Source organism: Anaerofustis butyriciformans (assembly GCF_036289385.1).
GTDB classification, from domain to species: Bacteria; Bacillota; Clostridia; order Eubacteriales; family Anaerofustaceae; genus Anaerofustis; species Anaerofustis butyriciformans.
Window position 1 is genome coordinate 575,871 of the sequence record NZ_JAYFFH010000001.1, and the last position, 115,343, is coordinate 691,213.

Here is a 115,343-nt window from a genome sequence, read left to right on the forward strand (position 1 = left end):
CCAAGAACAACAAGGAAAATTAAAATACCTACATTGTAACTGTCTGAAAGAACAGCAATAATACCATCATTTAATACATGAGTTACAGTTCCTTCAAAACTACCTGCAGCATAAAAAATACCGCCAAAAACAATACCTATAAATAATGAACTGTAAACTTCTTTTGTAATAAGTGCAAGAACAATAGCAATAATTGGAGGAACTAAAGACCAGAAAGTTGCATACATAGCTGGTTTAGCTGCTTCAGTTGTTTCTGCACCTAAGATTGGGAATACTAACATTAAAATAAGCATAAAGCTAGCAATACCCGTCATTAATTTCTTCTTTGAAATTTTCATAGTACACCCCTTCAATTTTATTTAAATTATGTAAATAAATACAAATAAAAAAGCCTTAAATGACATCACTTTAGGACGCATTCATGGCAAAATAAATTTACTATAGATAGCGCTCCACAATCGTGACAGTATATTACATATTATATAATATACCAGAATATAAATTATTTGGGTAATTTATACTCTTCGGCAGTATCCCCTTTCCTTTATATAAATCCCAAAATACAATATAAAGTACTGATGAACACCGCACCTCTATCATTTTTATATATTTACCTTTCTTTTTTAACATTTTTACATAATATTGTCAAGTTATATTTTATATATAATAAATTTATCAAAAAATTTTCTTTTTCCCACTTAACATTATATAGTCATCTTTGTTTTCCTTATAAATTTCAAACCCATATTTTAAATATAAATCCTTTGCATAATTATCTTTACTTACAGATAAAGATACATTATTATACATTGGTCTTAAATTTAGTAAAAATATTTTTAATAAATTTTCTCCAATACCTTTATTTCTGTAACTTTTTTCTACAGACATACATAATTCAGGAATCTCTTTCGAAACATATCCATATCCATGTATATTATCATCAAACAATATGCTCCAAATCATAGCAATAATTTTTCCTTTATGTTCACATACATAACAAATATCTTTATTTAATTTGAAATTCTCATAATATATTTTAATATTTGGATCTTTTAAAATATCTTTTGAAATTGTAATATTATTTCCAACATAAATTGCATAATAAGTAAAATCTTTCAAAAAAGATACTTCATTACTTTTTATTTTTCTTATCTTATAGTCTTTATTCATATATTTAACCTTCAAAAAAAGGCACTTTTATAAGTGCCTTTTTTTAATATTTATTTTTTAGAATTTTTTATTCTTGCTTGAGCAGCCGCTAGTCTTGCAATAGGAACTCTAAATGGAGAACATGATACATAGTCAAGTCCTACACTATCAAAGAATTCTATACTTGCAGGATCCCCACCTTGTTCACCACAAACACCGCAGTGAAGCTCAGGATTAACTGATCTACCTTTTTTAACTGCCATATCAACAAGTTGACCAACACCTTCAGTATCAATTGTTGCAAATGGATCTTTAGGGAAAATACCTTTTTCAATATATTCTTTAATATAAACTCCGGCATCATCTCTACTAAATCCATATGTCATTTGTGTTAAGTCATTTGTACCAAATGAATAGAATTCAGCAACTTTTGCAAGTTGATCAGAAGTTAAAGCAGCTCTTGGTATTTCAATCATAGTACCAACTTTGTAATCAATTTTAATTCCTGTTTCTTTAAATATATCATTTACAGTTTCTCTTATTCTGTCAATTACATATTTAAGTTCTAAATAACTACCTGCTAAAGGCACCATTATTTCAGGAGTAATATCTAAATTATCTTCTTGTTTTGCTTCAATTGCAGCCATTATAATAGCTCTTGTTTGCATATTTGCAATTTCAGGATAAGTAACAGCAAGTCTACAACCTCTATGACCAAGCATTGGGTTTAGTTCATGAAGTTCATTTACTCTTGCTTTCAATTCTTCAAATGTTAATCCCATATCTTTTGCAAGTTGCTTGATATCTTCATCTTCTTTAGGAAGGAATTCATGTAGTGGTGGGTCAAGAAGTCTGATAACAACTGGTTTTCCGCCCATTGCTTTGAATAATCCTTTGAAATCATTCTTTTGCATTGGTAAAATTTCAGCTAAAGCTTCTTCTCTTTGAATTAATGTTTTAGCACAGATCATTTTTCTAAAAGCAAAAATTCTATCAGCTTCAAAGAACATATGCTCTGTTCTACATAATCCGATACCTTCTGCACCATAATTAGCAGCAACAGTTGCATCTTTTACTGTATCTGCATTTGTTCTTATCTTAAGTCTTCTTATTTCATCAGCCCATTCCATTACTTTATTAAAGTCATCTGATAAAACAGCATCTACAGTCTTAATTTTTCCTTCGTATACATTACCTGTTGAACCGTTTATTGATAAGTAATATCCTTCATAGAATATCTTACCGCCTATTTCAACATATTTTTCTTCTTCGTTAACATGGGCAGCTTCACAACCGGCTACACAACATTTACCCATACCTCTGGCAACAACTGCAGCATGAGATGTCATACCTCCTGTAGCAGTTAAAATACCATTTGCAGAGTTCATTCCTTCAATGTCTTCAGGAGAAGTTTCTTTTCTAACAAGTAGTACCTCTTCGCCTCTTTCTTTTGCTTCAACAGCGTCTTCTGCTGAGAAGTAAATTTTACCGCATCCAGCACCAGGAGAAGCAGGAAGACCTTTTGTCAAAGGAATTGCTTTTGCTAACTCATCAGCATCAAATCCTTTATGTAATAATTGATTTAATGTAGAAGGCTCAAGTCTTAAGATAGCTTCTTCTTTTGTAATCAAACCTTCTTCAACCATATCTACTGCAACTTTTAATGAAGCTTGAGCAGTTCTCTTTCCTGAACGTGTTTGAAGTAAGTATAATTTACCTTCTTCAATTGTAAATTCAATATCTTGCATATCTTTGTAATGATTTTCCAAAAGTTTACATGCATTTATAAATTCTTCGTAAACTGAAGGCATTACATCTTTTAAAGTATCAATATGTTGAGGTGTTCTAATACCAGCAACAACGTCTTCACCTTGAGCGTTCATCAAAAATTCACCGAAAATTTTATTTTCACCTGTTGCAGGGTTTCTCGTAAATGCAACACCTGTTCCTGATGTTTGACCCATATTACCGTAAACCATTGATTGAACGTTTACAGCAGTACCAATACGATTTGGTATATCATTTAATTTTCTATAAGCAATAGCTCTTGGATTATTCCATGATTTAAAAATAGCTTCAACAGCAGCCATTAATTGTTCTTTTGGATCATCTGGGAATTCATATCCTTTTTGATCTAAGAATAATTCTTTGTATTGTTTTACAACTTGTTTTAAATCAAAAGTTGTAAGTTCGGTATCATATTTATAACCTTGTTGTTTTTTCCTTGTTGTAAGAATATCTTCGAATAAATTTCTATTCATTCCAAGTGCAACATCACAAAACATTTGTATAAAACGTCTATAACTATCATATGCAAATCTTTCGTTTCCTGTTTTCCTTGCTAAAGCTTCAACTGTTCTGTCGTTTAAACCTAAGTTTAATATTGTATCAAGCATTCCAGGCATTGATATCTTTGCTCCAGAACGAACTGAAACCAACAATGGATTTTCAACCCCGCCAAACTGTTTTCCTGTTATTTGTTCAAGTTCAGCTAATTTTTCATAAATCTGATTGACAATTTCTTTGTCAATTTCACAACCTGTTTTGTAATAATCTATACAAGCCTCTGTTGTAATTGTAATACCTTGTGGTACTGGTAAACCTATACTTGTCATTTCTGCCAAGTTTGCTCCTTTACCACCAAGTAAATCTCTTTGGCTTGCATTTCCTTCTTTAAAGGCATAAACAAATTTTTTAGCACACATTTTTAACCATCCTCCTCAATAAATGTTTATGACATTACACAGTAAAAAACTGTAATATTTATAATAAGCTGTAAAACAGCATATTAACTAATTTTTATATTGAACTTCAAATCCCTCATAGGCCGGAAGTCTTTTTTCATGAAATCTTTTTAAGATTTCTCTTGCTTCATATGCAATAACACCATTTTGTTTTTTATGTCTTGCAAAATATCTTAAATTTTCCAAAGCTTCGTTTGTGTTAAAACCTGTTCTAAGACAAATAACACTTGCTGAATATTTAAGTTCATAACTTCCGTTTTTACATTGTTCAAGTAAAAACTCTTTATACTTATCAAAATCTTCCAACATAATATCGATAATAGTCATAATATCTTTATTGGTAATGTTTGCATCAACGATACGTTTTTGCTCCAAACATCTTGCTCTGTAATCTATTTTTTCTTTAAAAAGTTCAAGTATATCCCCTTTTTCCTCTATTTGTTCTCTAGTCATAGGCTCAATAGTTTTTTTCTTTTCTATTTTCTTTCTAAGCCTTAACTGTTTTTTTTCTTCTTTTTCTCTGTTATGCATGTTGATAATATCTTTTAATGACATACTTTTCTCCTCTAAATATATAATTTAAACTTTTACATTAATTATTAATATTATTTTACTATATTTTTTAAACAATTACAATAAAAATACCCTATAAAAAAAATTACACTTGCCATATTTTTCAACTAATATGACAAGTGTAACTATTGTTGTTTTATGTTATATTAAAACATAACTTTTTCACTAATATATTTAACTAAATCTTCAATTTTTATTCTTTCTTGTTCCATTGAATCTCTGTCTCTAACAGTAACAGCACCATCTTCCAATGTATCAAAGTCTATTGTAACACAGTAAGGAGTACCAATTTCATCTTGTCTACGATATCTCTTACCAATATTACCTGCTTCATCATAATCAACCATAAAATGTTTAGAAAGTTCAGCATATACTTCAGTTGCTTTTTCAGATAATTTCTTTGTTAAAGGAAGAACTGCCACTTTATAAGGAGCTAAATAAGGATGTAACTTAAATACATTTCTTGTTGTGTTATCTTCAAGAGTTTCTTCTACATAACAATCACAAAGAAGTGTAAAGAATAATCTACCTGCTCCAACACTTGGTTCTATACAATAAGGATGGAATTTTTCATTTGTTATAGGATCAACATATTTCATATCTTTTCCAGAAAATTCTTCATGTGATTTTAAATCGAAATCAGTTCTGTCTGCTATTCCCCAAAGTTCTCCCCATCCGAATGGGTATTCATATTCAATATCTGTTGTAGCATTTGAATAATGAGATAATTGTTCTTTTGCATGATCTCTAAATCTAATGTTTTCTTTATTAATTCCAAGAGAAACTAAGAAATCAAAACAATATTGTCTCCAATATTCGAACCATTTCATTTCATCTTTTGGTTCACAGAAAAATTCAAGTTCCATTTGTTCAAATTCTCTTGTTCTAAAAATGAAGTTACCAGGTGTAATTTCATTTCTGAAAGATTTACCAATTTGTCCTATACCAAAAGGTAATTTTTTTCTTGTTGATCTTTGAACATTTTTAAAGTTTATAAAAATCCCCTGACAAGTTTCCGGTCTTAGATAAATTGTATTTACACTATCTTCTGTCACACCTTGGAAAGTTTTAAACATTAAGTTGAATTGTCTTATTTTTGTAAAATCATGTTTACCGCAATTTGGACAAACTATATTGTTTTCTTCAATATAATTTTCCATTTTTTCATTACTCCATCCGTCAGCATTTGCATCAAGACCTTTCTTTTCCAAATCATCTTCAATTAATTTATCAGCTCTAAAACGTGATTTACAGTTTTTACAATCCATTAAAGGATCATTAAAGTTTTTAAGATGACCACTTGCTTCCCAAACTTTTGGATTAACCAAAATAGCACTATCAAGCGCAACATTGTAAGGTGATTCTTGAATAAATTTTTTAAACCATGCATTTTTAACATTATTTAAAATAAGTGTTCCAACAGGACCATAATCAAAACTATTTGCAAGTCCTTCATAAATTTCAGAACCTGGGAATATTATTCCTCTCATTTTTGTAATACTTATTATTTCATTTAAACTAAGCCTTCTTGTCATTTTTTCCTCCATTTTTTATTTATTGCATATATTAACTTAATTTTATCATATCTGATAAAAATTTAAAACTATTTGTTTTCTTTTGAAGATTATAAGTTATATAATTATTCAAAATTACAATTATATTGTTACATTCTTTTAAAGATACCTTAGTAAAATCAATATTTTTAATATCCTTTAAGTTTATATAAGTTAGTTCATTAATTAAATTTATTTGCTTTAAAGTTAATTTGTTTGATGAAAAATACTTTGTTGTACATTTTTTGCAAGATAGAATACTGCTTTCAAAATCAAGGTAGTACTCACTGCATTTTGCATCACCGCATAAATTACAATATTTAAAATCAGGAATAATCCCTGAAATACCAAGCAGCTTTAACATAAACATAAGTGCTACAAAAGATATATTTTCTATTTTACATTTTTGAATTAAACCTAAAGTATAAAATAAAAGATTAAAAGTTATTTCTTCTTCCATTTTATCTTCATAAAATATATCAATAAGCTCACAAATATAACTTGCAAAAGAAAGTCTCTCAAGGTCGGTTTGTATTCCCGGAAAACTTTTAATATAATCCGCACTTTTTAAAGTATAAAAATTTTTCCCCGGATATAATACAAAATAACTATAAGAAAATGTGCTTGTTTGGGCTATTACTTTACTTCTTTTTGAAGCAGCGTTTTTTGCCATAACACTTATTTTTCCTCTTTCTTTTGTAAATACAGTAAGTATCCTGTCATTATCCGAATATTTAATATTTTTTATAACTATACCATGATATTCTCTTAACATAAACCCCTCTAAAATATCATTTATCAAATATCTAATGCAATTTTATTACATAAATATATTATATTTTCAATAAGTATTAAATTAATTTAACATGTTTAAAATTTCTAGTTAAATTATTTAAAATATAAGAAAAAAATTTTAATAAAAAGTAATATATATTATTTTAATGTTACAACAGTAGCACCATCTCCACCTTCACCTATATCACCAAGTCTGTATTTTTTTACATATGGATGATTTTTTAGTAGTTCACTAACGGCTTTTTTTAGTACCCCGGTACCTTTCCCATGAATTATTGTAACAAGTTTTAAGTTTGCTAAATATGCATCATCTAAATATTTTTCGACTTTTAAAATAGCATCATCCGCATACATTCCTCTTAAATCCAAACTTGTTTTTATAGTTTTCGCTTTTGTATTTGAATATTTAATTACTGATTTTTGTAACTGTTCTTTTTCTCTTTTTGAAGGCTCTATTTTAGAAATTGGAATCTTTGTTTTTATTATACCTGCCTGAATAAATACATTATTTTTATTATCAAATCCAAGTATTGTCGCATATTGATCCAAACTCTTTATATATACTTCCTGCCCTACTTTGAAATCTTCTTTTTTACTTTGCTTATTCTCTTGTTTCTTTATTTCATGAGAAGGAATATAAGAATTTAAAAGTTCTTCTTTTTCTTTAATTTGGTTTTTAATTTTATCTATATCTTTTTTATATTTATCATTATTTGCATTAACATTTTTTGGAATGCTAATTTTATTTAATTTGTTTATAATTTCTTTAGATTCTCTTTTTGCATCAGCAATAATATCTTTAGCTTTTAAGGAAGCATCAAGCATAATTTTTGATTTGTTATTTTCTATATATTCTTTTTCCTTAGTTAGCTCGTCATTTAATTTTTCATTTTCAGCTAACAATTTTTCTACTTCATTTTTTTCTTTTTCAACTAAAGCTGTTTTATCATTAAGTTCCCTTATGAGCTCTTCGATATCTCTATTTTCTTTTTTAATATTTTTCTTTGCTTTTTCAATTATTTCACTGTCAAGTCCTAGTTTTTTAGAAATTTCAAATGCATTTGATTTACCTGGTATACCAAGTATTAATTTATATGTTGGTGATAATGTTTCAACATCAAATTCAACACTTGCATTCATTACATCCTTTTTAGTTATAGCATATTCCTTTATTTCACTATAATGAGTTGTCGCAAAAACCTTTGCTCCGATATTCTTAAGTCTGTCTATAATTGCAACCGCAAGAGCAGAACCTTCTACAGGGTCTGTACCGGCTCCTAATTCATCTATTAATACAAGTGTTTTATCATTTGAAGAATTAACTATATCTACTATATTTGTCATATGAGAAGAGAAAGTACTTAAACTTTGAGCAATACTTTGCTTATCTCCTATATCGGCAAAAATATTTTCGAACACAGGCAAACAGCTGTTTTCATTTGCAGGAATAAAAAGTCCGCACTGCATTAAAAGTGAACATAAACCAACCGTTTTTAAAGTAACAGTCTTACCCCCTGTATTTGGACCTGTAATTATCAAAGCTTTAAAGTCATTGTTTAAAACAATATTTGAAGGGACAACCTTATTAATATCTATAAGAGGATGTCTTGCTTTTTTTAAATCAATAGTGTTATCTTCACTTATAACAGGTTTACTATATTCATTTTTTATACAAAAATCTGCTTTTGCATTTAAAACATCTAAATATAAGAGAATGTTTTCGTTAAATTTCAAACTATTTGCATTCTCTTTTATCTTTAGTGATAAAATTTTTAAAATAGTTTCAATTTCTTTTTGTTCACTTATTTCAAGTTCTTTTAATTTATTGTTTAAATTTACTATTGCCTCAGGTTCAATAAATAATGTTGCACCACTTTGAGATGTATCATGAACAATACCTCTAACCTCACCTTTATATTCAGATTTTACTGGAACAACATATCTTGAATATCTTATAGTTACAATATTTTCACTTAAGTATTTTTGATACTTATTTGAATTTATAATACTGTTTAATTTTTCTCTTATTTTATTATTTGTATTTTTTATGTTTCTTCTTATATCATAAAGAGTACTGCTTGCTTTATCACTTATGGTTTCACTATCTATTATTACTCTGTCAATTTCCTTTTGAAGATAAGATAAATCTTCAATATTATTTGCGTAATCTTCTAATGTAGGGAAAACATCTTCTTGTGACAGATTAGATAAAATATGTTTTTTTACCAAAGAAGCACATTTTATACTTTTTGAAATATTTATAAAATCATCATTTATAAGTATTCCGTCTTTAGATGCTCTTGATATTATATCTTTATTTACTTTATAACCATAAATAGGAAGCGATGAAAAAGAAAGAGAAAATCTTATAAGTTCATCAAGTTCATTTAATTTATCAGAAATTAAATATATATTATCTGTAGGTAGCAAACTTAATACCTCTTCTTTTGCATTATCGCTATAAGCATGTTCACTTATTAATGAAATTATCTTATTAAATTCTAAAGCTTTAAAAGTTTTATCATTCATTTTTATCTTCTTCTTTTCCCTTTTTTATAAACTTTTTTTGTAATTGGGCGTCTTTTTTGAGGTTTATTTTTTTTAACGATTTTAATCTTTTTTCCCTCTGAATTATAAGCAGGCCTAGGTCTTACACTTTGTGAACCATATGCTTTTATTTCATTTTGAAGTCTTCTTCTTCTTGTTTTTTTTCTCTTTTCTATTCTTTTTTTTGTTCTGTGTTTTGAAGAAATAACAAGAGCCATAACAATAAGACAGGCTAGTGCTATAAATATAAGAGCATTGGTAATAAATATATCAAATGTCGACCTCATATTTACATCGCTTTTTGAAAATGCAGGAACACTTTTAAAAAGTTTATTATTGAAATAAACGTTTATATTACCTATATTGTCATCTTCATGTATTGAATTAACAAGCTCTAATTCTTCTCCTGCTGTTTTCTTTAAATAATCTTCATTTGGAGAAAACTCTATTCTAAAATTTTCCTCAGTTGAACTTTTATTAGTATAAACATAAATATCGTCGTTAACCTTAACTTTCAGCTCTCCTGTTTCTCCAAGAGCAAGATTTTGAACAGTATATTTATATAAAGTTTTATCTTTTTCTTCAATTAATAATTTTTTTGTTTCTGTATTACCATATTTTAAAAGATTTTTTGCATATGTAAATTGTTCTTTTGTTGAAGATGCATGAAGTACTGCTGCATAGTATTTAACACCTTGTGCATTTTCACTGGAAACAATTACGCATCTTCCAGCTTCCGATGTATATCCGGTTTTATCTCCTTTTGCAAGGTTATAAAAATAATCGCTAGACTTAACTATAATATAGTTATGACCTGACCATTTATGAGTTGTCTTATTAGTAGTTGTTTCATAATATGTAGAATTAACAACCCTATTATAAAAATCATAATTATCTGCATAGGCAGCAATTAATACCATATCATGAGGTGTAGAATAATGATTGCTATCATGAAATCCATGAGGATTTGCAAAATGAGTATCATTCATTCCAAGTTCTTTTGCTTTTTTATTCATTGCATCAACAAAAATATCATATGCTTTTTCCTTGGTAGTTTTTTCTCCATTTATAATATTTCCAACATTACATGCAAGAACAATGGCTGCATCATTACCGGAAGGAATCATTAAACCGTATAGCAAATCTTCATATGATAAGACTTCACCTTTTATTAAATCAGATACAGAACTACCGGCAGGAAGCCAATCAAGTTCGCTTCCTACGGTAACTTCTTCATCTAAATTTTTTACATAATCCAAAGTAACGGCCGCTGTCATAATTTTGGTAGTGCTGGCTGGGTACATTTTTTTATTCCCATTATAATTATAAAGCTCACTTTGGGTTGAATCTTCATATAAATACAGTCCCAAGCTTGAACCTTCTTTAACAGTAGGCGCTGCTGCATTTATACTTGAATTTATATTAAATATTAATATAAAAGTCATTAAAAAGCTTAAAAGAACTCTTTTTAATCTCTTTTTATTTTGCATATTGCATCCTTTCAATATTTTAGTCTAGAACAATGTTATTTCATTATCAAATAAATCTTTACACTCGTCTATTTTTGCTTTATTTCCGGCAACACATTTAACCGAATTTTTAATTACTTCATCAAACATTTTAGCATGTTTAATTAAATCTTCTTTTTTAGTTGTTAATACTTCTTTTCTTCTTCTCTTTATATCTTCATAAGTATCCAATGTATATACTCTTGAAACATATTCTCTTATTTTCCCATATACCGTTAAAGGAACATCCATGTCAGATATTGTTCCGATTATAAGTTTATTTACATCTTCATCAGTTAAATCTAGATTACTTATACACTCAAAAAGATTTTGATATACATCATAAGTTCTTTTTACATTTGGATCTCTATATGAAACTAAACCTAAATTTCCGTATTTATCAATTTGAATAAATGAACCATATGCACCGCCCATAACTCTTACATTGTTCCATAAATATTCAGTTGACAAATATTTTTTTAATACAAGCATTGAACCTTCATATTCATATCCTAAATTTTTGTATAGGTATCCTTGCCCTACATAGTTAACAAGTGAAGGCATTATAATAGAAGTATTTTCTTTGTTTTCTTCATAATCAAAGTTAATTGTTGTTTTAGATGTACTTTGATATTTATTTAAAAAGTCTATAGCTTTGTTTATACTTGTTTGTTTATTTTCTTTGCTTATAGTTATTATAACATCTTTTCTTGAAGATATAATTCTATCCACAAGTTCTTTAAACAATTTAATTATTGTTTCATATTTTTCATCAAAATTATCATTTAATTCTTTTAAGAAATTATAATAACTTATTCCACTTAAAAGAGTAATAAACTTAAACTTTCTACTAATTTTAGCAAACATTTCGTTTAAAACCATTTTATGTGTTGCTGACATTATCTTAGATTGTGTTTTTGATAGTTCTTCCTTAATAACATCTCTTAGTTTTTCTTTATTGTTAAAATCACTTCTTAATAAAAGTTCTTCCATTATTTCATACATTTTATCTTCTTTTTCACTAAATGCCTTTATGCAGCAAGTAAAGAATGACCTGAATTTCTCAGGATTTTTTACGTTTTGATATGGTGAAACAGTAAATAAAATGTCACCTAAATTTTCATTTATTTCGTTATTTAAATGAATCATATCAAAGTTTTTAGTATCGAAATTCTCAAAACATTTTGTAAGAAGAGACAAAGCGTGAATTTCTTCGTTTGAATTTAAAGAAACTTCATAATTAATATCTAAATAAGTTATATCTTTTGTATCATCTACTCTTACATAAATATCATTAATTCCTTCATGAATAATTTCAACATCATTTACAACAATAGGATTTTCATCTATGTCTTTTATATATATTCTTGGAACCAAAGCTTTCACTTCATCACTATCAGGCGTTTGTTGAGCTTTTAGTAAAGCATTTGTACTATCTACCAAGCTTTCCAACTCTTTATCATTTAAACTTTTTTTGAATTCACCAAGTTTTTCTTTTAAAATCTCATCATTTTTATCTGATAAATTTTCTTTTGGAGAAAGTATCACAAAGTTATATTTATCATTTTCTACAATAAATTCTTTTATAACATTTTCAAACAAACCATTTTCAGCTTCTTCTTTTATTTGTTCTAACGCATTTTCATATTCTAAAAGTAAAGTCGGATCTCCATCATATAACCAACTTTCCATTATTGTAATGCCATAAATTAATCCTTTTGGATATGTTCCTGTATCTGCTTCTTTTAATTCAAATTCAAAATTATTTATAGCAGATTTAATAATGTCTTTATCTATACCATCATTAATAATTTTTTTAAATGTAGATATAACAGTCTCTTTAAAAACTTCTATTTTATCTTTCTTTGCATTTTTAGCGACTACACTAAATACAGGTTGCAGTATTCCATTATTATAATCAAGAACAACTTCATCAGCGATTTTAGCATCAAGAAGAGCTTTCTTTAAATAAGAAGAATCTGAATCAAAAAGAATCTTACATAATATTCCAAAAGTAAGACCAAGCTTAACATCAAGAACATTACCTATACTGTAATTCAAAGCAAGTAAGTATTTACTGTCTATATTTTCATTTGAGTTTACAGAATAATATTTTTCCACCCTTTTTTCAATATTAGTAAAATCAACTTGTTCATTGATTTTTGAATCTATTTCTATTTTGTCATAATTACAAAGATAAGATTTATCTATATATTCAAGATGACGTAAAATATCAGTATCACCATATATATAAATGTAAGAATTAATTGGATGATAATATCTTTTGTGAAAATTCAAAAATTCATCATAAGTTAAATCAGGAATATATTTAGGATCCCCTCCTGATTCGTAGAAATAAGGAGTATCTTTATATAAATTGGACTCTATGCTTCTTGCAAGGATGTCTTCAGGATCAGAAAAAGCACCTTTCATTTCATTATAAACAACGCCATTGTATTTTATTTCATCATCTTTATTCTCTATATGATAGTGCCATCCCTCTTGTTTTAATATTTCTTCTTTATCATATATTAAAGGATTAAAAACAGCATCTAAATATACATCCATTAAATTTCTAAAATCAGCTTCATTTGTACTGGCAATTGGATACATTGTTTTATCTGAAAAAGTCATCGCATTTAAAAAAGTATTAAGAGATGATTTTATTAGCTCAACAAAAGGTTCTTTTAAAGGATATTTTTTTGAACCACAAAGAACACTATGCTCTAAAATATGAGCACTTCCCGTATTATCTACAGGAGGAGTTCTAAAAGTTATGCTAAACACTTTGTTGTTATCATCATTTTTAATATATAAAAGTTTTGCACCGGATTTTATATGTTCAAATTCATATGAAACAGAATTTATTTCATGAACAGTTTTTACATTTTTTAATATAAAGTTTGAATATACTTTATTTTGTTCTAATTTCATTTGTACCTCCAAATGTATTCTTTAATTTGCTTATCGTAAATATATATTATATATAATTTTGCTCTTTTTATAAATACTTTATTTATATAAATTTAAATATTTCACTTTTTTTTATAAATAAAATTAATTACAAAAAAGTGATAATAATGTTAAAATTTTATTAAATATTTCCAAAATGGAACATATAGCATTGATAAAAATTTTACTATGCTATATAATGTTAAAGAATATGCTATGTCATATAAATTGGAGGTAAAAAATGAGCACAAACGACAACATGACTCCTAATAATATGCAAAAAAAAGTAAAAGTGCGTAAGAAAAGAGTCAGAGTTAAAAAACCTAAAGACAACATGAAAAAAAGCAACATTACCAAGAAAAGTATGTTAGGTAAAAATAAAGCTGGCAAAGGAAAATTCAAAAAAGGACCAGGCAAAAAAATAACTTTCAAAAGAGTTCTTGCAGCTATTGTTACTTTAGGTATTGTATGTTTTATAGGTGGGTTCGCTCTAATGCTTGTATGGATGGCTCAAGCACCTGCACTTGATTTAGATAAATTTAATTATGCGAGTGCAACTCATTTATTAGATAAAGATGGAAAATACTATCAGGAACTTCAAGGTTCTGAAAATAGAGAACCTGTAAGTATAGAAGAAATACCGGAAATTGTTCAATTAGCTTTTGTATCAATAGAAGACAAACGTTTCTATGAACACGGAGGCGTTGACCTTATAGGTACTGGTAAAGCTATTCTTGGAGTTTTAACATCAGGAAGCACTGATGGTCCGGGTGGAAGTACAATAACACAACAGCTAATTAAATTAACACACTTAACAAGTGAAACATCAATAAAACGTAAAGTTCAAGAATGGAAATTAGCAATCGAAGTTGAAAAGAAATTATCAAAAGAAGAAATTCTTGAAGCATACTTAAATAAAGTAAATATGTCTCAAGCATGGGGTATTCAATCAGGAGCACAATATTTCTTCAAAAAAGATGTTGATGAGCTTTCAATTGCTCAAGCTGCTGTTTTGGCATCAATAATTAATGCTCCTACATATTATGATCCTCTTGTATATGAAGATGAAAATGGAGACGGTGAATATACGCTTGTAAAAGAAAAAAATTCCGAAGGAAAAACAGTTCTTGCTTACGATGAAAACAATCAGGAAAGAGCATTGGAAGTAGTCCAAAAAATGTATGATTTAAATCATATAAGCAAAGAAGAATATGATATAGCAGTGGACGAATTAAAAAATAATAAAATCGGATTAGTAGAAAATAAAAGTAATACTGTATATTCTTATTTTACTGACGCTGTATATGAACAAGTTGTAAATGACATAGCTGAAAAATACAACTATTCAAAAGAAGACGCATCAACATTTATTCTTAATAATGGATTAACAATAAAGACAACTGTAGACCCGGATATACAAAAAATACTTGAAGAAACGGCAAAAGATGATTCTATCTTCCCTTCTCAATCATATTCTGCACAACAAGCAAGTGAAGCTATGTCAAAACAAAAAGGTGAAGAAGTAGAATATAATCCTGAAGTCGGAATGACTATTATCGAAAACAAAACCGGAAAAGTAGTAGGTATAGTTGGAGGAAGAGAAAAATCGGCAAGTTTATCAATGAATAGAGCCACTCAAAAATTTCAACCAGGTTCTTCTACAAAACCACTTACAACATATGCTCCGGGAATTGATTCCGGCAAAATAACTGCTGGAACAACATTTAATGATACATCAATTTCTTACGGAGGATGGTCACCTAAAAACTCCGGCGGAGGAAATCAAGGACTAATGACAGTAAGAAATGGTCTTACAAACTCTGTTAATACGGTAGCTGTTCAGGCAATGTTACAAACAGGTACAGAAACAATTCTTCCTTATGCAGAAAAATTAGGACTTGATATTGTAAAAGATGAAAATGACGTAAATGACTTAAACCCTGCTGCATTAGCTCTTGGGGGTTATACACATGGACAATCTACATTGGCTATGGCAAGTGCTTATACAACATTTGCAAATGGAGGAGTTAGACAAACTCCTATAATGTATACTGAAATAACCGATAAAAACGGAGAAATTATTTTAAGTAACAAATCAGAAAAAGTAAAAGTATTTGAAGAAGGTACTGCATTTATTATTACAGACATTCTTAAAGATGTTGTAAAAGGTGGTACAACATATATCTCAATTGACGGTACAGAAGTAGCAGGTAAAACAGGTACAACTGATGAAAACAGACATGCATGGTTCTGTGGTTATACTCCTGAATATTCCGGAGCTGTTTGGTATGGATACGACCAGAACGTCGTCACGGTAGATGGGACAACCTATAACTTGAATATCGGTACTTATGGGGGTTCTACAAATGGTCCGGCTGCTTTCTGGAAAGAAGCATTCACAGACATATATAGTAAAAAAGATATAGAAAACAGTAAATTTGCATCACAACCTGATGATGTATATCAAGCAAAAGTAGACGGAGTATCGGGTAAAAACCCTACTTCCCTATCATATAAAGACCCAAGAGGTTCTAAAGTATATACAGAATATTTCTTAACAGGAAAAGGCCCAAGCGGAAGTGATGATATTCATGTTTCAGCAAAAATATGTGAAGCATCCAATAAAAAAGCAACAGAATATTGTCCTGCTGATCAAGTAAAAACATCTGTATTACTGGATTTAAGTAAAATAACTTATCCACCTGGAGTAAAAGGAAAAAATGAAATTGGTTCACAAGCAAAATATAGTGTAAAAGGTTCTTGTGATATACATGGAAAATCAACTGTTCATTCAATAAAATTAACTATAAGTCCAGGGTCTATTGAAGCCGGACAAACTGCTACAGCTACGGTTACGGGAACATTAGCAGATGGCTCAACTAAGAATATTAGCGCAAGTCTATCTTCAAGTAACAGTTCTGTTGCAAAAGTATCAGGAAGCACAATAACCGGTGTAAGCAGCGGAAGTGCAACAATCACTGCAAAATATACACAAGAAGGAACTACATTAACTGCAAGTGCTACAATTAGTGTTAGTGGCTCATCAAGCCCTACAGTAACCTCATTCTCTTTAAATCCTTCATCAATATGGATAAATAAAGGCGAAAATTATTATTCACCTTCAGCCATAGTAACTTTATCTGATGGGTCAACAGATTATGGTTCTGTAACAATAATTGATGATGATGACTTTGACAGCGAATCTCCGGGATCATATTCAATGACTTGTTCAGTAAGCTATAACGGAACTAAACTTGGAGAAAAAACATTTACTGTACATGTTCAAGATAATGAAGGAAGAATCAGAAATAATAAAGTAACACAAGCAAGTTTAAAAAATTATAATACGTTTAGTATAAAGAATATGTTTTATAGCTTATTTTAAAAAAAAGCACCTTTTATAAGGTGCTTTTTTATTTTATTAAAAAGTATACAAATTAATATTTTGGAAAAAATAATCTATATAAATAATTTTCCCAAAGGTATACAATGAATAAATTATATAAAAATTTAAAAATTAACAAGGCAATAATAAAAAATCAATTTAATAATGATGACACAATAAGATACAGAGAATTTAAAAACAAAGGAATAGATTATCTTCTTTTATTTATTGATGGAATGTCCAATAGCGAAAGAATCGATGAAGATATAATCAAACCAATTTTAGAAAATAAAAAAATTGTTTTTAAATTTAATATTTTAGATAAATTAAAAACAAAAATATTATTTTCAAATGATGTAAAAGAAAAAAATACATTTGAAGATATTTATTCCGATTTGCTTTATGGAAATACAATTTTACTAATAGAAGGGCAAAATAAAGCTTTAAGCATTGATACAAAAGGTTTTACTTTAAGAGCTATAATGGAGCCCCCTAGTGAAAAAATTGCAAAAGGACCAAGAGAAGGCTTTGGAGAAAATATCCTTACAAACTTATCATTGCTTAGAAGAAAAATACAAAGCCCAAATTTAAAATTTGAATTTTCAACTATCGGTAATGTTACAAAAACAAAAACCTGCCTTGCATACATCGACGGAATAGTTGATAAAAAGGTTTTAAAGGAATTAAAAAAAAGAATAAAAAAAATCAATATTGACTCAGTTCTTGATGTGAATTATATTTTGGAATCCGTAAAAGACAACAGATTCTCCCCTTTTAAAACAGCTGGAACATATGAAAAACCTGATGTAATAGCAAGTAAAATACTAGAGGGTAGAGTAGCTTTATTTGTTGACGGGACACCAATTGTTATGACAGTTCCCTATTTATTTATTGAAAATTTTATGTCAGGAGACGATTATTATCTAAATTATTATTTTGCTTCTTTTACAAGAATGATAAGAATAATAAGCTATTTTTTATCTATATGTATACCGGCATTATATATAGCAATAATAACATTTCATAAAGAAATTTTACCTAGTTCTCTTGCCATAAGTATAATTGGAGCAAGAGAAGGCATACCATGTTCAAGTTTTACGGAATGTATTCTTATGATAATTATCTTTGAAATTCTAGGAGAAGCGGGCAATAGAAGCGGCAGTGGAGCAACTACTGCTCTTGGTATTGTAGGTGGTATTGTTGTTGGACAGGCTGCAGTTGAAGCAAGACTTATAAGTGCACCTATGATAATAGTTGTAGCTCTATCTGCTATAAGTGAATTAATGATTCCAAGTGTAAAAGGTTCTACTATAATATTTAGATTTTTATTTATAATTCTTTCTTCAATACTTGGTTTATACGGGTTTACAATTGCATTTTTACTTTTAATTGTTCACTTATCATCAATAAAATCTTTTGGTATGTCTTATATGGCAAACGTTACTTTTCATTCAATACAACAATTTAAAGATTCGTTTTACAGGTCTCCATGGTACAAAATGATAACGAGACCTACCGATATGTCTGAAAAGAAAGATAGGATAAACTAATATGAAAAATAAAATAATTTCGGTTCTATTTTTAATAATAACACTTCCACTTCTTACATCCTGTTTTGACTATACGGAACTGGAAAGAGAAATACTGATTTTTACATTAGGAATAGATAAAACACAATCAGGATACGAAGTAAGCGCAGAAACATTGCAGTCTGAAGATTATGGAGGACAACTTTCCATCAAACCACAGGTAATAACATCAACAGGAGATTCAATATATGAAGCATTAAGTAAACTTGACGGTAAATTTAACAATAAAGTAAATTTAAGCCACTGTGGACTTATTATTGTAGGTGAAGAATACGCAAAAGAAGACGGAATAAATGATATCTTAAATTTAGTATTTGAAGAAAATAATCTAAGATTTAATACAACATTTACAACAACATATAATTCAGCAGCAAAAGAAATTTTAAATTCATCATCAGAAAACGGAACTTTTCACGGATTTGAAATATTAGAACAGTTAAGTAAAAATAAATTATTTAATGACAGTGCAAGAGCATACAAAGTAATAAACTCAATAGAAAATCAAGGTATTGAATTAACATTACCTGTAATAAAAAAAACAAATGAGAATGAAAAAAAGAATTTTTATGCAAACAAGATTGCTGTATTTAAAAATGATAAATTACTTGGATATATAGAAGACAAAGATGTAAACTACTATTCTTTTTTATTAAATAAAAAAGATTCAATACAATTAAAATTAAATATTGATGACAGCATAGTAAACACAAAAATATCTTTAAATAAAACAAAAAATAAAATCGAAAATAATAAACTAAATATAAAAATGGACATAAATGCATATATAGAAAGCAATGACAATAATATTTCACAAAAAGAAATAGAAAAAGAATTGGGAAAACAAATTACAAAAGAAATTTATTCTTTTATAAATATTACACAAAAAAAATTTAAAGTTGATATTTTTGGTTATGGATTTAATTTAAACAATAGAAAAATAAAAAACAATCATACTAACTGGAATGATTATTTTATGAATCTATCACCAAATGTAAAAATAAATGTTCAAATAAAAGAAATGACGGAGGATTAGATGGATAGACTCTCAACAAAAGAAATTATTTCAATGATGATATTATTTACCTTAGGAACATCTGTACTTACGGGATATTATTTTTATACAGCAAAAAATCCAATTTACATTTTAATATCCTTTATCTCATCTATTATTCCGATTATAATAAGCTTAGTTTTCCTACTTAAATATAAACAAAATTTATTTGATATAATTTTCTCAAGTTTTAATAAATTTTTTGCAATTTTTATTAGTCTTTGTTTTATTGTATATTCTTTAATACTTGAAGCAATACATCTAAAATACTTTGTATTATTTACTAAAGGTAATGTTCTTACAAAAACACCAATCATCGTAACTACAATAATATTTTTATTATTAATATTTCTTACTTTAAAAAAGGGAATATTGACACTTGGAAAAATATCAACATTTTTAATTCCAGTAAATCTTTTAATAGTATTTTTTTGTCTTTTGTTTCCTATTAAAATGTTTGATATAAACAATATAAATGAAATATTAAATTTCAGTTTTTATAATGACATGAACAAAGATATTTTTTTTAACTCCTTACTTCCTTACAGCGATATAATTTTATTTTCTTTTATAATAAATAAACTTAACAAATTTGAAAATACAAAAAAAACATATATTATAGGTATAACAATAAGTTATGTAATTATATTATTAACATATTTTACAAATGTACTATTACTGGGGTTTCCATTAATTTTAAAAGTTCCTTTCCCTAATTTCATTACCATGGGAGTTTCAAGCATTGGAACCTATATTACAAGAATGGAAATAGTAGTTGGATTTAATTTTTTTATAACAACTCTTATTAAAATCTCAATATATACATTTGTAGCTTTACTTGGAATAAAGAAAATATTTAATTTAAAAAGTATAAAAAATATAAGACTATTTTATTCTATGTTAGTATTTTTTATCATTACATTACTTCCTCAAACAACAAACAAAATTATTGTTATTTTTAGTAACTTTAAATACTTTTTCATCTTTATTTCATTTGTACTGCCTATACTAATTTTAATAAAACGAGCAACAAAAAAAGCCTTATAGAAAGGCTTTTACATATTATCCGTAAGTAACATAAGAGCTGAAAGAGCAGCAATAGGAGCTGTTTCACATCTTAAAATTCTTTTTCCAAGTCCCATTAAAATAATATCATTTTTAGATGCATAATCAGCTTCAGATGCATCAAAACCTCCTTCACTTCCCACAATAAAAGATATTGATTTTATATCTTTATAATCAAATTCCTTTAGATTCCTTCCTCCATTTTCATAAAACATTATTGCCATATCACTTTTTTTCATTTGCTCTATTGCTTCTTTAAAAGAAACCATTTCTTTAACTAATGGAACTATTCCCCTGCCGCTTTGTTTTGAAGCAGATAAAGAAATTTTGTTATATCTTTCAATTTTCTTTTTCATAGATTTTTTATCAGGTCTTGAAATACATCTATTTGTCATTACAGGAACTATTTCGCTAACTCCAAGTTCAACAGCTTTTTGAACAATCATTTCAAATTTATCTGATTTTGGCATTGCTTGATATAATGTTATTTTTACACTTGGTTCCGTATCATTTTCTTTTTTAGATATTATTTTTGCAACAACATTTTCTCCTTCATAATTTAATATACATTCATAATCATACCCATTCTTATCACAAATGGTTATACTATCCCCTTCTATCATTCTAAGGGATTTTTTTATATGTTTGCTATCTTCTTTATCTAAATAAAAAGTATCGTTTTCCTTATCAATACAAAAAAATCTTGGCATATTTTTCTCCTTTATGAAAATTATTAATATTATACTACAAACTTAAATCAATTAAAAGCTAAGAAAATTCCATTCCATTATCTTCCTTATAAATTTTTATTGTATTGGAATAACTTTCTTATCTAAGGTAAAAATTTTAATATACAAATTTTCATACAAAGGAGAAGCCAAGTGATAAGAAAAGTTGAAATATGCGGTATAAATACATCATCATTACCCAATTTATCAAATAAAGAAATTGAAGATATGTTACTTAGAATAAAGAATGGTGAAGAAGATTTAAAAAACGAATTTATAAGATGCAACTTAAGGCTTGTTTTAAGTGTTGTTCAGCGTTTTTCAAACCGTAATGAAAATATGGATGATTTATTTCAAGTAGGATGTATAGGTCTTATTAAAGCAATAGATAATTTTGATACAAAATTTGATGTAAAATTTAGTACCTATGCCGTTCCTATGATTATCGGGGAGATTAGAAGATACCTTAGAGATAACGGAAGTATCAGAGTAAGCCGTTCATTAAAGGACACTGCATATAAAGCTCTTAAATTTAAAGAGTTAAATAAAGATAAAAATATATCAAACAAAGAAATTGCAAAAAGTCTTGGAATAAAGGAAAAAGATCTAAACTTTGCTCTTGATTCGATAGTAGAACCATGCTCTTTATATGATAAAATGTATAACGATAATGGGGACAGTATATACCTTCTTGACCAAGTAGGAGACAAGAAAAATATAGAAGAAAATTGGACAGAAAATTTATCTTTAAAAGAAGCCGTTGACAAATTAAAAGGAAGAGAAAAAGAAATAATATTAAAAAGATACTATATGGGAAAAACTCAAATAGAAGTTGCCAATGAAATCGGAATAAGTCAAGCACAAGTTTCCAGACTTGAAAAAAATGGTCTTAATAAAATAAAAAATGAAATATCTTTTAATTAAAATAATTATAAAAATTTATTATATTTAAATATATTCATATAAGTTAATAAAAAGTTAATAAATAAATTCTAACAAGTTAGTTGAAGCTAACTTGTTTTTATGTTATTCTAAATAAAAAAGGAGTTTTGTTTTGAAAGATATTGAAGAATTATCAAAAACACATTTTAATAAACAAGCAAAAGATTATGATAAAAAAAACACAATATATTATTCAAAAGAAGGAAAAATAAGCTGTAATAGTGTATCGACATATTTAAATAATTTAAAATACGATAATATATTAGATGTAGGATGTGGAACAGGTTTTTTATTTGAAAATTTAAAAACAGGACAAAATTATTTTGGCATAGATATTTCTGAAAATATGATTAAAGTAGCAAAAAGTAAAAATATTCCAAATACATATTTTTCTGTTGGAACATCTAATAAACTAGATTTTAAAGATGAATTTTTCCATATAGTAACATGTATACAAAGTTTCCATCACTACCCATATCAAGAAGAAGCAATGAAAGAAGCTTACAGAGTTTTAAAAAAAGGAGGACTATATATTTTATCTGATACCGGAGTAGGAGGAATTCCTGCGTTTATTGATAATCACTTTATTTTTCCTTTCTTAAAAAGCGGAGATTATAAGACAACCAACAAAAAAGGAATTGAAAAAATGATGATAAAATGCGGATTTACAATTATAGAGAGTAAAAAAGAAAAAGGATTTATTTATACGGTTATTGCAAAAAAATAATATGATTAAAAAATCATATTATTTTTTATCGTCAATTTTTAAAATTTCATCCAAAGCTTTTATTGTTCCTATTTTTGAATGTTCATATGTAAGTCCGCCTTGCTGATAAACAATATAAGGCTCCTTCATTGGCGCATCAGCACTAAGCTCAATTGATGAACCTTCAATAAAGTTTCCTGCTGCCATAATAACCTGATCATCATATCCAGGCATATCCCAAGGCTCAGGAGTAACATAAGAATCTACAGGAGCAGCACTTTGTATACCTGCACAATATGCATAAACTTTTTCACTGCTTCCAAGAACAACAGCTTGTATTATATCGCTTCTTTCATCGTCTACTCCAGGGAATACTCTATACCCTATGCTTTCAAAAACTTTTGCAGCAAGTATTGCACCTTTTATTGCTCCGCTTGTAACTTTACTAGCAATAAAAAGTCCTTGTAAATATGAACGAATTACTCCAAGATTTGCACCTACTTCAAGAGCTATTCCCGGAGATGTAAGTCTGGCGGCAACTTTCTTTATATTTTTTTCACTTCCTACAATATATCCTCCGACAGATACAAGTCCACCACCAGGGTTTTTTATAAGTGAACCTGCAATCATATCTGCACCAACATTTAAAGGTTCTTGTTTTTCTAAAAATTCACCATAGCAGTTATCTACAAGAATAATAACATCTTTTTTTATTCCCTTAACAAATTCACAAGCTTCTTTAATTTTTCTAATTGAAAGAGCTTTTGTGTCTTTATATCCGCTAGAACGTTGTATAAATACTGCTTTTACCTTATCATTTAATTTTTCTTTTATTTTTTCATAATCAATTGAACCATCTTCTAAAAGCTCAACTTTATCATAATCAACGTTATAATCCTTTAAAGAGCCTAAATCTTCTCCATTGTCATTTATACCAATTGTAGACCTTATTGTATCATAAGGGTCTCCTGTAATGCTTAAAAGAGTATCTCCTGGTCTTAAAACACCATAAAGCATAAGACTTATTGCATGTGTCCCGCTTACTATTTGAGGTCTTACCAATGCAGCTTCCCCACCAAAAACTTCGGCATATATTTTTTCGGTTATTTCTCTTCCTTCATCATCATAGCCATATCCTGTACTTTCATTAAAGTGACGAAGAGCTAACCTATATTTTTGCATTGCTGATAAAACCTTAAATTGATTATATTCACATATTTCATCAATTTCTTTAAACTTATATTCAACCTGCTTTTCTGCGTCTTTAACTATTTTTATTGCTTTCTCACTTGCAAATTCACTCATTTATACAACCCCTCATAAATTCTATTATTTCTTTATTATTTTTATATTCTTGTTTATCTATCCATATTATATCTTCATTTCTTCTAAACCATGTAAGCTGTCTTTTTGCAAAATGTCTTGTATCTCTTTTTATAATATAAATAGCTTCCTCAAAAGATATTTCATTTTTTAAATAACTTACAATCTCTTTGTATCCTAAAGCTCTCATGGAAGTTAAATTTTCATCATATCCCATATCAAGTAAAGATTTAACTTCTTTAATGAGTCCCTCTTCAACCATTTTATCTACTCTAAGGTCAATCCCATCATACAATTTTTGTCTATCATCATTTAAACAAAAATAATATGTATTATCAAACCTGTATTTTTTCTTTTTTATATTTAATTCAGATTTTTTCTTACCTGTATTTTTATATATTTCAAGAGCTCTTATAACACGTTTTAAATTATTTGGATGAATTTCTTTTGCACTTTCTTCATCAACTTCTAAAAGCATATTATAAATATATTCTTTTCCATTTTCTTTTGCAAGGTTTTCAAGATAGTTTCTGTATTCATCGTCAGAATCTTCTTTTTTAAATTCATAAGAATCGTAAATAAGCGCATCAACATAAAGACCGCTTCCTCCGACAATGATTACATCTTTGCCTTTATTTAAGATTTCATTTATATATTCTATCCCCTTTTCAACAAATACAGATACATTAAACTTTTCATCAGGATAAAACTCATCTACAAGATAATGTCTTATACCCTGCATTTCTTCTTTTGTAACTTTTGCCGAACCTATATCCATATATTTATACACCTGCACTGAATCCGCAGAAATAATCTCTGCTTCTATATCCTTTGCTAAATCTATAGATAACCCACTTTTTCCAGAAGCCGTAGGCCCTGCGATAACAATAATTTTGTTCATATCTAAATCCTTTGAAACATTTTTTCAAAATATTTTTTCTTTATTTTAGAAATTGTTGGTCTTGAGTGTGGGCAAGAAAAAGGATTATCACTTTTCTTTAAATCATTTAAAAGTTTTCTTGCTTCACTTTCAGATATATCATCATGTCCTCTAACAGCATGGTGACAAGCCGATTTAATTAATCTTTCATTTCTGTTTATATCATTTGATAAAACCGATGTATTTTTAAGTGTAGATAGAATATTTAATATTATTTCTTTTGTATCTTCAATAGATAACATTTCCGGAATTTCTCTTATTATCACATTACTGCCGGAAAAATCTTCTATTTCATATCCTAATTTTCTCAAACTTTCCAAATTATTAATACAAACATCTTTTAATGTAACCCCAAGCTCTAATACAAAAGGAGCAGCTAAAATTTGAGTTCTTACGTCCTCATTTTGATATTCCCTTAAATATTCATCATATAATACTCTTTCGTGACTTGCATGGGTATCCATTACAAATATAGTATCTCCACTTTCAAACATAGCATAAGCTTTAAAAGCCGTACCGATAAATTTCATATTTGAAATTTTATCAAAAATACTTTTATCAACAATATTTTCTTTATCAGAAATATTTGTATCTTTACTTATAACTTCTTTCGTCTTATTTTCTTCAAATAAAGGTTTTTCTTCGAAGTCAACAAAAGAAGGATATTTACTTTGTTCGTAAAACTCAGTAATATCTATGGTATTTTTTATCTCACCTTTTAAATTATTATCTTCTTTCTCTTGTTCATTATCCTTTATGCTGTAAAGTTTATTTTCTACTTCTTTTTCGTCTACTACATATTCTTCTGCAGTTTCAAAAGCAATTTGAGCATCAAGAGGATTTTCTTTTTTCTCTTTTCTTATTTTTGAATTCTCATTTAAATTTATAGATTCTCTAACTGCTTTTCTTATTCCCTCACAAATAAGCATTGTAATAAGACTTTCATTTCTAAAAGAAATTGTAGTCTTTGAAGGATGCACATTTACATCGGTAAAATTATAAGGAAGATTAATATATAAAACATAAGAGATTCTTTTTGTAAAAAGCCCAAACTGTTCTCTGTAAATATTGTTTATTGCTTTAGATAAAGAATCATTTTTTACATATCTGCCGTTTATTATAAAAATACTTTCTTCATTTTGTCTATCTAAATAATTAGGTGATAATGTAACTCCTTTTACAATTAAAGGCTCGTCTTCATAGTCTACATCTATCATTTTTGTTATAAAATCATAGCCTAAAATTGTTGTAATAACATTTTTTATATCATTATCTCCTGTTGTAACAAAAACTTCCCTTCCGTCACTATAAACGCTAAAAGCAATATTAGGATTTGCTATTGCAAGCTTTGAAATTATATCCAAAGAAGATGTCTTTTCTCCCTTAGCACTTTTCATATGTTTTTTTCTTGCGGGAGTATTATAAAATAAATCATCAACTTCTATTCTCGTTCCTGTATTAAGGGCAATGCTTGATACATTTTGAACTTTTCCGTTTATTATCATAGCTCTTGTCCCAATTTTGTCATCTTTAAATTTAGTTTTAATTTTAACTTTGCTTACAACGGAAATACTAAACAAAGCCTCTCCCCTAAATCCTAACGTATCAATACTTGAAAGTTTATCTACGTTATCAATTTTAGATGTTGCATTTTTACTAAAAGCCAAACTTAATTCATCCGCTTTTATTCCACATCCATTGTCACTTACGAGAATTTTTGACTTTCCACCGTTTTCTATTTCTATTTTTATATGAGTTGAACCTGCATCTATTGAATTTTCTACAAGTTCCTTTATAACCGAAGCAGGAGAAACAACAACTTCTCCTGCCGATATTTTATTTACAAGCTCATTCGATAATTGTTTTATAATTTGTGCCACGACTAAATTTCCTCTTTTTCTAAAGATTGTTTAAGTTCGTAAATAAAATTCATAACTTCAATTGGACTCATACTCTCAATAGGTAAAGTCTTGATTTTACTTACTATTTTTTTATTTAATTCATAGCCTTCCATTAATTTATCATTATTCACATCAGCTCCAAGAACAAGCTGAGTAAACTTTTCACTTCCGTTATTTAAACTCTTATTTACATTATCTATTTTTGTTTTATAGGATTCTTCATTTTCTTCTAAAACATCAAGTATCTGTATACTTCTTTTTATTACTTCATCAGGAAGTCCTGCAAGTTTTGCTACCTCAATACCATAACTTTTATCAATTCCGCCTCTTTCTATCTTTCTTAAGAAAATAATTTCATCACCATTACTTTCAAGCCTGATAGAATAATTTTTTACACCGCTTTTTTCACTTTCAAGTTCCGTTAATTCATGATAGTGAGTTGCAAATAGTGTCTTTGCTCCTATTTTTGACTTGTCAAGCAAATATTCTATTACAGCATGAGCAATACTTAGTCCATCAAATGTAGAGGTACCTCTTCCAACTTCATCAAGAATTACAAGTGAATTTTTTGTAGCATATTTTAAAATATTAGATACTTCACTCATTTCGACCATAAATGTACTTTGTCCGTTTGCAAGATCGTCACTTGCTCCTACTCTGGTAAACACTCTGTCAACTATACTTATGCTTGCTGACGATGCAGGTACAAAAGAACCCATTTGCGCCATAATAGATAAAAGTGCAACTTGTCTTATATATGTAGATTTTCCAGCCATATTTGCACCTGTTATAATAAGCATTCTATTATCTTCATTATCAAGCAATGTATCGTTATGAATGAAATTATCTATTCCTGTTATTTTTTCTACAACAGGATGTCTTCCTTCTTTTATTATTATACTTCCGTCTGTTGTTATTGTTGGTTTTATGTATCTGTTTTTCTTTGCAACGACACTTAATGATAAAATAACATCAATAACGGCAATCATTTTTGCAGATTTTTGTATTCTCTTTATGTTTTCAAGAACCCTGTTTTTTATATCAACATAGACAGCATACTCTTTTTCTTTTAACTTTTCTTCAACACTAAGTAATTTTACTTCTATTTCTTTTAATTCTTCCGTAAAATATCTTTCAGAATTTGCCAAAGTCTGTTTACGTATAAAATAATCAGGAACTAAATCTTTATAAGAAGATGTAACTTCTAAGAAATAACCAAAAACCTTATTATATTTTATTTTAAGATTTTTTATACCTGTTTTTTCTTTTTCTTCTTTTTCAATGTTTGCAAGAATTCCTGCAGAATTTTCTTTTAAATTCTTAAGTTCGTCAATTTCTTCATTATATCCAAGTTTTACCAAACCACCATTTTTAAGGCTTACTTGGCAATCATCATCAATGGAATTATTTATTAAATCATAAATATCTCCAAGCTCATCTAAGTTATTATATATCTCTTTTACAAGTTTTGATTTTTCCATAAACTTTGAAAGAAGAATTCTTATTCTTGGTATTACACCTATTGATTCTTTCAAAGCTATCAAATCTCTTGCATTGGCAATATCAAGAGAAAGTCTTGATATTATTCTTTCTATGTCTTTAACATATTTTAAATTTGAGCTAATATCCTCAAGAATCATTACATCATCATAAAAAAGTTTTATTGCATCTTGTCTATTTATAATTCTATCCTTATCAAGAAGAGGTTCCAAAATCCACTTCTTCATTTCTCTTCCGCCCATAGGAGTAATAGTTTCGTCAAGAACGTCAAGAAGTGTATCTTTTTTATTATTTGTTCTTAAATTTTCTACTATTTCAAGATTTCTTTTTGTATTGTAATCAAGATGCATATATCCTTTATCTTCGTTTATTTTTATTTCATTTATATGCATTAATGATCTTTTTTGGGTTTCATCCAAATATTTTAAAAGAGCCCCTGCACTTCTTACTATTATTTCATTATTATCAAGACCTATTGAAGAAAGAGAATAAACATTAAACTGAGTTAGTATAAGCTCTTTTCCTTTATCAAAGAAGAAATAATTTAATGGATGAGGTTCAAGTTGAACTTTTGTTACACTTGAAATTTTCTTCTTTAAAGATAAATCTTCAAATAAAATAGTATTTACTATTATCTGAGCAGGATTTATTCTTGAAAGTAAAGATAATAACTCATTTTCTCTATTTTCACCGCTTAAATTAAGAACATTAAATTCTCCAGTTGTTATATCACAGTATGTAACACCAAATTCAAGCTTGTTATAATATATACACATAATATAATTATTTTCACTTGCCTTTAGCATTTTCCCTTCTGTAATTGTTCCCGGTGAAATAATCCTTTGAATCTCCCTTTTTACAAGTCCTTTTGCAGTTTTAGGGTCTTCTACTTGTTCGCATATAGCTACTTTATAACCTTTTTCAACCAATTTAGCAATATATGTATCTGCACTATGATAAGGAACTCCGCACATTGGAGCTTTTTCCTCTAATCCACAGTCTCTGCCTGTCAAAACAAGATCAAGTTCTTTGCTTGCAGTCTTTGCATCATCAAAAAACATTTCATAAAAATCACCGAGTCTATAAAAAAGTATAGTATCCGGTACTGTTTCATGTGTTTGCAAATATTGTCTCATCATTGGTGTCAATGAAGCCATAAAATTTTTCTCCTATTCTATAATTGTTCTCCACTTAAATGGAATGTTTTTACATCTGTTATTTTTACTTTAACTATATCCCCTGCTTTACCATTTCCGGTAAAGTTAACAAGTTTAAATGTATCAGTTCTACCTGTAAGCACCTTATCATTTGTTTTGCTTACTCCGTCAATTAATACATCAACGGTTTTATTTAGATATTTTTGATTTTGTTTAAATAATATTTCATCATGAAGTTTTACAAGTTTATCAAATCTTACCTTTACAACATCTTCGTCAACTTGTCCTTCCATTACAGCTGCTTTTGTACCTTCTCTTTTTGAATAAATAAAAGTAAAAGCAGTGTCAAACTCACATTCTTTATATACATCTAAAGTATCATTAAAGTCTTCTTCTGTTTCAGTTGGAAATCCAACAATAATATCTGTCGTAATTGCAATATCAGGAATTTCACTTCTTATTTTCTTAACAAGATTTATATATGTTTCTTTATCATAGTGTCTATTCATTAATTTTAATATTCTGCTTGAACCTGATTGCATTGGAAGATGAATGTGATTACATATCTTATCATTATTTTTTATTACTTCAATAAGTTCATCACTTAAATCTTTTGGATGAGAAGTCATAAATCTTACTCTCTCAATTCCCTCAACCTCACTTACTCTCTTTAAAAGTTCGGCAAATGAAATTCTATCTTCCAAATTTTTTCCATATGAATTAACATTTTGACCAAGCAAAGTAACTTCTTTTACTCCGTCTTTTGCAAGGTTTGTTACTTCACTTAGAATATTTTTATATTCTCTGCTTCTTTCTCTTCCTCTTGTATATGGAACTATACAATAAGTACAAAAGTTATTACAACCTTTCATTATGCTTACAAAGGCTTTATGTTTAAACTGTCTGTGAACAGGAAGTCCTTCAGGAAGAGAATCACTGTCACTTAACACTTCAACAACAAGTTTTCTCTTTGCTTCGCATTCTTCAAGTAAAGAAGGAAGAGATGCAATATTATGTGTTCCAAAAACAATATCAACAAAAGAATATTTTTCTTTTATTTTCTTTACAATATGTTCTTCCTGCATCATGCATCCGCAAACGCCGATAATCAAATCTTTTTTTCTCTTTTTAAGCTTCTTAAAATTACCCAAATTTCCAAAGAAGCGGTTATTTGCATTTTCTCTTACACTACATGTATTCATGATAATAAGATTGGCATCTTCTTCTTTATCTGTTTGTATATATCCAAGATTATCAAGCATCCCGCTCATTTTTTCACTGTCGTTTTCATTCATTTGACATCCGTAAGTTATTATTAAATATTTTTTCATATTATCTCCACTATTTTATTTTTTCTATTATTATCATTCTAGGAGCATTCTCACTCCTGTTTATATGTTCAAGAAGTAATACATTAAAGTTTCTTTTAGGTAGATTTATACAATATTCTTTAACTTTTAAATATTCTTCATATCCGCCTTCATGACCAACATAAGCACATATACATATAATTCCTTTTATATTTAAAAGTGTTATGACATTTTTTAAACTTTCAACAGTGCTTTCGCTTTTGGTAACAATATGTTTATCATAACCTGGCAAATACCCAAGATTATAAACCCCAAAATCAACCTTTTCCTTAACATAATTTAATACGTTTTTATGGTTATCTTTTATTAGAACCGCATTTTTTATATTATTTTCTCTAAGAAGTTTACTCGTATTTTCCACTGCTTCATTTTGAATGTCGAAAGAATATACTTTACCTTTTTGTGATACCTTTTTTGCAAGATATAAAGTATCGTTTCCATTCCCCATTGTAAGGTCAAGTACGGTATCTCCTATTTTAACTTTACTGTTTATTATAAAATTTGTTATATCCGTAACATTATCAAATAAATTCATATTATCTTAAAAGCCTATTTACTTCATTTTTAGTAAGCTTTCTGTATTCTCCTTCTTGTAAATCTCCAAGCCCAAGTCCGTTTTCCATGGTTCTCTTTAATTTTAGTACTTTGTGCCCTACTCTTTCACACATTTTCTTTACTTGTCTTTTTCTTCCTTCAATTATGGTTATTTCTATTAAAGAGTTGTTACCAGCCATTTTAATAAGTCTTACTTTCGCTTTTGATGTTTTTTTACCGTCTATTACAACACCTTTTTTAAGTCTTTCTAATCCTTTAGAATCAATATGACCTTTTACCAAAGCTTCATATGTTTTTTCTTTTTCATATTTTGGATGAGTAAGCTTATATGCAAAATCTCCGTCATTTGTTAGAATAATAAGACCTGTAGTATCCTTATCAAGTCTTCCCACAGGGAATAATCTATGCTCTTTTTTCCCTATAATATCAACAACTGTTTCTTCTCCATATTTGCTTTTGCTGGCACTTATTACACCTGCAGGTTTATTTAACATATAGTATACTTTGCTGTTATCAAGTTCTACAGGCTTTCCAAATACTTTTACTTTATCTTTTTTCACATCAACCATCGTTGCAAGTTCTTTTACCACTTTTCCATTTAATGTAACTTTTCCGCTTGAAATAATTTCTTCGCATTTTCTTCTGGATGCAACATTACAACTTGCAAGATATTTGTTTATTCTCATTTTTTCTTCCATAACTACTCTCTCTTTAAAAACATTTATCTTATATTATACAAAATTCTACTTCTCTTTTCAATTTAGATACGCCAATTACTTTAATGTTAATTTCTTCACCCATCATATATTTTTTGCCAAATTCTCTTCCGATTAGAGAATAATGTTCTTCGTCATATATATAATAATCGTCCTTTAAATTATTAAAATATATAACGCCTTCTACACCGTTTTCTAATTTTACATACATACCTTTTTGGCTGAAACCGGAAATTCTTCCTTTAAACTCTTCATCTATAAATCTATCCATATATTCACAAATAAAAATTTTATCTGCTTCTCTTTCTATTTCTTCGCTTATTCTTTCAGCTTTTGAAAGATGATTTGCTTTTTTCTCCATTTTTTCTCTTTCTTTTTCAAGGTTATCCAAATTAATGTTACCAAGTAAAATATTAGATAAAACTCTATGAACCATTAAGTCAGGATATCTTCTTATTGGAGATGTAAAATGGGTATAGTTCGGTATTGCAAGGGCAAAATGTCCTTTATTATCGGTAGTATAAACAGCTTTCTTCATACATCTTAAAAGAACGGTTTTAAAAAGCTGCTCGTTTTTATCCCCTTCTATTTCTTTTAAAAACTGCTGTAACTCTTTATTATAATGTTCGTCATGAAGTCTCAATTTATAACCAAGAGCATTTGCAAAACGAACAAAATCGGAAATTTTTTCTTTGTCCGGCTGTTCATGGACTCTGTATATACCATTTACTCCCATTGATGAAAAGAATTCGCAAGCTGAAGTATTTGCTATAAGCATAAACTGTTCTATTATTCTTTCCGCAATACCTCGATGTCTAATTTTAACATCCTCAACAGTTCCGTCTTTTACAATTATTTCATTTTCATCAACATCAAAATCTATATTTCCTTCTTTAAAGCGTCTTTGTCTTAAAATTTCGTAAAGCTCTTTCATTAAAAACAAATCGTCTTTATATATATAATATTCTTCTTTTAATTCTTTACTTCCTTCAAAAAGCTCGTTTACTTCATCATAAACAAATCTTGCTTTTGACATAATAATCGACTTGTAAAAATCATATGATATAAGTTTACCTTGATTATTTATCCTAATGTCAACACTAAAAGCCTTTTTCTTTTCATTTGGATTTAGACTACATAAATTTTCACATAAAGCTTTTGGAAGCATTGGAATAACTCTATCAGGGAAATATACACTTGTCCCTCTTTCATATGCTTCTTTATCAATTTCACTATTTCTTTTTACATAATTGCTTACGTCTGCAATATGAACTGACAAAATATAATCCTTACCATCTTTTTTAATGCTAACTGCATCATCAAGATCTTTTGCCGTTATACCATCTATTGTAAAAATATTTTCTTTTGTTATATCTTTTCTTTTATTTTCAAATTTATCAAGACTATCAAAAGTAAGCTCTTTAGATTCTTTGACTGCATCTTTTGAAAAATCATTTGGGATATCATATTCATATATTAATGATTCTATTTCAATGCCGTCATCACCTTGATGTCCTAGTACTTTTTTTATTCTTCCAACCCAATTTTTATCTTTTGGGAAATCTGTTATTTCTACAACGACCTTATCTTTATTTTTTGCATATTTTATTCCTGATTTTGGAATGTATATATCATTTGTAAATTTAGGATTATCACTTACAACAAAGCCAAAAGTTTTTTCTTTAAAGAATGTACCGACAGTTTGTCTTTTAACCTTACTTGTTATTTCGATAATTCTGCCTTCTCTTTTTTTATCTCCTTGTTTTTCTTTTATTATTTCTACTTTTACTTTATCTCCGCTAAAAGCATCCATTGAATCACTTCCTAAGACAAATATATCTTCATCAAGTTCATCAACACTGACAAAACCAAATAAACCCTTACCTCTATCGTATATTCCTTCATATACTTTATTTTTGGTAAGAAAATATCTTCCGTCAACATACTTTATCATTTTTTCACTGATTAGATGATTTAGCGCATTAGATAAAAGATTTTTTTGATTCTTTGAATGAAGAGAAAAAATATAAGCAAAATCTTTAAATTTCATAGGCTTATAATCATCGTTATTCATTAGTAAATAAATCTGTTCGCTTAAATATATTAATTTATCATTTTTCATACAAATTATTATATACTATTTAACTAAAAATTAATATAATTTATTTAAAAAGAAATAAATATCTGATATAATGTGTAATTAAGCTAAAGAAAAAATAATTAAAATTAGGAGTTAGTAGACATGAATGAACATTTTATTTTCGCAGGTCATGATACCGTGGCGCTTGCAAAAGAATTCGGAACACCACTTTACGTTATAAGTGAAAATAAAATTGTAGAAGCCATTAATTTAATCAAAGAAAGTTTTGAAGAATACGGACTTGATTATGATATAAATTATGCCGGAAAAGCTTTTACAAATATTGCTATGGTTAAAATAATAAAACAACAAGGAATTTGTCTTGATACTGTTTCAGGCGGAGAAATTTATACAGCTTTACAAGCAGGTCTTGACCCTAAAAAAATATGTTTCCATGGAAGTAATAAATCAGCAGAAGAAATCAAAGAAGCTATTGAAGCAGGTGTCGGTGTTATTACAATCGACAGCCTTTATGAAATAGGTTTGGTTGGAAGAATAGCAAAGAAACTTAAAAAGGTTCAAAACGTACATTTCAGAGTTTCTCCTGGGGTTGAAGCTCATACACATGAATATATACAAACAGGAAGAATCGATTCAAAATTCGGTATACCTGTAAATATGGCTGTAAGAGCAGCAAGAATGATTATTGATGAAGAATACTTAAACTTAACAGGGGTACACTGTCATATAGGTTCTGATATTTCTTCACCTAAACCTTTTGAAATAGCAGCAACAACAATGCTTGAAATTATATATAACATAAAAGAAATGGGGGTTGAAATTGAAGCTTTAAATCTTGGCGGTGGTTTTGGAATAAACTACTTACACGATGACCCTGTATTCGATGTTGAAGAATATGTACATACAATCAGCAAAATAATAAGAAAACAATGTGATGTTCTTGGAATAAAAATTCCAAAGATTATAGTTGAGCCTGGTAGATATATTATCGGTCCTGCAGGTATAACTTTATATTCAATAGGAACAATAAAAGAAATTCCTTATTTAAGAAAATATATAAGTGTTGACGGTGGTATGGCTGATAACCCAAGACCGGCTCTATATAATGCAATTTACCATGCTGTTATTGCAAATAAATACAACAAAGAAGCAAATGAACTTTATACTGTAAGTGGTAAATGCTGTGAAACAGATACTCTTATTAAAGATATCCTTCTTCCAAAAGCAGCACCCGGAGATATTCTTGCAGTATTAAACACAGGAGCGTATAACTATTCAATGTCAAGTCATTATAACAGACTTAAAACTCCTCCTGTTGTACTTTTAAAAGATGACAAAGCAGAATTAATGGTAAAAAGAGATACTTATGAAAATCTAATTCAAAACGATGTAGTTCCAAGCTGGCTTGAGGACTAATTAAAAAGGAGATGTAATGAATTTATTTAGTAGTCAAAATTTAATACATATGTTATATATGCTTATTCCAATTATATTGGCACTTAGTGTTCATGAATTTGCACATGCATTTGTAGCGGACAAAATGGGAGATCCTACTGCAAGGATTTCTGGAAGAATGACAATGGACCCAACGAGTCATGTAGATATTTTAGGGTTTCTTGCTCTACTATTCTTTGGATTTGGATGGGCAAAACCAGTTCCAATTAACCCAATGAATTTCAAAAAAAGAAAATTAGGAATGATACTTGTAAGTTTAGCAGGACCTTTATCTAATTTGATACTAGCCATAATTTTCTCAATTTTATATAAATTTGTTGCACCTATATTTGATATTTTAGCTTTATATTATATCTTACAATACGGAGTAATAATAAATATATCTTTAATGATATTTAATCTTATTCCTGTGCCACCTCTTGATGGTTCAAAAATACTTGCAAGTTTACTTCCTTATAAATATGAAGCTAAGTTTTATGAATATGAAAGATATTTATATATCATACTTATAGTTTTACTTGTTACTGGAGTAATAGGATTTATATTATCTCCTCTAATGATGCCGTTTTTAAATATACTGCTTTAAAGGAGTATTATGAAAGAAAATATTTTACATTTAAGTAGTTTTGAAGGTCCTCTGGACCTTCTACTTCATTTAATACATAAAAATGAAATAGATATATATGATATTCCAATTGTTGAAATTACAAAACAATATTTAGATTATATATATAAATTTAACGATTTAGATATGGAAGTTGCCAGTGAATTTGTTGTAATGGCATCTACATTACTGGAAATAAAATCAAAAATGCTTCTTCCTGTTGAGGTAGATGAAAATGATGAAGAAATCGACCCAAGAGAAGAACTTGTAAATAGACTTATCGAATACAAAGCCTTTAAAGAGCTTACTAAAAACTTAAAAGAAGGCGAACAAGTTTACAATAAGTCACTTACAAAAGATCCGGAATATTTCAGTGAAATAAAAGATGAATATGTCGTAAAAGACATAGATGTATCATTACTTGCAAAAGCTCTTAAAAATATTCTTGTAAAACATCAATTAAGAGTAAACGAAATAAGTGACCATCAAACAATAGAAACAGATACTTTTTCTGTTGACGATTCTATCTTAACCATATCTAAAATACTTGAAACAGAAAACAAGATAAGTTTTTTATCATTATTTAAATATAATCATAAAAAAGGATATATTATTGCAACATTCCTTGCAACATTAGAACTGTTAAAAATCAATGCCGTAAAACTTACACAATCGGAAGTATACGGAGATATTTTATTAGAAAAGATTTAGGAGTAAAGATGAGCGAAATAAATAATAACGAGTTTATAAACAAAGATGAAAATGAACTTTTACATATTATTGAGAGTATTTTATTTGCTGTAGGAGATAAAGTGCATATTGATACAATAAAAAAAGTACTTAATATTAATGAAAAATATGCAACATCTTTACTAAAAAAATTACAAAGCGAATATGATTATAACATGAGAGGTGTAAAGTTAGTTAGAACAGATGATACATATCAACTAACAACACGAAGTGAATACTTTGATTATGTAAAACAAGTTCTTACAAATTATAATACTACAAACCTCTCACAAGCAGCTTTAGAAACACTTGCAATAGTCGCATATAAACAACCTGTTACAAGACTGGATATTGAGCTTGTAAGAGGGGTTAAATCCAGCAGTTCTTTAGACTTATTAATCGACAGAGGACTTGTTGAACAAGCTGGAAGATTAGAAGACGTAATAGGAAAACCTATGAGTTTTAAAACAACGAAAGAATTTTTAAGACTTGCGGGAATAGAAAAAATATCTGAACTACCTGATTTTGAAAACTTTATTAATGATTTGGAAAATCATATAGACGAACAAATGGAAGAATCAGGAGAACAATTAATGTTTACTGAAAAAATATAAAGACCTCTAAAGAGGTCTTTTATTTTTCCTTTACAGAAATCCATATTTCACATTTATAATCTTCACTTAAAATATCATCACTATAATATACTTCTATACACATTCCTCCGTAAGGTTGATACTTACTTGTAGGGAAAAATTCTGTATATATTCTTTTATATAATTCTTCAAATGCCTCTGGCATTTTCCCTACACAAGAAAATACTGCCCAAGTATTTTTTGGAACATTTTCAAGAGATAATTCTTCATTTACTTTTCCCCCATCATATAAAGTCCCAATTGCATAATCAAAATCTCCCTTTGTTGGATCGTCAAAACATACTCCTACTATTGCTCCCTTAAACATATTATCGGGTTTAATGTAGGAACATAATTTTTTAATAGTGCCATCTTCAAAATATGTCTGCCAAGTTTTTTTTATATTTTTATTGCTTATTTCCTTACCCTCTCCATACCTTGCTCTTTTGGCAATAATAGTAAATTCACCTGTTTTTTCAATTCTGTAATTCATGTCTTTTCCTCCTTCTATTACAATTTTTATGGAAAGTTTAGAAAAAGATTTTAAATTTGAATTACCGCTTTTTACTTGACTTGGACTAATTCCATGAAATTTAGTAAAAGCTCTGCTAAAACTTTCACAGGAATTATAGCCGTATTTAAAGGCAACATCTATAACCTTCACGTTTTTATTATAAAGTTCTTCCGCTGCCAAAGATAACCTTCTACTTCTTATATATTCCCCTAATGTATATACACAAACAATTTGAAATATTCTTTGAAAATAAAACCTTGAAGAACAAGCAACTTCTGCAATTTTATCATAATCAATATCTTCTGTTATATTATCTTCCATGTAATTTATTGCATTTTGTAATCCATCTATCAAATTCATACTTTTTCCTCCTTCCATGATAATACTATAGCAAGAAAAGAAATTCACTTCATGGTTTACAGTGCCGTTAAATGATATGAAAATATTATATACAAAAAAAGACACACATAAGTGTGTCTTTTAAATTTATTTATTATTCAGCTATACAAATAATATCATTTTCTTTAGCATAAGCTTCAGCTTTTGAACCTTTATTTACAAACATGTATAGGTTATCGCAAGCTTTAAATGCGTGTTCTCCTATTTCAGTATCGCTACCTTCAATAGTTACACTGTTTAAGTTCTTACAATAGTTGAATATATATCTTCCCATTTTTTGAACATTTTTACCGATTGTTGCAGATGTAAGTCCGCTGCATCCATCAAATGTTCTTTCACCTAAATATTCAACACTATCAGGAATTCTTATTGTTTGTAAGCTAATACAATCATAGAAAGCAAAACCTGAAATATGTTTCATACCTTCTGGAATGATAAAATCTTTAAGACTTGCACAGTTATTGAAAGCACCTACTCCAAGTTGTTCGACACTGCTTGGAAGTGTAATATATTCAAGATTTGTACAGCCATCAAATGCATATGCACCAATACTTTTTACGCTTTCAGGAATTGTTATGCTTTTTAGTCCTGTAAAACCTGCAAAAGTATAATCACCTATATTTTTAACACCGCTTGGAACTGCAAGTTGAATTAAACTTCTACATCCAAAGAATGCTTCTCTTCCTATTTCTTCAACTGTTTTTGGAAGTGATAAACTTGAAATTCTATCACAGTAACTGAATGCTCTTTCTTCTATTTTCTTAACTCCACTTGGAATTACAACAGCACCTTTTACAAATGGACAACAAATTACTGTTGTTTTTTCTTTATCAAATAAAATATTGCTTTCACTTGAATATTCCTTATTATCTTCATCAACAGTAAGTGTTGTTAAGTTTTTACATCCTGAGAATACTTCAATGCCAATTTCTTCAACACTTTCAGGAATATAAATATCTTTAAGTCCGCTGCATTTATGGAAAGCAAGTCTACCTATTCTTGTAACACCGTTTTTAATGTTAACTTGTTTTAAATCAGAACATAAGAAGAATGCATAATCATCAATACCACCTCTTGTTATTGTTACTTCTTTTAAAGAAGCAGGAACATCAGTTTCATTTTCATAATAAGAACTTGCCCCAAATAAATATCCAAGATAAGTATTTTTTTCTTCACTTTCACCAATGAATGGAAGTGTTAATCTTTCAAGTCTCCAACATCCGTTAAATACGCTTCTCTTAATTTCTTTTACGCTGTCTGGAATAACCATATCTATAATATGTCTACAACCGCTAAATGCGCCTGCACCAATACTTTCAACGCTGTTAGGAATATTAATTTGTTCCAAACTCTTACATCCGTCAAAAGCAGAATTTCCAATACTTGTAATACCATCTAAAATATCAATACTTTCAAGATTTACACAACCTAGGAAAGCTCTTGGTCCTATTGCAGTTACATTTGGTTGAATATCAACTTCATCTTTTCCACCAGGACAACATAAAAGTGTTGTTTGATCTTTATTATATAAAACACCATTTACACTTGAATAATATTCATTTTCTTCATCAACATTTATACATTCTAAATTTGAACAGTTTGCAAAAACATATGCGCCGATTTTTTCAACTGTTTTTGGAATAAATAATCTTTTAAGTCCGTTTGCTCCATCAAATGCATAATCGCTTATGCTTTTTAGACTTGTTGGAAGGAAAATTTCTTCAAGATTTGAACATCCGTCAAATGCACAAATACCTATGCTTTCCAAGCTTTCAGGTAATTTAATTGTTTTAAGCCCAGTACAATTTGAAAAAGCATAACCGCCAATGCTTGTTAAGCTATTAGGTAAGTTAATTTCTTTAAGAGATGTACATCCATGGAAAGCAAATAAATCAATATTTTCCACTGTATCCGGAATTGTTACGCTTCTTAGTCCTGAGCAACCGTAAAATACGTAGTATCCAATACTTTTCATACTTCTTGGAATTACAACTTCTTCCAAAGATTCACACATATAAAAAGCAATATTACCTATTTTTTCAAGTCCTTCAGGAAAAACTATTTTCTTTAAACTTGAACATTCTTTAAATGCATTGTTTCCTATTATTTTAAGAGTAGATGGAAGTACAACTTCTTCCAAATTTTTACATTTATCAAATGCTCTGTTCCCTATAACAGTTACACCTTCAGAAATAATAACTTTTTTTAAGTTATTACAGTCTTTAAAAGCTTTTTCTTCAATTACTTTTATATCTGCAGGAACTGTATATTCACTAACACAACTTGCTTCTGTTTTATTTATTTTACACATTATAATATCTCCTATCTAATAATTATATAATTAGATTAAAAACTCTTTTATATACAAAAATAGTACCACATTTTAATTTTTTTATCAATAATTTACTACCTTTATTTACTATATTTATGGTAAATAGTTATATATACTTTCGTATTAAAAATTTTGTAAAGGAATATAAAAAATATGAATGAAAAAAAATTAAATGGTATTCGTTTTAATGTCGTAAAATATTTAAGCAACATAATTGGACTTGAGAATCTTTTATTATTTGAAAATAAAAAGAGAGATAAAAAAAGATTATCAAAGAAGATAAAAATTTATTATAATTTGATTTACAAAGAAATTTCACCACTAAAAGAAGAAAATATAAATATACAAAATGTTTTTTCTTTTCTTAGTGGTGAATACAATAATGTACTAAAAAAAGTTTTAAAATATTATAAAATTGAAAATAAATAATATTATTATATAAAAAACAAATTAAATATTAAATTTGTAAACATACATAACATAACCCCTAAAAAAGTTGGAATTAAAAAAGATAAAACAGTATATTTTATACTTTTTGTTTCAGCTTTTATTGTCATTAAAGTAGTGGCGCAAGGGAAATGCAAAAGCATAAATATCATAACATTTATTGCTGTAAATATTGTCCAGCCGTTTTGAATTAAAATATTTCCTATTTGCATGGTACTTTCTATATCAACAATACTTCCATTACCAAGATAACACATTAAAATAATAGGAAGAACTATTTCATTTGCGGGAATACCAAGAATAAAAGCTGTTAAAATATAACCATCTAGTCCCATAAGCTTTGCAAATGGGTCTAAAAAATTTGCTACAAAACCTAAAATGCTAATATCTCCTATTGTAATATTTGCCATAAGCCATATTACTATTCCCGCAGGGGCAGCAAAAATTATAGCCCTATATAAAACATATAAAGTTCTATCAAATATGGACCTTATTATTATGCCTGTTACTTTTGGTTTTCTAAAAGATGGAAGTTCCAAAGCCAAAGTTGAAGGTGCTCCTTTTAAAAAAGTAACCGATAAAAATTTTGAAACAACAAAAGTCATAAAAACACCCAGTAATACAACAAGTAAAACCGTTAAAGTACATAATATTGACTTTTTAAAATTTAATCCAACTCCACCTATAAATACTGTTGCAACCGTAATTAAAAAAGGAAAACGTCCATTACAAGGAACAAATACATTTGTAATAATAGCTATAAGTCTCTCCCTTGTAGAATTTATAATCCTACATCCAACAACTCCGGCTGCGTTACAGCCAAATCCCATACACATTGTCAAAGCCTGCTTGCCGGATGCACATACACATTTAAAACATCTATCCAAATTAAATGCAATTCTTGGAAGATAGCCAAGGTCTTCCATAATCGTAAACAATGGAAAAAAAATTGCCATAGGCGGTAACATTACACTTATAACCCAGGTTAATGTATTATACATACCATCTAACAACATGCCCTTAAAAAATACAGGAATATTCATATAATCAAATAAATCATATAGTTTAATTCCTATAAAAGAAAAAAACTTAGAAAGTATTTCCGACGGATAGTTTGCTCCATATATTGTAATCCAGAAAATCAAACAAAGGAAACCAAGCATTATAGGTATTCCAAATAATTTTGAAGTTAGAATTTTATCGATCTTTCGGTCTCGCTCGTTATAATTTCTGTTATTAAAACGGATTACTTTAGAACATAAAAATTCGTTATTTTTAAGTATAGTTTGCATAATCATTTCAGTAAAATTATATGATAAACATTCATTTAATCTATTTTTTTCATAATCAATTACTTCTTTAAGCTTAGCATTATTTTTTAAATCAATTTCCAAATATTCTTCAATTGAATTTAAAATTTTTTTATTATCTTCAATAAGCTTTAATGATATCCATCTTTTAATATATGTATTTTTTAAATCATATCCCTCTAGGACAGAAGATATATGCTCTATTGCATTTTCTATTTTTATGTCATATTTAATATTACTTGGAGTTATTTTTATTTCATCTACACAAATACGATAAATTTCTTCTATTAAATCAAATAAAGTCCTTTTATATTTAGCACTTACTCCTACAACCGGCACACCAAGATACTCACTTAAAAGTTTTAAATTAATATTTATTCCTTTTTTCTTTGCTTCATCAAGTAAATTTACACATACAATAACATTATTTGTTATTTCCATAACTTGATAAACTAAATTTAAATTTCTTTCAAGACAAGTTGCATCTACAACAACCACCATTAAATCAGCTTTACCAAAACAAATATAATCTCTCGCTATTTCTTCTTCTTTCGAATTTGACATTAAAGAATAAGTGCCGGGAATATCTACTAAAAGAAAGCTTTTATTCTTATATTTATATTCTCCAACAGCATTGCTTACTGTTTTACCAGTCCAATTCCCTGTATGTTGATGCATACCTGTCAAAGCATTAAATACCGTAGACTTACCAACATTGGGATTTCCACAAAGACCTATGGTAAAATCACATCCAACAACTTTTTCAAACACATCTTTTTTTAATAACTTAGAACCTGTTGAACCTAAAGTTAGCCCCATAAAATCACCTCTTTATGCTTCCTAATAATAGAATATGCATAAAGAGGTTTTTGGTTACAAATAATCAATATACATAAATTTTATCACTGTCTTCTTTTCTAAGGGCTATAATACTTCCTCTTATTTCATATGCAATAGGATCATTTAAAGGACTTACAAATACAGGCTTTATTTTTGTTCCGTTTATAAGCCCTAAGTCTAAAAATCTTCTTTTATCATCTTTATTTGCAAATATTTTTTTTACTTTTTTTGTCTGCCCTATTTTTACATTAGTTAATTTTATCATATAAATATTCTCCTGATTATACATTACATTATATGAACTTGAATAAAATTTTGTTATAAGACAATAAAAAAAGAGCTTGAATTTATCAAGCTCTTTAATTAATACTTATCCATGTATCATTTTACCTTTAATACCTTCACATGCTTCCATAAAACCTTCTGATAAAGTAGGATGAGCAAAAGTAATATTGGCAATTTCTTCACTTGTAGCTTCAAGATCCATTGCAATTGCACCTTGTGCAACTATATCTGAAGCATTAAGTCCTACAATATGAACACCGATTATTTCATCAAAGCGTTCATCTGTAATAACTTTTACAAATCCGGTTGTATCATTCATTGCAAGTGCTTTTCCAACTCCTGCGAAAGGCATCTTGCTTGTTTTATATGGAATACCAAGTTCTTTTGCTTGTTTTTCATTTAAACCAATCCAAGCAACTTCAGGAATTGTAAATACGCAAGAAGGAATCATGCTGTAATCCACTTCTTCACCTTCTCCGAATAAATCTTCTGCAACAACAATACCTTGTCTGCTTGCGGTATGAGCAAGCATAACTTTACCTGTAACATCACCGATAGCATAAATATTGTCAATACTTGTTTTTAATTTATTGTCAATTTCAATAAATCCTTTAGCACTTACAACAATATTTACATTACTTGCAACTTTAACAGGTTTTCTACCAACAGACATAAGTACACAGTCAGCTTTAACTTTAGTACCATCAGATAATACTACATTACCGCCTTCTATCTTGGTTGCACCTTTTCCTGTTATAATATCTATACCGTGGTTTCTAAGTTCTTTGTCAACTACGTTAATAACATCATCATCTGCCATTGCAAGAATGCTGTCAAGCATTTCAACTATTGTTACTTTAACACCAAATTCATTCATTACACCGGCTAATTCAACACCGATAACACCACCCCCGATAATTACCAAGTCTTTTGGTAACTTATCTAAGTTAAGTATTTTTTCAGAATCGAAAATTTCAACACTGTTATCTGTTTCAATAGGAATCATAACAGATTCACTACCACAAGCTACAACGATATTATCTACGCTGTATGAATCATTACCTACCAAGATTTCATGGTTTGTATTGATTACTGCTTCGCCCATAACAACATCAACTTTATGACGTTTTAATAAACCTTTTACACCGCCTGTAAGTTTTGATACAACTTTATTTTTTCTATCTAAAACTTTAGACCAGTTTACATTGAACGAATCAATTTCAATACCCATTTCATCAGCATGTTTTATTTCTCTTAAAACTTCTGCATTTTTTACATATGATTTTGTAGGAATACATCCTTTATTTAAACATACCCCACCTATATTTTCTTTTTCAAATATAACTACTTTTGCTCCTAATTGAGCAGCTCTTATAGCACAAACATATCCTCCAGGACCTGCACCGATAACAGCTAAATCATAATCATATTCTTTTTCTTGTTTTTTAGGTTTTGATTCAACTTTTTTATCTGGATTTGTAAGCATTTGAGCTTGTTCTTTTGTTGGAGGAGTTGAACCTTTTTTACCAATAAACATTATAGGTTCATTTACTTTTACATTATCTCCTTCTTCAACATATAAAGCAAGAACTGTTCCGTCAGCTGTTGGATTATCAACTTCCAAAGCTACTTTACCCGTTTCAACTTCTACAACTATATCGCCTCGTTTTATATCATCCCCTACTTTACACATCCATTTTAGAATTTCTCCTTCTTCCATAGACATATCAAGTTTTGGCATTAACATAAATTTACCATCAAAATCATCCATTGAAACATCACCGGAAGAATTTGATTCTTCTTTTACTTCTTCATCTTTACCCATGGCTTCTTCTTTTGTAGGAGGAACTTCGCCATCTTCTCCAATATACATTATAGGAGTATTTACTTTTACATCCTCTCCTTCGTCAACATAAAGGGCAAGAACTGTTCCGTCGGCTGTTGGATTATCAACTTCCAAAGCAACCTTGCCCGTTTCAACTTCTACGACTATATCGCCTCTTTTTATCTTATCTCCTACTTTACACATCCATTTTAGAATTTGCCCTTCTTCCATAGACATGTCAAGTTTTGGCATTAACATATATTTTCCCATAAAACATTCTCCTGATTAAATTATTATACCTATAGGATTGCTTAAAACTTCATTTAAAGTATTTAAGAAACCAACAGCATCCATACCGTCCAATACCCTATGATCTATTGTTATACTAAATCCTGTAAATGTTCTTACAACAATTTCTCCGTCAACAACAGCAGGCATTTGAGCAGTTCTTCCTACCCCAAGAATTGCAACTTCACCAGGATTGATTATTGGTGTAAAGAAATTATTTACACTTCTACCTGTATTACTGATTGTAAAAGTTGCACCTCTGTAATATTTACCGCTTAATTTATTTGCTCTTGCTTGAGGTACAATTTCGCTTCTTTCATCACAAATATCAAAGATATTTTTATTTTCAACACCGTTGAAAACAGGAACTACAAGCCCATCTTCTTGAGCAACAGCCAAACCTATATTTACTGTACTTCTTCTATGAATTTCTTTTCCGTCAAAGTTTGCATTTACTTTAGGACATCTTTGTAAAGTCATACAAACAGCTTTCATTAATAAATCAGTAACGGTAAGTTTTTTATTATATTTTTCTTTAAATACAGCTTTGGTTTTTTCAAATATATTCATAAATTCCGTTGTATCTATATCTGCAAAATGAGATACTTGAGGAGCATTTAACATTGATGTCATCATGTTATCTCCGATTGCTTTTCTCATTCCTTTATATGGAATAACTTTATCTTCAAGAATAGGAGCATTAACAACAGTAGCGTTTTCCAATGCTGTTTTTTCTTCTTTTTCCAAACCAACGGCACTCATTACATCATTTTTCGTTATTTTATTATTAGAATAAGCTACATCTTTAACGTCAACATCGTAATAATTCATAACATTCTTTGCAACCGGGGTAATCTTAACTCCCTTTTCTCTCATAACAGGAAGAACATTTTCCAAATCTTTTAATACGATTGCACCATATTTGCCACTGCCAACCACATTTGCAAGATCAATATTTTTCTCTTTTGCATAAACTCTGGCAGCAGGAGTTGCTAATATTTTACTCATATTACCACCCTCCTTTACATCATTTCTTTTACTTTTGCTACAATATCATCAACAGAAGGAACAATTTGTTTTTCTATAATTGGATTGTAAGGTACAGGAATTTCCATTCCACCAAGTCTTTCAACAGGAGCATCCAAATGATAGAAAGCTTCACTTTCGTTTATTGTTGAAACTATTTCTCCACCAAAACCTCCGAATTTTGGAGCTTCGTAAACTACCAACGCTTTTCCTGTTTTGCAAACAGAATTAATTATTGTTTCTGTATCTAATGGTCTTAGTGTTCTAACATCCACAACTTCACAGTTTATTCCTTCTTCAGCTAATTTTTCTGCCGCTTCCAAACAGAAAAGTAAAGTTCTTGACCATGCAACAAGTGTTATATCGCTACCTTCTTTTTTAATATCAGCTTTGCCAAGTTCGATAGTATATTCTTCTTCAGGAACTTCACCATTTGTTCTATATAAAAGTTTATTTTCAAAGAAGCATACAGGATTATCGTCTCTAATTGCTGATTTTAATAAGCCTTTTGCATCATAAGGAGTTGCAGGCATAACAACTTTAAGTCCAGGTGTATTTAAGAATAAAGCTTCAAGACATTGTGAATGTTGTGCAGCAGCACCTGTTCCAGAACCAAATGGAGTTCTAAGAACCAATGGAGCTTTTACTTGACCACCTGTCATAAATCTATATTTGGCAGCACCGTTTACGATAGGTTCAACAGCTAATGAAACAAAGTCACCAAACATAATTTCTACAATAGGTCTAAGTCCAAACATTGCCATACCAAAAGCTGCATATGTAAAACCTGTTTCGGAAATTGGAGTATCAATTACTCTTTCTTTTCCAAATTCATCAAACATTCCTCTGCTTACTCCGAAGCAACCACCATATAAACCTATATCTTCACCTAAGAAATACACATTTTCATCTCTACGCATTTCTTCGCTCATTGCGTCTTTTATTGCTTGTAAATAAGATATTTTTCCCATTTTATTTCCTCCTACTCAGCATAAACATAACTCATCGCTTCATCAACAGAGATGATTTTGTCCACTTTCTTTGCTTTTTCAGCAGCATCTTCAATTTCTTTTTCGATCTTTTTATCTAATTCTTCAAATTCTTCTTGTGTAATCATACCTTGATCTATCATATAATTTTTTTGTCTTTCGATAGCATCATGATTTTTCTTCATATCTTCTTCTTCGTCTTTTGTTCTGTATTTTCTTTGGTCTGATTTTGAATGTCCAAGGTATCTATATGTTTTAAATTCTAATAGATAAGGTTTACATTCTTCTCTGCAATATTCACTGGCTTCCATAACTGCTTCCATAACGGCAAGTACGTCCATTCCGTCAACTACTTTAGATTTTATGTTAAAGCCTTCTCCTCTAACTGCAATATCTTCAACTGGTACTGTGAATTTTGCTGGTGTAGACATTCCGTATCTATTGTTTTCACAGCAAAGTAAAACAGGTACATCCCAAATACTTGCAAGGTTCATTCCTTCAAGCACCATTCCTTGATTTGAAGCACCGTCACCAAAGAATGCGGCAACACAATTTTTCTTTCCTTGTTTTTTAAGTGCAAATGCAACACCTACGGCTGTTGGAACACCTGCACCTACAATTGCAGAACTTCCAAGGTTACAATGTTCTAAATCAATATAATGCATTGAACCGCCAAGTCCTTTACAACCACCTTCATAATTTGCAAAAAGTTCACAAAACATATTATAAGGAGTTGCACCTTTAGCAAGACAATGTCCGTGTCCTCTATGTGTAGGAACAATCCAGTCATCTTCCTTAAGACCTAAACTAATTCCTGCATGACAAGCTTCTTCACCAACTCCAAGATGAGTTGTACCGTGAATCAATCCAGCCATAAACATTTCGTTTACTTTTAGTTCAAAATGTCTAGAAGTAAGCATTGTTTTTAAGACTTTTAGCATTTCGTTTTTGTCTTTTTTTCTTTCTTCAAACGTCATCATTTTTAATCCTCCTATTTTTTAATGCTGTTAGAAAAAATTTTCTTAAACGAGCATTTGTTTACAAAAGTAACAAATGACTTTCTCTTTAAACACATTGTAAAGCATTACAATTGAAATTTCAACTATAATTTGTACCAATTTTAACTTTTTTTAAAAATAATTTGACACATTTGCTCAATATTATGATATAATTTAGAAAAATAACATTTGTTATGGAGGTTGGTTATGGCAGTTGAAGAAAAAATCCTTACAAAGATAGCATATTACTATTATAAACAAGAATTAACCCAAAGTGAAATTGCACAAAGATTACACATGTCCAGACAAAGAGTAAACAGACTTCTTAAAAAAAGCAGAGAACTTGGAATTGTTGACATCAACATTAAAGGATATGAAGAATATCTTATTAATCTTGAATCAGAAATAGAAAAGAAGTTCTCACTAAAAAGAGTAATGGTTGCACAGCCTCAAGAAGACGAAGATATATTCCATTCACTTGGTAGAGCCGGAGTAGAGCTTGTAACTGATTTACTTGAAGATAATTTAACAATAGGTATATCATGGGGAAGAACAATATACAATACAGTAAATTATTTTCCTGCATTAAAAGGTAAATACAAAAATATTAAAGCGCTTCAATTGGTTGGAAGTCTTAACAATCTTGGAGATTCACGCCTAACAAATGACATAACAAAAAACTTTGCAGAAAAAATAGATGCAAAAGCATACTATATGTTTGCACCTACATTTGTTTCAAAAAAAGAAACAAAACAAACTTTAATGCAAGAAGAAAGTTTAAAAAAATTATTCAACCTATTTAATTACTGCGATATAATTCTTGGCAGCGTTGGATTAATGGCAAGTTCAACATCTTCTCTAAAAGAACAGTTTTTAAATCCAAAAGACTACAACGAATTAAAAGAAAAAGGTGCAGTAGGAAATATTTGCTTAAACTATTTTGACAAAGACGGCAATAAAATAGACTGCGATTTTAATAATAGAGTAATGTCTATTGATATAGATGCAATAAAAAGAAGTAAAAACGTCGTATGTATTACAGGAGGAGAAGATAAACACGAAGCAATTCTTGCAGCTTTAAAAGGCAAATATATTAATACTCTTGTAATTGATAAAGATACGGCAGACTATATAATGAATCATTAGTATCCTTAAAGGAGATAAAAATGAAACTTTGCATAATCTATGCTTCGTATAAATTAAGTTTTGATAAAACATTATACGAAGCCAAAAATAAAAGATTTTTAATATAAAAATTCTATTTCATGTTTTAATATTATGAAATTCTTATTTTAATACAAATTTAAAGGCTTAGGATAATGTTTTATCTTAGGTCTTTTATTTTTATATCAAGATAAGGAGAATAACATGAAAAAAGAATATAAAATAAATAATAAATTAATTAAACTTGTTTTACCATTATTTTTTATTAATATATTACAACAGCTTTACTCAGTTGTTGATATTGCTTTTGTAGGAAATATTGTGGGTAAAAATGCTATAACGGCACTTAGTAGTGCAATAATGATTTCATTCATAATAAATTCTGTTTGCATGGGAATAACAACAGGTGCCAGCGTTATGATTTCAAAATTTAACGGGGAACATAATAAAGAAAATATAAAACATACCATAGCTACGTTGTTTTCACTTTCCGTAATTATATCTTTTATGCTTACTATAATCATCTTATTATCGCATAAAAACATTTTTGAGTTTATGAATGTACCTTTAAGTGCATTAAATTATGCAAATGATTATATAAAAATAATTTCCTTTGGAATTATTTTTACTTTTGGATATAATGCAGTCTATTCAATTCTTAAAGGATATGAAGATTCTTTAAGTTGTTTATTTTTTGTGATACTTTCAACCTTAGTAAATATATTTTTAGATTATATATTTATTTATAAATTAAATTTAGAAGTAAAAGGAGCAGCTTTTGCGACAGTAATTTCACAAGGAATATCTTTCTTTTGTTCTTATATATATTTAAGAACAAAACTATTATCAAAAATAAGATATAAACATATGTATATGAAAAAAGATTACGTGATAAATATAATAAAAATAGGATTACCTTGTGCAGTACAAATGACTATTTTAAATATTTCGTATTTAATAATTACAAAAATATTAAATGGATATGGAACAACAATAGCATCAGCAGCAGGAATAGGACTAAAGATAAATACTTTTGCTGCCTTACCATGCTGGGCAATAGGTCAAGCTGTAATAAATTTAGTATCTTATTATTATGGAGCAAGAAATATTAATGACATAAAAAAACAATTCATCTTTCCATAATTTATGCAATATTAAGTTGTTTTATACTTATTATGATTTTCCAAATATATGCTTATAAAATTATAGGCATATTCACAACTGATATACAGGTTATAAATGAAGGAGTAAAATATTTAAGAATATGCTGTTCAATAAATTTTATATCCTATGCAGTAATGTATATTATGGATTCATTTATGACAGGAGTATCAGATTCCTTTACGGCAATGCTAAACTCAATTCTTCAAGCAGTTATAATACGAGTTTCCTTAAGCATAATATTAATAGAAATATTTAATCTATCTTATATAGGAATATATATTGCAGAATTCATCTCCCCTATTATTCCAATGGTTGTTGGAATAATATATTATTTACGTTTTATAAAAACAAAAGAGATAGTTTAAACTATCTCTTTTTTATTCTTCATATATATCAAATTTTTCAAGCCCATCAAACTGCATATTGTAATATTTAGCATATAATCCATTTTTCTTCATTAAGTCCACATGGTTTCCTCTTTCTGTGGTTCTGCCGTTTACAATAACAATTATTTCATCAGCATTTTTTATAGTGCTTAACCTGTGAGCAATAACAAGAGTTGTTCTGTCTTTAGAAAGTTTTTCAAGGGATAATTGAATATGTCTTTCACTTTCATTATCAAGAGCAGAAGTTGCTTCATCAAGTATAAGTATTTCAGGATTTTTAAGAAATACTCTTGCAATTGATATTCTCTGTTTTTGTCCTCCTGAAAGTCTTGTACCTCTTTCCCCTACATAAGTGTCATATCCATCATCAAGACTCATAATAAAATCGTGAATATTTGCATTTTTTGCAGCCTGTATTATTTCTTCGTCGCTTGCACCAGGCTTACCATATGCAATATTTTCCTTTATGCTTCCGCCAAACATATATACATCTTGTTGAACAACACCGATTGAACTTCTAAGGGATTTTAAAGTTACATCTTTTATATTTGTATTATCAATTAAAATTTCACCACTGTCAACATCATAAAATCTTGGAATCAATGAACAAAGAGTTGTTTTTCCTCCCCCTGACGGTCCAACTAAAGCAACGGTTTTCCCTTTTTCAATATTGATATTAATATTACTTAATACTTTATTATTGTGTTCATATGAAAATGAAACATTTTTAAAAGTAATATTTCCCTCAACATCTTCAAGTTCTACTGCATTTTTACTGTCTTTTATGTCAGGATTAAGTTCAATTACTTCTAAAAATCTTTTAAACCCTGCATATCCCTTTTGAAATTGTTCCGTAAAGTTTATAAGAACTTCTACAGGAGTAATAAATATCCCTATATATAAAGCATATACAGCAAGATCAGCAGCATTCATACTTCCATAAGCTACAAATAATCCTCCAAAAACTATAACAGCAAGATATAAAAGACCTTTAAAGAAAGATGTACCGGCATGATATTTACCCATAATTTTATATTGTGCAGTTTTTGAAGATAAGAAAAGTCTGTTACTATAATCAAATTTATCATGTTCTATTTCTTCGTTTGCAAAGGACTTTACAACCCTTATACCTGCCAAACTATCTTGAACAGCTGAATTTACACCTGCAATTTTTTTTCTATTATCGGTAAAAGTAGCTTGCATTTTTCTATTTAAATACAAACAAAAAACAAGCATGCTAAAAGTTATTAATATTAAAATTAAAGTTAGAGGAATATTTATAAATAAAAGGAAAATAAATGAACCTACAATTTTAAACGTAGAAATAAAAATATTTTCCGGTCCATGATGTGCAAGTTCAGAAATATCAAATAAATCTGATACAAGTTTGGACATCATATCCCCTGTATTGTTTTCATCATAATAGGAAAAAGATAATCTTTGATATTTATCAAACAAATCTTGACGCATATTACTTTCCATATTTGCACCCATAATATGTCCCCAAGATGTAATAAAAAATTCTCCGTATGTTCTTACAATATACATAATTAACATTAAAATCGCTACTAACCATATATATTTAAGTATTGTTTCTTTCCCTAAAGTAAAAAGCCCACCTGTCAAATATTTTAAAATTTGAGGGAAAGCCAAATCAACTATCGAAACAATAAATGCAAAAAACATATCAAGATAAAATAGTTTTTTATAAGGTTTATAATAACTAATAAATTTTCTAAATATAGACACTTTAAACTCCTTAATTTTATTTTTATAATTAAATTATTATACATTAAAAGCCTTTTTTTATCAATAAATATAACTTTTCCTTTTTTAATTTGAAATATATAAATAATCTTATCTTGAAAAAAAATCAAATTTGTAGTAAATTATTTATATGTGGTGTATACGTTTAACAATTAAAGAAGAAGGAGACAACTATGAAAGATATTATTAGCGTTGAAAATCTAAAGAAACTTGAAGAATTGAAAAATCCATATGTTATGCAAAAAGTAATAAATATGGTTTCACTATTAAAACCGGATAAAGTTACTGTTTTAACAGACAGTATTGAAGATCAGAATTATATTAAAGAAATTTCAATAAAAAACGGAGAAGAAACACCTTTAAATCTTGAAGGTCATACATATCATTTTGATTCACCACTTGACCAAGCAAGAGACAAGGTAAACACAAAATATTTACTTGATAAAGAAGTTAACTGGGGACTTGATATAAACTGGACAAACAGAGACAGTGGACTTAAAGAAATATACTCAATAATGGACGGAATGATGAAAGGCAAAGAAATGTTCGTTGCTTTCTACTGCCTAGGACCAAGCAATTCAATTTTCTCTATCCCAGCTTTACAAATAACAGATTCTGCTTATGTAGTACATAGCGAAAATCTTTTATATAGACAAGGTTATTCAGATTTTAAAAATTTAAACGGGAGCGATGACTTTTTTTATTTAATACATAGTGCAGGAGAATTAGTAAACGGCGTTACTAAAAACATAGATAAAAGAAGAATTTACATAGATATAAATAATAACACTGTATATACTTGTAATAACCAATACGCAGGAAACAGTTTAGGACTAAAAAAATTATGTTTCAGACTTGCAATAAAAAAAGCAATGGACGAAGATTGGTTAGCTGAACATATGTTTTTAATGGGAGTACACGGAAAAGATGGAAGAAAAACATATATGGCAGGTGCTTTCCCTTCTGGATGTGGTAAAACAAGTACAGCAATGATTTCAGGACAAAGTATCGTAGGAGATGATATAACATATATAAGAAACATAGATGGTAATCCAAAAGCCGTAAATGTAGAACAAGGTATATTTGGTATAATAAACGAAATAAATGGTAAAGATGACCCTGTTATATTTGATGCATTAACAACTCCAAGAGAAGTAATTTTCTCTAATACACTCGTAAGTGATGGAAAAACGTATTGGGATAAAATGGGAGTTGAACTTCCTGAAGAAGGATTTAACCATAGCGGAGAATGGAAAAAAGAATATGGAATAATTCCATCAAGTAAAAATGCAAGATATACAATGAAAATAGAAGAACTTGCTAATGCAGATGAAAATCTAAATAATAAAGAAGGAGTTCTTCTTGATGCAATGATATTTGGAGGAAGAGATGCTCATACAACAGTTCCAATAGCTGAATCATCATCTTGGAATCAAGGTATGGTAACAGGAAGCATCATTGAATCAGAAACTACAATGGCTTCAATTGGAAAAGAAGGTGTAAGAACTCATGACCCTCTTGCAACTTGTGACTTTATTTCAGTACCTTTCAAACAATTTATTGAAAAACATTTTGAATTTGGAAGAAAATTAAAACATGTTCCAAGAATATATGCAACAAACTATTTCTTAAAAGATATTGATGGCAATTTCTTAAATGGAAAACTTGATAAAAAAGTATGGTTACTTTGGGCTGAAGGCAGAATTCACGGAGATTATGATGCAGTTGAAACACCTATTGGAAATATTCCATTATATGAAGATTTAAAAAAATTATTTAAAGAAACTCTTGATAAAGATTATACAGAAGATGAATACAAATCTCAATTTGCCATAAGACTCGACAGATATCTTGAAAAAATGGCAAGAATGAAAGAAGCATTTAAAAATACAAATCTTCCTGATGAATTCAAAGTTGAATTTAATAACGAAATGGATAAACTAAAAAAAGCAAGAAAAGAATTTGACAGAGCGGTTGTTTCACCTTTCAGATTTTATAAATAAAAAAAAGCATCTGTTTTTACAGATGCTTTTTTATTGTAGATTGTATAATTGATTATAGATATATTAATGAAGTTTTAAAATTGGTATAATACGTCTGACCATAAATGATAAAAAACTTAATTATACAAAAAAAGAAACACCAAAAGGTGTTTCTTTATAGCAAGTTCATAAGCCGAGTTCTGTTTTAATGATCATCTATCTAGACTTATTGTTACCAATAAGTTCAAGCGACCTACCACTAACCAGTGACGGGCAGCCACCTGACATAAAGTCTGGTTATTTCTTGGTCTTGCTCCCGATGGGGTTTACACGTCCAAATAGTTACCTATTTGCCTGTGAGCTCTTACCTCACCCTTTCACCCTTACCTTTAAAAGGCGGTTTCCTTTCTGTTGCACTTTCCTTTAGGTTACCCTAACCGGCCGTTAACCGGCATCGTTGCCCTATGGAGCTCGGACTTTCCTCTTTTAAAATAAAAGCGATCAAACGACTTGCTATTTAAAGGTTTATTATATCATCTTTAAAAAACTTTTTCAACAAAATATTACATCGTAAGAATACTGTCATCAGCTTCTATTACTTTTAAAATATCCTCTTCATGTCCTGTTTTAGCATTTATATATATTATAAAAATTTCATCATTATATTTACCTTTTATTTCATAACAATATTTTTCTTCTTCCGTACTTGTCGGAATAACAGCAAGCCTTACTCTTGTTACATCAAAATCTTCATTAACCAAACTTAACACTTCTTTACTACTTAAAATATCTTTATCAAAGGTTCTTTGTCTATGATTTGAATAATAATTTGTTGCTTCAAATCCTACAACACTTTTATTGGTTAGGCTTACTTTTACTTTTATTAAGTCAGGATAACAAGTAACTCCATTCGTTTCATAAGCATAATTTATGGTGATAACATTTCCGTTTGTTTCATAATAATTTTCTTCCATATTATCAATATCCATCTTTTGCATATATTCTTTTCCTATTTCAATCGCTTGCTTTATGCTTACTACCCTGTTAGCTGTTTCATCAGCATCATAATTACTGTTTATGCTTATTATTTTTCCACCTCTTTTACTAACATACGCATAATATTTAACATCTGAAATTTCATAAGAATATACAAAACATTCTATGCTTGAATTCATATCAGAGTTATAAGTTACGTCTACATCACTGCCTATAAGTTCTTTTACAATGTTTATACCTTCTTCTTTAGTTATTATTTTATCTGATAATGATATTTTCTTATTTTGATTTATAGCATCAGAAAATGGACCATCAAATATCAATGTTGGATATTCATTTACCTCTTCGTTTAAAGCTTTAAAGGTATTATCTATTTTTGTATACTCATTTGCCATAAATACATTACTATTTTCAATCCAATCATAACCTTCATTTCCATATTGTATTTCACTGTTCATTTCATCCAATTTTTGGTATATTTTGTCACATGCTTCATATATTTCATTTATTTCTTTTTTATTTTCATTTGTAATTTTTTTATCAGATGTTATTAATGAATAATAATAGTTTGTCGTTTTATTTAAAAATTCGCTTGCATCAACAACTGCACTATGATTTATAGGCAGATTATTTATATTTTCGTTAATAGATAAATTAAGTCCATATAAGTTTATTAGCTCTTCTTTTATAAATTCTTCGTCATTACTTACATTAACTTTAGAAAGTCTGGAACTTAGCTGTTCAAAACTTTCAAGAAGCGAATTTAAACTTTTATCGTAGTTATTTTCTATGCTATTTGCCAACACTTTGCTATCTTTTGTTTCAAGGTAAGAAAACACACCAAGTGTAACTACAGTAATCAATAAAAATCCAATCAAAATATTTTTTTTCATCTTTTCACCTACTTACAAAAAACATGATTTCCTATTGTTCTGATAATAGGTCTTGTTCTTATCCACTCATTTGTTGCTGTTTTAGGATTATAATAATATAAAGCTCCTCCGGAAGGATCCCAGCCATTCATTGCATCCTTTACAGCATTTATACAAGAAGTGCTTGGAGTTAAATTAACTTGTCCATCTGCAACGGCATCAAATGCACCGTTTTGATAAACAACACCACTTACTGTATTAGGAAATGATGAAGATTTTACCCTATTTAAAATTACGGCAGCAACAGCAACCTGCCCTTCGTAAGGTTCTCCCCTTGCCTCTCCGTTTACGGCTCTTGCTATTAAATTTATTTCACTACTGCTTAAATTGTAATAAGAAGATGAAGAACTTGAAGACAATAAATTGTAAAGTCCCATTTTTTCCAAAGTTCTTTTTCCTGCTTTGCCATCAACGGTTAAGCCATTTTTACTTTGAAAATATTTAACTGCCTTTTCCGTTTGTGAACCAAATTTTCCGTCTACCGCTCCATCATAATAGCCCCATCTTTTTAGTTTTTGCTGTACAGGAGTAACTTGAGAAGATGGAGAACCATAATAAACATAATTTCCAGCATAAATATTTACAAAATAAACACCTATAGTCATTAATATACAAATCAATATAATAAAAATCATTGTTTTATTTTTCATTGTCTTATTCTTTCTTGTCTTTTTCTTCATCGTTTTACTTTTCATTTTCACCTTACTCCGCATAGTTTTGTAATATATTATACATCTCATCTTCACTTTGAACTACAATACCTTTTTTTATTTCTTCAACTGCAGTACTGTCTAATAATTCAATAGGAGTTTGAGTTTGTTCTACAATACTTTTATTCCCATCATCATCAAAAGAATACACTACAATATACCCTTCTGGAGTATCTTCATTAACAGTAATTAAATAATATCCTTTAGGATAGGAATCTATATTTTTTGATAATACAATTGAATCAGCATTAAAACTTTCAACCGTCCAATCTTTATATTTTTCTAAAAACTGGCTTTTATTTAAACCTACATTTCCAGCTTCTACATTTACTGTTTCTGTTTTTTTGATACCAACTTTAGTATAATAACGCTTAAATGTTACACTTGTTGTTGTAGTAGTTATAACATTTTCTTCATTATTTTCCAAGCTCCCTTTTACTTGATTTCCATCAGATTTTGTTATTTCCATACCCGCAAAAGAGCAGGCAGAAAAAATAGTGAATGATATTAAAAATAAAAATCCTATTAACATAATTTTATGTTTACTTAATTTTTCCATAACAACCTCTTATCAGATATATTTGTTATTTCATATTTTAGCCATATACGGAAATTTTATACATAAAAAAAACAAACTACATAAAGTTTGTTTAATATCTTAATAGATAATATATTTTCAATATAAATTAATTTATAACATTATAAATTATGCTCAGATAATTTATAATTCATATATGATACAAAATTTTGTTTAATTCTATTAAATAAAAAAAGCCTTATAAGAAAAATCTTTTAAGGCTTTATAAAATTATTATTCATAATCATCAGGAAGTTCTGCATTATGATATACATCTTGTACATCATCATTATCATCGAACATTTCAAGCATTTTTTCAAATTTCTTAATTTGTTCTTCATCTTCCAACTTTGTATAATTTTTAGGAACCATAGCAACTTCAGCAGATAATGTTTTTATATTATTTTCTTCTAAAGCATCACATACTTTTGAAAAAGTTTCAGGTTGTGTTGTAATTTCAAAACCATCATCACTTACATCAAAATCTTCTGCACCACTATCAAGTGCAATCATCATAAGTTCTTCTTCATCAACACTTCCGTCATTATCTACAAGAATTGTTCCTTTTTTATCAAACATAAAAGATACGCATCCTGTTGTTCCTAAATTACCACCATTTTTATCAAAGTAATATCTTACATCTCCGGCAGTTCTGTTTTTATTGTCTGTTAAAGCTTCAACAATAACTGCAACCCCACCGATTCCATATCCTTCATATGTGATTTGTTCGTATACGCTGTTACCAAGTTCCCCAGCACCTTTTTTGATAGCTCTTTCAATGTTATCATTTGGCATGTTATTTGATTTTGCTTTTGCAATTGCATCTTTTAATTTAGCATTTAGATCAGGGTCTGAACCACCTTCTCTTGCTGCAACAGCAATAAGTTTTGCCATTTTTGTATATATTTTACCTTTTTGAGCGTCTGTTTTCGCTTTTTTATGTTTAATTGTTGACCATTTAGAATGTCCTGACATATTACCCCTCCATAAATTTTCTGCATTATATTATATCATAAAGCACACTATTATTCAATGTTTTGTAAAATATATGCTATAAAAAAGAAAGAATAAGCTGAGCTTATTCCTTCTTTTCTTTATTCTTATTACCTTCTATTTTTAATTCAAACCAGAAAGTACTTCCTTTTCCTACCTGACTTCTAACACCAAATTTTGCACCATGTCTTAACAGAATTGTTTTTACAATCGATAGTCCAAGTCCCGTTCCAACAACAGAACGTTTATGGGTTTTATCTATTTTATAATATCTTTCCCATATATTTGGCAGTTTTTCTTCCGGTATACCTTCCCCTGTATCTGTAACTTCAAATTTTACAGTATTTGAATTAACAATCTGATTAACTTTTATAACTTTATCTTCACCTGTATAATTTATTGCATTTGTAAGTAAATTATAAATTACCTGTGAAATTTGAAGCTCATCAGCATTAATATATACATGCTTATCATAATTAAAGGTTATATTATAGTCAGTGAAAGTAGATAATCGTAATATAATATTTTTTACTTCCAATGTTAAATCAAAAGTCGTTTTATTTAACTCAACCGCACCTGACTCATATTTAGCCATATCCAATGTATCATTTACAAGATTGCTTAAACGTTTTGCCTCATCAATAATAGTTTGAATATCTTCTGCTTTTGTCTTATCAGGATAATCTCTAATCATTTCACTATAACCGATAATCATAGTAAGCGGTGTTCGTAGATCATGAGATACATTAGCGATAAGTTCTCTTCTGTATTCTTCATTTTTATCTATTTCAGAAGCAGCGTAATTAAGTGTACTTACAAGTTCGTTAATCTCCTTAAATCCACCATCAAATTCTTCTGCTTTATAATTTCCTTTTGCAAGCTCTCTCGCTTTTCCAGTTATTTTTTCTATAGGAGACGAGATTCTTTTTGAAATCCAAAAAGCTAAAACGCCCGCAAATAATATAAGCCCTATTGTTATCCAAAAAAGTTGAGCTCTTAACGTTGAAACAGTTGCATTAATAGGTGAAATTGTCGCATCAAGAAGCATTACATAAAAAGTATCCCCAACATTTACTATTTTTGTATAAACTATACTTTCAGGTTTTGAAAAAATAATATTACCAAATCTAAATTCTTTTTCTTCTCTTGATAACATAGATTTTTCCAAAAATTCTCCATTATTATCTATTGCTTTCGAAACATAGTATCCTATACCTTGTGGAGATAATGTATGTATAGTACATTTTGATGAAGTTTTTATAGAAAAAGCTTCATTACCGTAACTATCTAAAATCAAAACACAAAAATCTTTCGATAATGCAATTTCTTCAATATATTGCTCATTGAAATTTTGAGAAATCTTTGAAGCTGCTTCCTTTATTTCTTTTGTTTTTATATGTTTATAAGTAGCATCTAAAAAAACAATTTGAAAAAACCATAAAAAAATCAACACTACTGCAACAAATATGGCGAAATATTTAAACATACGCCACTTAAGGCTTAAATCAGTCTTCTTTTTCAAATCTGTATCCAACTCCTCTTAAAGTAACAATTTTATTAGAATAAGGTCCTAAATTTTTTCTAAGGAGTTTTATATGAGTATCCAGTGTTCTGTCATCTCCATAATAGTCATATCCCCAAACTGTAGAAATAATCTTTTCTCTGGAAAGTGCAATTCCCCTGTTTTCAACGAGGAATGTAAGTAAGTCATATTCTTTAGGAGTTAAATTTACAACTTCACCTTCAACTTTAACAATTCTTGCTGCTAAATCTATACTTATGCCATCTATGTTAATTATGTCATTTTCTTCTTTATCTTTATGAGGTTTAGTTCTTTTTAATATTGCTTCAATCCTCATCATTAGCTCTTTAGGAGAAAAAGGTTTTACAACATAATCATCAGCTCCTACTTCAAAGCCATGAATTCTGTCATACTCTTCCCCTCTCGCAGAAAGCATAATAACCGGTGTATCTTTAACTTTTCTTATTTCTCTCACAGCCGAAAAACCATCAAGTTCCGGCATCATTATATCCATTACAATAATATCAAAATCTTCATTTTTACATATCTCAATGGCTTTCATACCATCATTAACTTCTACTGTATCATAACCTTCAAAAGTAGCATATTTATTTATAAGTTCTGCTATTTTAGGTTCATCATCAACAATTAATATCCTTGGCATAATATCCTCCCATAATTTTAAATATATTATATCACATTATTTTCCTTATATACTAATATTACCGATGCAAATGCATCGGTAATATTAGATTACATATTTTTAAAAGAGGGAATTATTCGTTTAAAACGAATATCCATAAGCATATTGCTTATACAAAAATGTTAACAAAGTTATGTGTAAAATATGTGAATTCATCTTGAAATATTCATGTATTTGTTAATTAGTTTTTTCTGTTAACTTATACTCTACACTTCCCTGATTAATACCGTTTGAAACGGTTACTTTTATTGTATCCCCAACTTCTAATTTATTAATTACTGCCTTAAAATCACTTGCACTTTCAACTTTTGTATCATTTACCGCTGTTATAATATATCCAGATTTTAATCCTGCTTTTTCGGCATTTGAACCTTCCTCTACACTGTAAATATATACTCCAAGTTCATTTACCCCATATTGCATTGCAGTTTGTTTGTCTAAAATATCTATTAGAGTAAGACCACTTGTAACTCTGCCTTTAACATAACCATAATCCATTATCTGTTCTATAACTTCTTTTGCAGTATCTATTGGAATTGCAAAGCCAAGCCCCTCAACATTTTCACCTGAAGCTTTTGCATTTACAACACCTACAAGAAGTCCGTTTTTATCAAATAAACCACCACCTGAATTTCCGGCATTTATTGATGCGTTTGTTTGAATTAAACTCATTGTTTCATTTTCAATAGTAACTTCTCTATTTAAAGCAGAAACAATACCATTTGTTACGGTTCCTGAAAGTTCACCCAAAGGATTACCTATTGCAACAACTTCATCCCCAACTTCAAGAGAGCTTGATTTACCAAGAGTCGCATTTTTTAATCCTGTTGCTTCTATTTTTAAAACGGCAATGTCTGTTTGCTCATCCCTACCAACAAGTTTAGCTGTATAAGATTTACTGTCTGCAGTTGTAACAGTAATTTTGCTTGCACCTTCTACTACATGATTGTTTGTTGCAATATACCCATCACTGGTTATAATAACACCACTTCCAGCAGAAGTTGTAGTAGCACTTTCTCCAAAACTGTATCTATTTGCTTCTGATTCACTTTGGCATTCAATTGAAACAACTGAACTTTGAACAGCTTTTACAACAGTAGAAACATTCATTTCTGTACTGTCACCACTCGATGTTGAAGCTACGGGAATTTCTGTTGAGGTAACACCATCAGCTTTATTTGTAGCCAAGTATTTATTTGCAACAACACCTCCCACAAAACCTAAACATGTTGAAGTAGTCATCATTGCAACAACAATCAAAGCAAAAGCAGCATTTCTTCTCTTTTTATTGCTTTTATGTTCCTTTTTTAAATTCTTTTTTTCCTTAACATCGTCATTTATTAAAGAATCAAATTTATTATCAACTTCATTATCTGTCATCATATCATTAATTTTGTCGTCCATAATATTTGACCTCCTTTTTGAACTGTCTATATTATATTTTCCTAATGTGAAAATATAATGATACGATAATGAAGCTATATAAAACCTTTGATAACTTGTAATTGAAATATTGTTTATAAAAAAAGATACATATTTTCACATGTATTTCACATAAAAATAATTATAAAAAAATTATTCATGTTTTTCTTTTTCTAAACAATCACTACATACTCCTTTAAAAACCAAATTATAATTTACTACTTTATATTTACTTTGTTCTTCGACTTCCTTATTAATATTTTTATTAAATGAAATATTTACATTGGAAATTTTATTACATTTTGTACATATAATATGTTGATGTCCGTTTGTTATATAATCATACACATCAGAACTATCCAATATTTTTATTTTATTTATATGCCCTGCACTTGCAAGATTATTTAACACTCTAAATACCGTTGCTCTACTTATTGTTGAATATTTCGTATGTAATGTTTCATAAACTTCTTTTGCCGTAGGATGCCCATTTATATCTTTTAGTGTATTAAAAATAATTTTCTTTTGAATTGTATTTCTGGTATTTTCCATATATCCCCCTAAATACTAAATATTAATTATTATAATATTAAACAAAATTTTATGCAAACATTTGATTTTTTATTTTTTTACAGAATTTATCCTTTTTTTCTTTGATTTTTAAACATGACTATGTTATATTATAAAAAGCTTATTTTATTATAAAGAGGTATTTATATGAAGATTTCTACAAAAGGAAGATATGCACTCAGACTTATGATAGATTTAGCAAAAAATTACGATGGTAAATACATCACATTAAAAGAAGTTTCAAAAAGACAAGAAATTTCAATCAAATATTTAGAACAAATTACAACTCAACTTTGCAGGGCAGAATACTTAATTAGTGTAAGAGGACCTAAAGGAGGATATAAACTTTCAAAAGAACCTAAAAATTATACCGTAGGTGATATTTTAAGAGTTACTGAAGGAAGTCTCGCCCCTATTGCATGCCTTGAAGATGAAAAAAACAGCTGTACAAGATGTGATGCCTGTGCAACTTTAGAGTTTTGGAAAGGCTTATATAAAGTAATTGAAGATTACGTAAACAGCGTTACATTAGAAGATTTAATAAAAAATAGCGATGAAAATTTAAACTATAGTATTTAAAAGCAGATTTTTCTGCTTTTTTTTATTTTTCACTTGACTTTTTATTTAATATTATATATATTTATTTCATAGTATTCATATAGGAAATAAGAAAAATAATTTATTTTATGGAGGATAAAATGAAAGTATATAAAAATATAACACAACTTGTTGGAAAAACACCAATAATGGAACTTGTAAACTATGAAAAAGAAAACAATTTGCAAGCAAATATTCTTGCCAAAATAGAATTTTTCAATCCTGCAGGAAGCGTTAAAGATAGAATTGCAAAAGCAATGATTGAAAATGCAGAAAAAGAAGGATTATTAAAAGAAGGAAGCACAATAATTGAACCAACAAGCGGAAATACTGGTATTGGACTTGCAAGTATAGCAGCTGCAAAAGGATATAAAGCAATTTTAACAATGCCGGAAACAATGAGCATTGAAAGAAGAAAACTTTTAAAAGCATATGGAGCAGAAATTGTACTTACAGACGGCAGTAAAGGGATGAAAGGTGCAATAGAAAAAGCAGAAGAACTACAAAAAGAAATAAAAGATAGTTTTATTCCAAGCCAATTTGAAAATATGGAAAATCCTAAAATGCACTACAATACAACAGGTCCTGAAATTTATGAAGATACTGAAGGAAAAATAGATTACTTTGTTGCAGGTGTAGGCACAGGAGGAACTTTAAGCGGGGTTGGTAAATATTTAAAAGAAAAAAATCCAAATATTAAAATTGTTGCAGTTGAACCTAAATCATCACCTGTATTAACAGAAGGTAGAGCAGGTGCACATAAAATACAAGGCATAGGTGCAAATTTCGTTCCAAATACTCTTGATAAAAATATTTATGATGAAATAATAACCATTGAAAATGATGAAGCTTTTGAAAGCGCAAGAAAAATTGCCAAAAGTGATGGAATTCTTGTTGGGATTTCTTCAGGTGCAGCAATTAAAGCAGCAACAATCATCGCAAATAGAGAAGAAAATAAAGGTAAAACTATTGTTGCATTACTTCCTGATACAGGAGAAAGATATCTTTCAACAGAATTATTTGAAGAATAAAACAAAAGATGTAGCTTATGCTACATCTTTTTATATTTAAGTAATAATTCTAACTCCATTGTATCTTCATCAATATGTTTTTCTTTAATTTCAAAGCCTTGTTTTAAATAAAATTCTAAAGCTTTTTTATTTTTTTCATATACACTTAAACTTAAAACATTATAAAGACTTTTTGCCTTACTGATAAGTATTTTCCCAATACCTTGATTTCTGTATTCTCTTTTTATAAATAATCCTTCTATATATCCTTTATTTAACCCAATAAACCCTTTTATTATATTATCTTCTTTAAAAATATATATTTCACTTTTAGGTAATATTTCTTTTACATAATCTAAATTATCATAAAAATATTTCTTATTTATAAAATTATGAGCATCTAAATTTCCATTTAACCAAATATCTAATATAATATCTAAATCATTAATATTGAATTTCTCTACCATTATTTTTTTCTTTCTATATTTTATTTTTTCTGCGTCTTTATAATTTTCAATAACCAAATCTCTAAGTTCTTCCAATTCTTCTATATAATTTTCTTTATTATCTTTATATTCAAGTATTTCAATAACTTCAATATTTAAACTTTTATCACCAAATTTATTATATTCATTTTGTAAATTATTACTTTGCCTAAAGGATCCTAACTTTAATTGAAATTTAAGGGAATTTATGTTTCCTTTTAAATCCTCGGCTATTCCTAAATAAACTTTATTACTTTCATTAAAATTAACTTTATAAACTCCCATATCAGGCTTTTTCTTTTTATATTCTTCTTTTAATCTTTTTTTATCCATTTAATTCTCCCTAACAAATTCTTTTATTGCTCTACTCATAAATTCTGCAGTCCCTTCCCCTACATTATCAATATTATTTCTAAATCTTTCATCATTTATATACATATCACTTAAAGATAATAATATCTCATTTGAACAATAATAAAAATTATCACTTATAAAATCCTTCCACATTCTTACTAATGTCTTTACTTCATTGCTTTTTACATCATTGTTCTTATTTTTATAGAAAAGTAAAAAAATCCTCTTTGTTTCTTCCTCTATTTGATTCCATTTACTCTTTGTATAAGAAGATGTTTTGTCCTTATATTCAGCGTATTCCTTAGTCTTTCCCCATTTATCCAACACTTCTTTTTTATATTCTTCTTTATATATATTTATTTTATCAATGCTATCTTTATTCATTTTAGTTTTTCCTCCATTTAAAGTATCATCAACAAGTTTAATCAATAAGTCAATCTTTTCTCTTTTTAACATAAGAATTTTTTTATGTTTATTTAAGATATCAACCTTATCTCTTTTTTCTTGTTTCAAAATATATTTTATATCTTTTAGAGGTAACATAAGATCTTTATAAAAAATAATTTCTTGAAGCAATACCAAATCTTCATCTGTATAATATCTATATCCGTTCTCTTTTTTCTCACTTGGGTTTAATAAGTTTATTTCATCATAATAATGAAGTGTGCGCACACTAATATCAAATAATTTAGAAATTTCACCAACAGTTAACTTCATATCTTACCTCCAAATTTAAAATACACTATTACCTAACGTTAGAGTCAAGAGAAAATTTAACTTTACTTATATAATTTTATTGAAGATACCAAAGCATACAGTATCGTACATAATATTAAACACCATATAATATAACCCAAAATCTTAATTTTAAATATAATATTAATTAAAAGACATAAGAAAATTGCTGATAAAAATAGAAAAACTATTCCTGTTTGTCTATAATGAGGCTTTTTATTCATATTTTCTCTTTCCCTCTTTGAAGCAAAAAGAAAAGCGTTATTTAACAACAGACCTTTACAACTTAGCTGCAAAATACTTATTGTTAAACATATTAAAAATAATATTAATACAATAAAAATGGAAATTATATTATTCATATCTACCTCAATTTAAAATTAATTTTACATATTATACCACAAAAGAAAAGCGAGCTTATATTAATATAAACTCGCTTAGGAATACTATTTATCATATTTCTTTATAAATCCATGTCCTAGAGCATAAGGACCTGTATGAACACCAATTGTTGCTCCTATTTGTATCATATGTATTTCTTCTAATTTAACATTAGAATATTCTTGTAAAGATTTATGAAGTTTAAGTCTATATTCTTCCCCCTCTTCTTTACTGTATCCATAACCTACACAAAAAACATAATCATCAGGATTTTCATTTTTACGTTCAAAGAATTTTTTTGTATAATCCAAAACTTGTTTAATAGATTTTTTTCTGCTTCGTGCTACACCTGCTGAACAAACCTCTCCATATTTAAGCTCAATAAGAGGTTTCAAACCAAGTGCACCGGCAGCAAAGCCCGCAAGTTTACCTATTCTTCCTCCATGTTTAAGATAATCAATACTTCCTACCGTAAAATGAATTCTTCCATATTCTTTAAGTTTTTCAAGTCTTTCATAACAATCTTCAAATTCAATGCCATTATCTCTCATTCTTATGGCTTCACCTACAAAAACTGCCTGAGAAGCTGTTATATTAATTGAATTTATTACTTTTATTTTAGCATTATCATATTTATCCTCTAAAACTTCTTTTGCCATTCTCGCACTATTAAAAGAACCGCTTAATTGTAAATCTGTACAAATGCATAATATAGGAATATTCTTTTCTACAAAAGGAGTAAATACATCTATATAGTCGTTAACGCTTGGAAGAGATGTCTTTGGAAAAACAGTAGGGTTTTCAACCATTTTAGTATAAAACTCTTCAACAGTTATAAAACTACCCTCTTTATGTAATTCTTCATCGCCAAATGAAACATAAAAAGGAACAAGTTTTATATCATTTTCTTCTACATAACTTTTAGGTAAATCACAAGCACCATCGCTTATTATTTGAAAGCTCATATCTTTATTCTCCATTAATTTGAAATCTTAAATATTATACATCTAAAAAATATAAATAGCAATGTAGTAAAAACATATCTTTAATTTACAATGAAGTTTATTAAGAAAAAATTAAACTTTTTCATATTAATTGTTTTTTGCTTTTCTTTATTGTATCATTAAATAGCATTTTTTAGAAAAGAGGTAAAATTTTGACAGGAAAAAATAAAAAAGTAAATTGGCTTTGCTTTTTAATTTTATCAATATATCTGCTTATTGTATTTTCAATGACGCTAGTTCCTTATGTTGGAGAATATACATATGAACAACATTATAACTTAGTCCCTTTCCTAAGTATTAAAAACTAATGGCAAAGTTTACAATATACTGAACTTATAAATGGAGGAAAGCTTTCAATGATAGCTTTCATCAATTTATTTGGTAATATTGGGTTGTTACTTCCTTACGGATTTTTACTTCCTTTAACTTTTCCAGGAAGAATAACTTTTAAAAGAACTGTAAAAAGTGCATTTTTTATAACACTATTTATTGAGATAATGCAATTTTTCTTTTTAGTAAGCCGTGTTGCTGATATTGATGATGTGATATTTAATACAATAAGCGCTGTAATCGGATATATTTTATACTACATAATATGTCATAAGCACTATAAAAAATATAAGTATAATAAACCAAACGGTAAATATTTTAATTAAAAAAAACACCCCAAAGGGTGTTTTTTTTAAAGTACTTTTGTATTTATTTCATTTAAAGCTTTTTCAATAAATTCATCAACGCTCATTGCTCCTAAATTTTCACCATCTTTTCTTGCACGAACAGAAACAACGTTACCTTCCATATCTCTATCTCCTGCAATTAACATATAAGGAACTTTTTCAAGTTGAGCTTCTCTGATTTTATATCCCATTTTTTCGCTTCTATCATCAATTTCGCATCTAATGCCTTTTTCTTCCAATTTATCTTTAATTCCTTTTACATATTCAAGGTTTCTGTCTGTAATAGGAATTAATTTAACTTGAACAGGAGCTAACCAAAGTGGGAATGCACCTGCAAAGTGTTCTGTTAAGATACCAATAAATCTTTCGATTGAACCGAAGATTACTCTGTGAATCATTACAGGTCTGTGTTTTTCCCCATCATGACCTACATATGTAAGGTCAAATCTTTGAGGCATTTGGAAATCAAGTTGGATTGTACCACATTGCCATGTTCTTCCAAGACAGTCTTCCAAGTGGAAGTCAAGTTTTGGTCCATAGAATGCACCGTCTCCTTCATTTACAACATAATCCATTCCTTTTGCTTCCATAGCTTCTCTTAAAGCTTCTGTTGCCATGTTCCAATCTTCATCAGAACCCATTGAATCATCTGGACGTGTAGATAATTCTACATGATACTTAAATCCAAACATATTGTATACATAATCGATAAAATCAATTACGCCAATAACTTCATCTTTAATTTGTTCAGGTAACATAAAGATATGAGCATCATCTTGAGTAAATGTTCTAACTCTCATAAGTCCGTGAAGTGCACCTGAAAGTTCATGACGATGTACTTGTCCAAGTTCACCTATTCTTAAAGGTAAATCTCTGTATGAATACATTTTTCTTTTATATACAAGCATTGAACCAGGGCAGTTCATTGGTTTTATTGCATAATCGTTTCCGTCAATTTGAGTAAAGTACATATTGTCTTTATAATGATCCCAGTGACCTGATGTATGCCATAAATCTTCATTTAAGATAAGAGGAGTTTTAATTTCTTCATATCCTCTTTTTCTATGTTCTTTTCTCCAGAAGTTTTCAAGTTCATTTCTTATAACCATTCCTTTTGGAAGGAAGAAAGGAAATCCCGGACCTTCTTCACAAATCATGAATAAGTCCATATCTTTACCAATTTTTCTATGATCTCTTTTCTTTGCTTCTTCAAGCATTTCTAAATATTCTTCAAGCATTTTTGCTTTAGGGAAAGAAATACCGTAAATTCTTTGAAGCATCTTTTTGTTGCTGTCCCCTCTCCAGTAAGCACCTGTAATAGATAAAAGTTTAATTGCTTTTACAGGTTTTGTATTAAGTAGATGAGGACCTGCACAAAGGTCTGTAAAGTCTCCTTGTTTATAGAAAGATATAATGCTGTCTTCAGGTAAATCTTCAATTAATTCAACTTTATAATCTTCTTTTTGTTCCTTTTCAAAATCAATAGCTTCTTGTCTTGGTAAAACGTATTTTTCAATTGAAATATTTTCTTTTACGATTTTTTTCATTTCTGCTTCTATTTTTTCAAGATCACTTTCAAGAAGCGGTGTTTCTGTATCGAAATCATAATAGAAACCATTATCTATACTTGGTCCAATTGCAAGTTTTACTTTATCGCCATATATTCTTTTAACTGCTTGAGCTAAGATATGGCTTGTAGTATGCCAAAATGCTTTTTTGCCGTCTAAATCATCAAATTTATAAAATACAATGCTAACGTCTTTATCTAAAGTGGTTCTTATATCCACAATCTCATCATTTACTTTAGCGCATAAAACATCTCTTTTAAGTGCAGGAGAAATACTTTCAGCTACATCTAATACACTTACGCCGTTTTCAAATTCTTTAATGTTTCCATCCGGAAATGTTACTTTTATCATTGTTATTTCCTCCTTTTATCACGGTAAAAAAATACCTTTACCTAACAAAAAAGTATATCAAAATATGTTATCAAAGTCAATTATACAACCATTAAAACAGTGTATTTAAACAATATTTTATTAATACAATAATACATCAAATTGACAAATTTACAATATAGATATATCATTAATAAAAAAACAAAAGGCAAAACATATGCAGCTTGATTTAACAAAAGGAAACATCACAAAAAAAATATTATTATTTGCATTTCCGATGATAATTGGAAATCTTTTGCAACAACTATATAACATAGCAGATACATTAATTGTAGGAAAATTTATCGGAACGAATGCTCTTGCGGCAGTAGGTTCTGCCTATACATTGATGGTTTTTATTGCATCAATTCTTTTGGGTTTATGTATGGGTAGCGGTGCAGTTTTTTCCATAAGATATGGAGAAAAAAATGAAGAAAAATTAAAAGAAAGTTTATTTGTTTCTTTTTCATTAATTCTTTTAATAACAATTATATTAAATATTTTAGTTTTCATTTTTATTGATCAAATACTATATTTTTTAAATATTCCGGAAAATATTTTTATGATAATGAAAAGTTATACTTTTATTATTTTCTTTGGAATAACGGCAACTTTCCTTTACAACTATTATGCTTGTGTACTTAGAGCAGTAGGGAATTCAATCATTCCTCTTGTATTTCTTGGGATATCTGCAATTATTAATATTATACTTGATTTATTCTTTGTAATAACTCTAAATATGGGAGTAGAAGGAGCAGCCATAGCCACAGTATTTTCTCAGTACATCTCAGGTCTTGGAATAACAATATATACACTTTTTAAATTCCCTGATTTTAGATTCAAAAAGAAATATATGAAATGGAATAAAAATATTTTAAATGAAATATTTAAGTTTTCCTTCTTAACTTGTATACAACAATCTATAATGAATTTTGGAATTTTAATGGTACAAGGTTTAGTTAATTCTTTTGGTGCTACAATAATGGCAGCCTTTGCCGCTGCTGTAAAAATAGACTCCTTTGCTTATATGCCGGTTCAAGATTTCGGTAATGCATTTTCAACATTTATAGCTCAAAATTACGGAGCAAAAGAAACTGAGAGAATAAAAAAAGGAATAAAAAGTGCAATTGCTTTATCAAGCATTTTCTGTTTAATTATTTCCTTTATAGTTTTTGTATTTGCAAAACAATTAATGATGATATTTGTAAATGCAAATGAAACAGCAATTATAAATGCAGGAATAGAATACTTAAGAATTGAAGGTGCTTTTTATATAGGAATAGGATGTTTGTTCCTACTTTATGGTATTTACAGAGCAATAGAAAAACCTTTAATGTCCGTTATTTTAACAATTATTTCTCTTGGAAGCAGAGTCTTCCTTGCTTATACTTTATCTTCTATTTCATTTATAGGAGTAAAAGGTATATGGATGAGCGTGCCTATTGGTTGGGCGCTTGCCGATATTACAGGGATTTTATATTATTTAAAAAATAAAAATAAAATTGAAAAGAAACTTTTATCAAAATAAAAAAGACACTTAAGTGTCTTTTTTATTTTAACTATGTAATATTAATTGAATTTAAAAATTCATAAGTCCTAATTATTTTTATCAACAGCATTTACAGGACAAACACTATAACAATTTCCACATTCAAAACAATAGTTATCAATTATTTTATAAGGATTTCCTTTCTTTATCGCTTTAAAGGAACATACCTCAAAACACTTCCCACACCCTATACAATCTCCATTTATATGATAACTTGCTTTTCTAACATTTCCCCCTCCAATTGAAAATGTTTTTCTTAAAATGGGTTGTTGTGACATATCAAGATATTCGCCCTCCATATCGTATACCTTGAATACTTCAAGAGCCATTTTACTTTCTTCACTTGTATAAATTTCATTCATATAAGTATTTTTCTCAAATATTTCATCGAGTTTATCTCTACCTATATTCATTACTTTAGCTTTCATCATAATGGCTTTTGTAGACATTGTATCCATTCCTTTCATTGCAGATATGGAAACTACCTTTTTATCCATAAGTCTATCATAAAAAGGCTTTCCTTTTGCTGTTAAGAAATAAACACTGTCTTCATCATAAAGCATTAAATCTATAATGCTCGTTTCAGGTTCTCCGTTTTTATCTACTGTTGCAAAAACCGTAGAATGAACTTCATCTACCAAAAATGATAAATAATCTTTGGCTTTTTCCATTTTTTACTTTTCTCCTTTTAATATAGGACTTACCCCTTTATAAATAAGCATAGCAAATAATGAAATAATCAGACCTTTAATAATATTTGCAGGAATTGCACTAAATAAAATTACTTCAAATTTAGTCTGAATGAAAGGTATTATTTCTCCAAAAGAAGCAATAACCTGATCAATTGGCATAAATGCACTATACATAGGAAGTAAAACAAAATAATTAAGTAATCCTGCAACTGCTCCCATTACTACACTTGCAATAATACAAGCAATTAAAGCAGTTTTCTTTGTTTTATTTCTTTTGTAAATTAATCCTGCAGTAAAAACAAAAGAAGCACCCATTGCAAAATTTGCAAGTTCCCCTATTCCGGCTGTTTGTGTTGAAAATACTTGAAGTCCGTTTTTAATTAGTTCAATTACAACACCAGCCATAGGTCCAAAAGCAAATGCACCGATTAATGCAGGAAGGTCAGATAAATCCATTCTTGCAAAAGATGGTGATAAAAGCATTGGTACTTCTAAAAAAGCGAGTAAGAATGATACAGCAGCTAACATAGCCGTACATACCATTACCCTTGTACTGATTTTTGAGTTTGTTGTTTGATTTGTTGTTAAGTTTTCCATTATTCTCCTTATTATAGATATGAGGTGAATTTAAAAAATGCCTGTTATACTAAAATAACAGGGCATTAATTATCATATCTTCTTTCATCCGGACTATACCGTCGGTTATGGAATCACACCATATCAGCTTTCGCTCCCAGACTTTACTGGCGGTCAGGAATTACACCTTGCCCTGAAGATAAATTCTTCAATATTCAATTTTCTATAATAATTTATTTATAAGAATAATTGGAGGATTACACCAATAAATAAATTCATTACTAAATAAGTATAACTCTTTTTTAGATTATTGTAAATATAAAATTTATATTATATAATCAAAATATAAAATAGGACTAAACAAATTATAAAAGCCCTTAAATAAAAGGAGGAAAATTTATGATAGAATTCAAATTTGATACACAGCTTCTTATTGCCGGAGAAAATTTAGACGAAGATGAAATCCATGATTATATAACAAATAACTTTAAAGGAGACTGCCTGCTTGCAGTCGGAGATGAAAAATTAATAAAAATACACTTTCATACAAATGAGCCATGGGATGTATTAAAATATTGCAACTCTCTTGGCGACATACACGACATAGTAGTAGAAAATATGCAAAGACAAGCCGATGGTTTAAAAGGATAGAAGAATACGCTAAGCGTATTCTTTTTTCATATTAAGTTCATTTTATTTTTTATTTTTACCACTTATTTTTTAGATACAATATAATCAAATATTCACATTTTAACAAACTTATTTCACACTTACCCTTTATAATAAGTTTCACAAAAGTATTTAAGAAGTTATATTATAGCAATATACCATAACTAATTTTATAATAAAGGACCCTATAACTAATAATGCTCTAAATATAAATACTTTTTTAAATATTTGTTTTTTATTAAATCTCCTCTCAGTGTTTCAAATATACATTTTTATATCTTAAAAGATATAATTGGGAAGAATTAATTAATTTACCAAAACCTAGGTAAAACCATTCTAAAATTCATTTTGGGAAATATATGCAAGTAAAATATTTTGTATCAACCTACAAGAACTATAATATAACCCTATTTAGAGAAGTAAAAAAAAGCAGTTACAACTGCTTTTTTTATTTTAATCTTATATTAGTAAAAACATCTTTACCGATATATCTTGCCTTACCCTTTAACTCTTCTTCAATTCTTAAAAGTCTGTTATATTTAGCAACTCTTTCACTTCTGCAAGGTGCTCCTGTTTTTATTTGTCCTGCATTAAAACCAACAGCCAAATCAGCAATAAAAGTATCTTCCGTTTCACCTGACCTATGAGATACAACCGTTGTATAATTATTTTTTCTTGCTAAATTCATAGTTTCTAAAGTTTCGCTTAATGTTCCTATTTGATTTAATTTTATTAATATAGAGTTTGCAACCCCCATATCAATACCTTTTTTAAGTCTTTCTTTATTGGTTACAAACAAATCATCTCCAACAAGCTGAACGCTGTTATTAAGTCTGTCACTTAAGAATTTCCAGCTTTCAAAATCATCTTCTGATATACCATCTTCAATAGATATGATAGGATATTTACTGGTAAGTTTTTCATAATATGCTATCATCTCGCCGTATTTTCTTTCTTTTATTTCATAAAAATACGAATCAAGCTTTTTATCATAAAGCTCACTGCTTGCCATATCAAGAGCTATATATACATCATCTCCCGGTTTATACCCTGCATTTTCAATAGCTTTCATTATAAGCATAATAGCTTCTTCCGCACTATCTACATCAGGGGCAAATCCTCCTTCATCACCAACAGAAACACTCATCATCTTCTCTATTAAAATGCCTCTTAATTTGTGATAGATTTCACTGCCCATTCTTAAAGCATCTTTAAAAGTATCTGCACTATGAGGAAGTATCATAAATTCTTGAACATCTAAATTATTGTTTGCGTGTTTTCCACCGTTTAAAATATTCATCATAGGAACCGGAAGTAATGTCGCATCATTATTAGATAACTGCCCTATATAACTATATAAAGGAAGTTTTAAAGATTTGCTTACTGCATCGGCACAAGCAAGAGAAACGCCCAAAATTGCATTTGCACCAATATTTCCTTTATTCTTACTACCATCTATTTTACATAATGCAGCGTCAATATCATCTTGATAAGCAGCATTCATTCCTATTAAATGCGCTTTAATATAATGATTTACATTTTCTACCGCTTTTAATACACCATTACCTACATATCTATTTTCATCTTTATCTCTAAGCTCAACAGCCTCAAACTCACCCGTTGAAGCACCTGAAGGAACAGCAGCCCTACCAATAGAACCATCTTCAAGAACTACATCAACTTCAACGGTAGGATTAGACCTTGAATCCAAAATCTCTCTGGCATAAATATCATTTATTTTTGTATTTTCCAAAATATTTACTCCTCCTTTTTGTAAATATTTTTCTCTTTAAAATGAAATTTATACCATAAAATTTATATTATTAGACTCAAGAAATTAAAAAAATAACCACAATTTTGCGGTTATTTTATAAATCTTATTTGGAGATTTAAGTTTATGTAGTATTCATTATTTTTTTTATACACTTCCGCAAAATTATGTCTTTTTGCACTTGCTTTTTCAAATTTTATATTATTTAAAAGGTATTCTTCAAATTCGTTTCTATTGTATAAATGATAACAAAGAACATCTCCATCTTCTTTTACTATAATATATCCACCTGTTGCATCTGCCTTACCCGTCCAAACTTTCCCAGGTAACATACCTAATGCGGATTCAGTTATAAATTTTTTAAATTTATAACTATAAAAAGGATGATTTTCTGACAAATCAAAATTTAATGGATTTTCTTCTATAATTTTATCTAATAATATTTTTATATTACTTACTCCTGTAGAATAATACTCTAGCAGCCTATTTGAAATAATACTCGGCAACATTGTATCAATTAAAATAAGATTATTTTTAAAATTTTTACCAGAAATATCAAAATATTTTAATTGAACATCTTTCGATAAAATATATCTTAATCGTTCTCCAATTGCTATTTCGTTTTTTTCGCCTTTTTTAGTTTTCTTTATATGAAACATAGAGTTTACTTTATTCATATCTTCATCAGTAAAATCACCATTTAATTTATAAATAAAATTAGTATTTTTCCCCGCATTTAAAAGCGTTGACGCTTTCCCTAATCTTGACTTTATACTAAAGCCCAAAGTTGGATTTATTCCTGTATGAAAATCATGTACTTTTATCGTAATATCAGATTTATCTTTAGATGGCGCCTTTAATTTAAAACAATGTATTTTATTTAAAAAATCAGTTATTTCAGGAACTGAAAATGTACCAGTATTATTTTGATTAATTATCGTTTCTAACAAATATTTTGCTTTCTCACCAATATCAGACATATTTAATGTGCATATATATTTTCTGTCACTACTAAAGACTTCTATAATCTTTTTATTTTCATCTACAATAAAAAATAATGTACCATCTTTTTCATCTCTTATAATTTTAATAACTTCATAAAACACATCATCTATTCTGTTCAAATCACAATCGGCACCATATAATCTACCTTTTGACATCAAATACAAAAAAGTGTAAACTTCTGACCATTCCCCTTTATTTCCTTTTAATTCTTCTTTCAATTTAAAACCTCTATTATTTTTTTTGCAATTTCCTCAATAACATTTACGGTAACACTGTTTCCAAGCTGTTTATATAAATGTACATCTGCCAATGGTAACACAAAATCATCTGGAAAGCCTTGAAGTCTTGCCCATTCTCTAGGAGTCATTCTTCTGATAAATTCGTCGTTTACATTACCTTTTATGTGTGTTACTGGAATTTTACTTGTTTGTCTCTCATCAACAATTAAGTTTCTCTCTCTTCCCATTCCTCCACAAACAATTGCTCCGGCAATATCAGTTTTTTCTCTTATTTGATATCCAAAACCATTTCCCTTTGCTTCATGTCTTGCTTTATGCTTTCTTAAAGTTTCTAAATAAACATCACTTAAATAATATTTAACTGATACTTTTTTTTCTTCCATAATATCATAAATTACTTTTGTGTTATCTGTAGGTAACGGAAATTTAAAGTTAATAGGAGAAATATCATTCCTGAAAGCAACAATATAAATCCTTTCTCTATTTTGAGGCACACCAAAGTCCTTACTATTTAATATATCATAAAATACTTTATAACCTAAATCTTCAAATGTTTTTAAAATGACTTTTAATGTTTTCCCACGATCGTGATGTAATAATCCTTTTACATTTTCACAAAAAATAACTTTCGGCTTATGAAATTCACATATTCTAGCAACATCCAAAAATAATGTACCTCTGCACATTCCTTTATAATCATCATTAAATCCCATTCTTTTCCCAGCCATACTAAAGGCTTGACAAGGAAAACCTGCAAGGCAAATGTCAAAAGCAGGTATACTTGATTCATCAATTTTTGTAATATCTCCAGCTATATTAAAATTATCTTTAAAATTTGATTTATAAGTTTTTTGTGCATATTCATCCCATTCTGATACAAAAACAGTTTCTATACTTTCTTTAAATGCTCTTTCAAAGCCTAACCTTATTCCACCTATTCCTGCAAACAAATCTATTGATTTATATTTAATCTCTTCCATTTTTTAACGTCCACTCTATAATATCTGCACATTGCTTTACGTTTTTTGATATTTCTTTACCCCAAAAACGTAAAACTATCCAACCTTCTTTTTCTAGTTTCTCCGTAACATATTTATCTCTTTGTATATTTTTTTCAATTTTAGAAATCCAAAATTTCTGATTATTTTTAAAATCATTTTTTTTGTTTTCCCAATCAAAACCATGCCAGAATTCACTATCACAAAAAACTGCTATTTTTTTACCTTTGAATACTATATCAGGTTTACCCAAAATCGAATTAACATTTTTTTGATACCTTAATCCCCTACCCCATAACTCTTTTCTTAATATTAGTTCTATTTTTGTATCCTTATTCTTTATTTTAGACATATTATCATGTATCTGTTGTTTTGTCTTCTTCATAAAATACCTTAAATTTTTTTAATTTTGCTCATACAAGAATAACACAAAAAAAAATAATGTTCAATATCTTCAAATTTATTCAATAAAAAAAGAGATCTAACTCTTTTTTTAGATTAAACCTTTAATTAATTTTGCAATATTATCTAATTGTTCTTTATTTAATTTCTTCAAATCATCAACTACTTCACCAATTTTTTCTGGATTATCATTTTCTATATCAAAAAATTCACTTGGAGAAATATTTAAAAAATCACAAATAGAAAAGAAAACAGACATAGACGGAAGAGCTTTCCCATTTTCAATATTATTAATATAACCTGGATTTTGACCTAAGGATAAACTCATATATCTTGCTGAAACACCTTTTTCTAACCTTAGCTTTGATAATCTATCTGCAAACTCATTTTTAAACATGTTATCACCATAATTATTCTATTTTGTACTATAAGATTTTATTTAATTAAACATATTATTTTTTCTACTTCAATTCCTGCTCTAAACTATTAAACTCTTTTGTATCAAAAAATTGTGCTAAAGTTATATCAAGTCCATCACATATCATTTTTATTGTAATAATTGTAGGATTTTTACTTCTTCCATACAAAATACTTTTTAATGATGACGGAGGAATTGCACTTATATTTGCCAATTTATTTACTGATATATTTCTTTCATCACATAATTGTAATATTCTAAATTTAACGGCTTCTACTGTATTCATGTAATAATCCTTTATTTTATTATGCTTCATTATTCATTCTTTTACATATATCCAATATTATTTTTAAATCATCTTCATTCATCATGGACAAATATTTATTTATATCATTATATAAAATTGGTTCTTTTATTTTTTCATCAAAAAATACACTTGGTGTTACTCCAAGATAGTCACAAATATATAAAAATTCTGTCATAGAAGGTAATGTTCTACCAGAAGCAATACTTTGAATATATCCTTTACTATGTCCCAAATCAGTACTCATTCTATATTCTGATACATTTTTCTTTATTCTTAATTCTGTTATTCTTTTACTTATAAAATTTTTGTCCATAATTTAACCTCTTTTGTATTATAGACGTTAAAAATATATAATATTACTATTTAAATTATCTATTTTTATTGATTATTACCGTTTAAAACGGTACAATATAAATATATTTTACGAAAGGACGGAAAAGGCATGAAATCAAAAACCTGTTGTTTTAGCGGACATAGAAATATCCCCGCTGATAAAGAAGAAGAAATAAGAATAAAATTAATTGAAGAATTAGAAAAACTTATAAATAAAGGATATCGTTTTTTTGCTGCCGGAGGTGCTTTAGGATTTGATACAATGGCAGCAATAGAAGTTTTAAATTTAAGAAGAAAATACCCTCATATTAAATTAATAATGGTTCTGCCTTGTAAAGACCAATCAAAATACTGGAATAAAGCAGATAAAAATATATATGAATTTATAAAAAAGCAAAGTGATAAAGTTGTATATACATCAGAATATTACAAAGATAAAAGTTGTATTTTGGATAGAAACAGACTTTTAATTGATAATAGCAGTGTATGTATTACCTATAAAACAAAAAACACAGGAGGAACTTCTTATACAATAAATTATGCAAAAGAAAAAAATATTAAATTAATAAATTTAGCTTAAATATATTTTATAAAACAAAAAAAAGAGGCAAAGCCTCTTTTTTAATTCTCTTATTTTTCAACAAAAGATTTACCTGTCATTTCTTCAGGTTGTTCAATATCCATTAAGTCAAGTATTGTTGGAGCAACATCACATAAAGCAGCATCGTCTTTTACTCCTTTAATTAATTTGCTTTCAACTATACATTCAACTTTATTTGTTGTATGAGCTGTGAATGGTTTTCCATCTTCAAACATTAATTCAGCGTTACCATGGTCAGCTGTAATAATAACATTGTAATCATTATTTTCAGCAGCTTCCATAACTTCACCAACACATTTATCAACAGCTTCAACGGCAGCTACAGCCGCATCGAATATACCTGTATGACCAACCATGTCACAATTTGCAAAGTTTACTGCAATAAAATCGTAATCTTTATTGTTAATTAAATCAACAAGTTTATCTTTTACTTCGTATGCACTCATTTCAGGTTTTAAGTCATATGTTGCAACTTTTGGAGAAGAAACTAAAACTCTGTCTTCACCTTTATATTCTGTTTCAACACCACCGTTAAAGAAATATGTTACATGAGCATATTTTTCTGTTTCGGCAATTCTAAGTTGAGTGTATCCGTTATTACTTAAGTATTCACCTAAAGTATTTGTAATAACTTGTGGTTTAAATGCGATTAATACGTTTTTAAAGCTTGCATCATAATTTGTGAATGTAACAAAAGTTAAATTCAAATCTTCTTCTCTATCAAAGCCGTCAAAATCATCTTCAACTAAAGCTCTTGTGATTTGTCTTGCTCTGTCAGGTCTGAAGTTAAAGAATATTACGCTGTCATTCTTAGAAATTTTTGCATCTTCACAAACGATTGTAGGAAGAACAAATTCATCAGTAACATCATTATCATATGAATGTTGCATAGCTTCAGTAGCGCTATTAGCTTTTTCACCGATACCATATACTAAAGCATCATATGCTTTTTTTGTTCTTTCCCATCTTGTATCTCTATCCATTGCATAGTATCTTCCTGATACTACACCAATTTTACCTACACCGATTTCTTTGATTTTTTCTTCAAGTTCTTCAATGTAGCCTTTACCACTTTTTGGAGGAGTATCTCTTCCGTCCATATAGCAATGAACATAAACTTTTTCTAAACCTTGTCTTTTAGCAAGTTCAAGTAAAGCATATAAATGTTCATTAGAAGAGTGAACACCACCGTCAGATACAAGACCCATTAAATGAAGAGCTGAGCCGTTATCTTTAACATTTTGAACAGCTTTTAAAAATTCTTCATTTTCAAAGAAATCACCGTCTTTTATAGACTTTGTAATTCTTGTTAGTTCTTGATATACGATTCTTCCTGCACCTAAGTTTAAATGACCAACTTCACTGTTACCCATTTGCCCGTCAGGAAGACCAACACTTTCTCCACTACAATTTAATAATAAATGAGGATTGTTTTCCCATAATTTATCTAAATTTGGAGTGTTGGCACTATAAACGGCATTTCCTTCATGTTTTGTTGAAAATCCAAATCCGTCTAAAATCATTAATAATACTTTATTACTCATTAATTCCACCTATTATAGTTCTTTGTAGTTTACAAGTGTAACAAAATCAGCTTTTAAGCTTGCTCCACCAACTAAAGCACCGTCGATGTCGCTCATAGACATTAAAGCTTTTACGTTACCTGCGTTAACACTACCACCGTAAAGAATTCTCATTGCTTCTGCAACTTCTTCACCAAGTAATTCTTTAACAAGGCTTCTAATGTAACCGCAAGCTTCGTTAGCTTGTTCATCAGTAGCTGTTTTACCTGTACCGATAGCCCAAACTGGTTCATAAGCAAGAATAATTTTCTTAGCATCTTCAGCTGAGATACCTTCAAGTAATTTTGTTGTTTGTTCTTTTAATACATCAAAAGCTTTTCCGCTTTCTCTTTCTTCTAGTGTTTCACCAACACATGGAATTGGAATTAAGCCTTTTGCTAAAGCTTTCTTTGTTTTTTTGTTTACGCCTTCATCAGTTTCGTTGAAGTATTGTCTTCTTTCACTGTGACCGATGATTACATATTTACAACCAGCTTCAATAATCATATCAGCTGTTACTTCACCTGTGTAAGCACCACTATCTTCAAAATAAATATTTTGAGCACCGATACCAACATTAGTACCTTTTGTAGCTTCAACAGCAGCAGGAATTGTCATATAAGTTGGGCAAATTACAACTTCAGGATCTGCTACATTGATTTTATCTAAAAATTCATTAAAAAATTCTTTTGCTTCGGCAGCTGTTTTGTTCATTTTCCAGTTTCCGGCAATTACTGTTTTTCTTGACATTTTATATATTTCTCCTTTAATTACTAAAATTGTTTATTTGTCGTTTGCTGCAACAACACCAGGAAGGTCTTTACCTTCTAAGAATTCAAGGCTGGCACCGCCACCTGTTGAGATATGAGTCATTTTGTCACCAAAACCAAGTTGGTTAACAGCAGCAGCAGAGTCACCACCACCGATAATTGTTGTAGCGTCTGTATCAGCAAGAGCTTTAGCTACAGCCATTGTACCTTTTGCAAGAATTGGGTTTTCAAATACACCCATAGGTCCGTTCCAAACAACTGTTTTTGCAGATTTAACTTCATTTGCAAATAATTCAGCTGTTTTTGTTCCGATATCAAGTCCCATCATGTCAGCAGGGATTTTATTAGAATCAACTACTGTGATTTCAATTTCAGCATCGATTGGATCTGGGAAATCTTTTGTGATTGTTGTATCGATAGGAAGTAATAATTTTTTGCCAAGTTCTTCAGCTTTAGCCATCATTTCTTTACAGTAATCAATTTTAGAATCATCAACTAATGATGTACCAACTTCATATCCTTTAGCTTTAAGGAATGTATAAGCCATACCACCACCGATGATTAATGTATCACATTTTTCAAGTAAGTTGTTGATTACGTTTAATTTATCAGCAACTTTAGCACCACCTAAAATTGAAACAAATGGTCTTTCAGGATTGTTTACAGCATTACCTAAGAAGTCGATTTCTTTTTGCATTAAGTAACCAACTACAGCTGTGTCAACATATTCTGTTACACCAACGTTTGAGCAGTGAGCTCTATGAGCTGTACCGAAAGCATCGTTAACAAAAATATCACAAAGTGAAGCTAAGTCTTTGCTTAATGCTTCGCCGTTTTTTGTTTCTTCAGCTCTGTAACGTGTATTTTGAAGTAAAACAACATCTCCGTCGTTCATTTCAGCAACTGCTTTTTTAGCGTTTTCTCCTACTACATTGTCATCAGCTGCAAAAACAACTTCTTTACCTAATTTTTCAGATAATCTTTTTGCAACAGGTGCTAAAGATAATTCTGGTTTTGGTTCTCCTTTTGGTTTTCCTAAGTGAGAACATAAAATAACTTTACCACCGTCGTTCATTACTTTTTTAATTGTTGGAAGAGCAGCATTAATTCTGTTTTCGTCTGTGATTTCACCATCTTTTAAAGGTACGTTAAAGTCACATCTGATTAATACTCTTTTTCCTTTTACATTTATATCATCTACTGATTTTTTATTTAGCATCTAAGAGTGCTCCTTTCAATTTTTTGTAAATAAAAAGGTCCGGGCCAGTAATGATCCCGGACCCATTTTGGATCTTTGTAAGTTTTACTTTGTTTAGAATTAATTAAGCTAATTCTGAGAAGTATTTGATTGTTCTTACCATTTGGCTTGTGTAAGAGTTTTCGTTATCATACCAAGATACAACTTGAACTTGTGTATCACCGTTTTCCATTGGTGAAACCATTGTTTGTGTAGCATCGAATAAAGAACCATATCTCATACCTACGATATCGCTAGATACTAATTCTTCTTCTGTGTATCCGTAAGATTCTGTTTGAGCTGCTTTCATAGCTTCGTTGATTTGTTCAACTGTTACATTACCTTTAACAACAGCTACTAAGATTGTTGTAGAACCTGTAGGAGTTGGAACTCTTTGAGCAGAACCGATTAATTTACCGTTAAGTTCTGGAATAACTAAACCGATAGCTTTTGCAGCACCTGTTGAGTTAGGAACGATGTTAACTGCAGCTGCTCTAGATCTTCTTAAGTCACCTTTTCTTTGTGGTCCGTCAAGAGTCATTTGGTCACCTGTGTAAGCATGAATTGTGCTCATGATACCAGATTGGATTGGAGCTAAATCGTTTAATGCTTTAGCCATTGGAGCTAAACAGTTTGTTGTACAAGAAGCTGCAGAAATAACTGTATCTTCTGGTTTTAATGTTTCATGGTTTACATTGTAAACGATTGTTGGAAGGTCGTTTCCTGCAGGAGCAGAGATAACAACTTTTCTAGCACCAGCTTCGATGTGAGCTTCTGCTTTTGCTTTTGATGTATAGAAACCTGTACATTCAAGTACTACGTCTACACCGATTTCTCCCCAAGGAAGGTTTTTAGCGTCAGCTTCTGCATAAATTTTGATTTCTTTTCCATCGATAATGATAGAATCATCAGTTACAGATACTTTGTCTGCTAATTCATATCTACCTTGAGATGAGTCATATTTTAATAAATGTGCTAACATCTTTGGAGAAGTTAAGTCGTTGATTGCAACAACTTCATAACCTTCAGCGCCAAACATTTGTCTGAATGCTAACCTCCCAATTCTACCAAATCCGTTAATAGCTACTTTTACTGCCATAATAAAATTCCTCCTAAATATTATAATTATTTATTATTTTTTCTTGAAGTTCCAAACAGAACTTCTAAATAGTAGCAAGTTTAAATTAGCCCCAATATTCGAGCATAAATTGAACTTTAAGAGTATTATATATAAAAAAATTACTAAAATCAATAATTTATATGAAAAATGAATCAACTTTTTTTTAAAATTTAAACAGTTTTGTTTATTTTTAGTTTTAGTATTAGTGTTATGCTATTTTCAAATTTTTTCAATAAAATTTTTTTATTTGACTACTTACTTTTATTTATGAAAATCTTATTTTTAATAATATTTACATAGGTATTTTAATGTATACATCATATTTTATTTTTCAATTATAAAAGATTGTAAACTTTTTTTACATCCATTTTTCTCATAAAAATTTTGGGTTCCAGGTTTTGAACCGAAATATAACATTGTAGGTGTATGTTCTTTTGCAAGTTCTAAAAGTTTACTTCCTATCCCCTTCTTTTGATACTCTGGAAGTACAAGAAGCTCAGTTATTGTTCCAAAAAAGTATCCGTCTGTTAATATTCTTATGCATCCAATAAGTTTTTCTTCGTCATAAGCAGTTATATTCATGGTTTTTGTTAAAGCATTTTTTGTTTTTAAAACATCATACTCACCTTTCCAAATTTGATTTACAAAGAAAATAAAATCTTTTACATTAATATCTTTATCATCTATTTTATAATTCATCATTTTTCATATCCTATCTAAGTATTCATGATATTATTAAATATTTATTTTAAATATATTTAATATATTAATAAAAACAATAATATTATTTTATACTTTATACATATATAATAAAATTATTACATAAATTATAATTTATTATTTAAAAAATTTAATATATAAAATAAAAAAGCGTCGGTAATCCGACGCTTTATATTAAGCATTTTCTTCTTCAAATTTTTTCATAAATTCAACTAATTTTTCAACACCTTCAATAGGCATAGCATTGTAAATTGAAGCTCTCATTCCGCCTACAGTTCTATGTCCTTTTAAGTTTACAAAGCCTGCTTTTGTAGCTTCTTCAACAAATTTTGCATCTAAGTCTTTGTCTCCAGTTACGAAAGGTACATTCATTAAAGAACGGTCTTCTTTTACAACTGTGCCTTTAAACATTTTGCTTTCATCAAGATAGTCATATAAGATTTTTGCTTTCTTTTCATTTAGTTCTTTCATTTTAGCAAGACCACCTTGTTTTTTAAGCCACTTAAATACTTTACCGCAAATGTAAATACCATATGCAGGTGGTGTATTAAATAGAGAATCATTGTCAGAATGAGTTTTATATCTTAACATTGTCGGAACTTTTTCATCAATTTCATCGTCTGATGGAATTAAATCTTCTCTGATAATTACTATTACTACACCTGCAGGACCTACATTTTTTTGTACCCCACCATAAATGATACCATATTTTTCAACATCAACAGGTTCTGATAAGAAACAAGAAGATACGTCAGCAACCAATGTTTTTCCTTTTGTATTAGGTAATGTATGATATTTTGTACCGTAAATTGTATTATTTTCACAAATATATACATAATCTGCATCTTCATCAATATCTAAATCAGAGCAGTCAGGAATATAAGAATAAGTCTTATCTTCACTTGAAGCAACTGCTTTTGCATTTGTATATTTTTTAGCTTCGTTATAAGCTTTTTTTGCCCATTGTCCTGTTATTATGTAATCAGCAACACCATTTTTTGTAAGGTTCATAGGAATCATTGCAAATTGTTGGCTTGCACCGCCTTGTAAGAATAAAACCTTATAATTATCCGGAATATTCATTAATTCTCTCAAATCTTTTTCAGCTGTTTTAATAATGTCATCAAACCATTTTGAACGATGGCTCATTTCCATTACAGACATTCCGCTTCCATTGTAATCAAGCATTTCTGCCGCAGCTTCTTTTAATACTTCTTCAGGTAAAACAGCAGGACCTGCTGAAAAATTATATACTCTTCCCATTTTATAAAATCTCCTTTATCATTACTATATTATTATATTTGTTTAAATTTCATGAATAAATAATCCGCTTCTAAGTTTTGGTTCAAACCAAGTTGATTTTGGTGGCATGACCATGTTTGCATCTGCAACAGAGAATAAATCATCCATTGTTACAGGATACACTGCAAAAGCAACACCGTTAAAGCTATCTGCTCTTTGTTCAAGTTCTTTTAATCCTCTTATTCCACCAACAAATTCTATGTTGTCACTTGTTCTTGGATCTTCTATATTAAGTACAGGTGCAAGAAGATTTTCTTGTAAAATATCTGCATCTAAACTTTTTACAGGATTTTCTTTGTCATAAGTTCCTTCTTTAGCTCTTAGAAGATACCACTTCTTATCAAGATACATTGAAAAATCATGTTTCTTTTCTGGTTTTATTATATTTTCATCATTTGATACAATATCGAATTTTTCACTTACTTTATCTAAAAACTCTTCTTTAGAATAACCAGCTAAGTTTTTTACAACTCTGTTATAATCCATTATTTCAAGTTCATCACTATCAAATATTACAGCTAAGATATAGTTGTATTCTCTGTCAACACTATCTCCTGCTTCTTCTCTTTTTCTTTTTCCTACTTCATATGAAGAAGCTGTTCTGTGATGACCATCGGCTATATATAAATAATCAATTTTATTATAAAATTCTCTTACTTTTTCAACATCTTCATCTTTATCAACAACCCATAAAATATGACTTATTCCGTCTTCTGCTACAAAATCATATACAGGTTTATTGTTTTTTGTATATTCGGATATAAAATTATGTAAATCTTCGTTATGTCTGTGAGCGAAGAAAACAGGTTCAGTATGAGCCGAACAAGCCAAAAAGTTATTTATTCTATCAACTTCTTTTTCCGGTCTTGTAAACTCATGTTTCTTTATTATTCCCTTTTCATATTCGAAAGTGGAACAACATCCACAAATCCCCGTTTGAACTCTTCCGTTCATTATTTCTCTGTAGATGTAATAAATTTCTTTTTCCTCCCTGATTAAATAACCCTCATTCAAAAATTTATCATAATTTTCTTTTGCTTTTTCATAAACTTTTTCATCGTGTATATCTACACTGTCAGGTAAATCAATATCGGAGCGTACAATATGCAAGAAGGATTTTTCATCTTTACCCATTTCTCTTGCTTCATCTCTGTTCATTACGTCATAAGGTAGACAGGATACTTCTTTTGCATATTTTGCATTGGGTCTAACACCCTTAAATGGTTTTACTATTGCCATATTTTACTCCTCCTAAAATATTATTAAATTAAATAATATCATTACTTATATATAACTTCAAGAATTTTTAGAAAATTTTTCATAAAATTAATGAAAATATTGAGTTGTTACAACAAAACATAAAAAATCCATAAAATTTTATACAAACTAATAAAACATTATTTAATAAAATATAAAAAGAAGGGGTATTCCCCCTTCTAAAAATATATAATCTATCTGAATAAATATTTATTTTTATTCTAAATTTAATTTTCTTTCAAAGAAAAATTTAACAATAAAGAAATATATAATATTTAAAATTAACAAGAAAGCAATTAATCCTACAAATACCAAATGAGCCATAGCTATTGGAGATAATGTATTATTTAAAAAGTTATACAATGGACTTACAAATATTACTCCTAAAATAATTGTTAGAATTGTAGTTAATACAGATATTGCAATGTAAGACACAAACGATAATAAAATTTTATTTTTATTAAAACTGAAACCAACAGCCATAGCAGAATAAACAGCCAAGATTTTATTTGAACATCCTAAAATAATAATAAGCAATAAATAAAACATTATTAACAATACTTTTGCTATATCACCTCCGTAAATCGTAAAGGCTCGTTTTATATTAATTACATCATTTATATCCAAACTTGCAAAATCAAAAATACTTGAAAACATGACTAAACAAAGTACCGAAATAATTATTGCTACTCCCGTTAAAATTACCCATAAAGTACCAACAATGACTTTGCTTAAAATCTCTTTTCCAATATTGATTGGAAGAGTATGAGTAAGATAACCTTCATTAGATAAATCTGCCTTATAAAATCTAATTATACTTAAAACTGCTGCCAAGATTAATATCGCCATAATTCCCAACATATATACTGAACCGCCTATTGCCGAAAAAACATTATATACAAAACTATCTTCCAATATATTATTTGAAGATATTCCAACCAAAACACCATTAAAAACAGATACGCATATTAAAGCAAGTATTGCAGGAATCATTATCCTTTTTGTCGCTTTAATTTCATATTTAATCAATTTCCCTAACATCTAAATTCCTCCCTAAATAATTTATCAATAGACATGCCTTTTTCTTCTCTTATTTCATCAGCATCACCGTTTAATACAACACTTCCGTTTTTAAGAAATATCACTTGATCCAAAACTTTTTCAATATCAGAAATTAAATGAGTAGATATAATCACAGTTGAATCGTCAGAATAATTATTTATTATGGTTTTAAGAATATAATCTCTGCTTGCAGGATCAACACCCCCTATAGGTTCATCCAAAAGATATAATTTTGCCTTTCTGCTCATTACTAAAATAAGCTGAACTTTTTCTTTTGTTCCTTTAGACATATTCTTAAGTTTATCATTTGGAGAAATATTTAAGCTTTCTAACATTTGATATGCCTTTTTACTATCAAAATCTTCATAAAAATCACTAAAGAAATTGATAAGTTCTTTTGCATCCATCCACTCATTCAAATAACTTTTATCAGGTAAATATGAAACTATTTTTTTTGTTTCTATTCCCGGAGCTAAACCGTCAATATAAAGTTCTCCGCCAGATGGAACAAGAAGTTTATTCAAAAGTTTAATAAGAGTTGTTTTACCGCTTCCGTTAGGTCCTAACAATCCAACGATTTTTCCACTTTCAATGTTTAAATTTACATTATTAAGAGCAAACTTTCCGTCAAATTCTTTAAACAAGTTTTTTATTTCAATTAAGTTATTCATTTTCTTCCCCCTTCATTGATTCTTCCATAATTAAAGTTATTTCTTTTTCATCAAATCCAATTTCTTTCATCTTAATTAAAAAATCATCAACATATTCTTTAGCCAGCAATACTTTCCTCCTTTGAATAATCTCTTCGTCTTCCGTTACAAATCTTCCGCTTGTTCTTGAAGAAAAAACTATATTATTTTTTTCAAGTTCACTAAAGGCCTTTTGCATTGTATTTGGATTAACATCAGCAACAGAGGCAAATTCACGAACCGAAGGAAGCTTATCCCCTGCTTTATATTTTCCTTTTAATATATCTCTTTCAATAAATGAGGCTATTTGTAAATATATTGGTCTATCATTTTCAAATTCCCATCCCATATTAATCCTGCCTTTCTTTTAATTTGTATTATTGTATTAATTAACTAATACAATAATACAATCATAACTTGCATTTGTCAATATAACTTTAAAATTTTAATTGTTTTTTAATTTAAAACACAAATATATAATTTTAAAAGTTTAAAAATGAATGTATTTATGATAGAATAATTAGCAATGGAAAAGAGGTTTAAATTATGAGAAATAAAAAAACATTAATACTTATTCTATTATTAACATTTTTTATAATACCAACATTTAATTATATAAATGCAGATATAGAAACAGAAACGGAAATAACTCAAAATCTTGCTAACACAATTCAAGGTAATCAAAATGGCTTTACTTATATGATAAAAGATTCAAAAGCTTATATTATTTCTTATACTACAAAGGAAGAAGAAATAAAAAATCTTACAATACCTGAAAAAATTAATAACTATCCTGTTATAGAAATCAGAGATAATGCATTTAAAAATACTTCAATAATCAATCTTACAATTCCAAGCAGCGTAGAAACTATAGGTGATTATGCTTTCTATAATTGTAATAAATTGGAATCTGTAACAATAAACGGATGCAAGAATATAAATGAATATGCCTTTGCAAACTGTATAAGTTTAAAAGATATTACTTTAGAAGAAGGAATTGAAAATATTGCAGAAAATGCATTTTTAAATTGTGGAATGAAAGAAATTTCTATTCCGGCATCTGTAAAAAAAATAGGTTCAAATGCATTTACTAACTGTGTCAATTTACAAAGTTTCGCAGTAACACAAGGTAATAAAAAATTCATATCTGAAAATGGTGTATTATATTCAAATGATATGAAAAATTTAATAGCTTATCCTATAAGTAAAGAAGATGAAAGTTATACTGTAAATGACAAAACAACAGCAATAAAAGAAAGTGCATTTTATTCTAATAAGTATTTAAAAAACATCACACTTCCAAATAAACTTAAATCAATAGGTAAATATGCATTTTACAACACTAGAAGCCTAACAAACATAGAAATACCGGAAAATGTAGAAGAAATAAAAGAAGAAACATTTTTAGGAAGTGTAAGTTTAACAACTGTAACATTTAAAGATGGGGTTATAACTATAGGCAGCAACGCTTTTAGAGAATGCGAAAATCTTACAACGGTTAAATTCCCTAACACACTTCAAAAATTAGAAGGCGGTGCATTTAAAAATTGTACAAAACTAAATAACATTTCTTTCCCTGATTCTCTTCATACAATAGGCAAAGAAGTATTCAGAGGATGTTCAAGTTTAACAAAAGTAAGTCTTCCAATTTACGTAAACTATTTAAGAGATTATGTATTTGCTGATTGCACTAATTTACAAGAAGTAACTTTAAATGAAGGAGTAACAAACATTAATCAAAAAGCTTTCAGCAACTGCCCAAAACTTACCAAAATAGAAGCAACATATAGTCTTACAACAATAGATTCTACGGCATTTGATGGAAGTAAAAACATAAAAATATATGCACCTTATGGTTCTTATGCGTTAACATTTGCAGAAGAAAATAAAATAAATAATGAATCAATATAGAAAAAGAAGAGATAAAACTCTTCTTTTTTTGTAACGATTTTGTAATGAAGTTTGTTAAAAATAATAATTATGTTTATTTACTTATCTATGTAATTATGTTATAGTATTCTATAATAAAACAAGCTGGAATTACAGGAGGGAAAAGAGTTGAAGTATATTGTTGAGCGAGATTTATTCATGAGTAAATTGCAAAATTATCTTAATGAAAAAGCTGAAGAAGGTTATACCCTTGTTGATGTATTTGTATCTGAGGAAGATATAAAAGACGGAAGAGAAAACAAATACCAAAGAGCCAGTAAAGTTACAGTTATAATGAGCAAATAAAAAAGATGCAAAACTGCATCTTTTTATTTTTTATATTCTAGCTTGAGTAATCCAAAATATTCTTTCTTGCTTTAACAAGCTCTATTTGATTTTCTAAAAGTTTATTTTGAAGTTCACTTATAGATCTTCTGTTAAGTTCTATCTCACTTCTCATTGAAGTAAATTTTTCCTTGTACTCTTCAAGCAGATCTTTTAACTCTTCGTTTTCTATTTCCATTTTTTCATATTTATATTGCATAGAAAGTCTTTTTGCTTCATTAGCTTCTGCTTCTTCCAGTGCAGACATTAATTTTTCTTTATAATCAGTCAGAATTTCATATTCCTCTTTATCTTTTCTAAGATCTTCAACTTCATCTTTAAGTTCGAAAAGTTCTTCACATAAATTTAAAGAAGACAAGACTGCAGCGGTATAAGGATTCATATAAGGATTATTTTTCTTAACTTGTCTGATTAATTCGTCAACAAAACCGGCAACTTTTTTTAATTGTTCTTCGTCATTATCTGTAATGATTGTATAATTTGACCCTAAAATATTAACGACCACTCTGTTTTTTGCTGTACTCTTTTCTTCCATATGTATCACCCATTCTTTTATAAAATATAAAATATAAAATATCAATATATAAATATATAATACCACAAACTTTACATTAAAAAAAAGAAAAAATTAGAAAAATACATAATTTTTTCTTTTTTTTATACTAATACGAAATATTTTACAAAATATGTTATATTTCTTGTAAAATACTGTCTAAGATTGTAATACCTTCGTCTATTTCATCCTTTGAAATAATCAATGGAGGCACAAATCTTATAATGTTTTGTCCCGAATTTAAAAGTAAAAGTCCTTTATCAATAGCCTTATTAATAATGTCAGAAACAGGGAATTCAAATTCCATTCCAAGCATTAAACCAATACCTCTTACATCATTAATAAAATCATATTTTTCTTTTAACTGTTCTAGTTTAGATTTTAAATAACTTCCTTGTTCTTTTACGTTATCTAAAATATTTTCATTTATTATCTTATTTAAAACATATTTACTTGCAGTAGAAGCAAGTGCATTTCCTCCAAAAGTTGAAGCATGGTTTCCTGGTTCAAAACCTTTTGCCTTTTCTTCTTTAACAAGAATTGCACCTATTGGGAAACCTCCTCCTAAACCTTTTGCCATACATACAACATCCGGCACAACATCAAAATATTCATATGCAAATAAATATCCGCTTCTTCCTATACCACATTGAACTTCATCAAATATTAATAATATATCAAGTTCGTCACATAAAGCTCTTACCTTTTGCAAAAATTCTTTACTTGCAGGTCTTATACCGCCTTCTCCTTGAACAGGTTCTATTATAATTCCACAAGCGCCACTTCTTGCCTCTTTTTCAATTGCTTCGAAATCCATAAAAGGAACATGAACAACATCAGGTAAAATAGGACCAAGACCTTTTTGATATTTAAGTTGTCCTGTAGCTGTTATAGAACCGAAAGTTCTTCCATGAAAAGAATTATTCATAGCAATAATTTTTGTTTCTTTATTTCTAAATTTATATGCATATAATCTTGATAATTTTAAAGCTGCTTCAGTTGCTTCAGCTCCTGAATTACAAAAGAAAACTCTGTCTAATGCACTATTATCAACCAAAGTTTTTGCAGCCTCTACATTCGCTTTAGTATAATATAAATTTGATACATGATATAACTTATGCATTTGTTCTTCTAATGCTTTATTTAAACCTTCATCATTGTATCCCAAATCATTTACAGCAATACCTGCTACAAAATCTAAATATTTTTTTCCGTTTTCATCATAAAGATACACACCTTCTCCTTTTTCAAAAACTAAAGGAAATCTTGAGTATGTATGCATTAATACTTTTTCACCTGTTTTAACTATATCTTCCATTGCTGCCTACTCCTTTATCATAGTTCCTATTCCACAGTTTGTAAATAATTCTATTAATAAACTATGTTCAACTCTTCCGTCAATGATATGAACACCACTTACTCCGTTTTCAACACTTTCTTTTGCGCCTCTAATCTTTGGAATCATTCCCCCATTAATTGTACCATCATCAATTAAACCTTGAATTTCATCTATATTAATTTGTTTAATTAGATTTTTTTCTTTGTCCATAACCCCTTCAATATCAGACATGAAAAGAAGTTTTTTTGCATGAAGAGCGCTTGCAACATGGCAAGCAACATAATCAGCATTAATATTATAACTTTGTCCTGTTTCGTCAACACCAATAGGTGCAATAATAGGGATAAAATCATCATCTAAAAGTTTTGCAATAAGCATTGGATTTACACCTTTAATTTTTCCAACAAAACCTATATCATCTCCACCAGGAGTATGTTTTTCAACTTCTAAAAGTTTACCATCTTGTCCTGTAATACCAATTGCATTCATTCCCTGTTTTGTAAATAGAGAAACTAAATCTTTATTTACTCCACCTGCAAGAACCATTTGAACGATATTCATTGTATCGCTGTCTGTAAATCTAAGTCCATTTACAAATTTATGTTCTTTTCCTACTCTGTCAAGCATTTTATTTATGTCTTTACCGCCACCATGAACAATTACAGGTAAAATACCAACTAATTTCATTAGAGCAATATCATTTATTACACTTTGCTCCATTTTCTTATCTACTAAAGCAGCTCCGCCATATTTAATAACTACTATTTGTCCACTAAATTCTTTTATATAAGGAAGAGCTTCTATTAATACACTGGCTTGTTTAAAATATTTATCATCCATTAACTTCTGTACTCTCCGTTAATTTTTACATATTCATAACTTAAATCACATCCCCATGCTGTTGCGTTTTCTTTTCCGCAGTTCATGTTTATGTCAATTTCTATTTCAACTTGTTGTAAAATTTCAAGAGCTTTATCTTCATCAAATTCAAGAGCTATACCGTCTTTATATAACTCTATTTCTCCTTTTACGCTTTTAAAAGAAAGAGTAACTATATTAGGATCAAAATCAACTCCTGAATATCCTGCTGCACATAAAACTCTTCCCCAGTTTGCATCTTCTCCAAAGAATGCTGTCTTAACTAAAGAAGAACCTATAATGCTCTTTGCAATTTTCTTAGCATCGTCTTTTGTCTTTGCATTTAATACATTTACAGCTAAGAATTTTGTAGCTCCTTCACCATCTTTTACAATTTGAGTGGCAAGGTGTTTGCAAACAAACATTAAAGCATCTTTAAACACATGATAATCTTTATGTTCTTTAGTAAGAACTTCATTACCTGCCATACCGTTTGCAAAAGCAATTACGCTGTCATTTGTAGATGTATCTCCATCAACAGAAATCATATTATAAGTATCGTCTGCAATTTCTTTTAATAGATCTTTAAAAGTTTTATCGTCGATATTTACATCAGTTGTAATAAATGAAAGCATTGTAGCCATATTAGGATGTATCATTCCTGAACCTTTTGCAATACCGCCTATTCTTACTTTTTTATCATCTATTATTATCTCAACTGATTTATCTTTTATAAAAGTATCCGTTGTAAGAATACCTTCTGCGCAATTTACTCCAGAAACAATATCATCATCAAGTGCAAGAGAAACTTCTCTTATTCCGTTTATTATTTTATCCATAGGAAGTTGTACCCCTATAACACCTGTTGAATTAACATAAACATCTTCAGGCTTTAAAGCAAGACATCTTGCTGTTTCTGCTGCCATTTCATCTGTATTTTTTAATCCTTGTTCTCCTGTACAGGCATTTGCATTACCACTATTTACTATAATAGCTCTTGCTTTTAATCCTTTTTCATATAAAGCCATATTATGTAATACACTGCTTGCTTTCACTTTATTTGTTGTAAATACTGCCGCAACATTACAAGGTTTTTCAGAATAAATAAGCGACATATCCTTTCTTTTTCTTTTAAGCCCTGTTGACTTTCCTGATGCATAAAAACCTTTTGGTGCAACAACACAACCTTTTACTATTTTCATCTATCAAAACTCCTTAATAACTAAAATATATAAATCTTTTAAATTAAAATATTTTTATATATATAAAGGAAGAAAATCAATACCTTCCTTTTCGCTAAACCCAAACATTATATTCATATTTTGAACTGCTTGAGATGAAGCCCCTTTCATTAAATTATCTATTGCACTTGAAACGATAATTCTGTTTACCCTTTTATCAAGAACAAAAGATGTATCAAAAATATTAGTGCCTTTTACATAGTTTGTTGAAGGCAAATTACCAGACTCTCTAAGTCTTATAAAATATTCATCATTATAATACTCTTCATAAACTTCTTTTATTTTTTCCTTCGTTATGCTTTCATCCACATTTGCATAAATAGTTGTAAGAATTCCTTTATTCATTGGAACCAAATGAGGAGTAAAAGAAAGTTTAATATCATGTCCATATTTTGAAAGTTGTTGTTCAATTTCAGGAGTATGTCTGTGTGTACCTACTCCATATGCTTTTATGGATTCATTACATTCACAGAATAATGAACCAACATTTGCTTTTCTTCCTGAACCACTTACGCCCGATTTGGCATCTATTATTATTGAATTCACATCAATAATATTTTCCTTTACCAATGGATATAGTGATAAAATAGAACAAGTTGTATAACATCCCGGATTTGCTAAAAGTCTTGTGTTTTTTATATTTTCTCTTTCAATTTCACAAAGTCCGTATACACTTTCTTTAAGTAAATCTTCTGCAAAATGTTCTGTCTTATACCATTTTTCATATGTAGCCTTATCTTTTAATCTAAAATCAGCACCAAGGTCTATTATCTTTGTCTTTTCTAAAACCTCTTTTGTAACAACCTTTGATGCAACACCATGAGGAAGAGCCATAAATACAACATCGCAATCATTTGCAAATTCATTCATATCGCTTTCCAAACATGGACCATCTTCTATATTTCTAAATGCTTCATAAACATCGCTAAACTCTTTACCCACATAACTGTGAGAACCTAGTTTTATATTTCTAACTTCTTTATGTTTTTTTAATATACTTACTAAAATTGCTCCGGTATACCCCGTAGCACCCAAAATACCTACATCAATCATTCCAATACCTCCATAATATGATATATTATACATATTAATGTATATTTATGCAAGTATTATTTTTAGAAAATTCACTATTGTATATTTTATTTATATTTTTTTTCAAATTATTAAAATCAGAACTGTTGTCTATTATTATATCCGCATACCTCATTTTATCTTCTGTGGACATTTGAGCTTTTATACGCATTAAGGCTTGCTCTTTTTTCACATTATCCCTTAACATTATTCTCTTAATTTGAATATCCAATGAAGTATATACAAGCATTACAACATCAACCATATTGTTAAGTTTTTCTTCTATTAAAAGCGGACAATCATATATTACATATTTTTCATCTCTTTGTTTATATTTGTTCACAAGATAATTATATTTATCTGTTACTTCCGGATGGATAATATTATTTAAAGCAAGCCTTGCTTTTTCATCATTAAAAACAAGACTTGCCATTTTAGGACGATTAAGTTCACCATTATCTAAAATATAATCGCTGCCAAAAACATCTTTTATTTTATTTAATCCTCTGCTTCCTTTTTGAACAGCTTCTTTACTTATTTTATCAGCATCAATAATCGGTATATTATAATCTTCATTTAATATTTTTGAAACGGAACTTTTACCAGTTCCGATTGAACCTGTTAACCCTATTACTTTCATTATTTCGCCTCAAACCAATTTTTGCCTACATTTATATCAGCTTTTAATGGACAATCCATCTTAACTGCATTTTCCATTTTATCTTTTAAAATTTCTTTTACTTCCATAACTTCATTTTCAGGTGCATCTATTATTAGTTCATCGTGTACCTGTAAAATAAGTTTTGATTTAAGATTTCTTTTCTTAAGCTCACTTTCAACATTTATCATTGCAAGTTTTATTATATCAGCTGCACTTCCTTGAATAGGAGTATTAAGAGCTGTTCTCTCTCCAAAAGATCTTACATTAAAATTCTTTGAATGAATTTCATTAATATATCTACGTCTGTTAAACATTGTAGTTACATATCCATTTTCTTTTGCGAATTCAACAATATCCTTCATATATTTGCTTACATTTGGATATTTAGCAAGATACGTATCAATGTATTCTTTCGCATTTTTTCTTGAAATGTTCAAATCTTTTGATAAACCAAAGTCACTTATTCCATATACAATACCAAAATTAACCGCTTTTGCTCTACTACGCATTTCGTTTGTAACATCTTCTATATTAACACCAAATACTTCACTTGCAGTTCTTGCATGTATATCTTCATTATTTTTAAATGCATTAATTAACTTTTCATCTGAAGAAATATGTGCCAAAACTCTAAGCTCTATTTGAGAATAATCCGCATCAACTAAAACATTACCTTCTTTACTAGGTATAAATACTTTTCTTATTATTCTTCCTTCATTCGTTCTAACAGGAATATTTTGTAAATTTGGATTTGAAGAAGATATTCTTCCTGTTGTAGTAATTGTTTGATTAAAAGTAGAATGAATTTTATCTTCTTTCCTATCAATTAAAGTAACAAATCCTTTTACATATGTTGAATTAAGTTTACTTACCTGTCTTAATTCGATTATAAGAGGAATTATAGGATGATGATCTTTTAATTTTTCAAGTACTTCTATATTTGTTGAATATCCTGTTTTTGTTTTCTTTATTACAGGAAGATTAAGTTTTTCAAAAAGAACATGTCCTAGTTGTTTTGTAGAATTAACATTAAAGCTTTCATCTTCTCCTGCAAGTTCTCTTATTTGTTTCGTTAAATTTTCAACTCGTTTATCAAAGTCTTCGCCTAAAACTTCCAGCATATTCACATCAACCTTAAAGCCTTCTATTTCCATATCGGCAAGAACATACATAAGTTTATGTTCAATATTATTATATAATTCTTCCATTCCCTCTTCTTTTATTTTTTCATTTAGAAGTTTATATAATGAATATATAGATTTTGCCTTTTTAATATATGTTAGATACTTTTCTTTATCCTCAATATCAAGAAAACTTTGTTGAACAGCTTCACCTTTATCTTCTTTTAAATCTACATCAAGATATTTTTTACCCATTACTTCAAGGGAGTATCTTTCATCACTTGGATTTAAAACATATCCTCCAATATAAGTATCAAATGAACATTCAACATCATATCCTTCACGTTTAAAACATTTATATACATTTTTAAAGTCATGAGTAATTATATTATTATTTTTATTCATTATTGCTGCCATATCCGAAACAGGTAAAACAGTTAAATCAAAAAGATAGAACTTCTCCCCGTCAAATATCATAGCTTCTTTTAATTTATTGTTTTCATCATTTAAAACAAAATAAATGCTAATATAGTCTTTTTTCTCTAATACCTTGCAAAGTTCATCGGGTTTTATGTCATTACCTATGTTTAAATATTCTTCTTTTAAATTAGAAAAATCATCATTTTTTTCTTCTTTGTCTAAATTATTTTCAACACCAAGTTTCTTCATTATTGATTTTAAATCAAGACTTGATAGTATTGAAATAAACTTTTCATTATTAAAGTTAAAATTGCATTCTTCTTCAAGATTTATATCAACATCCATATCTACGACAATACTTCCAAGTTCCTTACTCAAAAATGCATTGTCTTTATCATTTATTAACTTTTCTTTTAATTTTCCTTTTACTTCATCTATATTTTCATACACACCTTCAAGTGTCTTATATTTTTCAAGTAAACCTAAAGCCGTCTTTTCTCCTACCCCTTTAACACCTGGAATATTATCAGATTTATCACCCATTAAAGCTTTTAAATCTATCATTTGTTTTGGTGTAAGAGAATATTTATCCATAATATAAGCTTCGTCTATTACTTCAATATCACTTATTCCTCTTTTTGAATAAAGAATCTTTGTATGTTCAGATACAAGTTGGAATGAGTCTCTATCTCCTGTTATAACAACAGTGTCTATTCCCTTTGAATCTGCTATCTCACTTACACTTCCTATAATATCGTCTGCTTCATAATTATCTACTTTTAAAGAAATAATATTCGCAGCATCTAAAAGTTCATCAATATAAGGAAGTTGTTCTCTTAATTCTTCAGGCATACTTTGTCTTCCTGCTTTGTATTCACTGTATTTTTCGTGTCTAAAATTTTTATGGCCTTTATCAAAAGCAGCATATAAATAATTAGGTTTTTCCTGTTCTATAAGCTTTAAAATTATATTTAAAAACCCAAAAATAGCATTCGTCGAAACACCTTTTGGAGAGTGCATTGGTCTTACTCCGTAGAAACATTTATAAATAATCGAATATGCATCTATAATAACTAATTTTTTCTTCATTTTTTCCTCACAATCAAAAAAATTCTATTATAAAGAATAACATAAAAGGTAAAAAAAATAAATATATTACCTCTTTTTCTTATTAAGTAATTCTGCTATACTATTTTTTACAAACAATAAGGAGAATATAATGAATTTAAAAGAATATTTAACTGAGGGACTTAATAAATGCAATATCCAAATAACTGAAGAACAAACAGAAAAACTACTTTTATTTATGGATATAGTTTTAAGAGAAAATAAAAAATTTAATCTTACGGCAATAACCGATGAAAAAGAATTTATTGAGAAACACATTATCGACAGTGCCCTTTCCATAAAATATATTAAAAATGAAGGAAAACTTATAGATATAGGTTCTGGAGCCGGTATGCCTGGAATTGTAATAAAAATACTTAGAGGAGATTTAGATATTCTTCTTCTTGACAGTTTAAATAAAAGAGTAAACTACCTAGACAATACAATAAAAGAATTAAACCTTAATAATATAGAAGCAATACATCAAAGGGCAGAAGAACTTTCACATGATGATGAATATAGAGAACAATTTGATTATGTAACTGCAAGAGCGGTCGCTTCATTAAATGTTCTTTTAGAATATACAATTCCTTTTATAAAAAAAGAAGGAAGTTTTATAGCATTAAAAGGAAGCAAAGGAGAAGAAGAAATAGAGCAAAGTAAAAATGCATTAAATGTTCTTTCTTGCAAAATTATAAAAAATCATAAAGAAAGACTCCCTTATTCTCTTTCAAACAGAGATATTATAGAAATAAAGAAAATGGAATTAACTAACAAAATATATCCAAGAAAACAAGCGAAAATAAAAAAAGCTCCTCTTTAAACAAAACAAACAAAAAAGCATAAATATAAATAAAAATGCATAAAAATAAAAAAATGTATTGATTTTTTTGTAAAATCATAGTAAACTTTAATAAAGTTATAGGTATAGAGGAGGATTATTTTTATTATGAAATTGAAAAAAATAATTGCATTATCAACAGTTGCAATAATGAGTCTTGCAATGTTTACAGGATGTGGAAGTAAAGAAACAGCAGATAACGGAGAAATGAAACTTGTTAAAGATGGAACTTTAACAGTTGGACTTGAAGCTACATATCCACCAATGGAATATATTGATGAAGAAACTGGAGAACTTGCAGGATTTGATATTGAACTTGCAAAAGCAATCGCAGCTGATATGGGATTAGAAGTTGAATTTGTTCAAGTTGGATTTGATGCAATTTTTGCTGGTCTTGATGCAGATAAATATGATATTGTAATTTCTGCAATAAGTGTTACAGAAGAAAGACAACAAACATTAGAACTTTCTGATACATATTTAGCAAATCAACAAGTAATAATTTCAGCAAAAGACGGAAATCAAATTACATCTGTAGATCAATTAACAGGTAAAAAAGTTGCCGTTCAAGTTGGAACAACTGCAGACGAAGCTTGTCAATATTATCAAAACGATAAAGGCATGGAATTTGAATTACAACAATTTGACGATATGACAGCAGCATTCCTTGCACTAAAAAGCGGAAGCGTTGATTGTGTAGTTACAGACTTAGTTGTTGGGGACTATTATGTAAATAACAATCCTAATGATTATGTAAAATCTTGCGATAACTTAACAAACGAACCTATCGCAATTGCTGCTAAAAAAGGTAATACAGCTGTTATTAATGCAGTAAATACATCTTTAAAATCTTTAATTGAAAGCGGAAAAACTGCTGAAATTTCAAAAGAGTTATTTGGTGAAGACTTAACTAAAAACATTGACTCAAACTTAAAAAATTATGATGAATAATAAATAATTTAATTTTATAAAAATAAAAAAGCCTGATACGGGCTTTTTTATTTTTTTATACTTTTTTATAACCATAAAAAAGTATAAATATGCATATTTATTTATAAAAATTAATTAAACCTATTGCATTTTTTAATTATATATAGTATATTTATAAAGTATTTTTGTTATTTGGAACGGAGGAAAAAAATGAAAAAAGCAAAAAAAATTACTGCTTTGATCATTACATCAATATTAACTATTTGTTTACTTACAGGATGTGGTTCAAGTGAAGAAGTTTCAACAACTCCACAATTTGTAAAAGAAGGTACTTTGGTTGTTGGAATAGACAATACTTACCCTCCAATGGAATATGTTGATGATAATGGTAAAACAGTAGGATTTGATATTGAATTTGCAAAAGCAATCGCTGAAAAAATGGGAAGAAAAGTTGAGTTTGTAAATGTAGCTTGGGATGGAATATTTGCAGGACTTGATTCAGACAAATATGACCTTGTAATTTCTTCTGTTGGAATTAACAAGGACAGACAAGAACAGCTTGCTCTTTCAGATGCATACCTTGCAAATCAACAAGTTATCATCTCTTCAAAAAATGGTACACAAATCAAATCAATTGATGAATTAAACGGCAAAAAAGTTGCAGTACAAGTAAGCACAACTTCAGATGATACTTGCCAATACTATTTATCTCAAGGTAGTGAATTTGATTTACGTCAATTTGACGGAATGACAGAAGCATTTGTTGCTCTTGAAGGCGGAAGTGTTGATTGTGTTGTTACAGACTTGGTTGTTGGAGAATATTATGTGCATAATAACCCTGATAAATTTATAAAAACATGTGATAAATTGACAAACGAACCAATTGCTGTTGCAGCAAAAAAATCAAATCAACCTTTAATAGATGAAGTAAATAAAATTATCGAAGAATTTAAAAATGACGGAACGTTAGCAAATATATCAAAAGATATATTCGGTAAAGATTTAACAAGTAATATAGATACAACAATAAAAGGTTACGACGAATAATATGTCAGCATAAAAAGAAAACCTATATTGTATATAGGTTTTCTTCATTTTATAAATAAAAATTTAGGAGATTTAATATGACTAGTATACAAATCGAAAAGCTGGTTGAAGGTACAATATCAACAATAGAGCTTACAATAATAAGTATAATTCTTGGAATGATACTTGCTTTAATCTTAGCTTTTATGAGCATAGGAAAAAATAAAATTTTAAAAGGTATAGCATGGTTATATACATGGGTATTCAGAGGAACCCCTTTGCTACTTCAAATTATGGTTGTATATTTTGCAATTCCATTAATGTTTAAAGAAGTAACTGGAGAACCTTTAAATTTCGAACCTTTTACTGCTGCTATAATATCACTTACATTAAATACAGCAGCTTATACCGCAGAAATTTTCAGAGCAGGTATCCAATCAATTGATAAAGGTCAACTTGAAGCAGCAAAAGCTCTTGGAATGACATATTCACAAGCTATGTTTAAAGTAATTATTCCACAAACATACGCAAGAGTTATCCCACCTTTTGCAAATGAATTTATCATGATTTTAAAAGATACTTCCCTTGTATCTACAATAGGTATGGCTGATTTAATGAGGGTATCAAAACAATTTGCCGCAAGTGGTGATTGGAGTTATTACTTTGTAGCCGGCGGTATATATTTGGTATTAACATCAGTATGTATCTTATTCTTTAGACATCTTGAAAAGAAATCAAGCAAATACCTATAGGAGGTTATAATGAGTACTTTAAAAGTAGAAAATTTAAAAAAAGATTTTGGAACATTAAGTGTATTAAAAGATATTAACCTTGAAGTTGAAAAAGGTGAAGTAGTATGTATAATAGGACCTTCCGGTTCAGGTAAGAGTACATTTTTAAGATGTTTAAACCACCTTGAAAAAATGACTTCAGGAAAAATATATATAGATGATGAACTAATATTTGATAGAAAAGATAATAAAAGTTTAATAAAAACAGACAAAGACAAACTTGTAAAACTACGTACAAAAGTTGGTATGGTTTTTCAAAGATTTAATCTTTTCCCTCATAAAACTGCCCTTGAAAATGTAACATTAGCACCAATGGTAGTAAAAAAAGTAGATAAAGATGCTATTAAAGATAAAGCTCTTGAATTACTTGATATGGTAGGTCTTAAAGATAAAGCAGATGAATATCCAAGCAGATTATCAGGAGGACAACAACAAAGGGTTGCCATAGCCAGAGCTCTTGCAATGGAACCGGAAATTATGCTTTTTGACGAAGCAACATCAGCATTAGACCCTGAACTTGTTGGAGAAGTATTAGAAGTAATGAAAAATCTTGCAAAAAAACATAATATTACAATGATTGTTGTAACTCATGAAATGGGATTTGCAAGAGAAGTTGCTGATAGAGTAGTGTTTATGGCTGACGGTGTAATTGTTGAACAAGGAAGTGCAAAGGAAATTATTAATAATCCTCAACATGACAGAACAAAAAAATTCTTAAAGAAAGTATTATAAAAAGACTGTTAATACAGTCTTTTTTTTATATAAGAGCCATATGAAAGATTTTTTCAAGATCTGAAGCATTCAAATCCTCTTTTTTATATAAAGTTTTAGCTATTAAATTTAAAACATTACTATTTTCGTTTAATAAACCTATAGCCTTCTCATATGCATTATCTAATATATTACTTATTTCGTGTTCTATATCTTCTTTTAAAAAGTTATTTTTGTCCCCTGGAAAAATCTTATTTTTGTATTTACTCATTCCATAATCACATACCATAGAATAAGCAAGTTCATTTGCCTTTAAAATATCATTTTGCGCTCCTGTACTTATTTCACCAAATATTATTTCTTCACTTGCTCTTCCTGCAAGTAAAATACATATTTTATCTTCCAACTCATTTTTTGTCAATATCATTTTATCCTCTCCGAAAGAAGATAAAACAAATCCAAGAGAAACTCCATAAGGAACAATTGTTACTTTATCCGGTAAAATTCCATTTAACAAGAAACTTATAAGCGTATGCCCTGCCTCATGAAAAGCAACTATCCTTTTTTCTTTATTACTTAAAACCATACTTTTATTTTTTAGTCCTGCAGTTGTTTTTATTATTGCCTTATCAAAATCTTCATTATTTATGGTCTTCTTTCCTTTTCTAATTGCTAGAAGTGCAGATTCGTTAACGATATTAGCAAGATGAGCACCACTTAAACCGTTTGTCTTTTCAACAACACTGTCGATTTTAAAATTCTTTGCAATAGGTTTATTTTTAATATGGTATTTTAAAATTTCTCTTCTTGTAATAGCAGAAGGATTTCCTACAAAAATATGTCTGTCAAACCTTCCCGGTCTAAGCAAAGCCTTATCAAGCATATCTATTCTGTTTGTTGCTCCCATAACCACAACACCGCTGTTATCACTAAATCCGTCTAATTCAATTAAAAACTGATTTAAAGTTTGATCTCTTTCAGAATTATTATCAGTGTTCCTACTAACTCCTATTGCATCAAGCTCATCTATAAAAATAATTGCGGGAGCTTTTTTTCTTGCTTTTTCAAACAAATCCCTTATTCTACTTGCACCGATTCCTACAAATTTTTCTATAAATTCACTTCCTGAAGCATAAATAAATGTTGCCTTACACTGCCCGGCTAAGGCCTTTGCTATTAAGGTTTTTCCTGTTCCGGGAGGCCCATACAGTAAAACTCCACTTGGAATTTTCGCACCAAAGCTTTTATATTTTTGAGGTTTATCCAAAAAGTCGCTTATTTCTAATAATTCTTCTTTAATCTCATCAAGTCCGGCAACCGATGAAAAATCTATATCAGATTTTATTACGCCAGATTCTTCTGCTTTATTATTAAAAAAATTAATATACGAATGTCTCATTATCTATCTCCAAATTTGTTTATGCAATTGATATTATTGCTTTTAATTTGAAAATTTATACAAATACTAAAAATAAAAATATTTTTTATTTATAAAATATGTTATAATGATGAAAATACAGGAGGTTACAAAATGAACAAAGACGAATTAATTAACAAAGCCAGTGAATTTATCGGAGAAGCAACAGAAAAAACAAAACAAATTTCATCTGAAGTAATAGAAGCATCAAAAAACTTTGCAGAATCTGCTAAAAAAACAATTAAAGCAGAAAAACTTGATTATCAAATTTCAAGAAAATACAGAGAAATTGGTAAATTAATTTATGCAGCATATGAAGAAGAAGGAACGTATGACCATGTTGCAGACGAATTATGTGAAGAAATCAATGCATTATTTGATCAAATCATTGCAATCAAATTAGGTGAAGATGCTGATATTTCAGAAGAAGAAAAAGAAGATATCATTCATGAAATCAACGTTGATATCGAAGAAGAAGACGAATAAAAAAGACGCATAAGCGTCTTTTTTTAATATAGTGTTTCATTGTTTTTTATTAAATTGGGACATTTATTATCTCCACCATTAAGTTTACATTTAGGTTTACAGTGATAGCAGTAATTTATAGGAATGTTATTTTTTGCTTTATATGCCCACCTATAATCAGATAACAATTCTCTTCCTATTGCAGTAAAATCACAATATCCTTCTTTTAAAAGTTTTTCTGCCCTGTCAGGTGTTGATATTCTATTAACAGCTATTACAGGTATATTTACATTTTCTTTTATTATCTTTGCACTTGTAACAACCTCATTAAATTCATGTTCTTTATCCTCTAAAGATGTTGAAGCATCAAAAGCAGAAGAAATATCAAGAACGTCTACCCCTGCCATCTCAAGCATTTTAGCACCTTTTTTTACATCTTCTATATCATCCATATTAACTCCAAGTCTGTAATAAATAGGATAATCCTCTCCTACAGCTTCTCTTACGGCTCTTACAACTTCTAAAGGAAATCTATATCTATCTTCTATATTATCAAACCCATATTCATCATTTCGTTTATTATATTTTTTTAAAGTAAATTCACAAAGTAAATATCCGTGAGCTCCATGAATTTCAACAGCTTTAAAACCTGCTTTTTTTGCTCTTAAAGCAGCATTTTTAAAATCATCAATTGATTTTTCAATATCTTCTTTTGTCATTTCTCTTCCAAAACCATCAATTACACTGGGACCATAAGGACATTCACTTAACTTTGCTTTTAGTCCTGCATTATGAAGCTGTATAACACTGAAAGCTCCATTAGAATTTAAGGCTGCTGCAAGTTTAGAAAGATCATCTATAAACTTATCATCCCAAACACCTATTTGATTCCAAGCTTTTTGACTCCCATCAACGCAGCTTGCTTCAACAATGATTGTGCCTACTTCTTTCTTTGCTCTTTTTTCATAATAACTTATATGTTTTTCATCTATAAAACCATCTTCCCTAACCAAAGAAAAAGTAACCATAGGTGGCATAACAACTCTATTTTTTATTAGGTTACCTTTTAGCAAATAACTATCAAACAACATACTGTACACCTCCAATTTATATCATTATACCACTATACATATAATATTTTTTAATTATTAAATCAAATGTAGTAAATCAAAATAAAAAAAGCCATTTAAAATGGCTTTTTTCTATAAGAAATCTCTTAATTTTTTACTTCTGGTTGGGTGTCTTAATTTTCTAAGAGCTTTTGCTTCAATTTGTCTTATTCTTTCTCTTGTTACGCAGAATATATCCCCTACTTCTTCAAGAGTTCTTGGTCTTCCATCTTCTAAACCAAATCTTAAAATAAGAACTTTTGCTTCTCTATCTGTTAAAGTTTTTAATACTTCAAAAAGTTGAGATCTAAGAAGCATATAACTTGCAGCTTCTTCAGGAGCAACTGCATCATCATCAGGAATAAAATCACCTAAATGAGAATCTTCTTCTTCACCTATAGGTGTTTCTAAAGATACCGGATCTTGTGATATCTTCATAATATCTCTGACTTTTTCTTCCGGTAGTCCCATTTCTTTAGCTATTTCTGCAGCATTTGGATCTCTTCCCAAATCTTGAATTAGCATTCTTTGAACTCTTTTTAATTTATTTATAGTTTCAACCATATGAACAGGTATTCTGATTGTTCTAGCTTGGTCTGCAATGGCTCTTGTTATTGCTTGTCTAATCCACCATGTAGCATATGTAGAGAATTTAAATCCTTTTGTATAATCAAATTTTTCAACAGCTTTTAAAAGCCCTAAATTACCTTCTTGAATTAAATCAAGGAAAGACATACCTCTGTTAACATATCTTTTTGCAATACTTACAACAAGTCTTAAGTTGGCTTCACATAATTTTTTTCTTGCTTCAACATCGCCATTTTCTATTCTTTTTGCAAGTTCCATTTCTTCTTCAGCATGTAATAAGTCAACTTTACCGATTTCTTTTAGATACATTCTAACAGGGTCATTTATATGTACAGAAGGTTCATAACCTTTTAAATCTGCCTTTTTTATATCTATATCATCATCTTTTAAATCATCATCCAAAAGTTCATCAACATCTTTATCGATATCATCATCTTGAAGAACAATTCCTTCTTTAAAGAAAAATTCTAGAATTTGATCTATTTCATCATTATTTAGATTTAAATCAGTAAAATGTTGATTCATTTCACTTTGATTTACTACACTTTCTTTTTTTGCCCATTCTTTTATATCGTCAATGGTTTTTAACTTCTTAACCTCTTTTCTAACTGCGTCTTTTTTAGATGTCTTCTTTTTTGAATTTTTACCTACTACTTCAATAGTAACATTACTTGTATTTTCTTGACTCATTATATTAGAGTACCTCCATTTTTTGCTTTTAAAAGATCAGATTTTAATTTATAAAATTCGGCTATCAAAACATCTAACATTTCTTTATCTTCAGAATCCTGAATATCTTTAATTGCATTTTTAACATTCATAATTTTTCTGTTAATATTGTTTATTATGAGTGTTTGTCTCGCTTTTATTACATCATCCCAAGTTATATTTTGATCTAAAGACACGATTCTTGACATGGTTGTAGCCAATTTATCATTATAATCAAACAACTCTATAAAGTCAACCTTTTTTTCATTATTTATACAAAAAACAATTTTTTCATATATTTTTTTATAATCATCTCCCACAAATACATTTTCATCAATATTAATATCTTTTATTTTATCAATATCTAAAGCATTTTCTACCATATATCTTAAAATAATTTCTTGTGCATTTATAATCTTTTTCATTATTTGGCTTTTTTTGTTTGCAGTTTCATTTTTATTTTTTCCAATTAAATGATTAGGTGTTATATAACTATTTGTATTTACCTCATTTTCAATCGTTGAAATTTCGGCTCCTGTTTTATGATGTAAATATTTTATATAAAATTCTTTTCTTACATTATCATCAACTTTACCTATAACAAGACATGCTTTCTTTATAAAATCAACCTTTTCCCAATTATCAAGTAAGTTATGATTTTTTTCTAATAATTTTATTCTAAATTCAATACTGTCAATTCCATTTTCCACCAAATTATTAAACTTCTCTATGCTATTATTTAGAATATAACTATCAGGATCATCCCCCTCAGGAAGTCTTACAACCTTAGGATAAATATTTGCACTTTCAAGTATTTCACAAGCTTTAATTGTTGCATTTAATCCTGCCGTATCAGAATCGTACATAACAACAACATTTTTTGTATATCTATTTATTAACTTTGCATGATTTATATTAAACGCTGTTCCAAGTGTGGCTACAGAATTGTTTATTCCATTATTTACAAGAGAAATAACATCCATATACCCCTCTACCAAAATAAGAGGTTTTTGAGGAAGTTCTTTTCTTGCATTATTTAAATTATACAATGTGGAGTTCTTCTTAAATACAATGGTTTCAGGTGAATTTAAGTATTTGGGAGCATTTTTTACATCTTTATATATTCTTCCCCCAAAAGCTATAAGTTTTCCATTTACATCTTGAATAGGAAACATTATTCTATCTCTAAAATAATCATAAACGCCCCCATCTTCTTTAGTTCTTACAAGCCCAGCTTTTATTAGAACATTAACAGAATATTTTTTTTCTTTTACCAAATAATTATATAACCCGTCAAAACTATTCAAAGAATATCCAAGTCCAAATTTTTTTATGGTCTCTTTACTAAGCCCTCTATTTAATAAATAATTTAATGTAACTTTATTATGAATTAAATTTTTATAAAAATAATTTGCAGTATCTTTTATACAATTATAAAGTTCCTGTTTTTGATTATAGCTTATGGAATTTTCACTGCTTCTTGTATAATTGCCGTTTTCTTCATATTGAACATTTACACCTTCCAAATCGGCTAACATTTCAACTGCAGAAGAGAAATCCAGTTTATTAATTTCCATCAAGAAATCCAGTACATCTCCGTTTGCACCACATCCAAAGCAGTGATATCTATTCATATCAGGAGTAACTATAAAAGAAGGAGTCTTTTCCGTATGGAATGGACACCTTGCCTTATATCTGTTTCCGCTTCTGGTAAGAGGAACATATTGATTTATTATACCTACAATATCTGCATCATCAACTAATCTTCTAATAAAATCTTTTTTAAAATATCCTTTCATAAAACTCCTTACATTCCCCAATAAGCATTTGGAATAAATAACTCTTTATACATATTAATTGCATATATATCAGACATACAAGCTACATAATCACAAACAACTCTGTCTAAATTATCACAATTAACTCTTACATAAAATTCTTCTAACATTTTATCAGGATGCTTCATAAAATACTCATAAAGTCTTTTTACTATGGTTTTACCTTTATCGCCCTCTTCCATAGCTCTTTTAGAATGATATACATTTTTAAACAAGAAACTTCTAAGTCCCATGGTTGCTTCAAATATCTCATCGCTCATTTTTATTTTATTTTTATCATAGCTGTTCTTAATAATATCCAAAATCATTGTGTTTATTCTTTTGGAGTTTGTTTCTCCCAAAATATCCGTATATTCTTTTGGAATGTCTGAAGGTTTTAAGACACCAAAACGGATTGCATCATCAATATCATGATTGATATATGCAATTTTATCGGAAAAGAAAACTATTTCACCTTCTAATGTACTAGGCTTAAAACCGTGACAATGATTTTTTATTCCATCAATAACTTCATAAGTAAGATTAAGACCTTTCCCTTCTGATTCAATTTCTTCAACTACTCTTACACTTTGTAAATTATGTTTAAATTCAAATGGACAAATCTCATTTAAAATCTGTTCCCCGCTATGACCAAAAGGAGTATGTCCCAAATCATGACCAAGTGCAATTGCTTCAGTTAAATCTTCATTTAAACAAAGAGCTCTTGCAATACTTCTTGATATTTGAGATACCTCAAGAGTATGAGTTAGCCTTGTTCTGTTATGATCGGTTTCAGGTGAAATAAACACCTGAGTTTTATGCTTTAACCTTCTAAAAGATTTTGAATGAATTATTCTGTCTCTATCTCTTTCAAAATCTGTCCTTATCTCACATGGTGTTATTTCTTTTTTTCTTCCTTTTGTATTTACAACTTTAAAAGCATATTTACTTAATCTTTTTAATTCTTCTTGTTCTTTTTGTTTTCTTATATTCATTATTTCTCCTAATAAAACAAACTACTTTATATTATATCACATATGTTTTATTTTTTAGTATTGATAATTATTTTAAATGACCATTATTTAATATTTTATTCTTATTTTCGTTTATATATGAAAAATAATTTTTTTCTTTTTCACTCTTTATATTATTCAAAAGAAAAACAGATAAAAAAATCAGCAAAACATTCTTACTTCCAAGAAGTAATACATAAATTCCAAGGATTAAAATACCCATATCGATTATTATACTTATCAGCTTTATATATTTAAATGAATCTAGCTTATTTAATTTTAAATTCAAAAGCGTAAAAAGACACTTTGAAGCATCCAAAGGTATTGTAGGAATTAAATTTATAGAACCTATAAGAATATTATAGAAAATAAAAAAATCATAAGAAGGTATATACAAATAATAAGATGAAAAGACAATTATACCTGCAAAAATAAAATTTGACACTGGACCGGATAAATAAAGGCAAAGCGCTTTATCTGCACGTAAGGCATCACAACTATATGAAATTTTTGCACCAAAAGGTAAAAATTTTATGTTATTTATCTTAACATCAAATACCTTTGCACAAATAAGATGTGATGCCTCATGAATTAAAATAGTAAACAAAAAAATCAAAAAATTTACAAATCCACTTTGAGAATAAATAATTAAAAGAGCAAATAAACTAAGAGAAGTTAGTGTAAATTTACTCAAAAAAGGCTTAAACTTATCAAACATAATACTCCTTTTTCAAAAATTATTTTTCGTTTTCCTTATTATCATCTATATCCATATAAGAAATTGGATCAACAGCAGTATTATCAACCCACACTTCAAAACCTAATACGTCGCCACTTTCTTCACTACCCATAGAGCCTATCAAATCTCCGGTTTTTACATTATCGCCTACTTTTACAAAGGTACTTTTTACACCGTCATATACGACCGTAGTATCATTTCCAACATCAAATACAACCCTGCTGCCACCGTAAGAACTAGATACAATATTTGAAACTACTCCCCCTATACTTGCAAAAACCTCCTCGCTCTTACTTGTTTGAATTTCAATTCCTCTTGGTTTTACTGTTGTATTAAAAACAGGGTGAGTTGTATCCTCAAAAGTTGTTATTACTTCTCCATTAACAGGCATTTCCAATTTTAAAGCATTTGATGAGCTATTAACACTGCTCTTTTCTCCATTAAAAACACTTGCCGTATTATTTACAAAAGAAACAACTTTATCTTTCGTTTCACCAAAAGACAAAAATTCACTGTTAAAGACTTCTGAAATCTTTGAAGTTAAAGAAGACGGTAATTTTACATCAAACATGTCCATTGAAACATAAGAAATAGCAATAATAACTAAAAATATCATTATATTTAAAAACCTGTCTTTTTTAACTTTTGTATTCTTTTTGCTGTTATATCGACTTTGATTATAATTATAATAATTTTTTCTTTTCTTATTTGTTTTTGAATTTCTGCTATATTTACTATACATAATAACACCTCTTATATTTATCTCACTTAAGTATATTAATCAAAGTAAAAATTATTCATAATATTTAACTTGAAAAGAAAAAAAGATTTGTATATAATGTATAAGAATAATGCGAGTGTGCTGGAATAGGCAGACAGGCACGGTTGAGGGCCGTGTGTCCCACGGACGTATGGGTTCAAGTCCCATCACTCGCACCAGATTTTTAAATTTGTAGAAATAAAAAAAATACGCAAATACGCATAAATAAAGGGTTTTAAAGGATAATAATATTTATATAAATATTTAAAATATGCGGTCAAATATAAAAAAGTGCGGTCAAAAGTGCGGTCAAAATATAATAAAAAATGAGTGCTTATAATATAGTCTTTATAATATTTTTATTGTAAAGACTATTATTTTTTTTAAAGATTTCAATATTTACTTGACTTTATACACGTATTCGTGTATAATAAAATCATAGAAAGGAGGAAAAAGATATGGAGAAGAAACCAAAAAAAAATGAACCTACTCCTTATGAAATAGCAAGCTTAGGTATTCAAGCATTGGCACTCTTGATTGCAACCATAGCACTTTTTAAGAAGTAAGTTCAGAGGGGCTTAGCCTCTCATATAAAAATAATACCATATCTAAATAAAAAAAGCCATGAAAAACAAAATTATAATTTTAATAATCTTTAATTTAATATTATTTACTATATTATTAAAGTCAAATATTTCAATAATATTAATACTTCTATGTTTATCTTTAATAAATATATTATTAATTTTATTTAATAATAAAAAATAATATTAAGCAAATACAAAAGCCTCTTAATATTTCCTTTTAAAAAATAAGTTGGTAGAGGTAACAAAAGCAAAATGGATATTAAAGATATAAAATTACAAAGTTTAGAAGAATTTTTAAAAAAAATATTAAAGCAAGATATATATTT

At 28.6% G+C, this 115,343-nt stretch carries 103 protein-coding genes, 1 tRNA gene, 1 other RNA gene and 2 riboswitches (2 of these 107 cut by a window edge); of the genes, 31 read left to right on the forward strand and 74 right to left on the reverse strand.

From position 1 onward, the window contains the following. The 9 genes from V2W16_RS02845 to V2W16_RS02885 form a co-directional block, all read right to left on the reverse strand. Positions 1-338: the 5' end (the start) of a Na+/H+ antiporter NhaC family protein gene (locus V2W16_RS02845; protein ID WP_329381215.1), read on the reverse strand. It extends 1,273 nt beyond the left edge of the window; 338 of the gene's 1,611 nt are visible here — the first part of the coding sequence; its start codon is at positions 336-338; the stop codon falls past the left edge of the window. Positions 339-437: 99 nt separating this feature from the next. After that, positions 438-604, reverse strand: a riboswitch (Lysine riboswitch). A gap of 71 nt (positions 605-675) precedes the next feature. After that, entirely contained in the window at positions 676-1,170 is a 495-nt protein-coding gene (locus tag V2W16_RS02850) for a GNAT family N-acetyltransferase (protein WP_329381218.1), read from the reverse strand. A gap of 50 nt (positions 1,171-1,220) precedes the next feature. After that, positions 1,221-3,854, reverse strand: a complete 2,634-nt coding sequence (ppdK, locus tag V2W16_RS02855; RefSeq protein WP_329381221.1) for a pyruvate, phosphate dikinase — start codon at positions 3,852-3,854, stop codon at positions 1,221-1,223. 87 nt (positions 3,855-3,941) lie between these two features. Further along, the gene (locus V2W16_RS02860; protein ID WP_329381223.1) at positions 3,942-4,448 is read right to left on the reverse strand and encodes a hypothetical protein; all 507 of its coding nucleotides are present in this window, start codon (positions 4,446-4,448) and stop codon (positions 3,942-3,944) included. 164 nt (positions 4,449-4,612) lie between these two features. Further along, the gene (locus V2W16_RS02865) at positions 4,613-6,001 is read right to left on the reverse strand and encodes a glycine--tRNA ligase (protein WP_329381226.1); all 1,389 of its coding nucleotides are present in this window, start codon (positions 5,999-6,001) and stop codon (positions 4,613-4,615) included. Positions 6,002-6,032: 31 nt separating this feature from the next. Next, positions 6,033-6,794 (reverse strand): DNA repair protein RecO, encoded by a 762-nt coding sequence (gene recO, locus V2W16_RS02870; RefSeq protein WP_329381229.1) that lies wholly within the window; start codon positions 6,792-6,794, stop codon positions 6,033-6,035. A gap of 158 nt (positions 6,795-6,952) precedes the next feature. After that, positions 6,953-9,343, reverse strand: a complete 2,391-nt coding sequence (locus tag V2W16_RS02875; RefSeq protein ID WP_329381232.1) for an endonuclease MutS2 — start codon at positions 9,341-9,343, stop codon at positions 6,953-6,955. Between the two features lie 2 nt (positions 9,344-9,345). Beyond that, positions 9,346-10,851, reverse strand: a complete 1,506-nt coding sequence (locus V2W16_RS02880) for a serine hydrolase (RefSeq protein WP_329381235.1) — start codon at positions 10,849-10,851, stop codon at positions 9,346-9,348. A 24-nt stretch (positions 10,852-10,875) separates the two neighbouring features. After that, a complete protein-coding gene (locus V2W16_RS02885) occupies positions 10,876-13,803 on the reverse strand; it encodes an insulinase family protein (protein WP_329381238.1) in 2,928 nt (975 codons plus the stop codon). Positions 13,804-14,062: 259 nt separating this feature from the next. On the opposite strand from V2W16_RS02885, the gene V2W16_RS02890 reads away from it, so the two are divergent. The 4 genes from V2W16_RS02890 to V2W16_RS02905 all read left to right on the forward strand — a co-directional run bounded on the left by V2W16_RS02890 (position 14,063) and on the right by V2W16_RS02905 (position 20,893). Further along, on the forward strand, positions 14,063-17,206 hold the full coding sequence (locus V2W16_RS02890) for a transglycosylase domain-containing protein (RefSeq protein ID WP_329381241.1): 3,144 nt from the start codon (positions 14,063-14,065) through the stop codon (positions 17,204-17,206). A 104-nt stretch (positions 17,207-17,310) separates the two neighbouring features. Continuing rightward, on the forward strand, positions 17,311-18,756 hold the full coding sequence (locus V2W16_RS02895; RefSeq protein WP_329381244.1) for a spore germination protein: 1,446 nt from the start codon (positions 17,311-17,313) through the stop codon (positions 18,754-18,756). Position 18,757: 1 nt separating this feature from the next. Next, entirely contained in the window at positions 18,758-19,828 is a 1,071-nt protein-coding gene (locus V2W16_RS02900) for a Ger(x)C family spore germination protein (RefSeq protein ID WP_329381247.1), read from the forward strand. Further along, positions 19,829-20,893 (forward strand): GerAB/ArcD/ProY family transporter, encoded by a 1,065-nt coding sequence (locus V2W16_RS02905; RefSeq protein ID WP_329381250.1) that lies wholly within the window; start codon positions 19,829-19,831, stop codon positions 20,891-20,893. An 8-nt stretch (positions 20,894-20,901) separates the two neighbouring features. Here the strand turns inward: V2W16_RS02905 and V2W16_RS02910 are convergent, their stop codons facing one another. Next, entirely contained in the window at positions 20,902-21,621 is a 720-nt protein-coding gene (locus V2W16_RS02910) for a 16S rRNA (uracil(1498)-N(3))-methyltransferase (RefSeq protein WP_329381253.1), read from the reverse strand. A 171-nt stretch (positions 21,622-21,792) separates the two neighbouring features. On the opposite strand from V2W16_RS02910, the gene sigG reads away from it, so the two are divergent. Both sigG and V2W16_RS02920 read left to right on the forward strand, forming a co-directional pair. Next, on the forward strand, positions 21,793-22,563 hold the full coding sequence (gene sigG, locus V2W16_RS02915) for an RNA polymerase sporulation sigma factor SigG (RefSeq protein ID WP_329381256.1): 771 nt from the start codon (positions 21,793-21,795) through the stop codon (positions 22,561-22,563). A 130-nt stretch (positions 22,564-22,693) separates the two neighbouring features. Continuing rightward, a complete protein-coding gene (locus V2W16_RS02920) occupies positions 22,694-23,308 on the forward strand; it encodes a class I SAM-dependent methyltransferase (protein WP_329381259.1) in 615 nt (204 codons plus the stop codon). Positions 23,309-23,326: 18 nt separating this feature from the next. Here V2W16_RS02920 and V2W16_RS02925 read toward each other — a convergent pair whose 3' ends face one another. From V2W16_RS02925 to rnr, 8 genes are read right to left on the reverse strand one after another with little or no spacing between them, the layout of a single operon-like run. Further along, complete coding sequence (locus V2W16_RS02925; RefSeq protein WP_329381262.1) at positions 23,327-24,592, reverse strand: methionine gamma-lyase family protein; 1,266 nt, start codon at positions 24,590-24,592, stop codon at positions 23,327-23,329. Further along, positions 24,585-25,511, reverse strand: a complete 927-nt coding sequence (miaA, locus tag V2W16_RS02930) for a tRNA (adenosine(37)-N6)-dimethylallyltransferase MiaA (RefSeq protein ID WP_329381265.1) — start codon at positions 25,509-25,511, stop codon at positions 24,585-24,587. Before miaA ends, V2W16_RS02925 begins: the two co-directional genes overlap by 8 nt. Positions 25,512-25,513: 2 nt before the next feature. Beyond that, positions 25,514-27,430: a DNA mismatch repair endonuclease MutL gene (gene mutL / locus V2W16_RS02935; RefSeq protein ID WP_329381268.1), complete on the reverse strand. Its 1,917-nt coding sequence runs from the start codon at positions 27,428-27,430 to the stop codon at positions 25,514-25,516. 2 nt (positions 27,431-27,432) lie between these two features. Further along, the gene (gene mutS / locus V2W16_RS02940; protein WP_329381271.1) at positions 27,433-30,108 is read right to left on the reverse strand and encodes a DNA mismatch repair protein MutS; all 2,676 of its coding nucleotides are present in this window, start codon (positions 30,106-30,108) and stop codon (positions 27,433-27,435) included. A 17-nt stretch (positions 30,109-30,125) separates the two neighbouring features. Further along, a complete protein-coding gene (miaB, locus tag V2W16_RS02945; protein ID WP_253230074.1) occupies positions 30,126-31,439 on the reverse strand; it encodes a tRNA (N6-isopentenyl adenosine(37)-C2)-methylthiotransferase MiaB in 1,314 nt (437 codons plus the stop codon). Positions 31,440-31,449: 10 nt separating this feature from the next. Continuing rightward, positions 31,450-32,013, reverse strand: coding sequence for a tRNA 5-(aminomethyl)-2-thiouridylate-methyltransferase MnmM (gene mnmM / locus V2W16_RS02950; protein WP_253230075.1), 564 nt, complete (start codon positions 32,011-32,013; stop codon positions 31,450-31,452). A gap of 1 nt (position 32,014) precedes the next feature. After that, the gene (locus tag V2W16_RS02955; protein WP_138269110.1) at positions 32,015-32,731 is read right to left on the reverse strand and encodes a pseudouridine synthase; all 717 of its coding nucleotides are present in this window, start codon (positions 32,729-32,731) and stop codon (positions 32,015-32,017) included. A gap of 28 nt (positions 32,732-32,759) precedes the next feature. Next, positions 32,760-34,871, reverse strand: coding sequence for a ribonuclease R (rnr, locus tag V2W16_RS02960; protein ID WP_329381280.1), 2,112 nt, complete (start codon positions 34,869-34,871; stop codon positions 32,760-32,762). A gap of 120 nt (positions 34,872-34,991) precedes the next feature. On the opposite strand from rnr, the gene lysA reads away from it, so the two are divergent. From lysA to scpB, 4 genes are read left to right on the forward strand one after another with little or no spacing between them, the layout of a single operon-like run. Further along, positions 34,992-36,266: a diaminopimelate decarboxylase gene (lysA, locus tag V2W16_RS02965; RefSeq protein ID WP_329381283.1), complete on the forward strand. Its 1,275-nt coding sequence runs from the start codon at positions 34,992-34,994 to the stop codon at positions 36,264-36,266. Positions 36,267-36,282: 16 nt separating this feature from the next. After that, a complete protein-coding gene (locus V2W16_RS02970) occupies positions 36,283-36,891 on the forward strand; it encodes a site-2 protease family protein (protein ID WP_329381286.1) in 609 nt (202 codons plus the stop codon). Positions 36,892-36,900: 9 nt separating this feature from the next. Beyond that, positions 36,901-37,620, forward strand: a complete 720-nt coding sequence (locus V2W16_RS02975; RefSeq protein WP_253230080.1) for a segregation and condensation protein A — start codon at positions 36,901-36,903, stop codon at positions 37,618-37,620. 8 nt (positions 37,621-37,628) lie between these two features. Further along, positions 37,629-38,252, forward strand: coding sequence for an SMC-Scp complex subunit ScpB (gene scpB / locus V2W16_RS02980; RefSeq protein ID WP_329381290.1), 624 nt, complete (start codon positions 37,629-37,631; stop codon positions 38,250-38,252). A gap of 19 nt (positions 38,253-38,271) precedes the next feature. On the opposite strand, the gene V2W16_RS02985 is transcribed toward scpB, so the two are convergent. After that, positions 38,272-39,144 carry an AraC family transcriptional regulator gene (locus tag V2W16_RS02985; protein WP_329381293.1) on the reverse strand — a complete coding sequence of 291 codons (873 nt, stop codon included), beginning with the start codon at positions 39,142-39,144 and terminating at the stop codon, positions 38,272-38,274. A gap of 133 nt (positions 39,145-39,277) precedes the next feature. Next, the gene (locus V2W16_RS02990; protein ID WP_329381296.1) at positions 39,278-41,494 is read right to left on the reverse strand and encodes a leucine-rich repeat domain-containing protein; all 2,217 of its coding nucleotides are present in this window, start codon (positions 41,492-41,494) and stop codon (positions 39,278-39,280) included. A gap of 174 nt (positions 41,495-41,668) precedes the next feature. Between V2W16_RS02990 and V2W16_RS02995 the strand changes: the two genes are divergently transcribed. Further along, entirely contained in the window at positions 41,669-41,944 is a 276-nt protein-coding gene (locus V2W16_RS02995) for a hypothetical protein (RefSeq protein ID WP_138269103.1), read from the forward strand. A 5-nt stretch (positions 41,945-41,949) separates the two neighbouring features. Here V2W16_RS02995 and feoB read toward each other — a convergent pair whose 3' ends face one another. The 6 genes from feoB to V2W16_RS03025 form a co-directional block, all read right to left on the reverse strand. After that, on the reverse strand, positions 41,950-44,091 hold the full coding sequence (feoB, locus tag V2W16_RS03000) for a ferrous iron transport protein B (protein WP_329381299.1): 2,142 nt from the start codon (positions 44,089-44,091) through the stop codon (positions 41,950-41,952). Positions 44,092-44,155: 64 nt separating this feature from the next. Further along, a complete protein-coding gene (locus tag V2W16_RS03005; protein ID WP_329381303.1) occupies positions 44,156-44,377 on the reverse strand; it encodes a FeoA family protein in 222 nt (73 codons plus the stop codon). Between the two features lie 105 nt (positions 44,378-44,482). Next, positions 44,483-46,492 (reverse strand): dihydrolipoyl dehydrogenase, encoded by a 2,010-nt coding sequence (lpdA, locus tag V2W16_RS03010; RefSeq protein WP_329381306.1) that lies wholly within the window; start codon positions 46,490-46,492, stop codon positions 44,483-44,485. Positions 46,493-46,507: 15 nt separating this feature from the next. Continuing rightward, complete coding sequence (locus tag V2W16_RS03015; RefSeq protein ID WP_329381309.1) at positions 46,508-47,518, reverse strand: dihydrolipoamide acetyltransferase family protein; 1,011 nt, start codon at positions 47,516-47,518, stop codon at positions 46,508-46,510. A gap of 14 nt (positions 47,519-47,532) precedes the next feature. Then, a complete protein-coding gene (locus tag V2W16_RS03020) occupies positions 47,533-48,507 on the reverse strand; it encodes an alpha-ketoacid dehydrogenase subunit beta (protein ID WP_138269099.1) in 975 nt (324 codons plus the stop codon). A gap of 11 nt (positions 48,508-48,518) precedes the next feature. After that, complete coding sequence (locus V2W16_RS03025) at positions 48,519-49,505, reverse strand: thiamine pyrophosphate-dependent dehydrogenase E1 component subunit alpha (protein ID WP_329381312.1); 987 nt, start codon at positions 49,503-49,505, stop codon at positions 48,519-48,521. A 225-nt stretch (positions 49,506-49,730) separates the two neighbouring features. Between V2W16_RS03025 and V2W16_RS03030 the strand changes: the two genes are divergently transcribed. The 3 genes from V2W16_RS03030 (at position 49,731) to V2W16_RS03040 (ending at position 52,216) form a co-directional block, all read left to right on the forward strand. Next, the gene (locus V2W16_RS03030; protein ID WP_329381315.1) at positions 49,731-50,669 is read left to right on the forward strand and encodes a sugar-binding transcriptional regulator; all 939 of its coding nucleotides are present in this window, start codon (positions 49,731-49,733) and stop codon (positions 50,667-50,669) included. Between the two features lie 222 nt (positions 50,670-50,891). After that, a complete protein-coding gene (locus tag V2W16_RS03035; RefSeq protein ID WP_329381318.1) occupies positions 50,892-51,830 on the forward strand; it encodes an MATE family efflux transporter in 939 nt (312 codons plus the stop codon). A gap of 32 nt (positions 51,831-51,862) precedes the next feature. Then, the gene (locus tag V2W16_RS03040; protein WP_329381321.1) at positions 51,863-52,216 is read left to right on the forward strand and encodes an MATE family efflux transporter; all 354 of its coding nucleotides are present in this window, start codon (positions 51,863-51,865) and stop codon (positions 52,214-52,216) included. 12 nt (positions 52,217-52,228) lie between these two features. On the opposite strand, the gene V2W16_RS03045 is transcribed toward V2W16_RS03040, so the two are convergent. Continuing rightward, positions 52,229-53,986, reverse strand: coding sequence for an ABC transporter ATP-binding protein (locus V2W16_RS03045; protein ID WP_329381324.1), 1,758 nt, complete (start codon positions 53,984-53,986; stop codon positions 52,229-52,231). A 191-nt stretch (positions 53,987-54,177) separates the two neighbouring features. Between V2W16_RS03045 and V2W16_RS03050 the strand changes: the two genes are divergently transcribed. Then, positions 54,178-56,007, forward strand: coding sequence for a phosphoenolpyruvate carboxykinase (GTP) (locus V2W16_RS03050; protein WP_329381328.1), 1,830 nt, complete (start codon positions 54,178-54,180; stop codon positions 56,005-56,007). A 152-nt stretch (positions 56,008-56,159) separates the two neighbouring features. On the opposite strand, the gene rnpB is transcribed toward V2W16_RS03050, so the two are convergent. From rnpB to V2W16_RS03095, 9 genes are all read right to left on the reverse strand, one after another. Then, an RNA gene (gene rnpB, locus V2W16_RS03055) (RNase P RNA component class A) lies at positions 56,160-56,503 on the reverse strand. Between the two features lie 46 nt (positions 56,504-56,549). After that, positions 56,550-57,875: a PepSY1/2 domain-containing protein gene (locus V2W16_RS03060; RefSeq protein ID WP_329381331.1), complete on the reverse strand. Its 1,326-nt coding sequence runs from the start codon at positions 57,873-57,875 to the stop codon at positions 56,550-56,552. An 8-nt stretch (positions 57,876-57,883) separates the two neighbouring features. Beyond that, on the reverse strand, positions 57,884-58,609 hold the full coding sequence (gene sleB / locus V2W16_RS03065; RefSeq protein ID WP_329381336.1) for a spore cortex-lytic enzyme: 726 nt from the start codon (positions 58,607-58,609) through the stop codon (positions 57,884-57,886). 7 nt (positions 58,610-58,616) lie between these two features. Beyond that, on the reverse strand, positions 58,617-59,183 hold the full coding sequence (locus V2W16_RS03070; protein ID WP_329381339.1) for a BofC C-terminal domain-containing protein: 567 nt from the start codon (positions 59,181-59,183) through the stop codon (positions 58,617-58,619). A 252-nt stretch (positions 59,184-59,435) separates the two neighbouring features. Next, a complete protein-coding gene (locus V2W16_RS03075) occupies positions 59,436-60,176 on the reverse strand; it encodes a YebC/PmpR family DNA-binding transcriptional regulator (protein ID WP_329381342.1) in 741 nt (246 codons plus the stop codon). 103 nt (positions 60,177-60,279) lie between these two features. Beyond that, positions 60,280-61,716, reverse strand: a complete 1,437-nt coding sequence (locus V2W16_RS03080; protein ID WP_329381345.1) for a sensor histidine kinase — start codon at positions 61,714-61,716, stop codon at positions 60,280-60,282. Further along, complete coding sequence (locus V2W16_RS03085) at positions 61,700-62,380, reverse strand: response regulator transcription factor (RefSeq protein ID WP_329381348.1); 681 nt, start codon at positions 62,378-62,380, stop codon at positions 61,700-61,702. The genes V2W16_RS03080 and V2W16_RS03085 overlap by 17 nt, the downstream gene beginning before the upstream one ends. A gap of 216 nt (positions 62,381-62,596) precedes the next feature. Continuing rightward, entirely contained in the window at positions 62,597-63,823 is a 1,227-nt protein-coding gene (locus V2W16_RS03090; protein ID WP_329381353.1) for a S1C family serine protease, read from the reverse strand. Between the two features lie 171 nt (positions 63,824-63,994). Further along, positions 63,995-64,393 (reverse strand): Fur family transcriptional regulator, encoded by a 399-nt coding sequence (locus V2W16_RS03095; RefSeq protein WP_329381356.1) that lies wholly within the window; start codon positions 64,391-64,393, stop codon positions 63,995-63,997. Between the two features lie 165 nt (positions 64,394-64,558). Between V2W16_RS03095 and V2W16_RS03100 the strand changes: the two genes are divergently transcribed. Both V2W16_RS03100 and cysK read left to right on the forward strand, forming a co-directional pair. After that, a complete protein-coding gene (locus V2W16_RS03100) occupies positions 64,559-64,990 on the forward strand; it encodes an RrF2 family transcriptional regulator (protein ID WP_329381359.1) in 432 nt (143 codons plus the stop codon). A gap of 119 nt (positions 64,991-65,109) precedes the next feature. Next, positions 65,110-66,039: a cysteine synthase A gene (gene cysK, locus V2W16_RS03105; protein ID WP_329381363.1), complete on the forward strand. Its 930-nt coding sequence runs from the start codon at positions 65,110-65,112 to the stop codon at positions 66,037-66,039. 20 nt (positions 66,040-66,059) lie between these two features. Here the strand turns inward: cysK and V2W16_RS03110 are convergent, their stop codons facing one another. The 4 genes from V2W16_RS03110 to V2W16_RS03120 all read right to left on the reverse strand — a co-directional run bounded on the left by V2W16_RS03110 (position 66,060) and on the right by V2W16_RS03120 (position 68,938). Then, entirely contained in the window at positions 66,060-66,836 is a 777-nt protein-coding gene (locus V2W16_RS03110) for a GNAT family N-acetyltransferase (RefSeq protein ID WP_329381367.1), read from the reverse strand. Next, on the reverse strand, positions 66,837-67,574 hold the full coding sequence (locus V2W16_RS03115; protein WP_329381370.1) for a MerR family transcriptional regulator: 738 nt from the start codon (positions 67,572-67,574) through the stop codon (positions 66,837-66,839). Positions 67,575-67,636: 62 nt separating this feature from the next. Then, complete coding sequence (locus V2W16_RS11170; protein ID WP_425353932.1) at positions 67,637-67,954, reverse strand: DUF3784 domain-containing protein; 318 nt, start codon at positions 67,952-67,954, stop codon at positions 67,637-67,639. Between the two features lie 84 nt (positions 67,955-68,038). Continuing rightward, on the reverse strand, positions 68,039-68,938 hold the full coding sequence (locus V2W16_RS03120; protein ID WP_329381372.1) for a DegV family protein: 900 nt from the start codon (positions 68,936-68,938) through the stop codon (positions 68,039-68,041). 395 nt (positions 68,939-69,333) lie between these two features. Here V2W16_RS03120 and V2W16_RS03125 point away from each other — a divergent pair, with 395 nt between their 5' ends. Then, the gene (locus tag V2W16_RS03125) at positions 69,334-69,633 is read left to right on the forward strand and encodes a VanZ family protein (protein ID WP_329381376.1); all 300 of its coding nucleotides are present in this window, start codon (positions 69,334-69,336) and stop codon (positions 69,631-69,633) included. A gap of 26 nt (positions 69,634-69,659) precedes the next feature. On the opposite strand, the gene thrS is transcribed toward V2W16_RS03125, so the two are convergent. Then, positions 69,660-71,573: a threonine--tRNA ligase gene (gene thrS, locus V2W16_RS03130; RefSeq protein ID WP_329381379.1), complete on the reverse strand. Its 1,914-nt coding sequence runs from the start codon at positions 71,571-71,573 to the stop codon at positions 69,660-69,662. A gap of 196 nt (positions 71,574-71,769) precedes the next feature. On the opposite strand from thrS, the gene V2W16_RS03135 reads away from it, so the two are divergent. Then, entirely contained in the window at positions 71,770-73,119 is a 1,350-nt protein-coding gene (locus tag V2W16_RS03135) for an MATE family efflux transporter (RefSeq protein ID WP_329381382.1), read from the forward strand. 68 nt (positions 73,120-73,187) lie between these two features. On the opposite strand, the gene V2W16_RS03140 is transcribed toward V2W16_RS03135, so the two are convergent. Together V2W16_RS03140 and V2W16_RS03145 are read right to left on the reverse strand one after the other, a co-directional pair. Further along, on the reverse strand, positions 73,188-73,811 hold the full coding sequence (locus tag V2W16_RS03140; RefSeq protein WP_329381385.1) for a 4Fe-4S binding protein: 624 nt from the start codon (positions 73,809-73,811) through the stop codon (positions 73,188-73,190). A 3-nt stretch (positions 73,812-73,814) separates the two neighbouring features. Then, the gene (locus V2W16_RS03145) at positions 73,815-74,429 is read right to left on the reverse strand and encodes an ECF transporter S component (protein WP_329381388.1); all 615 of its coding nucleotides are present in this window, start codon (positions 74,427-74,429) and stop codon (positions 73,815-73,817) included. Between the two features lie 72 nt (positions 74,430-74,501). Beyond that, positions 74,502-74,613, reverse strand: a riboswitch (FMN riboswitch). 194 nt (positions 74,614-74,807) lie between these two features. On the opposite strand from V2W16_RS03145, the gene V2W16_RS03150 reads away from it, so the two are divergent. Next, positions 74,808-75,059, forward strand: coding sequence for a kinase to dihydroxyacetone kinase (locus tag V2W16_RS03150; RefSeq protein WP_138269627.1), 252 nt, complete (start codon positions 74,808-74,810; stop codon positions 75,057-75,059). Positions 75,060-75,525: 466 nt separating this feature from the next. Here V2W16_RS03150 and eno read toward each other — a convergent pair whose 3' ends face one another. From eno to V2W16_RS03185, 7 genes are all read right to left on the reverse strand, one after another. Continuing rightward, positions 75,526-76,833 (reverse strand): phosphopyruvate hydratase, encoded by a 1,308-nt coding sequence (eno, locus tag V2W16_RS03155; protein WP_425353935.1) that lies wholly within the window; start codon positions 76,831-76,833, stop codon positions 75,526-75,528. A 107-nt stretch (positions 76,834-76,940) separates the two neighbouring features. After that, positions 76,941-78,071 carry an HpaII family restriction endonuclease gene (locus V2W16_RS03160; RefSeq protein ID WP_329381395.1) on the reverse strand — a complete coding sequence of 377 codons (1,131 nt, stop codon included), beginning with the start codon at positions 78,069-78,071 and terminating at the stop codon, positions 76,941-76,943. Further along, positions 78,068-79,072, reverse strand: a complete 1,005-nt coding sequence (locus V2W16_RS03165) for a DNA cytosine methyltransferase (protein WP_329381399.1) — start codon at positions 79,070-79,072, stop codon at positions 78,068-78,070. Before V2W16_RS03165 ends, V2W16_RS03160 begins: the two co-directional genes overlap by 4 nt. After that, positions 79,059-79,475, reverse strand: a complete 417-nt coding sequence (locus V2W16_RS03170) for a very short patch repair endonuclease (RefSeq protein WP_329381402.1) — start codon at positions 79,473-79,475, stop codon at positions 79,059-79,061. Before V2W16_RS03170 ends, V2W16_RS03165 begins: the two co-directional genes overlap by 14 nt. 108 nt (positions 79,476-79,583) lie before the next feature. Further along, positions 79,584-79,889: a helix-turn-helix domain-containing protein gene (locus V2W16_RS03175; RefSeq protein ID WP_329381405.1), complete on the reverse strand. Its 306-nt coding sequence runs from the start codon at positions 79,887-79,889 to the stop codon at positions 79,584-79,586. Positions 79,890-79,953: 64 nt separating this feature from the next. Further along, positions 79,954-80,196 carry a helix-turn-helix domain-containing protein gene (locus V2W16_RS03180; RefSeq protein ID WP_253230099.1) on the reverse strand — a complete coding sequence of 81 codons (243 nt, stop codon included), beginning with the start codon at positions 80,194-80,196 and terminating at the stop codon, positions 79,954-79,956. Positions 80,197-80,215: 19 nt separating this feature from the next. Further along, positions 80,216-80,530 (reverse strand): helix-turn-helix domain-containing protein, encoded by a 315-nt coding sequence (locus V2W16_RS03185; protein ID WP_329381409.1) that lies wholly within the window; start codon positions 80,528-80,530, stop codon positions 80,216-80,218. A 129-nt stretch (positions 80,531-80,659) separates the two neighbouring features. Between V2W16_RS03185 and V2W16_RS03190 the strand changes: the two genes are divergently transcribed. Next, the gene (locus tag V2W16_RS03190) at positions 80,660-81,130 is read left to right on the forward strand and encodes an SLOG family protein (protein WP_329381411.1); all 471 of its coding nucleotides are present in this window, start codon (positions 80,660-80,662) and stop codon (positions 81,128-81,130) included. A gap of 50 nt (positions 81,131-81,180) precedes the next feature. Here the strand turns inward: V2W16_RS03190 and gpmI are convergent, their stop codons facing one another. The 10 genes from gpmI to V2W16_RS03240 all read right to left on the reverse strand — a co-directional run bounded on the left by gpmI (position 81,181) and on the right by V2W16_RS03240 (position 91,219). After that, positions 81,181-82,695, reverse strand: a complete 1,515-nt coding sequence (gene gpmI / locus V2W16_RS03195; protein ID WP_329381413.1) for a 2,3-bisphosphoglycerate-independent phosphoglycerate mutase — start codon at positions 82,693-82,695, stop codon at positions 81,181-81,183. Between the two features lie 12 nt (positions 82,696-82,707). Beyond that, complete coding sequence (gene tpiA / locus V2W16_RS03200) at positions 82,708-83,463, reverse strand: triose-phosphate isomerase (RefSeq protein ID WP_329381416.1); 756 nt, start codon at positions 83,461-83,463, stop codon at positions 82,708-82,710. A gap of 33 nt (positions 83,464-83,496) precedes the next feature. Then, positions 83,497-84,702: a phosphoglycerate kinase gene (locus tag V2W16_RS03205; protein ID WP_138269586.1), complete on the reverse strand. Its 1,206-nt coding sequence runs from the start codon at positions 84,700-84,702 to the stop codon at positions 83,497-83,499. A 103-nt stretch (positions 84,703-84,805) separates the two neighbouring features. After that, entirely contained in the window at positions 84,806-85,819 is a 1,014-nt protein-coding gene (gene gap, locus V2W16_RS03210; protein ID WP_329381421.1) for a type I glyceraldehyde-3-phosphate dehydrogenase, read from the reverse strand. Positions 85,820-86,164: 345 nt separating this feature from the next. After that, positions 86,165-86,542: a GNAT family N-acetyltransferase gene (locus V2W16_RS03215; RefSeq protein ID WP_425353933.1), complete on the reverse strand. Its 378-nt coding sequence runs from the start codon at positions 86,540-86,542 to the stop codon at positions 86,165-86,167. Between the two features lie 192 nt (positions 86,543-86,734). Next, positions 86,735-87,823: a 3-phosphoserine/phosphohydroxythreonine transaminase gene (gene serC, locus V2W16_RS03220; RefSeq protein WP_138269588.1), complete on the reverse strand. Its 1,089-nt coding sequence runs from the start codon at positions 87,821-87,823 to the stop codon at positions 86,735-86,737. Positions 87,824-87,865: 42 nt separating this feature from the next. After that, a complete protein-coding gene (locus V2W16_RS03225; protein ID WP_329381426.1) occupies positions 87,866-89,101 on the reverse strand; it encodes a DUF1015 domain-containing protein in 1,236 nt (411 codons plus the stop codon). Between the two features lie 234 nt (positions 89,102-89,335). Continuing rightward, positions 89,336-90,160 carry a hypothetical protein gene (locus V2W16_RS03230; RefSeq protein ID WP_329381428.1) on the reverse strand — a complete coding sequence of 275 codons (825 nt, stop codon included), beginning with the start codon at positions 90,158-90,160 and terminating at the stop codon, positions 89,336-89,338. Beyond that, positions 90,154-90,852 (reverse strand): ABC transporter ATP-binding protein, encoded by a 699-nt coding sequence (locus V2W16_RS03235; protein WP_329381431.1) that lies wholly within the window; start codon positions 90,850-90,852, stop codon positions 90,154-90,156. Before V2W16_RS03235 ends, V2W16_RS03230 begins: the two co-directional genes overlap by 7 nt. After that, positions 90,845-91,219, reverse strand: a complete 375-nt coding sequence (locus V2W16_RS03240; RefSeq protein ID WP_329381434.1) for a GntR family transcriptional regulator — start codon at positions 91,217-91,219, stop codon at positions 90,845-90,847. Before V2W16_RS03240 ends, V2W16_RS03235 begins: the two co-directional genes overlap by 8 nt. A gap of 197 nt (positions 91,220-91,416) precedes the next feature. Here V2W16_RS03240 and V2W16_RS03245 point away from each other — a divergent pair, with 197 nt between their 5' ends. Further along, positions 91,417-92,781, forward strand: coding sequence for a leucine-rich repeat domain-containing protein (locus V2W16_RS03245; RefSeq protein WP_329381439.1), 1,365 nt, complete (start codon positions 91,417-91,419; stop codon positions 92,779-92,781). Between the two features lie 147 nt (positions 92,782-92,928). After that, complete coding sequence (locus V2W16_RS03250; protein WP_171020559.1) at positions 92,929-93,105, forward strand: hypothetical protein; 177 nt, start codon at positions 92,929-92,931, stop codon at positions 93,103-93,105. A 37-nt stretch (positions 93,106-93,142) separates the two neighbouring features. Here the strand turns inward: V2W16_RS03250 and V2W16_RS03255 are convergent, their stop codons facing one another. From V2W16_RS03255 to polA, 7 genes are all read right to left on the reverse strand, one after another. Next, on the reverse strand, positions 93,143-93,679 hold the full coding sequence (locus tag V2W16_RS03255; protein WP_138268304.1) for a cell division protein ZapA: 537 nt from the start codon (positions 93,677-93,679) through the stop codon (positions 93,143-93,145). 154 nt (positions 93,680-93,833) lie between these two features. Further along, positions 93,834-95,015, reverse strand: a complete 1,182-nt coding sequence (locus V2W16_RS03260; protein ID WP_329381444.1) for an aspartate aminotransferase family protein — start codon at positions 95,013-95,015, stop codon at positions 93,834-93,836. A gap of 6 nt (positions 95,016-95,021) precedes the next feature. After that, positions 95,022-95,876 carry an acetylglutamate kinase gene (gene argB, locus V2W16_RS03265; protein WP_329381447.1) on the reverse strand — a complete coding sequence of 285 codons (855 nt, stop codon included), beginning with the start codon at positions 95,874-95,876 and terminating at the stop codon, positions 95,022-95,024. Then, entirely contained in the window at positions 95,876-97,096 is a 1,221-nt protein-coding gene (gene argJ, locus V2W16_RS03270) for a bifunctional ornithine acetyltransferase/N-acetylglutamate synthase (protein WP_329381451.1), read from the reverse strand. The genes argB and argJ overlap by 1 nt, the downstream gene beginning before the upstream one ends. A 54-nt stretch (positions 97,097-97,150) precedes the next feature. Continuing rightward, positions 97,151-98,188: an N-acetyl-gamma-glutamyl-phosphate reductase gene (argC, locus tag V2W16_RS03275; RefSeq protein WP_329381454.1), complete on the reverse strand. Its 1,038-nt coding sequence runs from the start codon at positions 98,186-98,188 to the stop codon at positions 97,151-97,153. Between the two features lie 34 nt (positions 98,189-98,222). Beyond that, entirely contained in the window at positions 98,223-98,846 is a 624-nt protein-coding gene (gene coaE / locus V2W16_RS03280) for a dephospho-CoA kinase (protein WP_329381457.1), read from the reverse strand. Further along, on the reverse strand, positions 98,846-101,497 hold the full coding sequence (polA, locus tag V2W16_RS03285) for a DNA polymerase I (RefSeq protein WP_329381460.1): 2,652 nt from the start codon (positions 101,495-101,497) through the stop codon (positions 98,846-98,848). Before polA ends, coaE begins: the two co-directional genes overlap by 1 nt. Positions 101,498-101,627: 130 nt before the next feature. Here polA and rsmG point away from each other — a divergent pair, with 130 nt between their 5' ends. The 5 genes from rsmG to ehuA all read left to right on the forward strand — a co-directional run bounded on the left by rsmG (position 101,628) and on the right by ehuA (position 105,835). Next, positions 101,628-102,338 (forward strand): 16S rRNA (guanine(527)-N(7))-methyltransferase RsmG, encoded by a 711-nt coding sequence (rsmG, locus tag V2W16_RS03290; RefSeq protein WP_329381463.1) that lies wholly within the window; start codon positions 101,628-101,630, stop codon positions 102,336-102,338. Positions 102,339-102,464: 126 nt separating this feature from the next. Then, positions 102,465-103,307, forward strand: a complete 843-nt coding sequence (locus V2W16_RS03295; RefSeq protein WP_329381466.1) for a transporter substrate-binding domain-containing protein — start codon at positions 102,465-102,467, stop codon at positions 103,305-103,307. A 189-nt stretch (positions 103,308-103,496) separates the two neighbouring features. Then, positions 103,497-104,333, forward strand: a complete 837-nt coding sequence (locus V2W16_RS03300; protein ID WP_329381470.1) for a substrate-binding periplasmic protein — start codon at positions 103,497-103,499, stop codon at positions 104,331-104,333. 77 nt (positions 104,334-104,410) lie between these two features. Beyond that, positions 104,411-105,064 (forward strand): amino acid ABC transporter permease, encoded by a 654-nt coding sequence (locus tag V2W16_RS03305; protein WP_253230108.1) that lies wholly within the window; start codon positions 104,411-104,413, stop codon positions 105,062-105,064. Between the two features lie 9 nt (positions 105,065-105,073). Continuing rightward, positions 105,074-105,835 carry an ectoine/hydroxyectoine ABC transporter ATP-binding protein EhuA gene (gene ehuA / locus V2W16_RS03310; RefSeq protein ID WP_425353934.1) on the forward strand — a complete coding sequence of 254 codons (762 nt, stop codon included), beginning with the start codon at positions 105,074-105,076 and terminating at the stop codon, positions 105,833-105,835. Between the two features lie 25 nt (positions 105,836-105,860). Here ehuA and V2W16_RS03315 read toward each other — a convergent pair whose 3' ends face one another. After that, a complete protein-coding gene (locus V2W16_RS03315; protein ID WP_329381474.1) occupies positions 105,861-107,213 on the reverse strand; it encodes an ATP-dependent metallopeptidase FtsH/Yme1/Tma family protein in 1,353 nt (450 codons plus the stop codon). A 132-nt stretch (positions 107,214-107,345) separates the two neighbouring features. On the opposite strand from V2W16_RS03315, the gene V2W16_RS03320 reads away from it, so the two are divergent. Then, entirely contained in the window at positions 107,346-107,717 is a 372-nt protein-coding gene (locus V2W16_RS03320) for a hypothetical protein (protein ID WP_138268316.1), read from the forward strand. A gap of 23 nt (positions 107,718-107,740) precedes the next feature. Here the strand turns inward: V2W16_RS03320 and V2W16_RS03325 are convergent, their stop codons facing one another. From V2W16_RS03325 to V2W16_RS03350, 6 genes are all read right to left on the reverse strand, one after another. Then, entirely contained in the window at positions 107,741-108,787 is a 1,047-nt protein-coding gene (locus tag V2W16_RS03325; protein WP_329381479.1) for an NADH:flavin oxidoreductase, read from the reverse strand. A gap of 111 nt (positions 108,788-108,898) precedes the next feature. Then, positions 108,899-110,083, reverse strand: a complete 1,185-nt coding sequence (rpoD, locus tag V2W16_RS03330; protein ID WP_329381482.1) for an RNA polymerase sigma factor RpoD — start codon at positions 110,081-110,083, stop codon at positions 108,899-108,901. Continuing rightward, the gene (gene dnaG, locus V2W16_RS03335) at positions 110,083-111,900 is read right to left on the reverse strand and encodes a DNA primase (RefSeq protein WP_329381484.1); all 1,818 of its coding nucleotides are present in this window, start codon (positions 111,898-111,900) and stop codon (positions 110,083-110,085) included. Before dnaG ends, rpoD begins: the two co-directional genes overlap by 1 nt. An 8-nt stretch (positions 111,901-111,908) precedes the next feature. Further along, positions 111,909-112,913 (reverse strand): deoxyguanosinetriphosphate triphosphohydrolase, encoded by a 1,005-nt coding sequence (locus V2W16_RS03340; protein WP_329381486.1) that lies wholly within the window; start codon positions 112,911-112,913, stop codon positions 111,909-111,911. A gap of 67 nt (positions 112,914-112,980) precedes the next feature. After that, the gene (locus V2W16_RS03345; RefSeq protein ID WP_329381489.1) at positions 112,981-113,625 is read right to left on the reverse strand and encodes a site-2 protease family protein; all 645 of its coding nucleotides are present in this window, start codon (positions 113,623-113,625) and stop codon (positions 112,981-112,983) included. A gap of 43 nt (positions 113,626-113,668) precedes the next feature. Then, entirely contained in the window at positions 113,669-114,412 is a 744-nt protein-coding gene (locus V2W16_RS03350) for a murein hydrolase activator EnvC family protein (protein WP_329381492.1), read from the reverse strand. 111 nt (positions 114,413-114,523) lie between these two features. Here V2W16_RS03350 and V2W16_RS03355 point away from each other — a divergent pair. Beyond that, positions 114,524-114,609, forward strand: a tRNA-Leu gene (locus tag V2W16_RS03355). Positions 114,610-115,269: 660 nt separating this feature from the next. Beyond that, positions 115,270-115,343: the 5' portion of a hypothetical protein gene (locus V2W16_RS03360; RefSeq protein WP_329381495.1), read on the forward strand. Its footprint extends 58 nt past the window's final position; 74 of the gene's 132 nt are visible here — the first part of the coding sequence; it begins with the start codon at positions 115,270-115,272; its stop codon lies off the right edge, out of view.

Bases quoted from the DNA above. Each gene is read 5' to 3' on its own strand.
- V2W16_RS03050 (WP_329381328.1), top strand. From the start codon at position 54,178: ATGAAAGATATTATTAGCGTTGAAAATCTAAAGAAACTTGAAGAATTG.
- V2W16_RS03060 (WP_329381331.1), bottom strand. From the start codon at position 57,875: ATGAAAAAAAATATTTTGATTGGATTTTTATTGATTACTGTAGTTACA.
- V2W16_RS03090 (WP_329381353.1), bottom strand. From the start codon at position 63,823: ATGGACGACAAAATTAATGATATGATGACAGATAATGAAGTTGATAAT.
- coaE (WP_329381457.1), bottom strand. From the start codon at position 98,846: ATGAAAGTAATAGGGTTAACAGGTTCAATCGGAACTGGTAAAAGTTCC.
- V2W16_RS03260 (WP_329381444.1), bottom strand. From the start codon at position 95,015: ATGGAAGATATAGTTAAAACAGGTGAAAAAGTATTAATGCATACATAC.
- V2W16_RS03175 (WP_329381405.1), bottom strand. From the start codon at position 79,889: ATGTTTAAAAATGAGTTTGCAGATAGATTATCAAAGCTAAGGTTAGAA.
- V2W16_RS03110 (WP_329381367.1), bottom strand. From the start codon at position 66,836: ATGGATAAAAAAAGATTAAAAGAAGAATATAAAAAGAAAAAGCCTGAT.
- V2W16_RS03240 (WP_329381434.1), bottom strand. From the start codon at position 91,219: ATGGGATGGGAATTTGAAAATGATAGACCAATATATTTACAAATAGCC.
- V2W16_RS03245 (WP_329381439.1), top strand. From the start codon at position 91,417: ATGAGAAATAAAAAAACATTAATACTTATTCTATTATTAACATTTTTT.
- V2W16_RS03315 (WP_329381474.1), bottom strand. From the start codon at position 107,213: ATGAGACATTCGTATATTAATTTTTTTAATAATAAAGCAGAAGAATCT.
- V2W16_RS02990 (WP_329381296.1), bottom strand. From the start codon at position 41,494: ATGTGTAAAATAAATAAAACAGAAGCAAGTTGTGTTAGTGAATATACA.
- V2W16_RS03340 (WP_329381486.1), bottom strand. From the start codon at position 112,913: ATGAATATAAGAAAACAAAAAGAACAAGAAGAATTAAAAAGATTAAGT.
- mutS (WP_329381271.1), bottom strand. From the start codon at position 30,108: ATGGCTTCATTGACACCAATGATGAGACAATATTTGCAAACACATGAA.
- V2W16_RS03070 (WP_329381339.1), bottom strand. From the start codon at position 59,183: ATGGAAAAATTAAGTAAACATAAAATTATGTTAATAGGATTTTTATTT.
- V2W16_RS03190 (WP_329381411.1), top strand. From the start codon at position 80,660: ATGAAATCAAAAACCTGTTGTTTTAGCGGACATAGAAATATCCCCGCT.
- V2W16_RS02910 (WP_329381253.1), bottom strand. From the start codon at position 21,621: ATGCCAAGATTTTTTTGTATTGATAAGGAAAACGATACTTTTTATTTA.
- gpmI (WP_329381413.1), bottom strand. From the start codon at position 82,695: ATGAGTAATAAAGTATTATTAATGATTTTAGACGGATTTGGATTTTCA.
- V2W16_RS03120 (WP_329381372.1), bottom strand. From the start codon at position 68,938: ATGAGCTTTCAAATAATAAGCGATGGTGCTTGTGATTTACCTAAAAGT.
- gap (WP_329381421.1), bottom strand. From the start codon at position 85,819: ATGGCAGTAAAAGTAGCTATTAACGGATTTGGTAGAATTGGGAGGTTA.
- V2W16_RS02975 (WP_253230080.1), top strand. From the start codon at position 36,901: ATGAAAGAAAATATTTTACATTTAAGTAGTTTTGAAGGTCCTCTGGAC.
- ppdK (WP_329381221.1), bottom strand. From the start codon at position 3,854: ATGTGTGCTAAAAAATTTGTTTATGCCTTTAAAGAAGGAAATGCAAGC.
- V2W16_RS03185 (WP_329381409.1), bottom strand. From the start codon at position 80,530: ATGGACAAAAATTTTATAAGTAAAAGAATAACAGAATTAAGAATAAAG.
- V2W16_RS03005 (WP_329381303.1), bottom strand. From the start codon at position 44,377: ATGATAAAATTAACTAATGTAAAAATAGGGCAGACAAAAAAAGTAAAA.
- lpdA (WP_329381306.1), bottom strand. From the start codon at position 46,492: ATGGGAAAATATATGTTAATGCCAAAACTTGACATGTCTATGGAAGAA.
- V2W16_RS03180 (WP_253230099.1), bottom strand. From the start codon at position 80,196: ATGAATACAGTAGAAGCCGTTAAATTTAGAATATTACAATTATGTGAT.
- V2W16_RS03170 (WP_329381402.1), bottom strand. From the start codon at position 79,475: ATGAAGAAGACAAAACAACAGATACATGATAATATGTCTAAAATAAAG.
- V2W16_RS02955 (WP_138269110.1), bottom strand. From the start codon at position 32,731: ATGGAAGAAAAAATGAGAATAAACAAATATCTTGCAAGTTGTAATGTT.
- V2W16_RS03025 (WP_329381312.1), bottom strand. From the start codon at position 49,505: ATGATGACGTTTGAAGAAAGAAAAAAAGACAAAAACGAAATGCTAAAA.
- V2W16_RS02905 (WP_329381250.1), top strand. From the start codon at position 19,829: ATGGATAGACTCTCAACAAAAGAAATTATTTCAATGATGATATTATTT.
- V2W16_RS03350 (WP_329381492.1), bottom strand. From the start codon at position 114,412: ATGTATAGTAAATATAGCAGAAATTCAAAAACAAATAAGAAAAGAAAA.
- V2W16_RS11170 (WP_425353932.1), bottom strand. From the start codon at position 67,954: ATGAATAATATAATTTCCATTTTTATTGTATTAATATTATTTTTAATA.
- rpoD (WP_329381482.1), bottom strand. From the start codon at position 110,083: ATGAGTCAAGAAAATACAAGTAATGTTACTATTGAAGTAGTAGGTAAA.
- V2W16_RS03125 (WP_329381376.1), top strand. From the start codon at position 69,334: ATGATAGCTTTCATCAATTTATTTGGTAATATTGGGTTGTTACTTCCT.
- V2W16_RS03320 (WP_138268316.1), top strand. From the start codon at position 107,346: ATGAACAAAGACGAATTAATTAACAAAGCCAGTGAATTTATCGGAGAA.
- V2W16_RS03015 (WP_329381309.1), bottom strand. From the start codon at position 47,518: ATGAGTAAAATATTAGCAACTCCTGCTGCCAGAGTTTATGCAAAAGAG.
- V2W16_RS03215 (WP_425353933.1), bottom strand. From the start codon at position 86,542: ATGATGAATTATAAAATAGATGATAAAGATATTAATGTAAAAGATTTT.
- V2W16_RS03020 (WP_138269099.1), bottom strand. From the start codon at position 48,507: ATGGGAAAAATATCTTATTTACAAGCAATAAAAGACGCAATGAGCGAA.
- V2W16_RS03030 (WP_329381315.1), top strand. From the start codon at position 49,731: ATGGCAGTTGAAGAAAAAATCCTTACAAAGATAGCATATTACTATTAT.
- miaA (WP_329381265.1), bottom strand. From the start codon at position 25,511: ATGAACAAAATTATTGTTATCGCAGGGCCTACGGCTTCTGGAAAAAGT.
- V2W16_RS03145 (WP_329381388.1), bottom strand. From the start codon at position 74,429: ATGGAAAACTTAACAACAAATCAAACAACAAACTCAAAAATCAGTACA.
- V2W16_RS02880 (WP_329381235.1), bottom strand. From the start codon at position 10,851: ATGCAAAATAAAAAGAGATTAAAAAGAGTTCTTTTAAGCTTTTTAATG.
- V2W16_RS03235 (WP_329381431.1), bottom strand. From the start codon at position 90,852: ATGAATAACTTAATTGAAATAAAAAACTTGTTTAAAGAATTTGACGGA.
- thrS (WP_329381379.1), bottom strand. From the start codon at position 71,573: ATGATAAAAGTAACATTTCCGGATGGAAACATTAAAGAATTTGAAAAC.
- cysK (WP_329381363.1), top strand. From the start codon at position 65,110: ATGAAAGTATATAAAAATATAACACAACTTGTTGGAAAAACACCAATA.
- V2W16_RS02890 (WP_329381241.1), top strand. From the start codon at position 14,063: ATGAGCACAAACGACAACATGACTCCTAATAATATGCAAAAAAAAGTA.
- V2W16_RS03255 (WP_138268304.1), bottom strand. From the start codon at position 93,679: ATGGAAGAAAAGAGTACAGCAAAAAACAGAGTGGTCGTTAATATTTTA.
- ehuA (WP_425353934.1), top strand. From the start codon at position 105,074: ATGAGTACTTTAAAAGTAGAAAATTTAAAAAAAGATTTTGGAACATTA.
- V2W16_RS03300 (WP_329381470.1), top strand. From the start codon at position 103,497: ATGAAAAAAGCAAAAAAAATTACTGCTTTGATCATTACATCAATATTA.
- V2W16_RS02970 (WP_329381286.1), top strand. From the start codon at position 36,283: ATGAATTTATTTAGTAGTCAAAATTTAATACATATGTTATATATGCTT.
- V2W16_RS02895 (WP_329381244.1), top strand. From the start codon at position 17,311: ATGAATAAATTATATAAAAATTTAAAAATTAACAAGGCAATAATAAAA.
- argB (WP_329381447.1), bottom strand. From the start codon at position 95,876: ATGGATGATAAATATTTTAAACAAGCCAGTGTATTAATAGAAGCTCTT.
- V2W16_RS03100 (WP_329381359.1), top strand. From the start codon at position 64,559: ATGAAGATTTCTACAAAAGGAAGATATGCACTCAGACTTATGATAGAT.
- argC (WP_329381454.1), bottom strand. From the start codon at position 98,188: ATGATTGATGTAGGTATTTTGGGTGCTACGGGGTATACCGGAGCAATT.
- V2W16_RS03075 (WP_329381342.1), bottom strand. From the start codon at position 60,176: ATGTCAGGACATTCTAAATGGTCAACAATTAAACATAAAAAAGCGAAA.
- recO (WP_329381229.1), bottom strand. From the start codon at position 6,794: ATGTTAAGAGAATATCATGGTATAGTTATAAAAAATATTAAATATTCG.
- V2W16_RS03205 (WP_138269586.1), bottom strand. From the start codon at position 84,702: ATGCTAAATAAAAAATCAGTAGATGATATAAATGTAAAAGGAAAAAGA.
- lysA (WP_329381283.1), top strand. From the start codon at position 34,992: ATGAATGAACATTTTATTTTCGCAGGTCATGATACCGTGGCGCTTGCA.
- V2W16_RS02995 (WP_138269103.1), top strand. From the start codon at position 41,669: ATGAATGAAAAAAAATTAAATGGTATTCGTTTTAATGTCGTAAAATAT.
- V2W16_RS02885 (WP_329381238.1), bottom strand. From the start codon at position 13,803: ATGAAATTAGAACAAAATAAAGTATATTCAAACTTTATATTAAAAAAT.
- sleB (WP_329381336.1), bottom strand. From the start codon at position 58,609: ATGAAAAGTAAAACGATGAAGAAAAAGACAAGAAAGAATAAGACAATG.
- V2W16_RS03095 (WP_329381356.1), bottom strand. From the start codon at position 64,393: ATGGAAAATACCAGAAATACAATTCAAAAGAAAATTATTTTTAATACA.
- V2W16_RS03040 (WP_329381321.1), top strand. From the start codon at position 51,863: ATGATTTTCCAAATATATGCTTATAAAATTATAGGCATATTCACAACT.
- tpiA (WP_329381416.1), bottom strand. From the start codon at position 83,463: ATGTCAAGAAAAACAGTAATTGCCGGAAACTGGAAAATGAACAAAACA.
- V2W16_RS02985 (WP_329381293.1), bottom strand. From the start codon at position 39,144: ATGAATTTGATAGATGGATTACAAAATGCAATAAATTACATGGAAGAT.
- V2W16_RS03325 (WP_329381479.1), bottom strand. From the start codon at position 108,787: ATGTTGTTTGATAGTTATTTGCTAAAAGGTAACCTAATAAAAAATAGA.
- V2W16_RS02865 (WP_329381226.1), bottom strand. From the start codon at position 6,001: ATGACAAGAAGGCTTAGTTTAAATGAAATAATAAGTATTACAAAAATG.
- V2W16_RS03115 (WP_329381370.1), bottom strand. From the start codon at position 67,574: ATGAAGTTAACTGTTGGTGAAATTTCTAAATTATTTGATATTAGTGTG.
- V2W16_RS03140 (WP_329381385.1), bottom strand. From the start codon at position 73,811: ATGGAAAAAGCCAAAGATTATTTATCATTTTTGGTAGATGAAGTTCAT.
- rsmG (WP_329381463.1), top strand. From the start codon at position 101,628: ATGAATTTAAAAGAATATTTAACTGAGGGACTTAATAAATGCAATATC.
- V2W16_RS02925 (WP_329381262.1), bottom strand. From the start codon at position 24,592: ATGAGTGAATTTGCAAGTGAGAAAGCAATAAAAATAGTTAAAGACGCA.
- V2W16_RS03085 (WP_329381348.1), bottom strand. From the start codon at position 62,380: ATGCCAAGGATATTAATTGTTGATGATGAACCTAAAATAGCAGAACTT.
- miaB (WP_253230074.1), bottom strand. From the start codon at position 31,439: ATGAAAAAATATTTAATAATAACTTACGGATGTCAAATGAATGAAAAC.
- V2W16_RS03150 (WP_138269627.1), top strand. From the start codon at position 74,808: ATGATAGAATTCAAATTTGATACACAGCTTCTTATTGCCGGAGAAAAT.
- V2W16_RS03035 (WP_329381318.1), top strand. From the start codon at position 50,892: ATGAAAAAAGAATATAAAATAAATAATAAATTAATTAAACTTGTTTTA.
- V2W16_RS02875 (WP_329381232.1), bottom strand. From the start codon at position 9,343: ATGAATGATAAAACTTTTAAAGCTTTAGAATTTAATAAGATAATTTCA.
- mnmM (WP_253230075.1), bottom strand. From the start codon at position 32,013: ATGAATTTATTTGATAATGTTACGGATATAACAAATTTTATAATAAAC.
- V2W16_RS03305 (WP_253230108.1), top strand. From the start codon at position 104,411: ATGACTAGTATACAAATCGAAAAGCTGGTTGAAGGTACAATATCAACA.
- V2W16_RS03230 (WP_329381428.1), bottom strand. From the start codon at position 90,160: ATGTTAGGGAAATTGATTAAATATGAAATTAAAGCGACAAAAAGGATA.
- dnaG (WP_329381484.1), bottom strand. From the start codon at position 111,900: ATGAAAGGATATTTTAAAAAAGATTTTATTAGAAGATTAGTTGATGAT.
- V2W16_RS02850 (WP_329381218.1), bottom strand. From the start codon at position 1,170: ATGAATAAAGACTATAAGATAAGAAAAATAAAAAGTAATGAAGTATCT.
- V2W16_RS02860 (WP_329381223.1), bottom strand. From the start codon at position 4,448: ATGTCATTAAAAGATATTATCAACATGCATAACAGAGAAAAAGAAGAA.
- argJ (WP_329381451.1), bottom strand. From the start codon at position 97,096: ATGAAAATAGTAAAAGGTTGTGTTGTTGCACCAAAAGGTTTTTATGCA.
- rnr (WP_329381280.1), bottom strand. From the start codon at position 34,871: ATGAAAAATGATAAATTAATATATTTAAGCGAACAGATTTATTTACTA.
- scpB (WP_329381290.1), top strand. From the start codon at position 37,629: ATGAGCGAAATAAATAATAACGAGTTTATAAACAAAGATGAAAATGAA.
- V2W16_RS03295 (WP_329381466.1), top strand. From the start codon at position 102,465: ATGAAATTGAAAAAAATAATTGCATTATCAACAGTTGCAATAATGAGT.
- polA (WP_329381460.1), bottom strand. From the start codon at position 101,497: ATGAAGAAAAAATTAGTTATTATAGATGCATATTCGATTATTTATAAA.
- feoB (WP_329381299.1), bottom strand. From the start codon at position 44,091: ATGGGGCTAACTTTAGGTTCAACAGGTTCTAAGTTATTAAAAAAAGAT.
- V2W16_RS02900 (WP_329381247.1), top strand. From the start codon at position 18,758: ATGAAAAATAAAATAATTTCGGTTCTATTTTTAATAATAACACTTCCA.
- serC (WP_138269588.1), bottom strand. From the start codon at position 87,823: ATGGGAAGAGTATATAATTTTTCAGCAGGTCCTGCTGTTTTACCTGAA.
- V2W16_RS03165 (WP_329381399.1), bottom strand. From the start codon at position 79,072: ATGGAAGAGATTAAATATAAATCAATAGATTTGTTTGCAGGAATAGGT.
- V2W16_RS03135 (WP_329381382.1), top strand. From the start codon at position 71,770: ATGCAGCTTGATTTAACAAAAGGAAACATCACAAAAAAAATATTATTA.
- V2W16_RS03225 (WP_329381426.1), bottom strand. From the start codon at position 89,101: ATGGCAATAGTAAAACCATTTAAGGGTGTTAGACCCAATGCAAAATAT.